The organism is Qipengyuania sp. JB2-7 (assembly GCF_055693485.1).
Genome location: NZ_CM146335.1, coordinates 895344 through 1009367 on the forward strand (window position 1 = coordinate 895344; position 114024 = coordinate 1009367).

115 protein-coding genes, 2 tRNA genes and 6 pseudogenes (2 of these 123 running past the window's edge) are annotated in these 114024 nt (G+C 55.1%); 57 read left to right on the forward strand and 66 right to left on the reverse strand.

All coding sequences use genetic code 11. The features are described 5' to 3' along the window. A protein-coding gene (locus ACZ1GM_RS04345; protein WP_472677920.1) for a TrbI/VirB10 family protein crosses the window boundary here: on the forward strand, nt 1-42 show its final stretch. 1068 nt of this gene lie to the left of the window's left edge; the window shows 42 of its 1110 coding nt (coding positions 1069-1110); its start codon lies off the left edge, out of view; the stop codon is at nt 40-42. 17 nt (nt 43-59) lie between these two features. Continuing rightward, nucleotides 60-1109: a P-type DNA transfer ATPase VirB11 gene (virB11, locus tag ACZ1GM_RS04350; RefSeq protein WP_472677921.1), complete on the forward strand. Its 1050-nt coding sequence runs from the start codon at nt 60-62 to the stop codon at nt 1107-1109. 9 nt (nt 1110-1118) lie between these two features. Here the strand turns inward: virB11 and ACZ1GM_RS04355 are convergent, their stop codons facing one another. After that, nucleotides 1119-1925 (reverse strand): queuosine precursor transporter, encoded by an 807-nt coding sequence (locus ACZ1GM_RS04355; protein ID WP_472677922.1) that lies wholly within the window; start codon nt 1923-1925, stop codon nt 1119-1121. An 85-nt stretch (nt 1926-2010) separates the two neighbouring features. Between ACZ1GM_RS04355 and ACZ1GM_RS04360 the strand changes: the two genes are divergently transcribed. Next, nucleotides 2011-2087, forward strand: a tRNA-Arg gene (locus tag ACZ1GM_RS04360). A gap of 144 nt (nt 2088-2231) precedes the next feature. Here ACZ1GM_RS04360 and ACZ1GM_RS04365 read toward each other — a convergent pair. The 9 genes and pseudogenes from ACZ1GM_RS04365 to leuC form a co-directional block, all read right to left on the reverse strand. Further along, nucleotides 2232-3014, reverse strand: coding sequence for an NUDIX hydrolase (locus ACZ1GM_RS04365; RefSeq protein ID WP_472677923.1), 783 nt, complete (start codon nt 3012-3014; stop codon nt 2232-2234). Between the two features lie 344 nt (nt 3015-3358). Then, nucleotides 3359-3691, reverse strand: coding sequence for a Grx4 family monothiol glutaredoxin (grxD, locus tag ACZ1GM_RS04370; RefSeq protein WP_472677924.1), 333 nt, complete (start codon nt 3689-3691; stop codon nt 3359-3361). Between the two features lie 32 nt (nt 3692-3723). Next, entirely contained in the window at nt 3724-3966 is a 243-nt protein-coding gene (locus ACZ1GM_RS04375; RefSeq protein ID WP_472677925.1) for a BolA/IbaG family iron-sulfur metabolism protein, read from the reverse strand. Nucleotides 3967-3979: 13 nt separating this feature from the next. Continuing rightward, nucleotides 3980-4303: a DUF1476 domain-containing protein gene (locus ACZ1GM_RS04380; RefSeq protein ID WP_472677926.1), complete on the reverse strand. Its 324-nt coding sequence runs from the start codon at nt 4301-4303 to the stop codon at nt 3980-3982. An 88-nt stretch (nt 4304-4391) separates the two neighbouring features. Continuing rightward, nucleotides 4392-5390, reverse strand: coding sequence for an NADPH:quinone oxidoreductase family protein (locus ACZ1GM_RS04385; RefSeq protein WP_472677927.1), 999 nt, complete (start codon nt 5388-5390; stop codon nt 4392-4394). Nucleotides 5391-5432: 42 nt separating this feature from the next. Then, complete coding sequence (leuD, locus tag ACZ1GM_RS04390) at nt 5433-6029, reverse strand: 3-isopropylmalate dehydratase small subunit (protein ID WP_472677928.1); 597 nt, start codon at nt 6027-6029, stop codon at nt 5433-5435. Between the two features lie 12 nt (nt 6030-6041). After that, nucleotides 6042-6215 carry a hypothetical protein gene (locus ACZ1GM_RS04395; protein ID WP_472677929.1) on the reverse strand — a complete coding sequence of 58 codons (174 nt, stop codon included), beginning with the start codon at nt 6213-6215 and terminating at the stop codon, nt 6042-6044. A gap of 70 nt (nt 6216-6285) precedes the next feature. Next, nucleotides 6286-6690, reverse strand: coding sequence for a GFA family protein (locus ACZ1GM_RS04400; protein ID WP_472678501.1), 405 nt, complete (start codon nt 6688-6690; stop codon nt 6286-6288). After that, nucleotides 6690-8121, reverse strand: a pseudogene (gene leuC / locus ACZ1GM_RS04405) (3-isopropylmalate dehydratase large subunit). The gene ACZ1GM_RS04400 and the pseudogene leuC overlap by 1 nt, the downstream one beginning before the upstream one ends. A gap of 101 nt (nt 8122-8222) precedes the next feature. Between leuC and ACZ1GM_RS04410 the strand changes: the two are divergent. The 3 genes and pseudogenes from ACZ1GM_RS04410 (at nt 8223) to ACZ1GM_RS04420 (ending at nt 9538) form a co-directional block, all read left to right on the forward strand. Further along, nucleotides 8223-8642 (forward strand): acyl-CoA thioesterase, encoded by a 420-nt coding sequence (locus tag ACZ1GM_RS04410; RefSeq protein WP_472677930.1) that lies wholly within the window; start codon nt 8223-8225, stop codon nt 8640-8642. Further along, nucleotides 8639-9159 (forward strand): annotated as a pseudogene (locus ACZ1GM_RS04415) (sterol desaturase family protein). Before ACZ1GM_RS04410 ends, ACZ1GM_RS04415 begins: the two are co-directional and overlap by 4 nt. A gap of 25 nt (nt 9160-9184) precedes the next feature. Further along, nucleotides 9185-9538 carry a hypothetical protein gene (locus ACZ1GM_RS04420; RefSeq protein ID WP_472677931.1) on the forward strand — a complete coding sequence of 118 codons (354 nt, stop codon included), beginning with the start codon at nt 9185-9187 and terminating at the stop codon, nt 9536-9538. Here the strand turns inward: ACZ1GM_RS04420 and ACZ1GM_RS04425 are convergent. The 12 genes from ACZ1GM_RS04425 to ACZ1GM_RS04480 form a co-directional block, all read right to left on the reverse strand. Then, nucleotides 9531-9935: a hypothetical protein gene (locus tag ACZ1GM_RS04425; protein ID WP_472677932.1), complete on the reverse strand. Its 405-nt coding sequence runs from the start codon at nt 9933-9935 to the stop codon at nt 9531-9533. The genes ACZ1GM_RS04420 and ACZ1GM_RS04425 overlap by 8 nt on opposite strands. A gap of 160 nt (nt 9936-10095) precedes the next feature. Then, entirely contained in the window at nt 10096-10461 is a 366-nt protein-coding gene (locus ACZ1GM_RS04430; protein WP_472677933.1) for a YbaN family protein, read from the reverse strand. After that, nucleotides 10458-10877: a SufE family protein gene (locus ACZ1GM_RS04435; RefSeq protein WP_472677934.1), complete on the reverse strand. Its 420-nt coding sequence runs from the start codon at nt 10875-10877 to the stop codon at nt 10458-10460. The genes ACZ1GM_RS04430 and ACZ1GM_RS04435 overlap by 4 nt, the downstream gene beginning before the upstream one ends. 113 nt (nt 10878-10990) lie before the next feature. Continuing rightward, nucleotides 10991-11224, reverse strand: a complete 234-nt coding sequence (locus ACZ1GM_RS04440) for a hypothetical protein (protein WP_472677935.1) — start codon at nt 11222-11224, stop codon at nt 10991-10993. A gap of 50 nt (nt 11225-11274) precedes the next feature. After that, complete coding sequence (locus ACZ1GM_RS04445) at nt 11275-11565, reverse strand: hypothetical protein (protein WP_472677936.1); 291 nt, start codon at nt 11563-11565, stop codon at nt 11275-11277. Then, nucleotides 11562-11831, reverse strand: a complete 270-nt coding sequence (locus ACZ1GM_RS04450) for a hypothetical protein (protein ID WP_472677937.1) — start codon at nt 11829-11831, stop codon at nt 11562-11564. Before ACZ1GM_RS04450 ends, ACZ1GM_RS04445 begins: the two co-directional genes overlap by 4 nt. After that, entirely contained in the window at nt 11831-12148 is a 318-nt protein-coding gene (locus ACZ1GM_RS04455; protein WP_472677938.1) for a hypothetical protein, read from the reverse strand. The genes ACZ1GM_RS04450 and ACZ1GM_RS04455 overlap by 1 nt, the downstream gene beginning before the upstream one ends. Beyond that, on the reverse strand, nt 12148-12456 hold the full coding sequence (locus ACZ1GM_RS04460; protein WP_472677939.1) for a hypothetical protein: 309 nt from the start codon (nt 12454-12456) through the stop codon (nt 12148-12150). The genes ACZ1GM_RS04455 and ACZ1GM_RS04460 overlap by 1 nt, the downstream gene beginning before the upstream one ends. A gap of 30 nt (nt 12457-12486) precedes the next feature. Next, the gene (gene pspC, locus ACZ1GM_RS04465; protein ID WP_472677940.1) at nt 12487-12864 is read right to left on the reverse strand and encodes an envelope stress response membrane protein PspC; all 378 of its coding nucleotides are present in this window, start codon (nt 12862-12864) and stop codon (nt 12487-12489) included. Continuing rightward, nucleotides 12861-13169 (reverse strand): envelope stress response membrane protein PspB, encoded by a 309-nt coding sequence (pspB, locus tag ACZ1GM_RS04470; protein ID WP_472677941.1) that lies wholly within the window; start codon nt 13167-13169, stop codon nt 12861-12863. The genes pspC and pspB overlap by 4 nt, the downstream gene beginning before the upstream one ends. A 1-nt stretch (nt 13170) precedes the next feature. Beyond that, nucleotides 13171-13956, reverse strand: a complete 786-nt coding sequence (gene pspA / locus ACZ1GM_RS04475; protein WP_472677942.1) for a phage shock protein PspA — start codon at nt 13954-13956, stop codon at nt 13171-13173. Nucleotides 13957-14165: 209 nt separating this feature from the next. Beyond that, nucleotides 14166-14318 (reverse strand): hypothetical protein, encoded by a 153-nt coding sequence (locus ACZ1GM_RS04480; protein ID WP_472677943.1) that lies wholly within the window; start codon nt 14316-14318, stop codon nt 14166-14168. A 168-nt stretch (nt 14319-14486) separates the two neighbouring features. On the opposite strand from ACZ1GM_RS04480, the gene ACZ1GM_RS04485 reads away from it, so the two are divergent. The 9 genes from ACZ1GM_RS04485 to rbfA all read left to right on the forward strand — a co-directional run bounded on the left by ACZ1GM_RS04485 (nt 14487) and on the right by rbfA (nt 22565). After that, the gene (locus tag ACZ1GM_RS04485) at nt 14487-14906 is read left to right on the forward strand and encodes a sigma 54-interacting transcriptional regulator (RefSeq protein ID WP_472677944.1); all 420 of its coding nucleotides are present in this window, start codon (nt 14487-14489) and stop codon (nt 14904-14906) included. 1 nt (nt 14907) lies between these two features. Beyond that, nucleotides 14908-15537: an AAA-type ATPase lid domain-containing protein gene (locus ACZ1GM_RS04490; protein WP_472677945.1), complete on the forward strand. Its 630-nt coding sequence runs from the start codon at nt 14908-14910 to the stop codon at nt 15535-15537. A gap of 93 nt (nt 15538-15630) precedes the next feature. Continuing rightward, nucleotides 15631-16005, forward strand: a complete 375-nt coding sequence (locus ACZ1GM_RS04495; protein ID WP_472677946.1) for a PilZ domain-containing protein — start codon at nt 15631-15633, stop codon at nt 16003-16005. Between the two features lie 165 nt (nt 16006-16170). Next, complete coding sequence (gene rimP / locus ACZ1GM_RS04500; RefSeq protein ID WP_472677947.1) at nt 16171-16749, forward strand: ribosome maturation protein RimP; 579 nt, start codon at nt 16171-16173, stop codon at nt 16747-16749. Then, complete coding sequence (gene nusA / locus ACZ1GM_RS04505; RefSeq protein ID WP_472677948.1) at nt 16749-18410, forward strand: transcription termination factor NusA; 1662 nt, start codon at nt 16749-16751, stop codon at nt 18408-18410. Before rimP ends, nusA begins: the two co-directional genes overlap by 1 nt. Next, the gene (locus ACZ1GM_RS04510; protein ID WP_472677949.1) at nt 18391-19191 is read left to right on the forward strand and encodes a DUF448 domain-containing protein; all 801 of its coding nucleotides are present in this window, start codon (nt 18391-18393) and stop codon (nt 19189-19191) included. The genes nusA and ACZ1GM_RS04510 overlap by 20 nt, the downstream gene beginning before the upstream one ends. Before the next feature lie 21 nt (nt 19192-19212). After that, on the forward strand, nt 19213-21714 hold the full coding sequence (gene infB / locus ACZ1GM_RS04515; RefSeq protein WP_472677950.1) for a translation initiation factor IF-2: 2502 nt from the start codon (nt 19213-19215) through the stop codon (nt 21712-21714). A gap of 78 nt (nt 21715-21792) precedes the next feature. Next, nucleotides 21793-22158 carry a PaaI family thioesterase gene (locus tag ACZ1GM_RS04520; protein ID WP_472677951.1) on the forward strand — a complete coding sequence of 122 codons (366 nt, stop codon included), beginning with the start codon at nt 21793-21795 and terminating at the stop codon, nt 22156-22158. Beyond that, a complete protein-coding gene (gene rbfA, locus ACZ1GM_RS04525; protein ID WP_472677952.1) occupies nt 22158-22565 on the forward strand; it encodes a 30S ribosome-binding factor RbfA in 408 nt (135 codons plus the stop codon). Before ACZ1GM_RS04520 ends, rbfA begins: the two co-directional genes overlap by 1 nt. Nucleotides 22566-22574: 9 nt before the next feature. Here rbfA and ACZ1GM_RS04530 read toward each other — a convergent pair whose 3' ends face one another. Both ACZ1GM_RS04530 and ACZ1GM_RS04535 read right to left on the reverse strand, forming a co-directional pair. Beyond that, nucleotides 22575-23186 (reverse strand): YceI family protein, encoded by a 612-nt coding sequence (locus tag ACZ1GM_RS04530; protein ID WP_472677953.1) that lies wholly within the window; start codon nt 23184-23186, stop codon nt 22575-22577. A 26-nt stretch (nt 23187-23212) separates the two neighbouring features. Beyond that, entirely contained in the window at nt 23213-24805 is a 1593-nt protein-coding gene (locus tag ACZ1GM_RS04535; RefSeq protein WP_472677954.1) for an AbgT family transporter, read from the reverse strand. 170 nt (nt 24806-24975) lie between these two features. Here ACZ1GM_RS04535 and ACZ1GM_RS04540 point away from each other — a divergent pair, with 170 nt between their 5' ends. Next, complete coding sequence (locus tag ACZ1GM_RS04540; RefSeq protein ID WP_472677955.1) at nt 24976-25554, forward strand: thymidine kinase; 579 nt, start codon at nt 24976-24978, stop codon at nt 25552-25554. Nucleotides 25555-25578: 24 nt separating this feature from the next. Beyond that, entirely contained in the window at nt 25579-26262 is a 684-nt protein-coding gene (locus tag ACZ1GM_RS04545; protein WP_472677956.1) for a site-2 protease family protein, read from the forward strand. Between the two features lie 18 nt (nt 26263-26280). On the opposite strand, the gene galK is transcribed toward ACZ1GM_RS04545, so the two are convergent. Genes galK through ACZ1GM_RS04570 form a run of 5 tightly spaced genes read right to left on the reverse strand, consistent with a single transcriptional unit; the run spans nt 26281 to nt 32198 of the window. Beyond that, nucleotides 26281-27327, reverse strand: coding sequence for a galactokinase (gene galK, locus ACZ1GM_RS04550; protein WP_472677957.1), 1047 nt, complete (start codon nt 27325-27327; stop codon nt 26281-26283). A 2-nt stretch (nt 27328-27329) separates the two neighbouring features. Continuing rightward, nucleotides 27330-28406: a galactose-1-phosphate uridylyltransferase gene (locus tag ACZ1GM_RS04555; RefSeq protein WP_472677958.1), complete on the reverse strand. Its 1077-nt coding sequence runs from the start codon at nt 28404-28406 to the stop codon at nt 27330-27332. Continuing rightward, nucleotides 28406-28978, reverse strand: a complete 573-nt coding sequence (locus tag ACZ1GM_RS04560) for a glycerol-3-phosphate dehydrogenase C-terminal domain-containing protein (RefSeq protein ID WP_472677959.1) — start codon at nt 28976-28978, stop codon at nt 28406-28408. Before ACZ1GM_RS04560 ends, ACZ1GM_RS04555 begins: the two co-directional genes overlap by 1 nt. Beyond that, nucleotides 28938-29915, reverse strand: coding sequence for a glycerol-3-phosphate dehydrogenase (glpD, locus tag ACZ1GM_RS04565; RefSeq protein WP_472677960.1), 978 nt, complete (start codon nt 29913-29915; stop codon nt 28938-28940). The genes ACZ1GM_RS04560 and glpD overlap by 41 nt, the downstream gene beginning before the upstream one ends. Nucleotides 29916-29927: 12 nt before the next feature. Further along, nucleotides 29928-32198 carry an alpha-galactosidase gene (locus ACZ1GM_RS04570; protein WP_472677961.1) on the reverse strand — a complete coding sequence of 757 codons (2271 nt, stop codon included), beginning with the start codon at nt 32196-32198 and terminating at the stop codon, nt 29928-29930. A 144-nt stretch (nt 32199-32342) separates the two neighbouring features. Here ACZ1GM_RS04570 and ACZ1GM_RS04575 point away from each other — a divergent pair, with 144 nt between their 5' ends. The 9 genes and pseudogenes from ACZ1GM_RS04575 to ACZ1GM_RS04615 all read left to right on the forward strand — a co-directional run bounded on the left by ACZ1GM_RS04575 (nt 32343) and on the right by ACZ1GM_RS04615 (nt 42618). Then, a complete protein-coding gene (locus ACZ1GM_RS04575; RefSeq protein WP_472677962.1) occupies nt 32343-33257 on the forward strand; it encodes a helix-turn-helix domain-containing protein in 915 nt (304 codons plus the stop codon). Nucleotides 33258-33393: 136 nt separating this feature from the next. Beyond that, nucleotides 33394-33744, forward strand: a pseudogene (locus ACZ1GM_RS04580) (TonB-dependent receptor plug domain-containing protein); the annotation flags it as partial. Between the two features lie 68 nt (nt 33745-33812). After that, nucleotides 33813-36266, forward strand: a complete 2454-nt coding sequence (locus ACZ1GM_RS04585) for a TonB-dependent receptor (RefSeq protein ID WP_472678502.1) — start codon at nt 33813-33815, stop codon at nt 36264-36266. Nucleotides 36267-36529: 263 nt separating this feature from the next. After that, nucleotides 36530-37522 carry a sodium:solute symporter family transporter gene (locus ACZ1GM_RS04590; protein WP_472677963.1) on the forward strand — a complete coding sequence of 331 codons (993 nt, stop codon included), beginning with the start codon at nt 36530-36532 and terminating at the stop codon, nt 37520-37522. Next, entirely contained in the window at nt 37474-37986 is a 513-nt protein-coding gene (locus tag ACZ1GM_RS04595; RefSeq protein ID WP_472677964.1) for a sodium:solute symporter family transporter, read from the forward strand. The genes ACZ1GM_RS04590 and ACZ1GM_RS04595 overlap by 49 nt, the downstream gene beginning before the upstream one ends. 50 nt (nt 37987-38036) lie before the next feature. Continuing rightward, a complete protein-coding gene (gene truB, locus ACZ1GM_RS04600; protein WP_472677965.1) occupies nt 38037-38960 on the forward strand; it encodes a tRNA pseudouridine(55) synthase TruB in 924 nt (307 codons plus the stop codon). A 12-nt stretch (nt 38961-38972) separates the two neighbouring features. Then, on the forward strand, nt 38973-39242 hold the full coding sequence (gene rpsO / locus ACZ1GM_RS04605; RefSeq protein WP_472677966.1) for a 30S ribosomal protein S15: 270 nt from the start codon (nt 38973-38975) through the stop codon (nt 39240-39242). Between the two features lie 235 nt (nt 39243-39477). Next, a complete protein-coding gene (pnp, locus tag ACZ1GM_RS04610) occupies nt 39478-41766 on the forward strand; it encodes a polyribonucleotide nucleotidyltransferase (RefSeq protein ID WP_472677967.1) in 2289 nt (762 codons plus the stop codon). A 171-nt stretch (nt 41767-41937) separates the two neighbouring features. After that, nucleotides 41938-42618, forward strand: a complete 681-nt coding sequence (locus tag ACZ1GM_RS04615; RefSeq protein WP_472677968.1) for a polyamine aminopropyltransferase — start codon at nt 41938-41940, stop codon at nt 42616-42618. Here ACZ1GM_RS04615 and ACZ1GM_RS04620 read toward each other — a convergent pair. The 4 genes from ACZ1GM_RS04620 to ACZ1GM_RS04635 all read right to left on the reverse strand — a co-directional run bounded on the left by ACZ1GM_RS04620 (nt 42615) and on the right by ACZ1GM_RS04635 (nt 45271). Next, nucleotides 42615-43565, reverse strand: a complete 951-nt coding sequence (locus ACZ1GM_RS04620) for a DUF481 domain-containing protein (protein WP_472677969.1) — start codon at nt 43563-43565, stop codon at nt 42615-42617. The two genes, ACZ1GM_RS04615 and ACZ1GM_RS04620, sit on opposite strands and share 4 nt — an antisense overlap. Before the next feature lie 20 nt (nt 43566-43585). Beyond that, a complete protein-coding gene (locus ACZ1GM_RS04625; protein WP_472677970.1) occupies nt 43586-44113 on the reverse strand; it encodes a DUF1993 domain-containing protein in 528 nt (175 codons plus the stop codon). Between the two features lie 96 nt (nt 44114-44209). After that, nucleotides 44210-44482 (reverse strand): hypothetical protein, encoded by a 273-nt coding sequence (locus tag ACZ1GM_RS04630; protein ID WP_472677971.1) that lies wholly within the window; start codon nt 44480-44482, stop codon nt 44210-44212. Nucleotides 44483-44584: 102 nt separating this feature from the next. Further along, nucleotides 44585-45271: a GcrA family cell cycle regulator gene (locus ACZ1GM_RS04635; protein ID WP_472677972.1), complete on the reverse strand. Its 687-nt coding sequence runs from the start codon at nt 45269-45271 to the stop codon at nt 44585-44587. 126 nt (nt 45272-45397) lie between these two features. On the opposite strand from ACZ1GM_RS04635, the gene ACZ1GM_RS04640 reads away from it, so the two are divergent. Further along, nucleotides 45398-46288, forward strand: coding sequence for an ABC transporter permease (locus ACZ1GM_RS04640; protein ID WP_472677973.1), 891 nt, complete (start codon nt 45398-45400; stop codon nt 46286-46288). Nucleotides 46289-46318: 30 nt separating this feature from the next. Here the strand turns inward: ACZ1GM_RS04640 and hspQ are convergent. Continuing rightward, nucleotides 46319-46700: pseudogene (hspQ, locus tag ACZ1GM_RS04645) on the reverse strand (heat shock protein HspQ). Nucleotides 46701-46882: 182 nt separating this feature from the next. On the opposite strand from hspQ, the gene ACZ1GM_RS04650 reads away from it, so the two are divergent. The 6 genes and pseudogenes from ACZ1GM_RS04650 to ACZ1GM_RS04675 form a co-directional block, all read left to right on the forward strand. Continuing rightward, a tRNA-Ser gene (locus ACZ1GM_RS04650) sits at nt 46883-46972 on the forward strand. Nucleotides 46973-47069: 97 nt separating this feature from the next. Beyond that, on the forward strand, nt 47070-47798 hold the full coding sequence (locus ACZ1GM_RS04655; protein ID WP_472677974.1) for a DUF6538 domain-containing protein: 729 nt from the start codon (nt 47070-47072) through the stop codon (nt 47796-47798). 48 nt (nt 47799-47846) lie between these two features. Then, a complete protein-coding gene (locus ACZ1GM_RS04660; RefSeq protein WP_472677975.1) occupies nt 47847-48548 on the forward strand; it encodes an IS6 family transposase in 702 nt (233 codons plus the stop codon). 58 nt (nt 48549-48606) lie between these two features. After that, a complete protein-coding gene (locus ACZ1GM_RS04665) occupies nt 48607-48933 on the forward strand; it encodes a type II toxin-antitoxin system RelE/ParE family toxin (RefSeq protein ID WP_472677976.1) in 327 nt (108 codons plus the stop codon). Then, on the forward strand, nt 48933-49235 hold the full coding sequence (locus tag ACZ1GM_RS04670) for a HigA family addiction module antitoxin (protein ID WP_472677977.1): 303 nt from the start codon (nt 48933-48935) through the stop codon (nt 49233-49235). The genes ACZ1GM_RS04665 and ACZ1GM_RS04670 overlap by 1 nt, the downstream gene beginning before the upstream one ends. Before the next feature lie 79 nt (nt 49236-49314). Then, nucleotides 49315-49716: pseudogene (locus ACZ1GM_RS04675) on the forward strand (IS6 family transposase); the annotation flags it as partial. Nucleotides 49717-49759: 43 nt separating this feature from the next. Here ACZ1GM_RS04675 and ACZ1GM_RS04680 read toward each other — a convergent pair. From ACZ1GM_RS04680 to ACZ1GM_RS04720, 9 genes are all read right to left on the reverse strand, one after another. Next, the gene (locus ACZ1GM_RS04680) at nt 49760-51133 is read right to left on the reverse strand and encodes a methyl-accepting chemotaxis protein (RefSeq protein WP_472677978.1); all 1374 of its coding nucleotides are present in this window, start codon (nt 51131-51133) and stop codon (nt 49760-49762) included. 76 nt (nt 51134-51209) lie between these two features. Continuing rightward, nucleotides 51210-52574, reverse strand: coding sequence for an MFS transporter (locus tag ACZ1GM_RS04685; RefSeq protein ID WP_472677979.1), 1365 nt, complete (start codon nt 52572-52574; stop codon nt 51210-51212). After that, entirely contained in the window at nt 52575-53570 is a 996-nt protein-coding gene (locus tag ACZ1GM_RS04690; protein WP_472677980.1) for a Gfo/Idh/MocA family protein, read from the reverse strand. A 37-nt stretch (nt 53571-53607) separates the two neighbouring features. After that, entirely contained in the window at nt 53608-55800 is a 2193-nt protein-coding gene (locus ACZ1GM_RS04695) for a beta-glucosidase (RefSeq protein WP_472677981.1), read from the reverse strand. 92 nt (nt 55801-55892) lie between these two features. Beyond that, nucleotides 55893-57389: a TonB-dependent receptor gene (locus ACZ1GM_RS04700; RefSeq protein ID WP_472677982.1), complete on the reverse strand. Its 1497-nt coding sequence runs from the start codon at nt 57387-57389 to the stop codon at nt 55893-55895. A 40-nt stretch (nt 57390-57429) separates the two neighbouring features. Continuing rightward, nucleotides 57430-58341 carry a TonB-dependent receptor gene (locus ACZ1GM_RS04705; protein WP_472677983.1) on the reverse strand — a complete coding sequence of 304 codons (912 nt, stop codon included), beginning with the start codon at nt 58339-58341 and terminating at the stop codon, nt 57430-57432. A gap of 113 nt (nt 58342-58454) precedes the next feature. Next, nucleotides 58455-59078, reverse strand: coding sequence for a TetR/AcrR family transcriptional regulator (locus ACZ1GM_RS04710; RefSeq protein WP_472677984.1), 624 nt, complete (start codon nt 59076-59078; stop codon nt 58455-58457). Between the two features lie 477 nt (nt 59079-59555). After that, nucleotides 59556-61364 carry a hypothetical protein gene (locus ACZ1GM_RS04715; protein WP_472677985.1) on the reverse strand — a complete coding sequence of 603 codons (1809 nt, stop codon included), beginning with the start codon at nt 61362-61364 and terminating at the stop codon, nt 59556-59558. Between the two features lie 136 nt (nt 61365-61500). Continuing rightward, the gene (locus ACZ1GM_RS04720; RefSeq protein ID WP_472677986.1) at nt 61501-62922 is read right to left on the reverse strand and encodes a sensor histidine kinase; all 1422 of its coding nucleotides are present in this window, start codon (nt 62920-62922) and stop codon (nt 61501-61503) included. Between the two features lie 31 nt (nt 62923-62953). On the opposite strand from ACZ1GM_RS04720, the gene ACZ1GM_RS04725 reads away from it, so the two are divergent. Beyond that, entirely contained in the window at nt 62954-63274 is a 321-nt protein-coding gene (locus ACZ1GM_RS04725; RefSeq protein ID WP_472677987.1) for a hypothetical protein, read from the forward strand. A 261-nt stretch (nt 63275-63535) separates the two neighbouring features. Further along, a complete protein-coding gene (locus tag ACZ1GM_RS04730) occupies nt 63536-64189 on the forward strand; it encodes a response regulator (RefSeq protein ID WP_472677988.1) in 654 nt (217 codons plus the stop codon). Nucleotides 64190-64223: 34 nt separating this feature from the next. On the opposite strand, the gene ACZ1GM_RS04735 is transcribed toward ACZ1GM_RS04730, so the two are convergent. Both ACZ1GM_RS04735 and ACZ1GM_RS04740 read right to left on the reverse strand, forming a co-directional pair. Then, the gene (locus tag ACZ1GM_RS04735; RefSeq protein ID WP_472677989.1) at nt 64224-65180 is read right to left on the reverse strand and encodes an SH3 domain-containing protein; all 957 of its coding nucleotides are present in this window, start codon (nt 65178-65180) and stop codon (nt 64224-64226) included. A gap of 35 nt (nt 65181-65215) precedes the next feature. Further along, the gene (locus tag ACZ1GM_RS04740) at nt 65216-66178 is read right to left on the reverse strand and encodes an RICIN domain-containing protein (RefSeq protein ID WP_472677990.1); all 963 of its coding nucleotides are present in this window, start codon (nt 66176-66178) and stop codon (nt 65216-65218) included. 309 nt (nt 66179-66487) lie between these two features. Between ACZ1GM_RS04740 and ACZ1GM_RS04745 the strand changes: the two are divergent. Further along, nucleotides 66488-66934: pseudogene (locus tag ACZ1GM_RS04745) on the forward strand (IS6 family transposase); the annotation flags it as partial. A gap of 47 nt (nt 66935-66981) precedes the next feature. Beyond that, nucleotides 66982-69771, forward strand: a complete 2790-nt coding sequence (locus ACZ1GM_RS04750) for a M16 family metallopeptidase (RefSeq protein WP_472677991.1) — start codon at nt 66982-66984, stop codon at nt 69769-69771. A gap of 106 nt (nt 69772-69877) precedes the next feature. On the opposite strand, the gene ACZ1GM_RS04755 is transcribed toward ACZ1GM_RS04750, so the two are convergent. Genes ACZ1GM_RS04755 through ACZ1GM_RS04770 form a run of 4 tightly spaced genes read right to left on the reverse strand, consistent with a single transcriptional unit; the run spans nt 69878 to nt 72195 of the window. After that, nucleotides 69878-70348, reverse strand: coding sequence for a sensor histidine kinase (locus ACZ1GM_RS04755; RefSeq protein WP_472677992.1), 471 nt, complete (start codon nt 70346-70348; stop codon nt 69878-69880). Next, complete coding sequence (locus tag ACZ1GM_RS04760; protein ID WP_472677993.1) at nt 70299-71327, reverse strand: histidine kinase dimerization/phospho-acceptor domain-containing protein; 1029 nt, start codon at nt 71325-71327, stop codon at nt 70299-70301. Before ACZ1GM_RS04760 ends, ACZ1GM_RS04755 begins: the two co-directional genes overlap by 50 nt. Beyond that, nucleotides 71324-72010, reverse strand: a complete 687-nt coding sequence (locus tag ACZ1GM_RS04765; RefSeq protein ID WP_472677994.1) for a response regulator transcription factor — start codon at nt 72008-72010, stop codon at nt 71324-71326. Before ACZ1GM_RS04765 ends, ACZ1GM_RS04760 begins: the two co-directional genes overlap by 4 nt. An 8-nt stretch (nt 72011-72018) precedes the next feature. Then, a complete protein-coding gene (locus ACZ1GM_RS04770) occupies nt 72019-72195 on the reverse strand; it encodes a hypothetical protein (protein ID WP_472677995.1) in 177 nt (58 codons plus the stop codon). 44 nt (nt 72196-72239) lie between these two features. Here ACZ1GM_RS04770 and ACZ1GM_RS04775 point away from each other — a divergent pair, with 44 nt between their 5' ends. The 3 genes from ACZ1GM_RS04775 (at nt 72240) to ACZ1GM_RS04785 (ending at nt 77148) form a co-directional block, all read left to right on the forward strand. Then, nucleotides 72240-72731: an RNA polymerase sigma factor gene (locus ACZ1GM_RS04775; RefSeq protein ID WP_472677996.1), complete on the forward strand. Its 492-nt coding sequence runs from the start codon at nt 72240-72242 to the stop codon at nt 72729-72731. Continuing rightward, nucleotides 72728-73777 (forward strand): FecR family protein, encoded by a 1050-nt coding sequence (locus ACZ1GM_RS04780; RefSeq protein WP_472677997.1) that lies wholly within the window; start codon nt 72728-72730, stop codon nt 73775-73777. Before ACZ1GM_RS04775 ends, ACZ1GM_RS04780 begins: the two co-directional genes overlap by 4 nt. Before the next feature lie 119 nt (nt 73778-73896). Further along, nucleotides 73897-77148 carry a TonB-dependent receptor domain-containing protein gene (locus ACZ1GM_RS04785; protein ID WP_472677998.1) on the forward strand — a complete coding sequence of 1084 codons (3252 nt, stop codon included), beginning with the start codon at nt 73897-73899 and terminating at the stop codon, nt 77146-77148. A 329-nt stretch (nt 77149-77477) separates the two neighbouring features. Here ACZ1GM_RS04785 and ACZ1GM_RS04790 read toward each other — a convergent pair whose 3' ends face one another. From ACZ1GM_RS04790 to ACZ1GM_RS04830, 9 genes are all read right to left on the reverse strand, one after another. Then, entirely contained in the window at nt 77478-78002 is a 525-nt protein-coding gene (locus tag ACZ1GM_RS04790; RefSeq protein WP_472677999.1) for a hypothetical protein, read from the reverse strand. After that, nucleotides 77999-79084 carry an NAD-dependent epimerase/dehydratase family protein gene (locus tag ACZ1GM_RS04795; protein ID WP_472678000.1) on the reverse strand — a complete coding sequence of 362 codons (1086 nt, stop codon included), beginning with the start codon at nt 79082-79084 and terminating at the stop codon, nt 77999-78001. The genes ACZ1GM_RS04790 and ACZ1GM_RS04795 overlap by 4 nt, the downstream gene beginning before the upstream one ends. Next, nucleotides 79081-81186 (reverse strand): DUF362 domain-containing protein, encoded by a 2106-nt coding sequence (locus ACZ1GM_RS04800; protein WP_472678002.1) that lies wholly within the window; start codon nt 81184-81186, stop codon nt 79081-79083. The genes ACZ1GM_RS04795 and ACZ1GM_RS04800 overlap by 4 nt, the downstream gene beginning before the upstream one ends. Further along, the gene (locus ACZ1GM_RS04805; RefSeq protein ID WP_472678003.1) at nt 81183-81902 is read right to left on the reverse strand and encodes a hypothetical protein; all 720 of its coding nucleotides are present in this window, start codon (nt 81900-81902) and stop codon (nt 81183-81185) included. Before ACZ1GM_RS04805 ends, ACZ1GM_RS04800 begins: the two co-directional genes overlap by 4 nt. Further along, nucleotides 81902-82522, reverse strand: a complete 621-nt coding sequence (locus tag ACZ1GM_RS04810) for a hypothetical protein (protein ID WP_472678004.1) — start codon at nt 82520-82522, stop codon at nt 81902-81904. Before ACZ1GM_RS04810 ends, ACZ1GM_RS04805 begins: the two co-directional genes overlap by 1 nt. 33 nt (nt 82523-82555) lie before the next feature. Then, complete coding sequence (locus tag ACZ1GM_RS04815; RefSeq protein ID WP_472678005.1) at nt 82556-83380, reverse strand: hypothetical protein; 825 nt, start codon at nt 83378-83380, stop codon at nt 82556-82558. A gap of 4 nt (nt 83381-83384) precedes the next feature. Continuing rightward, nucleotides 83385-83882: a hypothetical protein gene (locus ACZ1GM_RS04820; RefSeq protein WP_472678006.1), complete on the reverse strand. Its 498-nt coding sequence runs from the start codon at nt 83880-83882 to the stop codon at nt 83385-83387. A 62-nt stretch (nt 83883-83944) separates the two neighbouring features. Beyond that, the gene (locus ACZ1GM_RS04825; RefSeq protein WP_472678007.1) at nt 83945-84313 is read right to left on the reverse strand and encodes a phosphatase PAP2 family protein; all 369 of its coding nucleotides are present in this window, start codon (nt 84311-84313) and stop codon (nt 83945-83947) included. Next, the gene (locus tag ACZ1GM_RS04830) at nt 84210-84548 is read right to left on the reverse strand and encodes a hypothetical protein (protein ID WP_472678626.1); all 339 of its coding nucleotides are present in this window, start codon (nt 84546-84548) and stop codon (nt 84210-84212) included. The genes ACZ1GM_RS04825 and ACZ1GM_RS04830 overlap by 104 nt, the downstream gene beginning before the upstream one ends. A 154-nt stretch (nt 84549-84702) precedes the next feature. Here ACZ1GM_RS04830 and ACZ1GM_RS04835 point away from each other — a divergent pair, with 154 nt between their 5' ends. After that, on the forward strand, nt 84703-85929 hold the full coding sequence (locus tag ACZ1GM_RS04835; RefSeq protein WP_472678008.1) for a hypothetical protein: 1227 nt from the start codon (nt 84703-84705) through the stop codon (nt 85927-85929). Nucleotides 85930-86229: 300 nt separating this feature from the next. Further along, nucleotides 86230-87219: a family 16 glycosylhydrolase gene (locus ACZ1GM_RS04840; protein WP_472678009.1), complete on the forward strand. Its 990-nt coding sequence runs from the start codon at nt 86230-86232 to the stop codon at nt 87217-87219. 21 nt (nt 87220-87240) lie between these two features. Here ACZ1GM_RS04840 and ACZ1GM_RS04845 read toward each other — a convergent pair whose 3' ends face one another. From ACZ1GM_RS04845 to ACZ1GM_RS04860, 4 genes are all read right to left on the reverse strand, one after another. Further along, a complete protein-coding gene (locus tag ACZ1GM_RS04845; RefSeq protein ID WP_472678010.1) occupies nt 87241-89670 on the reverse strand; it encodes a hypothetical protein in 2430 nt (809 codons plus the stop codon). Nucleotides 89671-89728: 58 nt separating this feature from the next. Beyond that, a complete protein-coding gene (locus ACZ1GM_RS04850) occupies nt 89729-91627 on the reverse strand; it encodes a CRTAC1 family protein (RefSeq protein WP_472678011.1) in 1899 nt (632 codons plus the stop codon). 140 nt (nt 91628-91767) lie between these two features. Continuing rightward, nucleotides 91768-92781: an SDR family oxidoreductase gene (locus ACZ1GM_RS04855; RefSeq protein WP_472678012.1), complete on the reverse strand. Its 1014-nt coding sequence runs from the start codon at nt 92779-92781 to the stop codon at nt 91768-91770. 5 nt (nt 92782-92786) lie between these two features. Beyond that, complete coding sequence (locus ACZ1GM_RS04860) at nt 92787-93794, reverse strand: formylglycine-generating enzyme family protein (protein WP_472678013.1); 1008 nt, start codon at nt 93792-93794, stop codon at nt 92787-92789. Nucleotides 93795-94011: 217 nt separating this feature from the next. Here ACZ1GM_RS04860 and ACZ1GM_RS04865 point away from each other — a divergent pair, with 217 nt between their 5' ends. From ACZ1GM_RS04865 to ACZ1GM_RS04900, 8 genes are all read left to right on the forward strand, one after another. Next, on the forward strand, nt 94012-95451 hold the full coding sequence (locus ACZ1GM_RS04865) for an aldehyde dehydrogenase family protein (RefSeq protein ID WP_472678014.1): 1440 nt from the start codon (nt 94012-94014) through the stop codon (nt 95449-95451). Between the two features lie 31 nt (nt 95452-95482). Next, nucleotides 95483-96622 (forward strand): sulfatase-like hydrolase/transferase, encoded by a 1140-nt coding sequence (locus ACZ1GM_RS04870; protein WP_472678015.1) that lies wholly within the window; start codon nt 95483-95485, stop codon nt 96620-96622. Beyond that, nucleotides 96585-96935 carry a hypothetical protein gene (locus tag ACZ1GM_RS04875; protein WP_472678016.1) on the forward strand — a complete coding sequence of 117 codons (351 nt, stop codon included), beginning with the start codon at nt 96585-96587 and terminating at the stop codon, nt 96933-96935. The genes ACZ1GM_RS04870 and ACZ1GM_RS04875 overlap by 38 nt, the downstream gene beginning before the upstream one ends. A gap of 4 nt (nt 96936-96939) precedes the next feature. Continuing rightward, nucleotides 96940-97401: a sulfatase family protein gene (locus ACZ1GM_RS04880; protein WP_472678017.1), complete on the forward strand. Its 462-nt coding sequence runs from the start codon at nt 96940-96942 to the stop codon at nt 97399-97401. Further along, nucleotides 97349-98443 carry a sulfatase-like hydrolase/transferase gene (locus ACZ1GM_RS04885; RefSeq protein WP_472678018.1) on the forward strand — a complete coding sequence of 365 codons (1095 nt, stop codon included), beginning with the start codon at nt 97349-97351 and terminating at the stop codon, nt 98441-98443. Before ACZ1GM_RS04880 ends, ACZ1GM_RS04885 begins: the two co-directional genes overlap by 53 nt. Before the next feature lie 32 nt (nt 98444-98475). Next, nucleotides 98476-99342, forward strand: a complete 867-nt coding sequence (locus tag ACZ1GM_RS04890) for an SMP-30/gluconolactonase/LRE family protein (protein WP_472678019.1) — start codon at nt 98476-98478, stop codon at nt 99340-99342. Between the two features lie 68 nt (nt 99343-99410). After that, entirely contained in the window at nt 99411-100157 is a 747-nt protein-coding gene (locus tag ACZ1GM_RS04895) for a FadR/GntR family transcriptional regulator (protein WP_472678020.1), read from the forward strand. Between the two features lie 33 nt (nt 100158-100190). Next, a complete protein-coding gene (locus tag ACZ1GM_RS04900; RefSeq protein ID WP_472678021.1) occupies nt 100191-101648 on the forward strand; it encodes a sulfatase-like hydrolase/transferase in 1458 nt (485 codons plus the stop codon). On the opposite strand, the gene ACZ1GM_RS04905 is transcribed toward ACZ1GM_RS04900, so the two are convergent. From ACZ1GM_RS04905 to ACZ1GM_RS04915, 3 genes are read right to left on the reverse strand one after another with little or no spacing between them, the layout of a single operon-like run. Beyond that, entirely contained in the window at nt 101636-102415 is a 780-nt protein-coding gene (locus ACZ1GM_RS04905) for a glucose 1-dehydrogenase (protein WP_472678022.1), read from the reverse strand. The genes ACZ1GM_RS04900 and ACZ1GM_RS04905 overlap by 13 nt on opposite strands. 35 nt (nt 102416-102450) lie before the next feature. Next, nucleotides 102451-103335: an MFS transporter gene (locus ACZ1GM_RS04910; protein WP_472678023.1), complete on the reverse strand. Its 885-nt coding sequence runs from the start codon at nt 103333-103335 to the stop codon at nt 102451-102453. Then, a complete protein-coding gene (locus tag ACZ1GM_RS04915) occupies nt 103319-104014 on the reverse strand; it encodes an MFS transporter (protein WP_472678024.1) in 696 nt (231 codons plus the stop codon). Before ACZ1GM_RS04915 ends, ACZ1GM_RS04910 begins: the two co-directional genes overlap by 17 nt. Before the next feature lie 166 nt (nt 104015-104180). On the opposite strand from ACZ1GM_RS04915, the gene ACZ1GM_RS04920 reads away from it, so the two are divergent. From ACZ1GM_RS04920 to ACZ1GM_RS04950, 7 genes are all read left to right on the forward strand, one after another. After that, nucleotides 104181-105098 carry a 2-dehydro-3-deoxygalactonokinase gene (locus tag ACZ1GM_RS04920; RefSeq protein ID WP_472678025.1) on the forward strand — a complete coding sequence of 306 codons (918 nt, stop codon included), beginning with the start codon at nt 104181-104183 and terminating at the stop codon, nt 105096-105098. Between the two features lie 26 nt (nt 105099-105124). Further along, the gene (locus ACZ1GM_RS04925; RefSeq protein WP_472678026.1) at nt 105125-105745 is read left to right on the forward strand and encodes a 2-dehydro-3-deoxy-6-phosphogalactonate aldolase; all 621 of its coding nucleotides are present in this window, start codon (nt 105125-105127) and stop codon (nt 105743-105745) included. A gap of 21 nt (nt 105746-105766) precedes the next feature. Further along, nucleotides 105767-106978 carry a mandelate racemase/muconate lactonizing enzyme family protein gene (locus tag ACZ1GM_RS04930; RefSeq protein WP_472678027.1) on the forward strand — a complete coding sequence of 404 codons (1212 nt, stop codon included), beginning with the start codon at nt 105767-105769 and terminating at the stop codon, nt 106976-106978. A 58-nt stretch (nt 106979-107036) separates the two neighbouring features. After that, a complete protein-coding gene (locus ACZ1GM_RS04935; RefSeq protein WP_472678028.1) occupies nt 107037-107432 on the forward strand; it encodes an EF-hand domain-containing protein in 396 nt (131 codons plus the stop codon). 34 nt (nt 107433-107466) lie between these two features. Next, the gene (locus ACZ1GM_RS04940; RefSeq protein WP_472678029.1) at nt 107467-108738 is read left to right on the forward strand and encodes a mandelate racemase/muconate lactonizing enzyme family protein; all 1272 of its coding nucleotides are present in this window, start codon (nt 107467-107469) and stop codon (nt 108736-108738) included. Between the two features lie 73 nt (nt 108739-108811). Further along, nucleotides 108812-110050 (forward strand): TonB-dependent receptor plug domain-containing protein, encoded by a 1239-nt coding sequence (locus ACZ1GM_RS04945; protein ID WP_472678030.1) that lies wholly within the window; start codon nt 108812-108814, stop codon nt 110048-110050. Beyond that, nucleotides 109989-112064: a TonB-dependent receptor domain-containing protein gene (locus tag ACZ1GM_RS04950; protein WP_472678031.1), complete on the forward strand. Its 2076-nt coding sequence runs from the start codon at nt 109989-109991 to the stop codon at nt 112062-112064. The genes ACZ1GM_RS04945 and ACZ1GM_RS04950 overlap by 62 nt, the downstream gene beginning before the upstream one ends. A gap of 354 nt (nt 112065-112418) precedes the next feature. Here the strand turns inward: ACZ1GM_RS04950 and ACZ1GM_RS04955 are convergent, their stop codons facing one another. Then, nucleotides 112419-114024, reverse strand: partial view of a hypothetical protein gene (locus ACZ1GM_RS04955; protein ID WP_472678032.1) — the 3' portion only. Its footprint extends 350 nt past the window's final position; 1606 of the gene's 1956 nt are visible here — the last part of the coding sequence; its start codon lies beyond the right edge, outside the window; the stop codon is at nt 112419-112421.

Sequence of the window (114024 nt, forward strand, 5' to 3'; positions counted from 1 at the left end):
ATTTTTACTGCGCGCGATCTCGACTTCTCGTCAGTCAACTGAACAGAAGACGGAACGCCATGACCGCAGAAATTCATCCACTTCAGCCTGAAGGCCCCGGGCCGGAGCATGCGATCGGCGCCGACCACACCGCGCCCGCGATCATCGATGGCGAGCGTAGCGTTTATCTCGACGCCTATCTTGCGCCATTTCGCGAGTGGCTTGAGCGTGACACCGTAACGGAGATCATCGTCAATCGTCCGGGCGAGGTCTGGGTCGAGGACGCACAGGCACCCGGCATGCAGAAGATCTTGCGGCCTGAAATTGATGATCGGCTGATCCAACGTCTGGCTGAGCAGGTTGCGCGTGTTTCCCACCAAGGGATCAATCGCGAACACCCGCTGCTAGGTGCCACATTGCCCGATGGCGCACGTATTCAGTTTTGCGGACCACCCGCTGCGCGCAAGCATTGGGCGCTCGCCATCCGTCGCCACCGGCGACTCGATCTGCCGCTTGATGCCTATGATTGTGGGCCACTGGTTAAAGCCGAACCGGGCGCGATGCCTGACCCTCAGGAACAGCCAGTTGCGTTCCTGCGCGAGGCGATCAAGCAGCGTCGCACAATCCTTGTCTCCGGCGGTACGAGCACGGGTAAGACGACGTTCCTAAATGCCATGCTCGGCGAGATACCACCGCAAGAGCGCGTGGTTCTGGTCGAAGATACTCCTGAGCTCAAGCTACCCGGCGAGAATGGCGTTGGCCTGGTCGCGGTTAAGGGCGAGCTGGGCGAAGCGAAAGTGACGGCAAATGAGCTGTTGCAAGCGGCGCTTCGCCTGCGGCCTGATCGTATCGTTCTTGGCGAGCTGCGCGGTGCAGAAAGCGTTTCCTTCCTGCGCGCTATCAACACTGGCCATCCGGGCAGCTTTTCCACCATTCACGCCAACTCATTGAACGGCGCGCTTGAGCAGCTTTCTTTGATGGTTATGCAAACAGGCATTGGCCTGACGCGTAGTGACACCATTGCCTATGCGGCGAGTGTGATTGACGTACTGGTGCAACTTGGCCGCGATGGTGAGGGCAAGCGCGGGATCACCCAAATCGCGCAGAGTGCTGATCTGCTTGATGCGTAACAAGGCCCGCTATTTCTCGCTCGTAAATGGCGAGAAGTTCGTATCGGTATCGAAAATCTCCACGCCTTCGCGCCGCTTTAGGAAGCCGATTACCTGATAGGTAACCGGCGTTAGCAAAGCCTCCCACGCGACTTTCAGCAGCCAGTTAGTGATCATGACGGTGATGACCGCCTCGGTCGTCCAGATGCCGTAAAATGCGATGGGGTAGAAAATCAGGCTGTCGACGCCTTGACCCACGACAGTTGAACCGATCGTGCGGGTCCACAGCGCTTTCCCCTGCGTCCAGACCTTCATGCGCGCCATTACATAGGAATTGACGAACTCGCCGGCCCAGAAGGCCACGATGGAGGCAAGGACGATCCGCCATGTGCTGCCGAAAACAGATTCGTAGGTTTGTTGACATATGGAGCCGGGCACCGAGTCTGGATTGTCCCGCATCTCCAACGCGCCGCTACCTGCGCATTCCCATCCATCAAAAGCAGGGAGACTGACCACCACCCAGCTCATAAAGGCGAGGAAGATCATCGCCGCAAAGCCCGTCCAGATAACGCGGCGTGCTTTAGCGAAGCCGTATATTTCGGTGAGGACGTCGCCGATCACGTATCCCAGTGGGAAGAACAGTATACCTGCGCCGTAAATGAACACGCCATCGGGCGCCGGCCACCAGCCACTGGGCCACCATGACACCTCAACAAAGGTCAGTTTGGCCGCGCCGATAATGTTCGACAGCAGCAGGATTGCGACGAAACTGGCCATCACAAGGTCGTAATATTTGAATTGCGGCTGTGATGATCCAGCCGGTGACGAATTTTCCATGGGAAGGCCGCTTATATTGAATTTGCGCTTTGGCAAAGCCGCGCTATTGGCAGCCAGTCGCGACGATATTTGTTTTTGGCGACGCGCGCCCGTAGCTCATCTGGATAGAGCGCGAGACTTCTAATCTTGAGGCAGCAGGTTCGAGTCCTGCCGGGCGCGCCAGACATATCAGATCCCAAGTGGGGGTTTGATATGTCTGATGTGGGTGGTGGGCTCGAACCGTTAAAGGTTCGGAATCGGAGCGCCGCAGGCGCGGAGATGAACGAGACGCCAAGTGTCGAGGACAGTCCTGCCGGGCGCGCCAATTCACCCCCGCTGCACGCTCTCCAGCAATTCCGCCGTGATCGGATATCCTGCATCTTCCATAATGCGCAACATGGGCTGCCCACCGCTGGTATCAATGCGGGGTACGATGGTCTTGACCGGAATCGCATCCGCTTGGGCTTTGGCCTCGGAGAAGTTCGCAAACTGCGCGAGCCGTTCCAGATTGCGGCGTGTGGGGAAGATCAGCTTGATCTCGCCATCAGCAGCCATGTCTAGCGCGCCCTGCGCACTAACCCAGAACAGGCGCGTGTTTTCGGACAAGTCGGCGGCAATATCGACTTCGCCGGTGCCCAGATCAGCCAAGTAGAACCGCGTGTCATAGACGCGCGGAATGTCTTCGTTCTTGGGAAACCAGCGCGCAAAGGGCGTGAGCTGAGCAAGGTCAAGCGACCAGCCAAACGCGTCGAGCGTCGCAGCAAGTGTCTTGTGTTCGAGCAAGTGCGCTCTAGCGGCGCTGGCACTATCTGCGGTGATGTCACCCATGAGACCGATCGCGAGCCCCGTTTCCTCGAGCGTTTCGCGGATCGCGGCGATCTGGTTCGCCACCTCTTCCACGCCATCAACCCCGTCTTGCTTGCGCGCCAAGTCAAAGTCCGCATTATCGACCCGGCCACCGGGGAACACCGCCATGCCGCCCGCAAACACCATATTGCGTGATCGGATCGTCATCAGGATTTCGGGTGGCTGACCTGCGGGGCCATTGCGGAAGATAACGACGGTTGCGGCGGGGATGCCTTCGGCCGTGCTTGATGCAGTTTCGCTCATGGGGTGACTGTGGCTGCACCGGCCAGATTCGACAAGCGTGTCGGGAAAATTGACAAATCAGCATCGGCGCAAGTTTGCGTTAACTATCGTGATCCGCAGAAATCCAGTCTTTCGTATTTTTGGCACGGTGGCTGCATAGTATGCGGCATAACACATGGTCTTCGATTAAGGGGTGAGACCACCCGGTCTCCCGGTCTCACCTCCCCGACCTAGAATTGGATCATACCCGTGATCCAAACATGACAAAGGCCCATCCGAAATTGCCCCCTCGGATGGGCCTTTATTGTTTCTGAATTAGATATGATTGTCTCTAAACTAGATATGATCTTCTCGCCCGGGCGGGATTAGCTCTCAGCTTTGGTGACCTGCTTTTCAGTCATCATCTGCTGCAATTCGCCAGCCTCAAACATTTCCATCATGATGTCGCTGCCGCCGACAAATTCGCCCTTTACATAAAGCTGAGGAATTGTGGGCCAATCGGAATATTCTTTAATACCCTGACGCACTTCTGGGTCTTGTAAAACATCCACGCCGTCATAGGCCACGCCGCAATGGTCGAGTATCGCCACCGCCCGGCTGGAAAAGCCGCATTGCGGGAAGAGCGGCGTACCCTTCATGAACAAAACTACGTCATTGTCGCCAACGATTGAGGAAATGCGAGAATTGATGTCGGACATTGTGCCGATCCTTCTGTCGAACTGTGTTTCTGCTATGATGCTGAGGTGGGAATTGCCGTGGTGAGTTGCAAGGCGTGTAGCTCTCCGCCCATGCGTCCACCCAATGCCTCATACACCATCTTATGCTGCTGAACGCGGGATTTCCCCGCAAACTGTGGCGCAGTGACCTTTGCGGCCCAGTGATCGTTGTCACCGGCAAGATCAGTCATTTCGACCACCGCGCCAGGCAGCGCTTCGGCAATCATGCGTTTTATATCAGAGCCAGTCATGGGCATCGCTTGGCGTCCTTCAGCTTTCGCTCATGAACTGGCGTTTCGCCTCGATTGTCATTTCTTCCAGCTTGGCACGGATGTCGGATTCTGACACGTCGCACTCCGCCGCCGTGAGGTCGCCGAGCAGCTTGCGGATCACATCCTCATCGCCCGCTTCTTCAAAGTCGGCCTGAACGACCGCCTTCTTGTAGGCGTCGGTTTCTTCTTCGGTGAGGCTCATCAGGCCAGCGGCCCAATCACCCAGCAAACGGTTGCGACGAGCGGCCAGTTTGAAGGCGGTTTCCTCATCCATTGCGAATTTGGCTTCTTCGCCGCGCTGGCGATCTTTGAAATCGGTCATGTTGGTCCCTCAGATGTCTATCTGCCTTAGATAGGTGCGGCAGTGATGCGGGGCAATGGCCCGCAAATTGCGTTGATCCCCAAACGTGTCAGTCCATTGTCACGACAAGTTTGCCCACCGCCTGGCGATTGGCAAGCTTGGCAATGGCGTCGCCACCGCGTTCGAGCGGGAATGTCTCGGAGATTAGCGGATCGATCTTGCCCGATTTAAGCAGATCGAACAGTTCGGCAATCTGCGCCCGGAATTTCACCGGCTCACGCATGGTGAATGCTCCCCAGAACACGCCGCAAATATCGCAGGACTTCAACAGGGTGAGATTGAGCGGCATTTTCGCAATTCCGGCAGGAAAACCCACCACCAGAAAGCGGCCTTCCCATGCGATGGAGCGCAAGGCTGGCTCTGAATACTGGCCGCCGACAATGTCATAGACGATGTTTGCGCCTTCTGGCCCGCATGCGGCCTTGAATGCGTTGGCGAGCTCTTTTGATGCCGCCTTATCCATCTCACCCTTTGGATAAATGACCACTTCGTCAGCGCCTGCTGCGCGTGCAGCTTCGCCCTTTTCCTCCGATGAAACCGCCGCAACGACGCGCGCGCTATAGGCTTTGCACAGTTCGACGGCAGACAGGCCAACGCCCCCGGCTGCGCCCAGGATCAGCGCAGTGTCGCCTTCCTTGATGTGGCCACGATCTTTCAGGCCGTGAATATTGGTGCCGTATGTCATCAGGATGGAGGCCGCCTTGTCGAACGCCACACCATCGGGGATCGGGAACATGCGGTCAGCCGGCACAATCACTTTCTCGCTGAGGCCGCCATGACCAATCCCGGCCAGCACCTTGTCACCGACGGCGAAACCATCGACGCCTTCTCCGACCGCTTCGATAACGCCCGCAATGTCGCCGCCGGGTGCATAGGGACGCTCCGGCTTGAACTGATACATGTCGCGGATCATTAGCGTATCCGGGAAGTTGATTGAGCATGCCTTGACGTCAACTAACACTTGGCCCTTGCTGGGTGTGGGCACGTCGATTTCGTCAAGCGTGAGTGTCTCTGGCCCACCAACTTCGTGCGTGCGTAAAGCCTTCATGCGGTATTCTCCCCTTGTCGCCGACCCGTTGCGTTCAGGGTCTCAGGCGCTGATGTTTGGCTGAAGCCATGGCGCGCTTTGCGCTCGCTGGCTCTCATAGGCGTCGATTGCCGATCCACTGGCCAAGGTCAATCCAACCTCATCAAGGCCATTCAAGAGACAATGCTTGCGAAACGGATCAATCTCGAACGAAAAACGATCCTGAAATGGTGTAGTGACGGTCTGCGTGTCGAGATCGACAGTGATTTGATCGGTCTGCGCGACTTCCATCAGGCGATCAATCTGCTCCTGAGGCAGGCAGACGGTCAAGATACCGTTCTTGAAAGCATTGCCTGAGAAAATGTCGGAGAAACTAGGCGCAATCACCACGCGAATGCCCATATCGAGCAACGCCCAGGCGGCATGTTCGCGGCTGGATCCACATCCGAAATTGTCACCCGCGATCAGTATTTGGGAGCCAGCAAATTTCGGATCATCAAAGATATTATCGGGGTCTTGGCGAAGGCTTTCAAAGGCGCCTTTGTCGAGCCCCTCGCGGGTAATTGTCTTGAGCCATTCAGCTGAAATGATGACATCTGTGTCGATATTCTTTGCGCCAAAGGGGATGGCGGTGCTGTCAATCTGGCTGAGAGTTTGCATGTAAGTGAGGCTCTAGTCGGTTTCAGGATTTTCGCCGGACGGAACGGTAGGAAGTTTAGCGTTCCCGTCGGCTTTTTTCTTGCGCTTGCCCGCATAGAGAAGAGCAGCAGCGATAGCAGCAGAGCCGATTGCAGCGGCACCAATGGCGGCTTTACCACCACGTGATTTGGGGAGTTTTTTGGTCATGATATTTCAATGGGACTCATAACGCCGAGACGCAAGGGGGAGAAAGGCCCGAATCGTGCAAGAGTCGGGATCAAAGGAATACATCTTTACCGAGTTTACCGGGTTCCCGGCGGTGAGCCGCTTCGCCCTTTCCAAACCATTCTCTGCCATTGAGGGTACGCGCCTCTATTCCATCCAATTCGCTTGGCTCAAAAATACGCATATTCACGCCTATACGGTCGCCCGGATAGTTTTCGGTCAGGGTCCAATGGGTCGTGGTACTGCATTTCGGGCAGAAACGGATATCCACCGCAGGCTTGTGATAGTCAGCCCGACGATAACCCTGCGTCTCGCCGGAAACCTTGACCTGATTGTCGACAAAATAACCCCAGGCTCCGCCCACCTTCAGGCACAAAGAGCAATCGCACAGATTCACGTATTCCGGCTTTGTGGTTAGGCTCACGCTCACCGCGCCGCAATGGCAGGTCGCGTTCATCACATCAGTTCTCTCACGTCGGTGAGTTTGCCAGTCACCGCGGCGGCGGCAGCCATGGCTGGGCTGACCAGGTGTGTGCGGGCACCCGGGCCTTGGCGCCCGACGAAATTGCGGTTGGAGGTGGAGGCGCAACGCTCGCCTGGCGGCACTTTGTCGGGGTTCATACCCAGACATGCAGAACAACCGGGTTCACGCCACTCAAAACCCGCGTTGGTGAAAACCGTATGCAGTCCTTCGTCTTCGGCCTGCATTTTGACGAGGCCAGAGCCGGGGACGACGATAGCCCAGCGGACATTGTCGGCTTTCTTGCGCCCGCGCAGAACCTCTGCTGCGGCGCGCAGATCTTCGATCCGGCTGTTGGTGCAGCTGCCAATAAAAATGTTCTCGACTGGAATGTCAGTGAGGGCCTGTCCGGGTTCGAGCCCCATATAATCGAGGCTTTTGCGCGCGGCCTCTTGCTTCGAAGCATCAGCGAAGCTGGTCGGGTCCGGCACGCTCGCACCTATAGGCAGGACGTCCTCCGGACTGGTGCCCCAAGTTACCGACGGTTCAACATCAGCGGCGTTGATGACAACGGATGTGTCGAATTCTGCACCTTCATCGCTATGGAGAGTTTCCCAGTAGGCTAGCGCCTTGTCCCAAGCCTCTCCCTTGGGTGCATAGGGCCGACCCTTGAGATAATTATAGACCTTTTCATCCGGCGCGATCAGACCAGCTCTTGCACCGGCTTCAATGCTCATATTGCTGACGGTCAGGCGGCCCTCAATACTCATTTCCTCGAACACCTTGCCGCGATATTCGATCACATGACCCGTGCCCCCGGCGGCGCCAATTCGACCAATGATGTGCATGATCAGGTCTTTAGGCGTGACGCCGGAGCCAAGATTGCCCTCTACCCGAACTTCCATTGATTTTGATTGCCGCAGCAGCAGAGTCTGTGTCGCCAACACATGTTCGACCTCGCTCGTCCCGATGCCAAATGCGAGCGCGCCAATCCCGCCATGGGATGCCGTGTGGCTGTCACCGCAAACAATTGTCGTTCCGGGTAGCGAGAAACCCTGTTCAGGCCCAACCACATGAACGATCCCCTGCTGCGCAGCGTGCCGCATCAATATAGGGCACGCCAAATTCAGGCGCGTTCTTCTCAAGGGCCGCCAATTGGGCCGCGCTCTGCGGGTCTGCGATGGGAATGCGCTTGCCGTCTGCATCAACGCGCGGTGTCGTGGGCAGATTGTGATCTGGCACAGCCAATGTCAGGTCGGGCCGGCGAACCGGTCTTCCGGCCAAACGGAGCGCCTCAAATGCTTGCGGGCTTGTCACTTCGTGGACGAGGTGCCGGTCAATATAGATGATGCAGGTGCCGTCATCGCGGCGATCCACGACGTGATCATCCCAAATCTTCTGATACAAAGTGCGCGGTTTGCTTGCCATGGAGGCATCATTGCGACCTAATGGCAACAGGCGCAATGTTCTCGCACGAAAGCATTATCGGGGTCATGGAAATGAAAGCTTTTTGTGCCTAACTAACATCCATGTCAGCAAAGCCATTCGCCTTCCCGATTACTGTCTCCCCAGATGACATCGATTTTATGGGGCACGTTAACAACGCGAAGTATCTGAACTGGGTGCAGGATGCGGTTTTGGCGCATTGGAACAAGCTTGCCCCGGCAGAGGAAGTGGCCAGCAAAGCCTGGGTCGCGCTGAAACATGAAATCACGTATCGCAAGCCAGCTTTTCTCGACGATGATGTAATGGCACAAACGGTGCTGGAGCACTTCAAAGGCGCGAGAGCATTCTACACGACGGTTATTCGCCGAGGTGAAGAGGTTTTGGCAGAAGTCCAGTCAAGCTGGTGCTGCATTGATGCCGAAACGCTGCGCCCCGCGCGTATCGGCGAACACATGCGTGAGTTCTTTTTCCTGACGACGAATAGACTATATCTATCGCTATGATCGTAGTCTTAGTCGCCATTTTGATTGTGCTCGCAACCGTCGCTGCGATGGAGTGGGTCGCATGGGCGAGCCACAAATACATCATGCATGGCTTTGGTTGGGGGTGGCACCGCGATCATCATGAACCACATGACAACGCACTTGAGAAAAACGATCTGTATGGTGTTGTCGGCGCTGTAATGAGCATTTCCATGTTCGCCTGGGGCAGCCCGCTGATTGCGGGTGATGCCGCGTGGTGGCCCGCGACATTCATAGGTATTGGCATACTTATCTATGGCATTATCTACACGCTCATCCACGATGGGTTGGTGCATCAACGCTATTTCCGTTGGGTACCCAAAAGCGGTTATGCCAAGCGGCTGGTGCAGGCGCATAAACTGCATCACGCCACAGTGGGGAAAGAGGGGGCGTCAGTTTTGGATTTCTGGTGGTTTCCGACCCTGCAAGGCTCAAGGCCGAATTGAAGAAGCAGCGCGAGAATGGCGACGCCAAAATCCGCGAAAGCGCCTCATTGTGAGGTCATTTTTTGGGGGGATGCGTGAATGACTGATCCGATTAATCTTAAAGGCATGTGGGAAGGTAGCTTCAATTACTCATCCTCGCTTGATGCCGGCGAAACCGAGTTTAGAGCGCGGATCAGTGACAAAGGTGGCGAGATTTCCGGCTTGGTTGTCGAGGCTCATATTAACGAGGACCTTGAGGCGAAGGCCGAAATCGTGGGGCGACATGACGGCGTCTCAATTGCTTTCACCAAGACTTACCTCGTGGATCTGGGTTCAGAATATGCCGCGCCGGTTGAATATCAGGGCGACGTAGAGCCGAGTGGCAATCTGATTTCGGGCACATGGACATTGCCGCAATATAGCGGCGGCTTCTCCATGCGGCGTGTCACCTGACTGGCCGTGAGTAAACAATCGCCGCTATCGTAATCAGACCGATCCCGAACAGTTCTTGAAGTGAACCGACGTTGAAGGTTCGAAAGCCGCTACCGAGAATTTCGTCGGCGTGGTGAAATGAAGCGGCTCTCAAGACGATGAAAGCGCCGATAAAAGCGAAGCCGAGCAGGGCCACTCTGACGGCCTTTGCCATGCTCCGAGCTATCCACCACAGCCAGGCACCAGCGAGGACCGCAACCATGGCTAGGCCGACCACGAACACATATTGAACCTGTCGCCTTTCTGCATACCATCCACTGGCCTGCGCGTGCGTTTTACCGATCGCGGTGAGCAGCGTTTGGAGATCCAGCAGCTCATTTATGCCAAGAAACAGCATGGCGGAATCGCCAGTCGCCACACCCAGCGCTCGTTTGGATGTGAAGCAGCATATTCGCTCTTGGCAGCTCGCCAACACAGCACGGTACCGCCAAGCCATAAGCGGTAACAGTCACCCAGTCTGCAAGGTCTGCATCCGCAATGGCTTCTTGAACAAACGACATCATGCCGACCAGACAGCATTATTCATTGCGTGTGGCAATCCACGTGCCGCAAATGACCAATATTGCGATGGAGACATAAATCCACGGAGCGCCAAGGGTGAACCAGGTGAACCCGATGCCTGCTGTCATCGCGCCAATCGCCATGATCTTTGCGCGGCGCGGTATGGCTCGGCGTTCCCGCCATTCGCGCACTTGTGACCCCCAATGCGGATGGTCGAGAATTTTCTGTTCCCAAACTGGATTGCTGCGCGCGAAACAGAATACTGCCAGCAGCAGAAATGGCACCGTCGGCATGATCGGCAAAACCGCGCCGATCGCGCCCAATGCAACTGAAGTGATCCCGCCAACAAGATAGAGCGGGCGCATCTTAAGTATCGCGATCAAGCAGGTGTGGCATCGTTCGCAATCCGGCTGGCGTGTTCTTGGACCAGCGCAATCATATTGGGCACGCCTTGCGTGCGGTTTGAGGAAAGCTGATTTGATAAATCAAACGGGGTGAGCGCTTCTGCGATGTTAAGCGACGCGACCTCGCTCGCTGGCTTGTCCTGAACTGCGGCGATGACCAGTGCAACAATGCCTTTCGTGATCGCGGCATTGCTATCAGCCATAAAGTGCAGTTTCGACGTATCGCCAGTGGGGTAGACCCACACGGCGGCAGAGCAGCCGCGCACCAGAGTGGCATCGGTTTTGAGAGGATCTGGCATGGGCTCAAGGTCTCGACCCAGCTCAATCAAAAGGCGATATCGCTCATCACCTTCAAGGAATTCGTATTCTTCGGCAATATCTTGTAGGCTGCGCACGTGAGCTCCGTTCACCCTGAGCCTGTCGAAGGGTCGCACTTCTTGTGAGACCAGTTTGCTGAAAAGGACGATGCTTCGACAAGCTCAGCATGACCGGAAATAGGCAGTATGGCCTACAAATCCACCCCGCTCGCGATCGCTTCGAGCTTTTTAATCCGCTCTTTAAGGTCGGAAAGCTCAATCCGCGCGGCGCCCATTGACGATCCTTGCTCTGGATCGGCCTTGTGATGGTTGAGTTCGCGCTCTTTGAGAGCGAGCCAGCCCTGCCAGCCGCGCAGCAGCGCCGCAACCGTGACGACCAATCCGATCAGCGAAGTTGCTGCGATGATGATAGTCGGTTCAAACATTTCTTCGTGACCTTTCGTCAAATGCTCGCTTTTTGGCGGGTTGAATGCCTCTACTTTTTACTCTTCTCTTCATCGCGCAAGGCGTCGATTTCTGCTGCGATCCGTTTCGTTTCCTGGGCGTCGATGGAGTTGTTATCCGTGGCAATACGCTCCAGCACTTTGATCCGCTCTCGCAATTCCTCGATTTCGCGGCGTGCAGCGTCATCGTCCTTGGGCGGGGCGAAAACGGGATTGCCGTCTTCATCACGCGTGATGCCCATCTCTTTGTCATGCCGACGCGTGTACAATTGGACCAATCCCCAAATCGCAACAACAATGACTGCGGCTGTCCAAAAACTCACTGTACCCTCTCCCTATTTGTTGAGTTGTTTCGCAAAGCCTCAATTTCGTCGGCCAGCTCAGCGCTGCTATCCGTCGCAATCCGCTCAAGTACCCGCACTCTGTCTTCCAACGATCCAGCAGCTGACCTCGGCGCATCCGGCATGTTTGCCGTCGTATCTTTCCCCTTGCGGCGCATAATCAGCCAAGTACCCGCCGCCGTTGCAGCCACCGCGATTGCGGCAATTTGCAGGGCGTCGATCACCAGCGATGTGTCGGCGCCAAACATCAGTTAACGTCCTTGTCTTTGGTGCTGGCGCGCAGGCTCTCAATCTCGCTGGTCAGGTGATAGCCACTGTCGGTGACAATCCGCTCAACATTGCCAAGGCGATCTTTGAGCGAGCCTAGTTCTGCTCGAAGCTCTGCGTTTTCTTGCGTGAGCAGCTTAACACGCTCTTTGGCCTGATCATTGTGCGGGTGGATGGCTTTGCCCCAGCTATTTTCCAGCGGATAGCCATTCTTCATGCGTAGCCAGTTATTCAAGATCCAGCCAGCCGTGATGAAACCGACGCTTACGATGATGGCGGTTTCGCCGAAGGGGAACATCACACCTTCTCCGCGCTGTTCACATCCAGCGGCACACCGCTGTCCGTTTCAACGTCTCTAGTGTCACGTAGCGCGTCGATTTGCGTCGCAACATCATAGCCCTTGTCAGTAACGATGCGTTCGAGCACACGGACGCGATCTTCGAGCTTTTGTACCTGGCTCGCATACTGTGCGGCCCTTTCGGCGGTCGCCTGAGCGGTCGTATTGACCTGCATCGAGGCGATTTTTTCTTTGTGCTTGGCCCAGATCGCGACGATCGGGATCGATACGCCAATGATCGGGATCATGAGGGCGAGATAGCCTTCCATGTGTGCAGTCCTCCCTGAAGGTTGTGGTGTTTAGCGCAGGCGCTCAATTTCGGCGTTGAGGCGCGGATTGCTGGTGACGTAGAAGGTTTCCACTTCGGCCAGACGGCGGTCCACATCCTTCATTTTGGAGCGGATTTCGCGGGCGCTGCGCTTTGGGTTTTGCCGGACGCGCTGCCAGTACTTTTCCTCGTCCGCTTCTCTGTAAAGATGTGGCGGTTTCTTGTTCAGCAGCAGTCCGGCGATGAAATAGAGCGGAATGGTCATGCCGCTTACGGCGAAAGTCAGGAATATCAGGCCCAGGCGCACCCACAGAGTTTCGACACCTGTGTAATCAGCGATGCCCGAACAAACGCCCATTAGTTTGGCATTTTGTTTGTCGCGGTAAAGCGTAGTGCGGGGGGAATTCACTGCTTTTCTCCTTTGGTTTCGGCGAGCAGGTTCTCCAGCTCGCGCAATTGCTGATTATCGACTTCTTTGTCGTGTAAAAGGCGCGCCGGCTTGTAGTCCGGGTTGTCGCTAGCCACGAGGCGTTCGACTGTGTCCATCCGCTCATCAAGGCGCTTGGCGAGGTTATAAAGCTCTTCGAGCAGTACCTCATCATCTGTTGTGATGGTGGCGGCGGTTTTCCATTTGGTCATATAGTGCAGGATGACCCAAGGGAGGCCGATAAACAGCATTCCAACAATAAAGATGGCAATCATACCGTCAGACATTTCATCGGTCCTTCTTGCTTGTGTCGGCCTTGCCGAGTGATTTTTTCATCGCTTCCAGCTCGTCATCGATGGCATCGGCGCCTTCAAGGGCGGCAATTTCATCGGCGAGACTTGGTGCGCCGCTGCTGCCTTCAATCGACAGCGCTTCGGCGGCGCCTTCCGCGTAATCGACGCGGCGCTCCAACTGGTCAAAGCGGCTGACGGCTTCGTCTGTACGCTCTGTGCTCATCACGGTGCGCAGCTTGACGCGGTTTTCTGCGCTTTCGAGCCGCGCCGCGATGGCGGTCTGGCGACTACGTGCCTCGCGCAGACGGTTTTGCAGCTTGGCGATGTCCTGCTCATAAGCGCGCAGCGCATCATCGAGAACGGCAATCTCTTGCTTGAGCTGGTCCGACATATCGGCTGCCTTCTTGCGCTCAACCAGAGCGGCACGGGCCAGATCTTCGCGATCCTTGGACAAAGCCAGTTCAGCTTTCTCGCCCCAGTCAGCTTGAAGTTTATCCAGCTTGACCGTGTGGCGATGCATTTCTTTCTGATCAGCGATTGTGCGGGCCGCGCTGGCGCGGACCTCAACCAGTGTTTCCTCCATTTCGAGGATGATCATCCGGATCATTTTGGTCGGATCGTCCGCCTTATCCAGCATGTCATTGAAATTGGCGGCGATGATATCGCGAGTACGGCTGAAAATTCCCATCAAGGGTGCTCCATTGGAAAAGAAATCGGCGACTTGATCGAGTGGGTCGCGTGCTTGTCCCGATGATCGTGTCGGTGTTGGTGACTGACGCATACGTTCCACTTCTAGATCTACACGTGACAGACGCGGGCCTTCTTTGCGAGTCTGTTTCGATGTCTCATTCTTAGCTGATTTGGGGCGGGCCGGAGTCTCGTTCGCGCTTGGGGTAGCGCTGTGGGGACTGTTGGGGGAGTGAGACTCCGGCCCTGAACCTTTGCTCTGGGATTGGGGGGCAAAACCAGAAGTATGTTTGGTTGGTTTGCTCACGCGAGCTCAACCTGCTGGTTTGAAGCGACCGGAACCATTGGCGTGCTGATCATGATTTGCGAGCTCAGCGCGACGAAAGTCACCATCGCGGCGATGCTCACAAGCGCTGCTTGCCCGAGGGTTGAGCGGAAGAAGCTGCGATCGTACATAGTCTTGGTCCTCATTCTTGGCGTAATGCCGAATTGCTGTTGTCTCGTATTCAGCAAGGGGTGTGCCAAAAACATAAAATCGTTTATTATCAGATGATTGCGATTTTACACAATTTTGCGCAATAGTAATTCTTGCCAAGATATGGGAAATTTCCCTATATCTTGGGCATGGAGCGGGAGAATCAGTTCGTTGGGCAGTCTGGCGCCTTTCTCGACGCTGTAGAGCGGACCAGCCGCGCGGCACCCATGCAGCGCCCGGTGCTCATCATTGGTGAGCGCGGAACCGGCAAGGAACTCATTGCCGAGCGTCTTCACCGTTTGTCCTCCCGCTGGGGAGAGCCGCTTGTCACCATGAATTGCGCGGCGTTGCCCGAAACCCTGATTGAGGCGGAATTGTTCGGCCATGAGGCTGGTGCGTTCACAGGTGCTACCAAACAACGCGCCGGGCGTTTTGAAGAAGCCGATAAAGGCACGCTATTTCTCGACGAACTGGGCACGCTGTCGATGGGGGCGCAAGAACGCCTGTTGCGCGCGGTTGAATATGGTGAAGTGACGCCGATCGGTTCCAGTCTGACCGATTCAGGTTGATGTGCGGATCGTCGCCGCGACAAACGAGGATTTGCCCCGTCTGGCGGAGCGTGGCGAGTTTCGGGCGGACTTGCTTGACCGTCTGAGTTTTGAAGTGATTACCTTGCCGCCGCTGCGCGTCCGCGACGGTGACATAGAGGTGCTGGCGGACTATTTCGGGCGACGCATGGCGGCTGAACTTGGCTGGGAAAGCTGGCCTGGTTTTGCGCCGCATGTAGCGACAGAACTCGATGAATATGCCTGGCCTGGAAATGTTCGCGAGCTGCGCAATGTTGTGGAACGGGCCGTTTATCGCTGGGATGATTGGGGCGCGCCGATTGCGCACGCGCAGTTCGATCCGTTCGATAGCCCGTGGAAACCGTTCAGTCCGAAACGGCAAGCTGCGCAAAATCAGGCGGCGAGTGCGGCGAACGGATCAATGGCACAAGATGCTGGCACAGTCCCTGCTCAGGAATTTGAAACGATCAATGATTTGCGCGGCGCGGTCGATGCGCATGAGAGAGCGATTGTTGAACACGCTTTGGGTAAGCATCGTTGGAACCAAAGGCAGACGGCCAAGGCGTTGGGGTTGAGCTATGATCAACTTCGGCATTGCATTAAAAAGCACGGTTTGCTGCAAGAGGACGAGTGAGGCTCGCTATATCCCGCATGCTATGCGCGGTTAGGTAATTGGCCCTAACGCTCTTACTGGAATATCTTTCCCGAAGTCTGTCAGCCCAATGGCATGACGCAGATCCAATCCATCGCTGGCCGCCGAGTGAAGGGGCGGTTGCGCCTTGGCCTGGAGGGCACGCTCGATATGGTGTCGGGGGCTGTCCGGTGCGAGATCATTGATTTGTCCAATGGCGGCGCACGATTGTGTCTTCCCCAACCACCGCGTGTGGGTAGTTGGTGCGTGCTTCTAATCGACAAGGTGGAGGCGTTTGGCAAAGTTGTCTGGCGCAGCCGGAGCTTTTGTGGACTTCAGTTTGAACAGACACTGGATGACGGTGTCATTCTCGATTTTCGGCAGCGATATCACGAACTGCTCCAGCATCAGCTGTCACGTTCATCCAATGAGCGGCTGGAATACGCCCGGAGTTGGGTAAACGGGCGGTAGTCGTAAACCGCGAGAGGGCGAGAACAGATACACGCTTGCATTCTCCTGACAGGCGGCCTATCTGCCCGTCATCCCGACATTGTTGAGACACTGAGGGGCTGGCGCCGAAAGGGGCTGGCACATATCTCTGTTGTCACAATAGTGGTGTACGTTTTTGGAGAGCTGATGGCCGATATTGCGCGCCTTGTTGAAGTGATTGAACCGGAGGCGAAGGCTCTCGGATTTGATCTCGTGCGCGTAAAGATGATGGCATCAGAAGCTGGAGATGGTGGCGAAGCTTTGCAGATCATGGCGGAGGACCCGGCAACGGGTCAGCTTGTGATTGAGCAGTGTGCTGCTTTGTCGCGGGCTGTTTCTGAGCGCATGGATGTTCTGGAAGAGCAGGGTGAGGTATTGGTTGAGGGCGCATACCATCTTGAGGTATCCTCGCCAGGTATTGATCGCCCACTGACGCGTGCAAAGGATTTTGCTGATTGGGCTGGGCATGAGGCCAAGGTGTCTCTGGCTGAAAAAGTCGCCAATGAAAAAGGAAGTCATCGCAACATTCGCGGCAAACTTATCGGGATCGAAGGCGACACAATTACAATTGAGGACGCAAAGCATGGTACCATTGCTTTTCCACTCAATGCCATTCATGCGGCGAAGCTCGTTCTAACCGATGCGCTGATTGCCGCAACCAAACCACTCGACACCACTGGTGCCGATGACATTGTAGAAGACGAAGAAGAGAAGGCTGATACCTAATGGCCAGTGCAATTTCCGCCAATAAGGCAGAGCTGCTTGCAATTGCGAAATCCGTTGCATCGGAAAAGATGATTGATGAGTCGATCGTCATTGAAGCGATGGAAGAGGCGATTCAGAAATCTGCCCGTAACCGGTATGGTGCGGAAAACGATATTCGGGCAAAGCTTGACCCACAAACCGGTGATCTGCGTCTCTGGCGTGTTGTCGAGGTTGTTGAAGAGGTCGAGGATTACTTCAAGCAAGTCGATCTGAAGCAGGCTCAGAAGCTGGAAGAGGGTGCTGCGCTGGGCGATTTTATTGTCGATCCGCTGCCCCCGGTTGATCTCAGCCGCATCGACGCACAAAGCGCGAAGCAGGTTATCTTCCAAAAAGTCCGCGACGCAGAACGCGAGCGTCAGTTTGAAGAGTTCAAGGATCGTGCCGGTGAAGTTATTACCGGTGTTATCAAGTCGGTCGAGTTCGGCCACGTGATTGTCAATCTGGGCCGCGCCGAAGGCGTTATCCGCCGCGATCAGCAGATCCCGCGCGAGGCGATCCGCACGAATGAACGTATCCGAGCGCTTATTACCAAGGTGGAGCGAAACAATCGCGGTCCGCAGATTTTCCTCAGCCGCGGTGCCCCAGAATTCATGAAGAAGCTGTTTGCTCAGGAAGTGCCCGAAATTTATGACGGCATTATTGAGATCAAGGCCGCTGCGCGTGATCCGGGCAGCCGTGCGAAAATCGGTGTCATAAGCCACGATAGCTCAATCGATCCGGTCGGTGCTTGCGTCGGTATGAAGGGTAGCCGCGTTCAGGCCGTCGTGCAGGAATTGCAAGGCGAGAAAATCGACATCATCCCGTGGTCAGAAGATACGGCGACATTCATCGTCAACGCGCTTCAGCCGGCAACGGTCAGTCGCGTGGTTTTGGACGAAGAAGATGGTCGCATCGAAGTTGTGGTGCCTGATGACCAGTTGAGCCTGGCCATTGGTCGCCGCGGTCAAAACGTACGTCTGGCGAGCCAGCTGACCGGTCATCAGATTGACATCATGACTGACGAAGAGGCGAGTGAGAAACGCAGCAAGGAATTCGCGCTGCGTTCGAAGATGTTCGAAGAAGAGTTGGACGTCGATGAAACACTCTCTCAGTTGCTCGTTGCAGAGGGCTTCGCGGAGCTCGAAGAAGTGGCTTATGTTTCTCTAGAAGAACTGGCGAGTATTGAAGGCTTTGACGAGGAATTGGCGGAAGAGCTGCAAAGCCGCGCCAAGGAAGCGATTGATCGCCAAGAGGCCACACACCGCGAGGCACGCCGCGAACTGGGCGTTGAAGATGATCTGGCCGAAATGCCACACCTCAACGAAGGCATGCTGGTCACTTTGGGTAAAGCGGGGATCAAGACGCTCGATGACCTTGCTGACCTCGCTACAGACGAGCTGATCGCCAAAAAACGCGAAGCACCACGTCGCCGTAACTCGCCCGAGGGTGGCCCGCCAATGCGGCGTCCATCGCAGCGTGAGCAGGATAAAGGCGGCGTGCTAGGCGATTATGGCCTAACCGAAGAGCAAGGCAATGAGATCATCATGGCTGCTCGTGCGCACTGGTTTGAAGATGAGGAGCCGGTAGTAGACGCAGCCGGACCTGAAACACAGGAGGCCGCCAATGCGGACTCCGACCAATGAGCGCGTAAGTTCCGACATCGTTGATACGGTTCAGGCACGGACTTCCGAGCCCGATAGAGTTCGCCCCGATAGCGGTCGCCCTCTAAAAAACCATAAGGGGAAAGCTCAGCCAGAGCGCAAATGCGTCCTGACCGGCGAAACTGGCAATCGCGACGCGCTTGTCAGGTTGGCTTTATCACCTGACGGTATGGTCCTGCCTGATGTCCAGGCCAAGGCTCCGGGGCGGGGCGCCTGGATCGGAGTGTCACGTGCGAGGTTAGAGATTGCGATTGCTGACGGCAAGCTACGTGCGGCGCTGTCGCGTGCCTTCAAAACGGGGGCACTCGAAATATCTGATGACCTGCCCCATATGATTGAACAGGCGCTGACCCGCATTCTGCTTGATCGCTTGGGACTTGAACTGCGCGTTGGCTCGCTATTGATGGGTAGTCAGCGCATTGCCGACAGTGCTCGGGCAGGTCAGGTTGGCCTGCTGTGTCATGCCAGTGACGCGAGCGAAGATGGCATGAGCAAACTCGACCAAGCATGGCGAGTGGGTACGGATCAGGAAGGTTCGGGAGCGCGCGGATTGCGCTTGCCACTGGACCGGATGGCTCTGTCTGTGGCATTGGGCCGCGAGAACGTCGTCCATATTGGCGTGCTGGATCGCGGTAGCGGGGATAAAGCCGTCGATCGTGTGATGGGGCCGCTATCGCGCCTGACCAATTTTATCGGAGGTATAGAACCGCCGACGAACGCTGATGAGCCGAAAAAGGCCCATCAGCTGGACGACAAGATTTGAATGAAGGACTAACGAGCTAGAATGAGCGACGAACCAAAAAAACCTGCCCGTAAACCGTTGGGCCTTAAACGTGCGGTCGATGCTGGCGAGGTCAAGCAGACCTTTAGCCATGGCCGCACCAATAAGGTCGAGGTTCAGGTGAAGCGTCGCCGCAAGCTCTTGAAGCCTGGCGAAACGCCGCCACCTCCGCCGCCTCCACCACCACCGCCGCCGCCACCTGCGGCGGAAAAGCCAAAGGCGGCACCGAAGAAACCGGCTGCTCCTAAAGAAACGGCGCAAGAACGCGTTAAGCGTCTTGAGCTCGAGGCGGAAGAACAGCGCCTTAAGCTGGCCGAGGACGCGCGCAAGCGCGAGGATGAACAGGCCAAGAAGTCCGCTGAGGACGAGAAAAAGCGAGCTGAAGACAACCGCAAGGCTGAGGAAGCTGCTGCGGAAGAGGCTGCGCGTCAGGCAGCGGAGGAAGCCAAGGCAGCAACAGAGGCCGACGCTACGGGTGAAGCGGCCTCAACCGAGGAGGCGAAAGGCACACCGACGCCTGCTGCGCGCAAGTTTACTCCAGTGGCTCGTCCAGAGCCGAAGCGTCCGGAAAAGAAAAAGAAAGAAGACAAGCGCACCGCTCAGCGCCCCGACAAACGCCGTTCGGGCAAGTTGACCGTTACCAAAGCCCTTAACGAGGACGAAGGGCGTCGTGCGCGTTCGCTCGCCGCGCTTAAACGTGCGCGTGAGAAAGAACGCCGTGCGCAAGGTGGCCCGTCTGCGCCCCGTGAAAAGCAAGTTCGCGACGTTATCGTGCCGGAAGCGATCACGGTGGGTGAACTGGCCAAGCGTATGGGCGAGAAGGGCGCGGATCTGGTCAAGGAATTGTTCAATCTCGACATGATGGTCACCGTCAATCAGACGATTGATCAGGATACTGCTGAGCTGCTGGTTGAGCAGTTCGGCCATAATATCGAGAAGGTTTCAGAGGCGGATGTCGATATCGACACCACCGAAGATACCGATCCGGAAGAAACGCTGGAACCACGCCCCGCGGTCGTCACGATCATGGGTCACGTCGATCACGGCAAGACCAGCCTGCTCGACGCTTTGCGCGGTACCAATGTCACCAAGGGTGAAGCTGGCGGCATTACGCAGCATATCGGCAGCTATCAGATCACCACCAAAGACAAGCAGAAGATCACCTTCCTTGACACGCCGGGCCACGCCGCATTCACCGAAATGCGGCAACGCGGCGCGAATGTGACTGATATTGTGGTGCTGGTTGTCGCGGCTGATGACGGCATCATGCCGCAGACAATCGAAGCGATCAATCATACAAAAGCCGCTGGCGTTCCGATGATCGTCGCGATCAACAAGATGGACAAGCCAGAGGCGAACCCGGACAATGTCCGCAATCGCTTGCTTGAGCATGAAGTGATCGTTGAGAAGCTTTCCGGCGATGTTCAGGATGTCGAGATTTCCGCCCTGAAAGGCGATGGTCTTGACGATCTGATTGAACAGATCACGCTGCAGGCGGAATTGCTCGAATTGAAAGCACGCTCTGACCGCGACGCGGACGCGACTGTGATTGAGGCACAGCTTGATAAGGGTCGCGGCCCGGTAGCCACCGTGCTGATCACGCGCGGTACGCTGAAACGCGGCGATACCTTCGTCGTAGGTACGGAGAGCGGCAAAGTCCGTGCAATCGTCAATGACCAGGGTAAGCAAATTAAAGAAGCTGGCCCATCCATGCCGGTCGAAGTGCTCGGCCTTGGCGGCGTGCCATCAGCGGGCGATCAGCTGACCGTGGTTGAGAATGAACAGCGGGCGCGTGAAGTAGCGCAATATCGCCAGGAGAAGGCGACGGAGAAGCGTACTGCGCTCGCGCCGACCAGCTTCGATACGATGTTCAACAACCTCGCCAGCGATGTCATCGAATTCCCCGTAGTGGTGAAGGCCGATGTTCAGGGTTCGGTAGAGGCGATCAACACCGCGCTGCACAACCTTTCCAATGACGAGATCAAGGTCCGCGTCCTGCACGCAGGCGTTGGTGCGATCACGGAGAGCGATGTGACGCTCGCGGCGGCATCAAACGCCCCGATCATCGGATTCAACGTGCGACCCAATGCCAAAGCACGTCAGCTGGTCGAGAAAGAAAAGGTACGGATGATGTATTATGACGTTATCTATCACCTGACTGACGAGATCGCGAAAGAAATGGCTGGCGAGCTTGGTCCAGAGCGGATCGAGCACGTTGTTGGCCGTGCGCAGGTCAAAGAGGTCTTCAAGTCGGGCAAGCGCGACAAGGCCGCCGGTCTGTTGGTCGAGGAAGGCGTTATTCGCAAGGGTCTCCATGCCCGTCTCACCCGCGAAGATGTTATCGTTTCGGCGACGACAATCGCGTCGCTGCGCCGCTTCAAGGACGACGTCGATGAAGTCCGCGCAGGGCTCGAATGCGGTGTCGTTCTGGCCGATACGAATGACATTCAGGCTGGCGATCAGCTTGAGGTCTTCGAAGTCGAGGAGCGCGAGCGGACGCTTTAGCCAATTGGGGGTAGCGCATGACCAAAATCTACCAAGGACAGCGCTCACCCTCTACTCGAATTGATGGGATCTGAATTCGTGTCTTTCGATGTGGACAATGGCGAACTGACCACGCGTTTCACGCCGCCTCCCAGCTTCGCGTCTCCGCGCGGTGCAGTGCAGGGCGGGTTGATTGCTGGGTTTCTTGACGAGGTAATGGGCGGTGCTCTGCTTGCGGTCACGGAAGGGAGTGAGCATGTCACCAAGCTGCCTCTCAATCTCGACATGAACCTGACCTTCGTTTCCATGGTCCCGCTCGCGCCGATCATCGCCAAGGGGCGCGTGATCAAGCATGGTCGCCGCGTGGTTTTCCTAGAAGGGGAGCTGTATGATGAGGCGGAGGGCAAACTACTCGCCCGCGCGACCTCAACCGCGCTTCCGACCGATGTACCCGGAGGTATGTGATGGCCCGACGCCAAGACTTCACCGCCGAGCAGCACTCAGTCCGCGTCCTCAAGGTGGGCGAGCGCGTGCGGCATATCCTGTCAGAGCTTCTGGCGCGGCAGGAAGTGCATGACGATGTGGTCAGCGCGGCCAACATCGCGGTAACTGAGGTGCGCATGACACCCGATCTGCGCAATGCGACGGCCTATGTGAAGCCGCTGCTGGGACGGGAAGAAGATGAAGTGATCACAGCGTTGCGTCAGAATACAGCCTATCTGCAGCGCGAAGTCGCCAAGCGGCTGGGCCTCAAGTTTGCGCCGAAGCTGAAGTTTCGTGCCGATGAAAGTTTTGATGAGGCAGACCGGATTGAGAATCTGCTCCGCGATCCGAAGGTTGCGCGCGATTTAGGCCATCCCGACGAAGACTAAAGCCTCGGCCTAGCTCGGCACCATCCGTGCTTTCATGCGTATTTCAACATTCTTGCCAACAATAAGCTGATAGCTCTTCATGCCATAATCGCGGCGATTGATCGTCATGCTGCCGGTTATGCCAATTGCTTGTCCGGCGGGGGCACTTTCGGGTGGGGCATTGAAAGTCACCGACAGTGTTTCGTATCGGGTAACGCCGCGCGCTGTCAGCTGCCCGGACACGGTCCCGGACAACGTATCTTTCATCGTGAGCCGCGTGCCCACAAACCGAACGGTCGGATATTTCTCGACCCAGAAGAACTTCTCGCCGCGCAGCCGCTCCAGTGTGAGTTTATCAGGTGCGGTAAGGGCATTCGCGTCGATGGTGACATCGATCAAGGCATCGCTGGACCGGTCAGGTGTGATGGAGACAGACCCGGTCACTTGGGGGAAGGTCGCGGTTTTGCTGGACAGGCCAAAGAACGGCACTTTCGCTGACAGAGAGCTGGCGCTGGCATCCAGCACATAGGTGAGCGGCGCATTGCCCAACACGAACAAGGCGATGATCGGCATTAGTAACAGGCGTTTTAAAGGCATGTTGATCCTTTGCCGGATGATCCCAGCTTCTCTACCTGTTCGCATCTTGTCATGCTCCGGTTACGAGCGCGCTATCCGGGCAGACTATAAGACACCGGGGCATCCGGCCCCAGCGGGATGCCCAGATAGAACCAAGCGACGATAAGGGCGGTTCCCGAAATCAGCAGCCAGACCGAATAGGGCAGCATCATTGCAGTGAGACTGCCGATACCGAAGTCCTTCTGCCAGCGTTGTGCAAACACCAGGATCAGCGGGAAATAGACCATAAGCGGGGTGATGATATTGGTAGCACTGTCGCCCACGCGGTACGCTGCGGTCGCGCCTTCCGGGCTGATCCCTAGCAGCATAAGCATCGGCACCAGGATCGGTGCCAGCAATGCCCATTTGGCGCTTGCAGAACCGACGAACAGATTGAGCAGACCGGTGAAGATCACCATTAGACCAAGGACGAGTGGTAGCGGCAATCCGGTCGACTGTATCGCATCTGCACCATGGACTGCGGAAATCAGGCCGAGGTTGGACCAGCCAAACATCGCAACGAAATGCGCCGCGGCGAAGGCAAGGACAAGATAATACCCCATGTCCTTCATGCTTTCCGCCATCATGTTCACCAGGTCGCGGTGGTTCTTTATCGTCCCGACCGCGCGGCCATACGCCCAGCCAACCAACAGGAAAAGCAGGAAGAAGGCCGCAACTAGTGACTTGTAGAATGGATCTAACTCAGCGTGGATTGAGCAGTCTGCCACCCGGGATCCATCCTCCGCGAGGCACGCCGCTTCATTGATTAGCGGAGTTCCGGGCGCGAACAACATCAGCACCCACAGCGCCACAACTACCAGCGCAGCTAGTCCTGCGCGACGTAGGGCCTTCGCGGCGAGCGTGTCGTCGCCAGCGGTTGGATCGGGGTTGTCTCCGTCTGCGCCCGCCGATGCGCCGCCCGTCCATGCGCCCAAGCGCGGTTCAATAATCTTGTCAGTCACATACCAAATGATCGGAAGGTAAACGACGGTCATCGCTGCGATGAAATACCAGTTGCCTGCGATATTCCCGGTCCAGCTTGGGTCGAGGGCGCTCGCACCGACTGCCTCCTCTGTGATGCCAAAAAGCAGTGCGTCGAGTTGCCCCGGAGAGATATTGGCAGAGAACCCACCTGACACGCCAGCAAAAGCCGCAGCTATGCCCGCCATCGGGTGTCTGCCAGCGGCGGCGAACAAGATACCAGCGAGCGGTATCAGAACGACATACCCTGCATCCGCCGCGTGGTTGCCGATCATCGCAACCAGTGCGACCACTGGCGTCAGCAGGGCGTTTGGCGCGCTTTTGACGGCGCTGGCCATCCCGACCGCAAAGAAGCCTGAGCGCTCGGCAACGCCCGCGCCGAGCATCACCACCAGCACATAACCCAGCGGATGGAAGTGCGTGAATGTTTTGGGCATTTCGACCCATAGGCGCTGAATATTGTCGGCTGCCAGCAGGCTGACGGCCTCAATCCGCAAAGGCTCTCCGGTCGCCTCGTCAATACTGGTGGGGTGTAAGGCGGAAACGCCGAGCATCGCGAGCACCTGCGACAGGATCACCAGTGCAAGAATAAGGTAGAAGAATAGGAAAACGGGATCAGGCAACTTGTTACCGCTGCGTTCGACCCAGCCCAAAATACCTGTCATGCCTTCGTTCTTGGTCGCGTCTGCGTACCGATGCCATGCGATTTCCCCGCTATCAATTGAACCCGGATAGGTGAGCTAGCATTGCGCAGGGTGCCTGTCACGATCCTGACTAAGGGGATTAATCAACAAGCTATCTGGCGCGGTGTCGTTGGGACGGTTAGTCAACCTGCATGGCCAAGCTCTATTTCTATTTTGCCAGCATGAATGCGGGGAAGAGCTCTACCCTGTTGCAAACCGCATTCAATTATGGCGAGCGGGATATGCGTGTCTCTTTATGGACAGCAGCGCTTGATGATCGGCCAGGTTTTGGCGCTATAAGTTCGCGGATTGGGTTGGCCAGCGATGCGCACCGTTTCCGGACCGATACAGACATCGCTGATCGTGTGGTGACCGATCATGCTGAAACGCCAATTGATTGTGTGCTGATTGATGAGGCGCAGTTCCTTACAAATGATCAGGTGTGGCAATGCGCGCGGATCGCCGATGAGGCGGGTATTCCTGTCCTCTGCTATGGCTTACGAACCGACTTTCAGGGTGAGTTGTTTCCCGGTTCGGCAGCGCTGCTGGGCATTGCTGACAAGCTGATCGAGCTGAAAGCGGTGTGCCATTGCGGCAGCAAGGCGACTATGAATTTGCGCGTTGATGCGGCTGGCAAAGCGGTGAAGCAAGGCGCCCAAACCGAGATTGGCGGCAACGATCGCTACATCGCGCTGTGCAGAAAACACTTTAGCGAGGCTCTGGCTAGTTAGCACCCAAGCCCCTATCTACTGGCAATGAACGACACCCTCCTGTTCGCCGCCATTCTGATCCCGTGCCTCATTGTCGCGATTGTATTTCACGAGGTCGCGCATGGCTGGGCGGCGCTGTCGCTGGGTGATCCGACGGCGAAAGAGCGTAATCGCTTGAGTCTTAACCCGCTCCGCCACGTCGATCCGGTTGGTACATTGCTGGTGCCGGGGGCACTCGCGCTGTTTAGTGGGCCGATTTTTGGTTGGGCAAAGCCGGTTCCGGTCGACAAGAACCGACTGGAAAACCCCCGCTTCGGCATGATGGCGGTGGCTGCTGCTGGCCCGATCATGAATTTTACACTCGCCGCCATTGGCGCAATCATTATTGGCGTGACGGGCATGACGGACGAAGTTTTTTCAGCGGCGGGCTTTGGCATGACAGACGAGGCGTCGCCGCTCGCTCAAGGCCTGTTCTATTTCCTGCTGATCAATATCTTTCTGGGCGTTTTCAACCTTTTGCCGATACCTCCATTCGATGGGTCGCATATCGTGGAGGGCGCGATGCCTCGGCGTTATGTGCATATTTATGAGAAACTGCGCCCGTTTGGCATGTTGCTGTTTGTCGGGCTAATCGCGGTCACCTTGGTTCGCGCCGGAATGGGGCATATTGCAAAAGACGATTGGCCCGCCTGTGAACTGGGCAATTACACAGTATATGGCTTTGGCTAACCTGTTTAGCTGACCGACTTATAAAGCCGGAGCAATCCGGTCGATAAAGCGCGCTTCTGGGTGCTTTGCCAAGAGTGCGCCGAGCCACGTCTCCCGCTGATTTTCGGACACACAAGCGACGATGCATCCACCAAAACCGCCCCCGGTTAACCGTGCACCGATCGCGCCAAATCCCACTGCATCATCAACTAGCGCATCGATCGGTGGCACCGACATTTCAAAATCATCGCGCATTGAGGCGTGGCTGGCATTCATCAGGGCGCCCAATGTCGCAATATCCTGAGTCGCCAGGGCCTTCACGGCATCTATCACCCGGCGATGTTCAGTTGCGCAGTGCCGGGCGCGTTGGCGGATCACATCCGGTACGTTCGCCGCCGCCTCGATTGTTGCTGGGTCAAGCTTGCAAATATCGTCGCGAACGAAGGCTTTGCGCGCTTCATCGCATTCCTCTTTGCGTTCTTTATACCGGCCATCGCTAAGCTGACGGGTCACTCCTGAATGGATGACTTCTACGGAGATATCCTCAGGCAGAGTGACGAGCTGATATTCTAAGGTCGCTGTGTCCAGCGCAATTGCCTGTCCGGGCTGCGCAATCGCGACCGCCATTTGGTCCATGATGCCTACAGGAACACCGATATAATCAGTTTCTACACGCCGAGCGGCCACAGCAATATCGGTATCGCTCATATTTGACCCGGCGAGTTGTCGCGCAGCCTTTAACACCGTCACAATTAGCGCTGCGGACGACGATAGTCCTGCACCAGCTGGAATTGTCGAGGCAATGGAAAGGTCCGCCCCATGATTGGTGAGACCCAGCGCGCGAGCCTCACGCAACGCACCGACCGCTGGGTCTGACCAGTGGTCTGCTGCTTCCTCATCAAGCTCCCGCTCGTGAAGCATACCGAATGGTTCTGCACTAATCCGTACTACATTGTCCGAGCGCGGTGTCATATGCGCTTCTAGGTGTACGGATAACGCTGCGGGCATCACCATCCCGCCGTTATAATCCGTGTGCTCGCCGATCAGATTGACCCGGCCTGGCGAGATCGCACGTACGCTGTCCATTCTCAGAGTTCTCTTAGTTGCGCTGCTGCGGTTTCCGGCATCACATCGACTGTGAAGGTGCCTGTGTGCTGCTCGACGGATGCAAGGTACTTCACCCGGCCCTTGGCGCGCAAAAGCGGATAAAATTGCACCGTGAAATGATAGTTGGGTGAGCCGCCTTTTGGTGCCGCATGAAAGGCCATCATCGTGGCGGCGGGTTGTTCAAACAAGGCGTCGTAGCGGCGGGTGACTTCGCCAAGCCAATAAGCGAGCCCTTCGAGCTCCTCACCCGTGCAGTCCCACGGTCCCTCGCGGCGGACACGCGGGGCAAGCCACACCTCGTAGGGGAAGCGGGCGAATGGCGGGACAAAGGCTGCGACGCCGCCTCGGTCGCCTAGTCCATACTCAGGCATTGCTGCATCGATTTCTGCTGCGAAGTCATACCCCTGCGCAAACGCATCAATCGCGCGCTGCTGTATCTCTGGAATGCGAGCGAAACCGTAAATCTGGCCGTGCGGATGATGCAGCGTCACACCAACTTCATCGCCGCGATTTTCAAATGGCAACACATATTCGCAGCCTGCTTCGAACAGCGCCTTGTATCGATCCAGCAGTGCCGCGATCAGGACAAGGCGTCGCTCCTGTCCTATCGTGTGCAGACTGCCCTTAGCCTCCGGCGCGTATACCACAACATCGCAGGCACCTGTTGCTGGCTCTGTCGGTACGCCACTAAGTTCTTCCGCGTTGGTCGCGCTTGGATGAAAGGCGGCAAACTTGTTCTCGAAGATCGCCAGTTCGAAATCCTCGAATGGAATTTCCGTTTCTGGTCCATCGGGACGCGTTGGTGCCAGAGGATCGTCAGCCGCCGATGGTTTGAAGGTCCGGTTTTGCCGATGCGCGGCGTAGACATTCCACTCTTGCCGCAAAGGATGGCGGCGGATCTCACCGCCCTGTGCAATGGGGTCGGCGCTCTGGGATTGCAGCTGCAGCGTATGCTCACTGTTGCCGTACAAATGCAGCATCCGGCCATCGGCTTTGCGCAAGCTGCGGCGGTGAATGGCGGTTTCACCCAGATCAGGCAGGCGCACGGTTTCGTCCATCAGGCTGGTAGTTCCGCATTTTCAAACCATGCGACAACGCGCGCTTTGGCTTCGTCATCCAGGTGCAGGCCTAACTTGCTGCGGCGCCACAACAGGTCATCGGCGCTTTGAACAAATTCGTTGGCGCGCAGATATTGCAGCTCTGCCTCATACAGATCGCCGCCCAGATGAACGCCGCAATCATTCAGTCCCTGCTTGTCGCCCAGGATCTGATCAACGCAGGTACCATAGGCGCGCACAAGTCGTCTGACCCCTTCGGTTGGAAACCATGCCGCCTTGCTTTGCCAGTTTTCAACCACCTTTTCGAACTCGCCCGGTGCAAATTCCCCGCCGGGCAAAGAAGCGTCGCGAGTCCATGCTGGCCCCATGGCAATGCCTGTGTCACCCAGCTTTTCCAGCGCATGTTCTGCCAGCTTGCGATAGGTCGTGATCTTCCCGCCAAACACAGAAAGGATGGCTGGCTGGCCATTCCCGCCTTCAAGCTCAAACACATAGTCTCGCGTAACCGTGGAGTTGTCGCGCGCCTGATCGTCATAAAGCGGTACGAACACCGGAATAAGTCCAGACAGCATCCGATGGCACGATATCAGTCTTGAGATATTCGTTCACTGCGTTGCAGATATAAGCAACCTCATTGTCGCTGATCTCAATGTTCTGAGGATCCCCATCGAAGCCAACATCAGTGGTGCCCAGAAGCGTGAAGTCGCGCTCATACGGAATCGCGAAGACTATCCGGTCATCAGCGTTCTGAAAGATGTAGCAATGATCCTCGTCATAAAGACGCGGTACGACGATATGGCTACCCTTCACAAGGCGCAGGTTGTTGTGTGCTTCCTCAGGTAGAGCGCGCCCAAGTACCGCATCGACCCATGGGCCAGCGGCGTTGACAATGGTGGTTGCTGTGACTGTCTCGATCTTGCCAGAGCCGTCCTCCAGCGTCGCTTCCCAGTGATTATCCTCGCGGGCCAACTGCGTGCACGTCGTGCGGGTTCGGATCTCAGCGCCATGTGCCTGCGCATCCATCGCATTCAGCACGACCAAACGAGAATCCTCGACCCAGCAATCGGAGTACTCAAAACCGGTGGTAAGCCGGTCCTCCAAGATGTCTGCATGCGGTGCGCTTCGCAAATTGAGCTTCTTTGTAGCCGGTAACAGCTTTCGGCCACCCAGATTGTCATAAAGGAAAAGCCCCAGCCTAAGCATCCAAGCCGGGCGTAGGCCTTTGTCATGTGGCAGGACAAACCGCAGCGGCCAGACAATGTGTGGTGCCGCTTTCAGCAATACTTCTCGCTCGATAAGGCTCTCTCGAACCAGGCGGAATTCGTAATGCTCCAGATACCGCAAGCCGCCATGGACCAATTTGGTGCTGGCGCTGGAGGTATGCTGCGCCAGATCATCTTTCTCGACCAGCATGGTCGACAGGCCTCGCCCGGCGGCATCGCGGGCAATACCGGCACCGTTTATGCCGCCGCCAATCACCAGCAGATCATAGTGCGTGGCTGAACTCATAGTGCCATTACTCTAGTCTTCGATCGACTCAGCTAGATGGAAGATCAGGCAGGTGTCTGGGAAAACCAATGGCATTTGCAGGCCGAACTCCATCAGCGCGCTTGCGTTTACAACGCTTCCCTCGCCCAAAAGGTCCGCCTGTTCGATAATCGATGGAGACGTGATCGACGTGTTGCGCGCAGGCCAGACAAGCTTCACGCGATATCTTCGTGCCGGATCTAAACCCGCGAAGCGGATGCGTGCAGGCAAAGTAGTTGGTGCCGGGTCCGTTTGCGCGCAAGAGAACAAGGCTTCTTTCTGATCGAGCGCGACGCATCCGACAACGTTCAAATAATCCAGCGCGTCAACTCGATGGAAATTGCCGTTATGGATCAGATCGCGATGTTCCTTATGTAGAGCGATCGCTTTGGCCAAGATATCACGATCATCTTCTGTCTCGCCAAGAAGGTCGAGTTCCATTCCCATATGGCCGAAAATGGCGCTCGCGGCCCGGAATTCCATCGAAAAGACCCGGCCAGTGATGTGGCATTGGCGGGGCCCCACGTGGCTACCCGTGATCCGTAATGGGAAGAAATGGCTTGCGCCGCGTTGGATGGCCTGGCGCTCTCTCGCATCGTTATTGTCAGAGGCCCAGAATCGATCTGTATGGCGTAAAATAGCATAATCCACGCGGCCACCGCCTGATGAGCAGCTTTCGATTTCAAGTTCTGGATGTGCCTTACGCAGCTTGGCCATAAGGCGATACACCGCATGAGTTTGCTGATGCATTGCGCTGCGATTTCCGCTGCCTGGGTGATTTGTATCGCGGTTCATATCCCACTTGATATAAGCCACGTCGTATTCGCTGATTACCGCCGTCATCTTATCGAACAAGTAATCAAATACGTCCGATTTCGTGAGGTCTAGCGTGAACTGGTTACGAAAGGGGACGGCCTCCACCCCATCAGCGCGAAGTACCCAGTCGGGATGAGCAAGAAAAAGGTCACTATCGGGATTGACCATCTCAGGCTCAAACCACAGCCCAAACTCCATGCCGAGTTCGCGGACACGGTTTGCAAGCTTATGCAGGCCGTCGGGGTAGACCTCGTCTGAAACCCACCAGTCGCCGAGCCCGGCATTGTCGTGCCGCCTACCACCGAACCACCCATCATCCAGGACGAAGCGCTCCGCACCTACGGCCTTGGCCTCTTCGGCGAGCTGCAACAGACGGTCTTCTGAATGGTCGAAGTATACCGCCTCCCAAGTGTTATAATGAACTGGTCTGACGCGTTCCAATCCGCGCGTGTCGAGCAATTCACCTTCCACGTATTTGTGCAGTGCTTGCGACGTTGCTGAAAATCCGTTTTGTGACCAAACTGCGGTCAGTTCAGGCGTCGTGTATGCCTCGTCTGTTCCAAGCTGGATTTCGCCTGGAAACAGAAATTCGCCCATCTGCAGGATGGCGCGACCATCCTGATGTTGATCAATGCGTACCCGATTGTTCCCGCTCCAGCCAAAGTGGAAGCTGGCGGCAAGCCCACTTGCCTCGGTTGTGGCCGACGACCCCGCCAGTATTCCTGGAAAGCTGTCATGGCTGGTACGACCAGCCTTGTTTTCACGCACATAGGATCCGCGAAACAGATCAATTTCTTCAATCTGAAACTCACTGGCCCATCGTCCGGTAAATCCAAACGCTTTTGTAAGACGATCATCAAGCGGCACGCATAGGGCAGCGCACCATTCCATTGAGAGTGGTTTGTCAGAGCGGTTTGTAATCGTGGTAGAGGCGCGGAAAACGCCGGTCTTGGGGTCGATCTCCAACCGATGTTGCGCATCGATTTGCGTGTTTGGATCGCTGCAATTCAGCAGGACACTGTGCCCGTTTCTCTGCTCGATAGATGTGATGCGAAAATCTGCGGCGAAGTCGGTACCATCACGGTGCGCCTTGAAGCCTGACGGTCCAGCAATGCCGGTCCCGAGTTCATTAAGGAGTGATCCCCTCAAATGCACATTCGCGCCGCCCGGAGCATGCTGCTTTGTGCTGAGGAGCGCTAACTCTTTCGGATCGCAATCCCCAATCGATGGACCGCAATAGATTATGCGTGGACGTTCGCGAGCAGCCGCCTCCAGCACCACTAAGGTGCCTGAAACATCCATCTTTACGAATGCATCAGTGGCACGGTCCAGTTGCTGGTCACGTTCTGCCGGTCCAGGCTCATGCCGCTGAGGTGTCGCCTCTGACAGATCAGTAGGTGGTCCAGCACCATCGGGTAAACGACGGCTAGAATTCGCCGAATCATTCATGTCAGCGGCTCACTTTCTCTAGCGAGGCGGCACGCCTCTCTCCCGATCTTGAATTGAGCACGGTTCTGCATGAGCTGTGAAGGGTCATTTTGGGAAGGCATGAATAATTTGGTAGATTCCTGATTGGCATTTAAGGGGTGTCATATGTGGCAAGAGAAAATCTACAAACAAAACCTGCAGCTTTCACCGATTGGCGGTATTCGAATTGCGTGCTTTTTGAAAGACGGGATTGGGGTTCTGTCCAACAAGCGCGTGTTGCCACACTACACTCTGGTCTATGTTACGAGGGGGCGTGGCTCCTACCGCGACGAGAATGGGGTGTCGCGCAAGGTGCAGGCTGGAGATGCTATTCTCGTCGCGCCCGGGCTTGAGCATTGGTACGGGCCGGCCAAGGGCGATACGTGGGACGAGTTCTACCTGATGTTTGAAGGTCCCGTTTTTGATATGTGGCGAGAGCAGGGGTGCTTTGATCGGTCAAAGCCGGTTATCCAACTGAATCCCATGGATTTTTGGCGCGACCGAATTCTCTCGCTGATCGGAGGAAGTCCAGCCCGTACCGAAGAGGATTACCTGCGCGAAGCCATCCGCGTTCAGGAGCTATTGGCCGATATTCAGGAGGCAGGAAGAAGGGATGTTCAGAAAGACATTCGTTGGCTGGAAGATGCTAAGGCTGCGGTTGCGATATATGCCGATGCCCAAGATGCTGCGATATCTATGCATGAAAGGTATGAGGCATTCCGGAAGAAGTTTCGCCGGCTGGCGGGGGTGTCGCCAGGTAAATATCGATCTGGTTTAGTGATGGAGAAGGCATGCGATCTGCTCGCCCATGAAAATCTGAAATTGCGCGATATCGCAGCAGAACTTGGCTTTTGTGACGAGTATCATTTCAGTCGGCAATTCAGCAAAAAAGTGGGCTGGTCGCCTTCGGAGTTTCGTGCACGTATTCGGCAAGAGCCACGCAGCATGAACGAAATGGTCAACTCAACCATCGACGATACGAGTGATGGGAGACTGATTGATTTGAGTCACAATCCGGCGATTGGGGCAAAAATATCATAGCGTGATTTTCTTTCGCCTAAACTTACCAAAAAATACATGCGACGCCCAAACAAGCCATGGATTATGCTATTCTGTGGCGGCAGCCATATGATTACATCCAAGTGCACGTAAGCGCTGTGGGTATTGGGAGAGAGAGATGATTTCGAGATATAACGCCGCACTTGGTGCGTCTGTTGCTGGCATTGCGTTGCTCGCTGCCAACCCGGCTTTGGCTCAAGACGCTGCGCAGGGCGATGAGGCCGAAACTGAAAACACCATCGTGGTCACGGGCATTCGTGCAAGTCTGGAAAACTCGATCAACCTAAAGCGCGGTAGCGCTGTGGTTGTCGACGCGGTATCTGCGGAAGATGTCGGTAAATTCCCCGATAATAACGTGGCTGAATCGCTACAGCGTATCACTGGTGTGGCGATTGATCGTTCCGGTGGTGAGGGTCAGTTCATTACCGTACGTGGTCTCGGCCCAGAATTTAACGCGGTGCTACTGAACGGTACCGTACACTTGCCACAGACAATGACGGGCGCGAATTCTCGTTTGACGTCCTTTCATCAGACATCATCCAGACCGCTGAGGTTTATAAGTCGGCTCAACCGAGCCTCCAGTCGGGAGGAATCGGCGCGGTTGTTAACATCACTACGGCAAAGCCGCTTGATCGACTGGGCTTCAACGCATCCATCTCTACCGCAGGTATCTACGAAGAATTGAGCGAAGAGTTTGGCGCAGACATCAGTGGCGTCGTGTCATGGTCTAATGGCACCGTGGGGGCTTTGTTCGGCGCGTCTTACAACAAGCGTGACGCGCAGATTGATCGCAACATTACGAACGGCTTCGCTCTTCGAGAAGGTGATGCAGCGATCTTTGCACCGGAGGGTTCAACTGGTCTCCAGGCGACCGATATTGGGGCGCTACCATCTGGCGCTCGTGTCCAGCAGCAAGTAATCTTTAGCCGTGACATCCAAGATCGCGAGCGTCTGACGCTCAATGGAGCGCTGCAATTCGCACCCTCTGATGCTGTCACGATCACTCTTGATGGTCTTTACTCGAAGTTTGAAATTGACAGCTTCGATACGCAGTTCTCAGGCTTCTTCAGCCCACCATTCCTTGATCCTCAGATCGATGGCAATGGCACGGTCACGTCGTTTAGTCGTCCGAGTATCGACTTCGGTGCGCGCAACCCAGATATCGCGGACACTGTTGGATTGTCGCAGAACGACAACGTTCTGACATCGAACAACCGCGATGCCGAAACGATTGCGGTGGGTGCCAATTTTGAGTTTGAAGCGAGCGACCGCCTCACATTCGTCGCAGACGTTTCTTATTCAGAAGCATCGCGTGACGGGACAAACCCATTTGTTGTGCTCGGCGCGCTTGCGCCGACATCACCGCTTATCGAGTCGACCAGCACGTCCGGCATTTCGACTATTACCAACATCAACGCGGCGGACTTTGTCGATACTTCGATCCAGCGGCTTCACTTTGTGAACGTAAACCGCACCACGGTTGATGACGAAGTGTTTGAAGTTCGTCTTGATGGCGATTGGGAAGTCGAAGCTGGACCGCTTCGAAACATCGCGTTTGGCGGTATCTTCACCAGCCGTGAGAAAGGCCGTGATCTATTTGATAACTTTGCCGATCCTGGCAATGGTTTGACCTCGGCCAACATCTTCTGTGCTTACTGTGGTTATACAGTGCCGTTCGATACCAGCATCCTCAGTCAGTTTTCTTTTGATGGCTTCCTGAGCGGTGTTGACGGCGCAGAGACCGTGCCTTCAACCATCCTCAACTCGACATTCGAGCAAGCGTTTGCTGTTCTCAACGATCCTGCGAACATCAATAACGCTGATCGCACTGGTGGTGCGACGGCTGAGCTTCTCGCTTACCTTAATGGCGGCGGTTTGGATCCAGTCTTCGGGATTTACACGCCTACGTTCAATCCGGGCGGTAGCTTTGACGTCGAAGAGGAAATCTATTCGGCTTACTTCAGCACTGATTGGGGCGGCGACTTTGGCGGGGAACTGCCATGGTCAGCCAATGTTGGCTTCCGCATCGCGTTCACTGATGTCGTTTCAAGCGGCGTTGATCAACCGGTCATCGAATTCCGTGAAACACCAGGCGATACACAACTTCAGGTGGTCTTCGGCCCCGCGACAACGATCTCGGTTCCCAATGACTATGTGAACTTCCTTCCCTCGGTGAATTTCAAGGTGGAGCCAACCGAGGATATCGTTCTTCGTCTCGGCTATGCACGCACAGTGACGCGCCCAACATTGACGGCGCTGGGTGTGGCCAATACGTTTGGCGGACGTTCGAATGCGCCTCTTAGCGGTGGTGGTAACCCGCTCCTCGAAGCGTTTGAGTCGGACAACTTCGACATCTCGTTCGAGTGGTACTTCGATAATCTGAGCTATTTCAGCGTTGCTGGCTTTCACAAGGAACTGGGGAACTTCATCGAAACCTCTACTCTTCCGGTTGTGAACACAGTCATTTTCCCTGCTGGCAATGGTGGTCGTACCGTTGATGAGGCGGTCGATGTGACGTTCCAGGATACTCGCCAGCGTAATGGCCTGTCGGGTAGCATCAGCGGTGTCGAATTAGCTCTCCAAAAGACGTTCGACAACGGCTTTGGGGGCATCGTGAACTATACATACGTCACGAGCGATCGGGACGAAGCACCTGCTGGTGATCTCGGCTTTAACGGCTTCACACCGCACACGGTAAACGTCACGGCGTTCTATGAAGACGGGCCGCTCGCTGCGCGCGTTTCATACAACTACCGTGATGGCTTCCTCGTGCTGGGTCAGGCTGAATTCAGCGAGCCACGTCAGCGTGAAGCCTTTGGCCAGCTTGACTTCTCGGCAAGCTATGAATTCAACGATCAGCTCCAGGTCTTTGTTGAAGGTCTGAACGTGCTTGGCGAAGATACGCGGGACTTCTCGCGCTTCCCGAACCGTCTGCTGACATACACACGCACGGGCGCGCGCTACACCGCTGGTGTCCGGGCGAAGTTTTAAGCAGCTTACGGTTGGCGGGCACTACACACGGTGTCCGCCACGCCCTTTGGGTCAAAGCGATAAGAACATCGATTTATTGGTTTTTGGTGCCGGACTTTCGGGGGATTGGCCCGGCACATTCTGAAGGGGTGGCGAGAGTTCCTGGAGACAGGTGCCCCGCTACCCCTTTACTTTTGGCGCTGTAAGCCAGCGGTCATCCAAGTGTTGGACAATCCACCACAAATCGCGCAGAAAAGCGTGGTTGGAGAGAGGGAAGCAATTAAATGACTGATCCGATTCAGGTCACCGTATTCCTTGTGATCACGGCGCTGATTGCGTTCGCGACATACATGCATTGTCGTGGCAGGCTCGACAAAGAGCACAATAGCGAGAAAGACTACTTCCTCGCGAGTGGCGGGCTGAAATGGTATTTCATCGCGGGGTCTATCACGCTGACCAACCTTTCGACTGATCAGCTGATCGGTATGAACGGCAATCAGATGGCGCTGCTCGCATGGTGGGAGTTTGCCGCAGTTGCGGGTCTGTTGATCCTGACCTTTGTGTTTCTGCCAGTATACTACAAAAATAACTGCACGACGACGACTGAGCTGCTTCAGAAGAAGTATAATGACAAGCATATCCGTGCGCTGATCAGCGTGCTTTTCCTGTTCGGTAATCTTTTCATTTTCCTGCCTGCGATCCTTTATGGTGGGTCGCTATTCCTGCTGTCGATGGTGGGTATGAGCACGGAGCTGAATATGCTGCTGACGGTTGCGGTGATCCTGGCGACGGTCGGGGCCTGTTACGCGATTTTCGGCGGTTTGCGCGCTGTGGCGGTATCCGACACTTACTCTGGGGTGCTGATTCTCGGTCTCGCGTTGCTGGTGGTGTACCTGGCTTTGAGCGCTATCGATTTTGATCTGACCGGTATTCCTGCAGACCGCCTGACGCTGATCGGTGATAATGACAGCCCCATTCCGTGGCATACGCTGCTGACTGGTATGATCTTTATTCAGACGTTTTACTGGTCAACCAATCAGACAATCACGCAACGTGCGATGGCGGCCCCGAGCATCAAGGAAGCGCAAAAAGGCGTGCTGACCGCTGCGGGGATACGCCTGCTGATTGTGCCTGCTATAGTCGTGATTCCCGGGATCGTTTCGTACAAGCTTTATGGCGATGTGGGTGATGCCGCCTACGGTACCGAATTGTTGGCGATGTGTTGCCAGTGTGGCTGTCAGGCGCGTTCGCTGCAGCTTTGGCGGCGGCAGTGCTGACCACATTCAACTCAATCCTTAACGCCTCGGCTGCGCTCTATGTGTGCGATATTCATGAGGCGTATGTTGGCGAGCCCAAATCAGTTGGGAAACTCAGCGCCATCGTCTCAATTGCGATGAGTGTGCTGGCCTTGCTGCTGGTGCCATTTTTTGCAAGCCAGGAAAGCCTGATCAACACTGTGCAGGAGCTTTATGGCCTACTGTCCATGCCGATCCTGTCTGCCTTTGTCGTCTGCCTGCTGTTCAAGAATGTGAAGGCAGGTGCGGCGATGATTGGGGTGGTCACCGGCGTTGCGTTCTATGGCTTCTGGAGCATGGTTTGGGAACCTGCGCACTACATTCACGGCATGGCGGTGACGCTGATATTGTCCGTGGCCACTGCGCTGGTGATGAACAAGCTTGTGTTCGGTGAAACGCCTCAGTTTTCACTTGGCGGGGCGGAGCCGTTGCCAGAACCGACTTGAGGGACCAGAACCAACTTGAAGGCAACGGGTGACCGCTCTAGCGGAGCGGGATGCCTGACTTGAAGCCCGCACCTTACGGTTGGATCATTCTCGACAAGCCGCGCGGGCTTGGCTCGACACAGGCTGTCGCGGCGGTGAAACGCAATCTGCGCCAGGGCGGCTATGCCAAGACCAAGGTTGGTCACGGCGGCACGCTTGATCCGCTGGCGGAGGGCGTGTTGCCGATTGCGCTGGGTGAGGCGACAAAGCTGGCAGGTCGCATGCTGGATGCCAGCAAGATTTACGAATTCACCGTCCGTTTTGGCGAAGAGACGGACACGCTCGACACGGAAGGTGAGGTGATCGAGCGCTCCAACGGCTGGCCAACACTTTCGGAGATCGAAGCCGTCCTGCCGCAACTCACTGGCCCGATTGAGCAAGTGCCGCCCGCCTATTCTGCGGTGAAAATTGACGGTAAGCGTGCTTACGACAGAGCGCGAGCGGGTGAAGGCGTAGATATCAAGAAGCGGGCGGTATCCATTCATTCTCTGACCATCGCCAGCGATACCGATATGCCCTCTGAAATCACCCTCAACGCCCACGTTTCCAAGGGCACATATATCCGCAGTCTGGCCCGCGATATTGCGCGTGCGCTTGGAACATGCGGGCATGTCACTTACTTAAGGCGCACAAAGGCAGGGCCTTTCACTCAGGAACAATCGATTTCGCTGGACAAACTCAACGAAATCGCTAGTGGCGCGCCATTGAAAGACCTCCTCCTGCCGCTCGAGGCGGGGCTGGACGACATCCCGGCCTTAATTCTCGATCAGACTAGCGCGCAGGCGGTCCGTCAGGGCCGGGTCCTGTCTGAACTGCCCCAACCATCCGGGCTCTATTGCGCGACGCTGGATACTGTCCCCATTGCGCTTATGGAAATTGAGGATGGGACGGCGAAAGTCGTCAGGGGTTTCAACCTACCCGATGTCGCTGAGTAAGAGAGAAAAGATATGTCGGTAACTGCCGAAGAAAAAACCAAAGTCATCAAGGATAACGCACAGGGCAAAGGCGACACCGGTTCGCCAGAAGTTCAAGTCGCGATTCTCACCACACGTATCAAAAATCTGACAGAGCACTTTAAAGGCCACCACAAGGACAACCATTCCCGCCGCGGCCTGCTCATGATGGTCAATAAGCGTCGTAACCTGCTCGCCTATCTCAAAAAGAAAGATGTTGAGCGGTATAACGCCCTGATCCAGAAACTGGGTCTGCGTAAATAAGAGTTTTGAGAGGCGGCTCCACTGTGGGCCGCTTCTTGCATAAGGGGCATGGCTCGCAATCCGGTGAGCTGGCCTTGGGGCGATGATTTCAAGCCCTATACCGGACCGGGACGGACTACCCGGCACTGGAAGTATCGCAGCAGAAAGTGGAAACCGGTTTCTGCGACCGCGACACGACCGGGCAATTTAGGCCCCGCATCGCAATATGGCCGTGCGGGTCATTTTAGGAAAATACATGTTCGACAAGAAAACCGTATCGATTGAATGGGGCGGAAAAACCCTCACTCTCGAAACCGGTCAGATCGCCCGTCAGGCAGACGGCGCGGTGCTGGCCACATATGGCGAAACCGTGGTGCTTTGCGCAGTAACCGCCGCAAAGAGCGTCAAGGAAGGACAAGACTTCTTCCCGCTGACCGTTCACTATCAGGAAAAATTCTCTGCTGCTGGGCGTATTCCCGGCGGCTTCTTCAAGCGTGAAGGCCGCGCGACGGAAAAAGAAACGCTGACATCGCGTTTGATCGACCGTCCTTGCCGCCCGCTGTTCCCAGAAGGGTTCTACAACGAAATCAACGTAATTGCGCAGGTGCTGTCATATGATGGCGAGACCGAGCCTGATATCGTTGCGATGATTGCGGCATCTGCCGCTTTAACCATTTCTGGTCTGCCATTTATGGGCCCGATCGGCGCAGCACGCGTTGGCTTTGACAATGATGGCGAATATATTCTCAACCCAACCGTCGCAGACGCGCTGGGCGAAGAGGGCAATCTCGACCTCGTTGTCGCCGCAACACAAGACGCGGTGATGATGGTCGAGTCCGAAGCGAAAGAACTGACCGAAGAGCAGATGCTCGGCGCGGTCATGTTCGCGCATGAGGAAAGCCGCAAGGTTATCGGCGCGATTATTGATCTCGCTGAACAGGCCGCGAAAGATCCGTGGGAACTTGATCCGGTTGAAGACAAGAGTGCTGCTCTGGAAGAGCTGCGCGGCGTCATCGGCGATGATCTGGCATCTGCTTACAAGATCACTGACAAGTCTGCTCGTCAGGACGCAGTGAACGCAGCGCGCGAAAAAGCGCGTGAGCACTATGCTGATCTCGCCGAGAGCGATCCAGCCGAATATATGGGCCGCCTGAAGCTCGTGAAGAAGCTGGAAAGCGATATCGTGCGCAAGGCGATCCTCAAGGATGGTCAGCGTATCGATGGTCGCAAGACAGACGAAGTTCGCCCGATTGAGGCGATGGTTGGTCTGCTGCCACGTACGCACGGTTCGGCACTGTTTACGCGCGGTGAGACGCAGGCAATCTGCACCACCACGCTCGGCACCAAAGATGCTGAGCAGATGATCGATGGGCTCGAAGGCCTGTCATACAACAACTTCATGCTGCACTATAACTTCCCGCCATATTCGGTCGGTGAAGTGGGGCGCTTCGGCTTTACCAGCCGCCGCGAAACCGGCCATGGTAAGCTCGCCTATCGCGCGCTGCACCCGGTTCTGCCTGATGTGGAGGAGTTTCCTTACACAATCCGTGTTCTGTCAGACATCACTGAGTCCAACGGCTCGTCTTCGATGGCAACCGTTTGTGGCGGCTCGCTGTCAATGATGGATGCAGGTGTTCCGCTGAAGCGTCCAGTGTCCGGCATTGCCATGGGTCTGATCCTTGAAGGCGAAGACTTCACTGTCCTGTCCGACATTCTGGGTGATGAAGATCACCTCGGCGATATGGACTTCAAGGTTGCCGGTTCTGAAAAAGGCATCACCAGCCTCCAGATGGACATCAAGGTCGCTGGCATCACGCAGGAAATCATGACGCAGGCGCTGGAGCAGGCGAAAGCTGGCCGTGCGCACATCCTCGGCAAAATGACCGAAGCGCTCGGCTCTTCACGCGGCGAAGTTAGCAAGCACGCACCGCGTATTGAGACCATGCAGATCGACAAGTCGAAGATCCGCGACGTGATCGGTACGGGCGGCAAGGTGATCCGTGAAATCGTTGCAGAAACGGGCGCCAAGGTCGACATCGACGACGAAGGCACGATCAAGATTTCGTCTTCGAATGCTGAGGAGATCGAAGCTGCGAAAGCCTGGATCGAAGGCATCGTGGAAGAGGCCGAAGTCGGCAAGATCTACAACGGCAAGGTCGTCAACATCGTCGACTTCGGCGCATTCGTGAACTTCATGGGCGGCAAGGACGGTCTCGTCCACGTCTCTGAAATGAAGAATGAGCGCGTCGAGAAAGTCACTGACGTTGTCAGCGAAGGCGACGAGGTGAAGGTCAAGGTCCTCGAGATCGACAATCGCGGCAAGGTTCGCCTGTCAATGCGTGTCGTTGACCAGGAAACCGGTGAAGAGCTGGAGGACACCCGTCCCCCGCGTGAGCCACGTGGTGATCGCGGCGGTAAGGGCCGTGGCGGTGACCGTCGTGGTGGCCGGGGTGGTCGTGGTCCGCGCCGTGATGGTGGTGGCAACCGTGATGGTGGCGGTTCTGACGAGGGCGGCGCATCGATGCCGGACTTCCTGAAGGACTAAGCTTCACGCTTATCTAAGGAAGAAAGGCCGCTTGGGAATACTCAGGCGGCCTTTCTTGTTTTGGATTGACCTAGCCACTCGCGCCCTCCACCCTTCCACCCAGAGCCTACCGGGATATCGTCCGGGTGGAAGGGTGGAGGGCGCGGGTGGCTACGGCGCGCCAGGAGAATTATGCTTAAGCGCGAACTCATAGACACCGTCGAGATACCGGATGGGGAAGTGCTCGAACTCTACCGCCACGGGCGCGATTTCATGATCGTGCTGGGCTATAACGAGTTGATGAGCACCCGCATGCGCTTCTCCGAGGAGCAGCTGGCAGAGCTTACGTTTGATCGCCTCGCCAACGACGCTCCGCGTATCCTGATCGGCGGATACGGTATGGGTTTTACTTATCGCGCTGCGCTGGCGCGGATGGGCGAGGGCGGCCAAGCGGTAGTCGCGGAGATTTCGGAAAAGATTATCGAATGGGCGAAAGGCCCGATGGCAGATCTGACTGGCGATTGTCTGTCCGATCCACGCCTTGACCTGAACATCTGCGATGTGGCCGCGCTGATCGATGACGCGAATGATGGCACCTGCGCAAAGTTTGATGCGATCCTGCTCGATGTCGACAATGGCCCGGACGGGATGGTACGAGCCGACAATAACCGAATCTATTCGCGCACTGGCCTGGGCAAGGCGCGCGACGCGCTCAATCCCGACGGCATTATTGGGGTGTGGTCGGCAGCACCGGACTATGGCTTTCGCAAGCGCTTGAAAGAAGCTGGACTAGAGGTTGAGGAACTGAGTGTTCGCTCTCGCCCCAATAACAAGGGCGCACATCACACCATCTGGTTTGCGAAGAAGCGCTAGAATCCATAGATTAGCGTCACTCGGCTAAGGGTGTCTGTCCCCACCGAACCCGGCGGCGGATTGCTGTCATACTCAATCGCATAAGAGAAGCGCGTCGTCAGGCTGTCGCTGATTTTCGCGTTCAGGCCGGTCACCAAGTCAAGACTCGTATTGCTGGAATCGATGATGACGACCGCTGATCCGCCGGTCTCTGCAACTGCATTGGTGTCATGCGTCAGTGTCAGCCGGTTGGTGATATTCCAGTCAAAATCGATGCCAATCAATCCGGCTATCCGGCTTTCCGTCTCACCAGTGATAAATTCAGTAACGCGATAGGCCGGACCGGCCTTGGCGGAAAGTTTCAAGTCAGGCTGGTTTATGATTTGATAGCCGAGGCCACCAGACACTGCGTAGCGTCCAGAAAATCCCTGAAATCGGTCACGTTCATATTGGGTGAGTCCATACACAAAAAGTCGGTCTGATATTTTGTAGTTTGGCTCATACGCGACGAAATAGCGCTCGCGTGATGTCACCCCATTGTTGCGCTGATAATCGGCCCGTGCGGTCAGTTTGTGCGACCAATCAATTCCCGTGCGCTTTAGCGACAGACTGGCTGTGCCACCCGAATTTGAAGAGTTACCGGTCGCTCTGAACGCCCCAAGCTCTCCCTTGCCGCTCCAGTTATCGAATAGCCCGGCATTGCGGATAGCTTCTTCTTCGAGAGCAGCCTTTTGTTCAGCTTGAACAGCCATCTTAGCGTCGAAGTCACTTTTGAGCGCATCAATTGCATCGACGTCATCCGGGTTGGTCTGCTTGGCCAGATCGACGACGGTGGCGACTTTGCTCGGGTCACCTGTCGCAATCGCCGCATCAATCATCGCCCGCACAGGATCGGGTAATTCCGCGTGCGCGGTTGATGACACAAGCGCCATAAGAGCCGCCGCATATCTGAACTTCACAATCTGCATTTACGCCTCAATTCAATTCGTTACATGCTCAGGACACGTGGCATCCCAAGGAAATCACGTTTACCCAATGTGACGCCTTTCATGCGCAAAATGTCGTAAAAAGTTGTCGCGTGAAAATAGAAGTTTGGCTGATTAAAGCTCAAGAGGAAATTCTGCCCGGTGAATTCCATCAAACGTTTTCCGCCGAGGACAAAGCCAATGGTCTTGTCAGTGATCGCTTCCACGTCGTCGCTGGACAACGCATCAAGCTTGTCGAGTGCGTCTTGTGTCATTGCGCGCATGCTATCCCAGCTATCCGGCACGTCGGTGAAGTCCGGGGTGAACTCGCCGCCTTCCATTTGGCCGAACGTATAAGCGGAATGCATCCAGCAGGCGCGAACATGCCATGGTAGTGTCCACATCGTGTCGGCGAGTTTGGCTTCGAGTAGCTCCGCATCATTGAGCTCGTGTTCTTTTACGTGGGCCTCACCTTTGTCGATGAGTCCGTTCAGCCCACCTAGGATTTGCTGACAGCTGGGCACAAAGGCATCGTAGAGAGAAATGGACATTTCACGGCTCCTCATCATTGAATGAGGCGCTTAAGTATGGCTGGGGACATCCCACCGCAAACGAATTTTGACGAGCTATACTGTCAATTCGTTTGTCTAGCGCGTTTGTTTGTCCGTCCCGACATCCGATAAAATGCTGAGCATGCCTTCGCGCGATCTGAAGCAAAGGCGAGCGAGAAAGAACAAAGAACCGGCCGCTGCCAGCCCGGGCCAATGGGTGGAAAGGGTGAAACTGTCGCTGCGCAATGTGCCGACCGCGACAAACAGGCCACCGGGAATTAGGAAAATCCACGCCATCATGCGGCTGTACAGTGTCCCGACTTTACGATTGAGGCGATCAAATCCGTTCTCACTATCCCGTGCAGGCATAGCTTCCTCCTAAGCAGCGTCGCTGCCTAAGAGCTCAGCACGAACATTTCTTTAACGCCTACGAAGGCCGGGGTGTATGACCTCCGCTAAGCGTCGTGGCGCTTAGCGTACTCTGGGTCCGCCAAATGGCAAAGGTGGAGGGGGACGGCGTGCACCGCGAGGCAGCTGTGCCTGGAAGGCCCGACCGCAATGCTCCACGCAATATGGGAAACCCGGGTTCACCTGAGCGCCGCAAAAGTGAAAGTCGGGTTCGCCAGGATGTCCCATGGGCCAACGGCACACTTTGTCCGACAAATCCAGCAAGCTGGTCTTGTCCGCAATTTCCGGACTTGGTTTGGCTGGAACCAACCGACGCGGAGGCGCGGGCGGGATCGGGGGCTGCTGATCGCCGGGGCCCTGCCGTTGGAAGCCGCCGGGTCCGATCGACACGATCTTTGGCAGATCAGGGTTCTTGTTCGGTACCGGCTGCGATGGAATACTCGCATCCTTGGTGTGGGACGCAGGCTGAGGGATCCGACGATCCACTGGCTTTATCGATGGGCGCTTAGTCGCAGACTTCGCCGCTGGCTTTTTCGCCGCGGGCTTGGCTGCCGTCTTTTTCGCAGCGTCCTTTTTCTTTTTCTCCGCTGCCTTGACGGGGGAGGGGCGCGCCTTGAGGCCCAAACGGTGCGCCTTGCCGATCACCGCATTGCGGCTAACCCCGCCGAGCTCTTCGGCAATCTGGCTGGCCGTGGCCCCACCTTCCCACAATTTTTTAAGTGTGGCGATCCGTTCGTCAGTCCAACTCATGTGTAATCCAGTGCCTTTACATCTTGCACGGCGTCTAAGCCGATGGCTGGGCATTGTTGCCTGGCCAGGTATTCTATCGCTGTGGGTGGCTTGCCACTCAGAGCGCAACGCACTAGGCGCGCGGCTATGGTCGATCAAGTCCAACCCACGGAAAATAAGCCTGCGGAAGAGACGGCTGGTGCCGCGCAATCACAGTCTCGATTTGCGCCGCCCGGCGAACCCGTAATTTCCGGGATAAACCGCATTGGCGTGTGGAGTCTCTATATTAAGGAGGTTCGCCGTTTTCTCAAGGTCCAGACACAGACGATCTGGGCCCCAGCGGTCACAACTTTGCTGTTTTTGGTGATTTTTTCGGTCGCATTGGGGCGTGGCGGGCGCGAAGTGCTGGGCGTGCCATTCGCGAGTTTTGTTGCGCCTGGCCTCATTATGATGGGTATGATGCAAAACGCCTTTGCCAATTCGTCCTTCTCGCTGTTGTCAGGCAAGATCCAAGGGACCATTATTGACCTGTTGATGCCGCCTTTGTCCGAAGGGGAATTGATGGCCGGGATCGTCGCAGCGGCCATGACGCGGGCATTTCTGGTCGGCCTAACCGTCTCGGCGGCAATGGCTTTGTATCCGGGTGTGACCCTTTCCGTGGCGAACCCATGGGCGATTGTCTGGTTCGGTTTGATGGGGGCGCTGATGTTGTCCCTGCTTGGCTTGATCACATCGATCTGGTCAGAGAAGTTCGACCACAATGCTGCAGTCAGCAATTTTATAATTGGCCCGCTCAGCCTGCTGTCAGGCACGTTCTATGTGATTGATAACCTTGCCCCGGCTTTCCAGGCAATCAGCCGCGCAAACCCATTTTTCTATGTGATTTCGGGCTTTCGGTATGGCTTCTTAGGTGAGACTGACATCGGCGAAGGAGCAACGCCAGTGATGTGGGCGGGTCTCGGCATACTGATGCTGAACGTGGTACTCGCCCTGATTGCGTATCGCTTGTTAAAGTCTGGTTGGAAGATCAAGAATTAGGCGCACAGCGGCCTAGTGCATCGTCTCAACTTAGTGAGTAAGTGCTCTGCGTACGCGGTAACGTACCGTCTTCGAATGTCTCAAACATCTCATGCACATCCGGATGCTCAACGGGTCCACCCATGGAATCGCCGAGCAGGTTCTGCTGACTGACATAGGCAACGTAAGAGCTCTCATCACTCTCTGCGAACAGGTGATAGAATGGCTGATCGCGATGTGGGCGAATTTCTTCCGGGATTGAGGCGTACCACTCTTCGCTATTGGCGAAGACCGGATCGATGTCGAAAATCACGCCGCGGAAATCGAATATCTTGTGCTTAACAACATCGCCGATCGCGAATGTTGTGCTCGCACTTTCTGGTGCTTCGATATTGCGCCCTGCCTGGGCGGAGAAGAAAATCGCTCTTTCCATAGCTAAGTCAGATATGATGCATCGCACAAGCAAAACAACATCTGAACGGACATGATCCCCGAATTTCATGCGCGGTGTGCCAGTTTGGGCTTGGCATGGGACGAAGTGTGAGTTAACCGCCCGCCGTCTTAAGGCCCCGTCAACTTTCGGCCAAGATGTCGTTTGTTTGGGTCTTTATATGCGGAGAGATGCCGGAGTGGTCGAACGGGGCGGTCTCGAAAACCGTTGTGCTCTCACGAGTACCCAGGGTTCGAATCCCTGTCTCTCCGCCATCAATCTGTTGCAACGCGTTGCAATTCCGCAAGTTCCTCGTATTCTGGTCTAATTTGTGGCTAGCCGTGCTACAAAACTTGCTACAAAAGGGATTGCGTGAAGAAGGTCAAAGGGCATCGCTACCTGTTTCTGCGGGACGCAATTTACTACTTCAAGCGCGGCGTTCCAGCTGATGCACGTACTGCCTTTGATAGGAAAACTCAGATTTGGAACTCACTTGAGACAAGTGATCTTCGGGTCGCACGTATTCGCCTGCAGCAGCGTATAGATGAGTTCGAGAACACTCTCGCGTTTGCAAGAGGGCAGGTTGCACCAACAAAGATTGCATCGGCGCCTTACAAACCGGATAAGGCTGAAATTGGTATTCGCGTACGGCAAGCTTTTGCCGAACGACAAGAGAGATTTCAGCCTGTAAATCGCGCTGATCAAGCCTCGGTCGAGGCCGCACTGATGAGATTGGAAAATCTGAAGGTGTACCGTCAAAGCGCGATGCGTTCGCGGCAGCTAGGCGCAGGCGAACCGCCAACGCATGTTACTTGGCAGGCAGAAACCTTATGTGAGCAGCACGGGTGGTCATTAAATCCAAGCGACGAAGTTTGGTTTGACCTAATTGATCACGTTGCACGCGCACAGATTGAAAGCGCGGAACGTGAGTTGCAATTGATAGAGGGCGCTCCTCAAAGCTCAATTGACGAGGGCTTCTCTCCTGCCTCACTTCAAGGCGATCAAGAACTTTTGCAAAGTGGTGAGGTGCAGCTAGGTCCGCCGGTTCTGCTTTCTGACCTGTTTTCAGAGTACGTAACCGAACGGGTGCTGTCAGTCTAACGCTAACTAGTCTCCGAATGTTGGATTTTGGAGCTATGGCCTGTCGATATGAAGCCACTTTGTTTCAAGCGTCACCGCTTTCATCCCGATGTTATCCGTCAAGCGGTGTGGTTGTATTTCAGATTTACGCTGAGCCTGCGGGACGTCGAAGATTTGATGGCTGAGCGCGGGATCGATGTAACTTATGAGACGATCCGCTGCTGGGTCGATAAGTTTGGACCGGCGATCGCGGCCAACATTCGCAAACGACGCGGAAGAGCCGATTGCGTCTGGCATCTTGATGAGATGGTCGTTCGGATAAATGGTCAGCGCATGTGGATGTGGCGAGCAGTCGACAAGGAAGGCGAGGTCCTGGATGTGCTCGTTCAGAAGCGACGCAACAAGGCAGCAGCACTGAAGTTACTGAGGAAACTGCTCAAGAGCCAAGGCTTTGTGCCGGACAAAATTGTAACGGATGGACTTGCTTCTTACGGTGCCGCGCTACGTGAACTAGGCTGCTCAAGGCGACATCAACCTGGCCAAATGAAACATAACAATCGGGCTGAAAACTCGCATCTTCCAGTACGACGACGAGAGCGAAAGATGCAGCTCTTCAAGTCCCAAGAACAAGCTCAGCGTTTCACTTCAACCCATTCAGCAATCTACAATACCTTCAATATCCAGCGCCATCTCATCTCAAGAAATACCATGCGAACCTTCCGAAACCAGGCAATGGCCGAGTGGGAAATTGCGTCCGCTGCACATGGGTGAGTTTGGCAATGCGCGCTTCAGTGCAACCTCCAAAAGTTAACCTGACAAGACCGGCATAATGTATTGCTTGACATTACGCGTAATGCATGACAATACGGAATTCATGGATATCGAGAACGTCAAGCATAAGAAACTTCGAAGGTTTCTCGAAACTGGCGATGCTCGTGGTGTGATCGAAGCTGGCAGAGTTCTCGATATGGTTGCATTTATCGATGCAGCCGAGAACTTGAGTGAGCTTACCGTTCCACCGAACTTTGGCTTTCATGCCCTTAAGGGAAACCGAAAGGGTGAGTTCGCAATGACCGTCACTAAAAACTGGCGGCTGACATTCACTAAGATTGACGAAACTACCATCGGCAATCTCGACTTAGAGGACTACCACTGATGGCTATTAAGATTAATCCCTCTATCCGCGTTCACCCCGGATCGTGGCTGAAGCGAAGCTTTGTCGAGCCATATGGACTCACCATTCAGGAGACCGCCGCGCATCTAGGAATCGCTAGGCCCAACATGAGTAGGTTGCTCAATGGGAAGGCTGCTCTCACCCCGGATATGGCCCGAAGATTTGAGAAAGCCTTCGGAGTTAGCGCTTCTACTTTGCTTAGGATGCAAAGTTCCTACGATCTTGCCCAATTAGAGTTGGTTGGTTATCCTGTTGAAGTTGAGCGAATTCCAGAGCCTACCTGAGCGCGGTCGGTGCTGTCAGACGGTGTTGTCAGACTAACTGCAGCTTTTGCGGACTGATGCGGTGAAGGTAGGGCGGGGCATGCCCAGACTTCGCAAGCCAGATAGCCCATTCAAACGTTTCAACTCGTCAACGGAGGTCATTCGGCTTGTGATGATGACGTACGTGCGGTTTCCGCTGAGCTTGCGGAATGTCGAGGATCTGCTGTTCGAGCGTGGGATCGACATTTGCCATGAGACGGTGCGGTTCTGGTGGAACCGCTTTGGTCTTATGTTCGCGGTAGATATCAAGCGTCAGCGGATCAGTCGAATGCGCGGGTTTAGACATTGGCGCTGGCACCTCGATGAGATGTTCGTGAAGATCAACGGCGAGACGCACTATCTCTGGCAGGCGGTCGGTCACGAGGACGAGATCTTAGAGAGTTACGTCACGAAGAAACGGGATAAGAGCGCGGCTCCGCGCTTCATGAAGAAAGCGCTGAAACACTCGAACCTACGGGCGCGCACTGTCTGTTTGACTCAACAGGCTATATCTCAAGGGCACTCACGAAACGGTTGGCGCCGTCCTTCAGTGTCATGACTTTGGAGTTGACCTCTCCTAGTGCAGCTCTCACGCTTTCGAGCTCTTGGCCGACCTCTGCGCTACTCTCCGTCATTTTCGCGACATTCTCGGTAGACAAACGCGCAACAGCCGCGGTTTCGTCAATCGCTGCAGCGATACTTGCCAGCCCCTCCGTCTGGCTGTCGAGCTCTTCAAACAACCGCGCATTGCTCTCTGCAATCTTCCCCAGAATTGTTGCGGTGGTCTGCCCTGACGCATTTATTTCGCCGCTGACTTCCTGAACGGTCTCGACCCGAGACGAGATGTCCTTGGTCGCTGCGGCGGTTCGTTCGGCGAGTGACTTCACCTCTCCTGCCACAACGGCGAAACCCGCACCCTCAACACCTGCACGCGCTGCCTCAATAGTTGCGTTTAAAGCCAGAATGTTCGTTTGTTCCGCAATTCCACTGATTAGGCTGACAATCGAGCTGATCTCTTTGGAAAGGCTATGCAGGCGCTCGATATTGGTCATCGCTGCACGGGATTGCTCCGCACCCGCTACCGCTTGGTCTCGACCTATTTGAGTTGTCTCTCGGAACGAAGTCACAGAATTTGAAATCTTGCTGGTTGCCTCTGCGGCTTGTCCCATCGCCTTCGCGCTTTGTGTGGTAGAGGCCGCCACGTCCTGACACACGATTTGCATTTCTGCGCCAAGCTTCACAACGCCTTGAAGGGATGCGAGAGAATCTTCAGTTGAGCCTGCGATCAAATCGACAGATTGGCCGATGTCTTTCTGAAATTCGGACGAAAGCTGCGTGTTGCGATTTTCCTGCTCTTGCCGGATTTGCGCGTTCATTACAGCAACGATTGCCTCGCTTTCAAGCGCCGTCAGTCGCTGGATAGTTTTGATGCATAAGAGTTGACCTTCAGCGTTGAAGTCACCCTCACGAAGCACGACTTCGAGGCACTTCTCGTAACCCGCATAGACAGTGGACAAAGCAATATAGCTAGGCATGCCAATCGCGACAGCGAAACTGCCAAACTCGCTACAGCCGACTATCCAATCGTTATCAATTGGAGCGGTCAGCTTTTCCATGAAATGCCGTTTGCCTTTTTCAAGGCTATCGCCTTGATCTCCCCCTTCTAGGATCTGTTCGAAAGGAGCAAAAGCCTGCAGCTTTTCTCCTATCGCCATCAATATTTCATCGGCGTAACTTTCGGCAATGTGCCGAATTTGTGCACGAATGCCATCAAGGCTCGCGTCAATATCAAAAGCTTCTGCGCGCTGATCGGCATTTTTTGCCACTTCTAGCAGAAGCGCAGACGATCCTTCGATTGAAAACCGCGATTCATACGACATTTACCGTGCCCTCGTTTAACGTATCGACGGAATCTCTAACGAAAATTGGTTAACAGACATTGACCGATCGGCCAGTCTAGCGCCGCGCTTCCAACTCAGAAACTATTGCTGTGTGTTCTTTCGGCCCAAGCCGATAGAAACCGATAATTGCCAGCGCGAAGGCATTGAGCACCAGCGGACAAAAGACCATCAGTGTCTTTATGTTGGCCAGTGTTGCTGCATCTTGCACTTCGTTTGCGCGATAACCGATCTGATCAAGCAGAAAGCCAACGATGATAGCTGCCAGGCCCAAACCCGTTTTCTGTATCAGAGACACAAAGCCGAATACGGCACCTTCCGCGCGTATTCCGCTGCGCCATTCGCCATATTCGACCGTATCGGGCATCGCTGCCCAAAAACTGGTTGTGATTGCGCCCAGAGCGACGCCGCCAAGCGCCAATGCCGGAATGGCATAGCTTGCATTATCTGGCGCGAAGTAGAACAGGGTCGATGAGAGGATCGAAACACAGATTCCCATCATCCAGATGCGCCGTTTCGATGTACGCTTCATCAGCCATGTCCAAAGCGGGACTGATAACAGAAACAGTCCCGTTATTGCTCCTAGGGCCGGACCGATCAGTCCCTCATCACCTAGCGTGTATTTGAAAAAATATGGCACGAACTTGCCGTTCAGCGTGTAGGCAACACTCGCCACTGTCATTGCACCTGCAGCGAGCCAAAACGGTGTGTTGGATGATAGCATTGCCATCATCTCCCGTACCTTTGGTGGCTCCTCAGCTTCTATTTCCACCTTTTCACGTGCCGATGAGAACGTGAAGAAGAACAACAGGCAGGCCAGGCTGCCATAGAGTACGGCTACCCAAAGAAAACCCTGCTGCCCGCCGCCAAAAACTTCGACTAATTGTAAAGTGAGCGCAGCTGCGCTCAACCCGCAAATCGCAGCACAAAACATGCGGAAACCGGCAAGCTCACTGCGTTCCCCGCTGTCGGATGTCATCGCCGCTGAAAGTGCCAGATAAGGCATTGAGACCACGGCATAGAAAGTGCGGAACAGGATGTGCGTGGCGAAAGCAAAGATGATCAGCGCTGTTCCAGTGAGGCCGGTCGGGACAAACATCAGCACCCATGATGCCGCGAGCGGGATGGCGCCAAACAGAATATACGGTCGGTATCTGCCCCACCGGCTGCGCGTGCGGCTGGCGAGATAGCCCATAAAAGGATCGAAGATTGCATCCCAGATCAGCGGCGCGGCAAAGACCAATCCGGCGACGCTTGCGGCAAGCCCCAACACGTCGGTGTAATAGAAAAAGAGATAAAGCTGGGCGGTGGTGAAGAACAGGTTGAACCCGAAATCACCTGCACCATAGCCAAGCTTGCGGACGAACGGGAGGCGATCCGAGCCTGCGCCGTGTTCAGCGCTCTTGGCTTGTTCCTTTTCCATCTATGTCTCGCTCCCAATCTTCCAATTACCTCGTGCCAAATCATATGCGGCATCAATCACTTGCATACTGGCAATGGCATCTGCCCCGCCAGTGATCGGCTTGGTTCTGCCCCGTATAATCGCAATCACATGCTGCATCTGGCGTGTGTAAGTGCTTTCGCCTTTTACCTTGCCGCGCCAGCGACGCTGCGCCGTTTCCAAGTTGACGTGGTTATGCAGCTGCGGAGCTACAAAATTGGTGATCTGCATTGTCCCGTCGCTGCCGGTGATTTTCGCAAATGCGGTCGGTCGTCGCCAGGTTTTCATGGAACAACGCAAATTCGCCGTTACACCGGATGGAAATGTGAGCGCCAGCTCCATCGCACGATCCGTCCCATCATCTAAGAGGTCCGCTTGTGCATGGGTCACCCTTGGCCGTTCGCCTGTCAAAGATCGCGCAAGGTGAATGGGATAGCAGCCCAGATCCATTAACGCGCCGCCGCCAAGCTCACGGATATAGCGAAACTCGCCCTTGCGATTGGGGATCGGAACGCTGAATTCCGCATCTATGCAGTATAGTTGGCCCAATTCGGGAAGCAACTCCATCACCCGATCAAACAAGGCATGGAAGCGGTAGTGATAGGCTTCGATCAGATGCAAGCCCAGCCGCTCAGCCTCATTGACCATCGAAATCGCCTCACCGGCGTTTATCGCAAAAGGCTTCTCGCACAACACATGCTTGCCCGCGCGCAAGGCCGCGATACTCCATTCCGCATGCTCGGATGGAGGCAACGGGTTATAAACGAGATCGATATCTTCGCGGGCGATCAACGCGGCATAGTCATCTGCCACATGCGCGATTGCGTGTTTGCGCGCAAATTTCGCTGCGCGACTGAGCGATCTTGCGGCAACCGCTTGAATAACAACTTCTGGTATGCCCTCGGCTGGTTTGACTACCGCTGCGGGCGCGATCTTAGCTGCGCCCAGAATTCCAATGCGGATCGGATCATTCGCCAAACATCATCGCCCCACATCAGGCCCTACAGCCACGAAACTAGACCGGCAAGCTGACCTGCGTTAATTCCGCCAGAGTACTGGAACCACCCACTGAGATCGTGTGAATGCCCGGCTCTATCTGCCAATCCCGGCTGGCTTCATGCCAATAGCAAAGATCGGCATCCGGCACGAAGAAATCCACCGTTTGCGTTTCGCCCGATGCCAGCTCGGCACGTTCGAAACCGCGCAGCAATTTGATCGGTCGCTCGACCGCCTTGCCGGGAAACCCAACATAAAGTTGAACAATTTCTGTCGCCTTGACAGCTCCAGTGTTGGTCACGCTAACCTGCACTTCCAATCCCTTCGGAACTCGGCGCGCTTTCAGGCCGCTATACGTGAAATCAGCGTAAGACAGTCCATGACCAAAAGCGTATTGCACCTTGGTCTGGCTCTTTTCCATCAGCGTATAGCCATGAAACATCTCGTAATCGATTGCGTCAGCATTTTTGTCGAAATGCGGATAGTCTTTTTCGTCATGCGCAATGGTAAAGGGCAGTTTGCCTGAAGGCGAGACATCGCCGAACAACAGGCTGGCCAGCGCTGTGCCGCCTTCCATACCCGAATAGAATGTTTGCAGGATCGCCGCACAGCTCCCCGCCCAGTCGCAAATGATCGCTGATCCGTTGACGATCACCACAATCGTGTTCGGATTCGCTTCGCCGACTGCCTTGATCAACGCGATTTGATCCTCAGGCAGGCGCGGCATGTCGCGATCCCCGCCGCGGTCAATTGAACCGCCCATGGCCCCGGCATTTTCACTGTCGTCACTTTGCTCCGCGGCCTGCCGCTTGGATGTTTCCGCCATCATCGCCTTTATTGCCTCCATCAGTTCAGGCGGGATAGTGGCCCCAAGCTGGAAGAGCGCCGTCTGGCCGAGATTCCCGGGGATGAACTCGCCTTCTTCATCGGCGGTCGTGCCGACCACCAGAATAGCCGCATCCAGCGCTTTGGCCGCTGCGGCTGCCGCTGCGACATCGCTTTCATCGCCGGCAAGCTCAAGATTGGGTTCGCCGATATGCTCCCCGATACCCTGCAAAGCCGTGGTGACATAAGGCGGTGAGACATTGGATGAACCCCTATCGCCAGTGTTCTCAAGCGCTGCGAGCCTTCCGAATACGCCAATTTTTGCGCTGATTTTGAGCGGCAGAGCCCCATTGTTCTCCAACAGTACAGCAGACTTCTCCGCCGCCTCGCGGGCAAGCGCGATATTGGCATCGCTGGCAACATGATCGGTAGTGTATTGCGGCAAGGGATCATCTGCACAGGCAAAGCGATAGATAATCCGCAAGATCCGCCGACAGGCGGTGTCTATGACCGCAGGGTCAACCGTGCGTTTTTCCACCCCATCGAGTAACTGCTGGCCATATTGCAACGGCTCCGGGTTTTCGACATCCAGCCCAGCCGCCGCGCCATAAGGAGCGTATACGCCAAGCATCCAGTCGGAATGAACAAATCCGTCAAAGCCCCATTCGTGGCGTAGAATATCGGTCAGCAGCTCGCGATTCTGGCCGCAATATTCGCCGTTCATCTTGTTGTAAGCGCTCATCACCGAGGCACATCCGCTATCGATGATGCGCTTGAAATGTGGCAAATAAACCTCGCGCAGGACGCGGTCATTGATCCTCACATCAATCGTGAAACGCGCATTCTCAATAGAATTGAGCGCGAAGTGCTTGACCGTCGCGATCACGTTGTGTGTTTGGATGCCCTTTGACAGAGCGCTGCCTAACTCCCCCATGTGATACGGATCTTCACCATAGGTTTCCTGTGCACGCCCCCAGCTGGGATGACGCAACAGGTTGACGCAAACCGCACCATTCAATGTGCAGCCCTGCGCGCGTGTTTCCATCCCCATAACTTCGCCGATCCGACGCTCCAGATTACGGTCCCAAGATGCTCCGCGCGCCATGGTGCAAGGAAAGCAGGTTGATCCTTCTTCGCCATTGCCGCGCACGACGCCGCGCGGGCCATCGGTGAAATAGAGGGCGGGAACACTGAGACGATCAATTCCGCCACCGGCGCGATAGGGCTCTGCGCCCCAAACACCGCCCGTGCGCATCATCGACATGAAAAAGCCCTGGCCGGACATCATGCCGACTTTTTCCTCCAAAGTCGCTTCGGCCAGAATGTCCGTGATGAGTGCTTCTATTTCAGTCGCAGTCATCCCTTTGCGGGGAGAGAAATCAGCCATCAGGTATCCTGTATTGGTCTCGCAGAGAGGACGCAGCCATGCTTATGAGTAGCGGCATGACTACGACGTGGTATTTGTCGTTGGCTCAGTGCCTAGAAATCGAAGGCAATCCGTCCACCGAAGACAGTTTCTGATTCAAACGTCGGAAACTGGCTGAAACCGCCATCATCGAATGGCGTGCTGAAGATCGCCGTTTGGAAATCGGACCCGGTGATGTTGCGTCCATAGAATGTCAGCGTCGCACGATCATCGAACAGGCGCGTGCCCACTTGGAAATCGACAAGCGCATAACCATCGATTGTGGTCCCGGGATTGTTGTCATTTCCCGTCACCGTGTCGGAACGATACTGAACGCCGACCTGCGCAAACGGGCTGAACCCACCAACATCACCGAATTCATATCGGACAAGACCATTCGCAATCAGGTCTGGTGACTGGCCAAGATCAGCGCCTGCAAGATCCTGAAAATCACCGGCCCCATCACCGTCTGCATCGATACACTCGCCCGGACCGACCGGTTGCAAGGTGTAACACGGCGCCTGATCGAACTCATTAAAGGTCGCATTGGTATAGGCCAATGCCCCAGAGATGGTCAGCCCCTCGGTTGGGATCACGGTCAGCTCAGCTTCAAAACCATAGCTTTCCACCTCACCAGCATTGTTGACCGCAAAGATCGAAAGCCCCGACGCAGTCGGAACCAGTGTCTGCGCCTGAAAATCCTCAATGATCGTGTAGAAGCCAGTGATGTTCGCGGTCACGCGCCCATCGAGCCAGCGCGAACGAACACCAAGTTCAAACTGATTGGGAATCTCTGGCGCAACTGTGAAGAAGTCTCCAACGCCTGGTGCCGTTTCCTGCGCAGCCTGATTGCTGTCGAGGCCACCCGACTTGTATCCGCGGGTGAAAGTCGCAAAGATGCTCGCATCATCAGCGAAATCGTAGTCGAGGCCCAAACGCCACACGAGCGCTGTATCCGTGACTTCAGCTGCAAGAGGTACAGGTGTCGCCGCAACGGCGCCAAAGCCCAGAGCGAGTGCGCCGGGTGTTACCTGAATATCCGCCGTGCCCGAGATATCGGAATAGAGCACGCGCGCTCCCGCAAAAGCGGTCAATCGGTCGGTCAGGTCAAATTCGACCTGACCAAACGCAGCGACATTATATTCCTCAGTATTGCTGACCAGATCCGTGCCGAATTGCACGCCCAGTGGCACTGCGGCTGGAGCGGGTAGACCAAGAATAAACTGGGCCAGTGCCTCTTCAGGGGTAATCAGGCCTCCGGCTCCCAGAGAGACAAACCCTGCCAAGGTGCTGGTGCCGAATGTCCCGATCTGCGTCTGAACGTCTTCAATGTCCTGATAGAAGAAGAACACACCGCCCTGATAGCGAAAGGGGCCGTCTTGCGGCGACGAGATCCGGAATTCCTGACTGAACTGTCGTTGCTCCAGATCGCCATTATTAATCGCGAGAAACGGCAGAGGGATTTGATCCGCGTCATTGTTGTCGAAACTGTTCCAGCCTCGATACGATGTCAGCGATACAAAATCATGATCGCCCAAAGGCAGGCTTAGCTCTGCATAGGCACCAAACACCTCCGATTCAGCGATGAATGCACCCTCTGAGGCAATGTCATCATTCGTTACACCAAGGCACTACACCCAATCCGCCAAGAGTTATTGGCAGGAATGGGATCCCTGAACCGAGGAGGCCCGATCCCGGACTACCATCAGAGAAAGAAAGCGTAGTGAGCGCGCCGGAGTTGTCGTCACGCCGCGTGTAATCACCGCCAAGGATGAGATCGCCACCGCCAATCTCAAACGCCAGCTTGCCACGTACTCCAAACTCTTCACGATCATTGAGATCGTCGGTCAGCGCAGCCGGGTTGATATTGTCAATGAACCCATCGCGTGTGTTGTAAAAACCGCTGATGCGAGCTGAGATGCCGTCCGAAATCGGGCCGGAGAGAGCGGCAGACAGGTTGACTTCGTTGAAAGAGCCGTAAGACGCGCTGGCGCTGCCACTGAAGTAATCGGTCGGCTTCTTGGTAACAAATGAGATCACGCCAGCAGATGCGTTCTTGCCGAACAACGTGCCTTGCGGTCCGCGTAGCACTTCGACCCGTTCCAGGTCATTGAAATCGAGTATCCCTGCACCCTCGCGGTCGATAACAACACCGTCGACTACGATCGCAACGCTACCCTCTATGCCTGACGCAAAAGCGCTGGTCCCGATGCCCCGAATGGTGGTTGATGATTGGCGCGCATTGACCCCGGACACAAAGGAGAGGCCTGGTGCAACGAACTGTAACTGCTCAAAACTCTCGACCGCGCGCTCTTCGAGGGCATCACCGCCAATCGCAGTGACCGATACGGGGACGTCTTGGAGATCCTGCTCAACGCGCTGCGCCGTTACAACAATAACATTCCCGTCTTCGGCAACTGGCTCCTCATCTTGCGCGTCCTGTGCATAGACTGGACTGCTCAAGGCCAAAGTCATAGCGGTTCCGGAAAAGACGAGCGCGGCCCCATGGCTGGCTTTCTTCATCACAACTCTCTCCCATTGTTGCGCCGCGATTGCGGTCACACAGACATAGAAGAGAACTTGACCAATCGGTCAAGTTTTTTCTGGTCAGTTGGTCGAAGGTGCGTGTTGGTGCTTTATTTGGTCAGATGCGCGATCACGGCATCGGCATAATCTTCACGAAACTGAGGATCGCGTGGATCAACGCCGGTTGCCTCGATCCACAATTGAAACTGCCCAATCAGCAGTTGCGCCCCGCCGGTGATCAGCGTTTGAAAGACAAGCGCATTTTTCCCGTCGATCAGACCCGCCTCTATGAACGCGTCAAACATTGGTCGAGCCCCGTCGATATGGCGTTTCAAATGGCGCTGCGCCAACCACTTATTGCGCCAGGTATCGGAATGCCCTTCGAGATTCATGATTTGGACGTAAGGAGGGAACCGGCAGCATGCCTCGAGGTATGTCAGGAGAAACTCCTTAAGCCCTCCTTTGTCTGGCTTTGGATTGGTCGGCAGATACAGCTCGTAAAATGCGTCCACCTCTGCCCAGTGATGATCGATGGCGTCCTTCCAGAGTTCAGCCTTGTCAGAGAAATAGTACAAGACGTTAGCCTTTGGCACGCCAGCAGTTTTCGCGACCTCTCCGATTGAAGTGGCGTCAAACCCACGCTCCGCGAACAATCCAAGCGCAGCATCGCGAATCGCATCGCGAACGCTTGACTTCGCCCTTGAAAGAGAAGGTTTGGCTACTCGTACTACCACCTGAGTTTTATGATCCCCCAGCCTCCGATGCTTTATCGAGACAATTCGCTTACAATCCGTCGCGATAAGCACCGCTGAGCTTTTTGGCTAGCAGAACGGTTGCTCGACGTCACTTGTCGATATTCTAGCTAAGCTAGCGTTTTGACGATTAGCACCTTGAATTTCCGCTTTAGCCATAGCCCGTTAAGTAGATGAACTTAAGTCGAGCCAGCTCAAGCATTTGCCGTATCGAGTATGAGACTTGGTCAGATATGCGCGTGCCGCACCTGTGATGCTTGGGCAGCAGACTATGCCTCGGCTGCCAAACTACATCCCGTGATAGTTCAGTTTGTCGTCCTTCGATGGATCATAGCAGATCAAGGCCGCCACCTCCTGGCCCTCAGAAATCGATCAGAGACTATTTCCGAGACACTTGTTGGGTCGTGAGCCGAACGTACACCTTCCCTTTGTGTATCGGGAGCAGAAGTTCAGCTAAGCCTATTTTTTGCAGTTTTTGTCTTTCTCTTCCCTCCGGAAAATGTTCCCAATTCCGCACGCAACCCTCGCGCCGACTTTCTTGGCGTTATTGGTATGATGCTGTGCACGCTGCTTGGCGACCCCGGCAACCGCTGCAATGGGCTTGTCAGATACAGCGGCAGCGGCATATCGGTTCCGGGTTTCACGCAGGCTGCGCAGGTCCGCACCGGTTGCATTCCCAGCTGCGGAGCGCGTGGTTGCACCCAGCGCTCTTGCATTATCGATATGATGCTTGGCACGATCTCCTGCGACGGTCGCAACACCCTTCAGCCCGTCATTTTTCAGGCCCGCTCCATATTTGGCAACAACGTCCATTCTGCGTTCGGTCTTGATACCCGTGTGCTCTTCCAAGGCTGCGCGACGCTGCCGATCGAGACGATCCAGCATACGAACACCATTACCCAGCGCCGGGTTCTTGCTGTCGGCATATTTCGTGATGTTGTCCATCACCTTGCCTTCGGTCGTCAGGGTTTCTGCAAGGTTTTTGAAGTTCTCGCGGTGATGCGCACGGCGCTGAGCCGCTACTTCGGCGATTGATACGTCCTTGTCGAAGATGGCTGCTCCGTATTGGAAGCCAGTCGACAATGGATCTTGGACCTCAACACCAGTCGTCGCCTTGATGCCTTCTACCGCGGCCATTTCGGCCACGACGGCGACTGCGCCGACACCAGTTCCGGCGAGCAATGCGCGCCCGCCCTTACCAACTTTGGTGACGGTTCCTGCGGTCTTTGCTGTTTTGGCAAGCTTGGCTGTGCGTGTCATCTTGGCGGCTTCTGCCGTCGTCGAGGCGGCTTTCAGGCCGCCTGCCCCGCGCGCAACCTGAGCGGTTCGACCAGCTTTGTTGAGCGTAGCGATATCACCGCCATTTGCAGCGACATTGCGGACGACTTGCGCTTCATTGACTGGCGCCAGCCTGCGCGCTTGTTGCGCGACATCGCCCTTGCGCAGCACGTTGCCCAAATCGCCACCATTTGCGAGGACCCGGCGGTAGACTTGCTGCCCGCCTTGCCCAGCCTTGGCGACGTTGCGGGCGCTGCGTGCAGCATCACCGCGCCGGTCGAATTCCGCCAACTCATCGGCTGAGCCGGCAATTCTGCTAGTGCGAGCTGCCTGCGCAGTCTCACCATTCTTTATAACGCGGCCCAGGTCTGAATTCGCGACGTTCGCCGGGCGAACCGCAGCGGGTTTGGGCTGAGCCTTGATAGTTGGATTTGGCTTGCCAGTGACCTGATCGCGAAAGGTCACTTTACGAGTATTTGTCGGGCGAGCACCAGCAGTTTTGCTAGTGTGCTGCCGCGCCCCTTTTGCCGCGTTGCCGCGCCGCTCTAATTCAGCCAGCTCGTCCGCGCTGCCCGCAATGCGGTTTGTTCGTGCAGCCTTCGCAGATTCACCACGGGCTTGCATTTCGCGCAGGCTGGTTGGGCGTGTTGCGGTTGCCGTTTGGCGCAGATTTTGCCCTGCCATGTTGGTCGAGGTGGGAAGCTGGCGAACATTTTGTGCCGCCCTTTTTCGGCCTGCTTCGCCAACCAACTTGGCGGTCTCGCTAATGCGTTTGGTGGGCTTGATTACCTGTTTGCCAACTGCGCCAGCGACGCCTGCAACGATCAAAGTCTTTTCTTCATCCGAGAGTTCGCCATCGAGCGTGATATCGGGGCCTTCTGAAGTCTTGGTCGACACTGTTCCTGCGTCCTGCGCTATGGCGGGCGTGACCGCCATCGCTATTGCCAACGCCGAGACGCCAAGCCCCGTGGTGATCTTTGACTGTCGCATGTGCCTACTCCCTCTGATCCCTAAGCCGCTCCATTGATCGAAGGGGCTTTGTTGGATCCTGTTTAAGGGAGGGCGTGCTTGTCTAGAATGAGGTGAATACCCCAATTGTCTGGCAGTGTTCCATGGGCGGCAAAAACTAGCGTTTTGGAAGAGTGATCGTTGCTACTGTTCCATCGCCGGGATGGGATTGCAGCGCAAAGCCAAATCCATGCCTTCGGGCGAGATCGTGAATGATCGCTAAGCCCAGGCCATCGCCATCCGAAGCGCTATCCCTTGCTCCTCGCTGTTGAACCTGTTGCAGGGTTGTCTCGTCCATACCGCGCCCGTTGTCGCGCACCTCAATGAGGCATCCATTATCATGCCGTACGGCCAGATCCACCTCGCTAGCGTTTGCATGGCGCAAAGCATTGGCGATCAAATTGCTGACTGACCGGATCAGTGCGAGCGCGGGGACGCGTGTTTCGCATGGTGCCGTTTGGGTGGAGAGCACAATGCCTGATGCAGCGGCCTCGGCAGCGAACATCTCATTGACCGTATCGACAATCAGGTCGAGCGAATATGTCTCGCCGTCTTCCTGACTGAGCGTCGCACCGCGGTTTTCTTGATCGCTATACTCATGTGTGAGCTCTTCTAGATAATCGATTGCCTCACCCAGCCGTTCTTGCAAGTCCGGTGAGAGATTGTCGGCTTCCTCGCGGATTGAGGCTCTCAAGCCGACAAGCGGTTGGCGAATATCATGGCTAGCAGAGGCAAGCTGCTGCTTGCGGCGCACGGCTGTTTCGCGTGCTCGGGCATAATCACGCTCAGTTTGAAGCAAGCGTTGGTCGGCCTTTGACTGTGCCTGAAGCGCAGCAATGCGTTCCTGACTCAGGCGATCCCGTTCGAGCAGACTGCGCTGAATATCGACAATCACGATCACAAGAAGTGTCGCGGATACTGCAAGCCGCATCATGTCTCTGATGAAGTTTGAAAACAGCTCCGGTACGATCGTACCCATTAGCGCAGGTTCAACCAGCACAATTGCCAGCGAACAGGCGGCAATCGATAAGACCGCAATCCGCCTCAGCCCCTTTGCCGTTTCAATGCGTAAGGCAACGACCGCGACCAAGCCGAGGACCAAGGCGTAGAACATGCCAACCAGCAGCGAATCTTTTTGCAAGAGAAACGCAGATCCGAAGATGGCAATCGGAGTGACCAACAAGAGAGCCTTTGCGAGAGCATTGGTTTTGGCAGCGATAACGTCCCAAAATGCGGCCATGATCATAAAGGCCAAGCTCAGTGAGATCAGCGTGATGCTGCTGCGCCAAATCAAGCGTGCTTGCTCAAAGCTTGAGGCCAGAATAGTGGTGAAAAGCGAAACATCGCTCTGAATTGCGATAAGAGAAAAGCCGATTGCGACGATGATCGTATTCGGGCGGCGAGCTAAAATTCCCAGCACGATAAGGCATATCCCGACCGCTAGAAATGTGATGATAACACCGGCTTTGAGCAAGGTGCCGATGATTTGATTTCGGTACGAGCTCTCCTTCGCGGAATAGGCCAATGGATGGCCGGTCATCAAGCGCGAGATTGATCATCAGCAGCTCGGATTGGCCCGGCTCAAGTTCGAAGCTGGCAGAGTGCAAATAAGTCAGTTTTTGATGCAGCAGCTCATTATCTGTGGTGGCTGGACCGCCGAGTATTTTGGTCGTTTCGCCTTCGCTTTGCACAAGATAGATGTCGGGAACGGTATAGAATATGCCGCCCAAGCCGACGCTTCGTCTGATCGCTCTCGAATTTTCGTCATCCGCACGTATTGGCAAGGCAATCCAAAGGTCTCGCTGCTCCATAACGCTTGTGCGTTGCGGATTGAAAGTCGCGGTGAATTCCCCTGCATTGAAGGCCGCTATGGCATTATTAATGTCGAATGATTCCCCGCCCGTGGAAACGAAGTACCATGCCTTGCCCTCGACCTGTTCGGTACGGCTGACCTTGTTCAAGAAGCACAGGGTCGGCCTGAAATGATGCCGGCATATCTTGAGCAAGCAGGACCGGCGGCCACACTAAAACCACCAAGGCCGCTGCAACCAAAGGGCATATGCGCCCGATTATTGTTCCTGCCCCCATCATATGTAATATACACAGCTTGCTAGCTTGCAGCAGGGGGTATTGTTGATGGCGCGGTGGGCACCATGACCTTTGGCAAGGAATACAAGGCGGTGATCGCCGATGATCATGGCGTCATTCGCGGCGCTTTGGCACGATTGTTGGGCGATGCCGACGCGCTTGAGGGTTACCATTTTTCCGTTGCTGATGAGGTGGCTGACGGCATTCGCGCCATTGGCGCGGTGCGTAAACACCAGCCCGATTTGCTGATGCTGGACGTCACGATGCCGCATGCCGGCGGCACTGAGGTTCTGATCGAAGCGCGCCGCTGGGCTCCGGACTGCAAGATCATTATCTTCACAGGTGTTGAGGCGAGTGGAAAGATTGCTGAGTTGGTAGAGGTCGGTGCAGACGGTGTCTTTTGCAAGGGCGATGATCTTGAGGAACTTGGTGCGGCGATCCCGCGCGTCATGGAGGGCGGGCGAGTGATCTGCCAGCGCTTTACGCAATTGCTGGAGGAAGTCGCTGATCTTGAGCCGCTGACCAGCCGCGAGCGACAAATCTTGAACCTCGTGGTAAGCGGGCAAACCAATCGCGAAATCGGGGAGACGTTGGGGATCAGTATCAAGACTGTGGATCGTCACCGGACCAGCGTGATGCGCAAGGCGGATGCTCGTTCTGCTGCCGAATTGATAGCTTACGCTCTGCGTGAAGGGTTGGTCGACGCAAACGCCAGCTGATCCACTCGCATGTCGGCCAGAGCAAGGTTGTCGCCTACTGCAAATCTTCGACACTGACCCATCCCAAGACCCCATATGCGTCACTCACTGGCAGGAAAATTCCATTTAGCTCGCCAATAGGGGTCAACTCCTGACCGGGGCGGATGACCCGCACAATCTCCGCCTGACGAGAGGGCTCTAGGTAGAGGTTTGATTGGACCGCCACGATAACAGGTGGCGGGCCAGCAGGTTCGATAATGGCCGGTTCCATAGCGGCCATCGCTTCGGCGAGAGCTTCTTCTTCTGCTTGTTTGCCAACACCCATTGCTTGTGCCTGAGTGACCATGTTGTTGTACGCAATAACGAAGCCTTGAATCATCTCCCGGCCTCCTTCTTTCTTGGTGAACCGAAGATCGGCAGAAGCGTCTTCAACGGCTTGCATCCAGAACCCTTCTGGCGTCCGCGCTATTGCGTCATCGTCATCGTCATGAAATTTGAGCTTGGTTTTTTGGACTATGCCGGTGCCGGAGGCGATTGCAGCGCCTTCGTCCGTGTCAACTAGCGTGAGGCCTGTGATAACCGTGTTTTTCTTGCCAATTCCCACCACTCCAGCGAGCGCATTCACCACCGCGCCTGCGAGCAGGATCATACCCGCAATGTCTCCAGCTGTTCCCATTCCACTGCGATAGCCGCTATTTTGGGCCATGGCCGCCGCGTTGGCGACGCCTGCGCTGTTGAGGTTGGTGGCGGTGGCGACCTCCACCTTGTCGCCTGCCACGACAGTCAGCATGAATTGAGCGGCCTCTCCAGTGCTCGGATCGTAAGGAAAAAAACAATTCGACTGATCAACCAGGGCCTCAATGATCTGTCTTGGGCTGCCAAGCTTCTTTTCCACCCAACTGCGCGCGTCACCCTCTACAACGGCGAAACTACCGAGCGGTCTATCGCATTGGACCAGCTCGATTGGGCGATGCTTTGAACCAGCGAATGCAGGGGCTGCGCCAACTATCACCACTAGGGCTGAAAAAAGGTGAAATGCCCGTAGCATTACATGCTCCAGCTCTGGTTGTCCCCGACGATACAATCCCAAATTTGGATCCGGCCACCATTGCGTTTCGATTCCGGTCCATGCGCATCGAGGCAGCGGCCTGTCTTCTCATTCACCAAAGCCAGGCGTTGTTTTCCGGGCAAAGGCTTGGCTGCCCAAATCTGCGCCTCGTTGCCATCGCAGCCAAAGGCGCGCACCGGAGCGCCGTTGTCACTTCCAACTGCCTCAAGGCACATGCCACTAGCGGTGACAATCATCCCATCATCCTCAAGATGAATGAAGCGCTGATTGTTGCCGCCCAGGCATTCCCACACCCGCAGTTTACCGCCTTGCTGCCCGAGATCTTTCGTATCGAGATCAAGGCACATGCCATCCCCACTGGTGAGCGGACCGGTAAACTCCAGTTCTATCTCTAAGGCGTCGGGCCTGGGCATTACGCCAAAACCTTCAGGTGTCAGCACCACTTCCTCACCTCTTACCAACGCCTCAAATACACCGGGATAGGAGAGTTCGACCGGTGCAAGCGTGAACTTGGGGGCGAGCAGTCCAGTCCCGCCAGTTGCGAAGATGGTGCCGTCAGCGCGCACGGTCCATTCCATCTCTCGCTTGAGTAGCTCGTCATATGCGGTAAATTTCTGACGGTCGCTCTGCTGCAGCTTTGATGAAGTGACCATGCCTGGATCGACGACCCAGACGAACAAATGCGTCCATTCCTCCATCGCGATCACAATGCCGTTTTCGATGATTACCTGCTTGCCGAGTTCGCGCAGACGCCAAATGCCATCGATGGGAAGCGGTGTACCCTCGTCGTATTGCTCATAGCTGGCCAAATCAGCACGCGCGCGGGTGTCTTGCGCATTCAGGGGTGCCACTGGCGCGGCAAAGATCAATGCGAACATCGCTACGAGTCCGCACAGATTGACCTTAGCAAAGCTTCCAATATCTTGCTTTTGCCCATTCATTGATACTGCCTCCCATGTCCTAGTGCTGATATGGATCAGTCAAGCGACTATGCGAATGGGGTGAATGCCTCAATCTGTTGCACTGTATTGCCGATGTCATCTGGGGAGAAAGTGGCACTGCGGCTGAGTCATTTGGGGGTGGCGGCAATTTGGCTGTCTACTGACTGTCTGGTTTGACTCTCAATTTGCGGATCAATCAGGATTTAACCAAATTAAGGGCCACCTGAACTGCTATCTCAAGGCCCGGAATGGTGTTGTCAGAGTAACTGTACCTGTCGCGGATTGAGGCGGTGAGGGTAGGGCGGTTTGATTCCCGGACACCGTAAGCCAGACAGCCCATTCAAGAGGTTAAACTCGTCACCTGAGATCATTCGGCTTGTTGTGATGATGTACGTCCGCTTTCCGCTGAGCTTGCGGAATGTAGAGGATCTGCTGTTTGAGCGAGGGATCGACGTTTGCCACGAGACGGTGCTATTCTGGTGGAATAGGCTTGGTCCACTGTTTGCTGCGGATATTAAACGCCATCGGATCAGCCGGATGCGCGGTTTCAGGCAGTGGCGCTGGCACCTTGATGAGATGTTCATGAAGATCAACGGCGAGATGCGCTACCTTTGGCGGGCGGTCGACCACGAAGGCGAAATACTCGAAAGTCACGTCACTAAGAAGCGCGATAAATCAGCGGCTTTGGTGTTCTTCAAGAAGGCGTTGAAGCGGCAAGGTAGCCCTGTCGAAGTTGTGACCGACGGTCTGCGATCGGTACTGTTGGTTTGGTTTACGGCAGAGAGTGAATTCAGGAGTCTAGCGTGCGAAGCCGACATAATATCCTTTTTATGGTGATGCTCCATATTGCTGGCGTGGCTGCGCTTCAGTTTTTGGCGCTCTCTTCAGCCAGCGCTTCATCGAACGCTTCTGACAATGAGGGGATTGAAGCGCCTCTGGATCTAAGGGCGTATTTTGAATATCGCACTGTGACGCTTGAAAATGGTTTGCGTGTAGTGCTGCACCGCGACACATCAGTGCCGTTCGTATCAACTGCCGTTTACCTTCACGTGGGCTCCAAGGATGAACCTGAGGGGAAGTCGGGATTTGCGCACCTCTTTGAGCATTTGCACTTTAATGGAACGCCCAAAAATCCAGGTGAGTATTTTAGCTACCTGAATGAAATTGGCGGTTCGAATGCCAACGGCACGACTGACCTTGATCAGACAAACTACTACCAGACAGTGCCCAAGAATTCGCTGGAGAGGCTGCTGTGGCTGGAATCGGATCGTCTGAAAAACATATTGGACGGCATCACTGAGAGGAAATTGCAAACACAAATCAATGTGGTCAAGAATGAGAAAAATCTCAGTGAAAGCGGCCCGTTCGGCAATTCGATGGCTCGCGCAATGTCCATCCTTTTTCCCAAGGGGCACCCGTATCACCACTCAACGATCGGGTCGGTTGAAGACCTTGAAAGCGCATCACTGGAAGATATCAGGCGCTGGTACGCCAAGCATTATGGCGCGCGTAATATCGTCCTCTCTTTGGCCGGCGACATTGAATACGACGCAGCCGAGGCCTTGGTGCGAAAGCACTTTGGGCATTTGGAACCCGGCCCTGCGATCACCCAGGATGAACGCCGACATGTCAAACGTCTGGTGATCACACGACATAGTGTTACGGACACTTCGCCGTCGTCCCAACTTGTGCGAAGTTATGTGTTGCCGCCGGTGATCAACAAAGAGGATCTGGCGCCCGCAATTGCGGCTGAGATTTTCGCTGGCGGTGAAAACTCTCCATTGTACCGCGCGTTAGTAACCGAACAGAAATTGGCCAGCAGCACGTCAAGTGTAGTGCGGTATAAGCAGTTGGCGACGATTGTTCATATCTATGTTGTGGCCGCAGAGAGTGTTCCCCTCGACGACCTTGCGAAAGCGATGGATGAGGCAACAGCGAAGTACCTGAGCGAAGGGCCTGATCGCGACGATATTCTCAGGATACGCGGGGCGGAAGAGGCGTATATAATTGAAAATTCGACATCCAATTCTGCCAAGGCGGGGATGCTGGCAGAGGCGTTGATGTACAGCGACAACCCGCATAACGACATTGAGGTCTTGGAGTGGTTGCCGCAGCTCTCGCCCGAGCAGGTCAAATCCGGAGCCCGGCAATGGTTGGCCCAGGGCTATCATGATGAATATCTGATCGGCACCTCTGAATATCGGGCGCTCCCCGTGCCAGAGTTGATCGGCGAAAAGCCGCCGATTGGCCCAGCACCAGGTCTGACTGTCCCAACGCCTGAAACATTCACACTTTCAAACGGATTGGAGGTCGTGCTGGTGGAGCGTCAAAACTCTCCTACGATACTGATGACGCTAAATATTCCATCTGGCTGGCAAGCCTATTCTGGTGAAGGGCGGGTCGTACCTCCATTGGCGCATGATATGCTGATGTCATCGGGCCATTCCAAGTTGAGTAGCGGCGAGGTTGCAGACGAGAAAGCACGGTTGGGGATGACGGTGGAAGGCGGCTCTTATCGCCGGAATACGACCTATTCGTTGTCTGCTATCCTGCCCAGATTTAAAGACGCCCTTGAGCTGTGGAGCGGCGCGTTTATCCGCACTGAATTTTCTCAATCTGATTTTGAAATTGCGCTTCGGGCGCGGCGCGAACGCGTGCTGAATGCGAGCAAGGATCCAAAAGTAGCGGCACCGGACATCGCCGAGAGGAAAATGCAGGATGACGCCGGTTATTTGACATATCCGGAGCGGCTCGAAGCGCTGCAGAAGGTCACACGCGATCAAGTCCTGTCCCATCACAAAGACCTCTTCCAACCCAACGGAAGCACATTGTACGTGGCGGGAGATCTCTCGGTGGAAGATCTGCGACCAATCTTGGAAGAGAACTTTCGTGAATGGAAGCAGACACGACCGCTGCCTCCCATTCCTGACATTGGTCCATCAGCCTCGCGTGATAGGCCGCTGTTTATTCTCGTCAACGATGAAGGCTCACCGCAAACACAGATCACGGCCAAGAGAGTTACAGATATCGCTTACGATAGCCATGACGAAGGTCATATTGTCGCAAACCTGATCTTTGGCGGTGGGTTTACCTCACGCTTGAATTTGAATTTGCGGGAAGACAAGGGTTGGACATACGGCATCTCATCGGGGCTTAGCGATCAAAATGACCAGATGAGCATGACCATACATGGTTCGGTTACCGCATCGGAAAGCGTAAATGCGATCAACGAGATTATCGCAGAAATTGCGCGTTTGGAGAGCGAGAACCCGATTACAGACAGCGACGTTGAGAAGGTGGTTTCGCCTATTCAGAAAAACATTGGATTACTGGCTGGCGACAACCTCAATATTGTCGCGATGATGCTCGAAAATGATATGCGCAATCGCCCCTATAATTATCAGGAAGGCAGCCAAGCCCGCTATAAAGCGCTGACCGCCGCGACTGTGCAAGCTGCCACCCAGGAGTTGTTCCAGACGGATGATCTGGTTTGGACAGTGGTGGGGGACATATCCTTGTTTGAGGAGCAATTGCGCGCGCTGGATTTGGGTGTGGTTGAAGTTTACGATCTCGACGGTCAGAGATTGCGGTAAATCGCATTCAGATTAACGCCTCAGCAACCTACGGAGCCAGTTGCCATGCGCATATATCCGCAGGAGGGCATCCGAAATTGATACTATGATCGGTATAAGGCCAACGTCATGATGGTTCGTGATGCAATGGGAAACGTAACGTCGCCAGAGCCCCGCTGGGCCGGGCATTTTCAAAGGTAACCACCGCATTCATTGATCGCGCGGCGGCCTGGATTATCATCATTCCAATCCCGGCGTGACGTTTGCGATATGCGCTATTGTCTGGCTTCTTTGCTGAATTCAGTGATTCAAGGATTTTGTCAGGGAAGCCCGAACCGTAATCGCGAACGCTGACACAACCTTTGCCAGTCACTTCGATTTCAATAGGGTCATTGTTGCCGTCGATCACACCGTGATGAATTGAATTGATGACAAGATTTGATAGCGCCAGCTCAAAAGTGTCGCGATTGACACTTACCAGCGTCGGCTCCGCAGCCAATTTAAGCGATATCTCTCGTCCCGCCTGTTGCGCAAATTTTTGCTGGCTATCAACAACTTCGCGGACCAAGTCCGTTAAGTCGAAGACTTGCGTATTCATCTGCACGGCTAGTCATTTCCGCCAGCTTGAGCAAGCGATCGATCAACTCAGTCATGAGTTGAACATCTTCTTTTAAGCTGTCTCGGATTTTTGAAGGTTTGAGCAAATTTATGCGCGCATTCAATATGGTGAGAGGTGTTCTCAGCTCGTGCGCCATCGCAGCACGAAAGACATTCTCTCGTTCGTAGCTATCTCGCACTCGTTGAAAGGCTGTGTTCACTGCGTTTACGAAGGCTTCCAACTCTGTCGGAACTTTATCAAGCGGCAGATTGAACGCATCTGCGGAAAGTGAGAAATTTTCCACGCGTTTCGCGAACTTCTGAACCGGCCTTAGTATTACGAAAACCGCTAATGGAATAATTATGAATATGCTCAAAGAGAAAATTGCTGCGGATCTCAAAATGTTGGGCAGGTAATTTTCCGTTTCATAATCAACGAAATCTGCCGGAAACTGATATTCCGGATCTACACCACCGATAGCCCATGCCAGGTGCCCTCCAGACCCACACGTGATTTCAAATGTGCTGTAGTTTTCGCTCTGAAAATTTCCTATTCCAGTTTGCTCATAGCAGCCATCGATCAGGCGGATCGTATCATTACCTGCCGATTGAAATTTCTTGGCGCTGCCCGGCACATCTCCATGTAATACGGTGAATTCATCACTGTCTATATAGAACCATAGCTTGGGATTGTTTTCTAAAACATGGTTCCATAGATACTTATGCAATTCATCGTCCGATTCCTTCGGAGATATCAATCCGTCACGATTGGAAAGGTCGTCGATATCATCCATGGTGTAATACTGGATGAATAGATTTTCTATGGTGCTTTCGACAGCTTCGTCGTTTTGAGATAGGTATTCATCATATTTTGAAATAGTATCCTTATAAACTACTATCACCAGCACTATTTGTATAACAATCATGGAGATAATTAGTCTCCAGATAAGGGAGCCGGAAATCCGTTGAGGGTGTTTCATTGCCCCACTTCTCTCAGGACATAGCCTAAATTACGGACTCCCTTGATCTCTACGTTCGCTCTCGATTTTACCAGAGTAGCTCTGAGGCGCGAGATCTGCGAAGTTAAGGAGTTTGATTCGATGTAATCATCGTAGCCATAAGCAGCTCTTTCGAGATGTTCGTGCGTTACGATCTTCCCTTTGTTCTTTATCAGGACTTCGAGTATGCTCAATTGACGTCGACCCAGCTGAATGAATTCATCACTGATCAGCACATGCATCTGGGTTGGCTCATAAACAATGTTGCCGACCTTGATATTTTCGGCTGGTTGGTTTTGACTCTTCCGGATGTTCGAACGAATTCGCGCTAGCAGTTCGTCTGAATCATAGGGCTTTGTCATGTAATCTACAGCGCCCTCATTTAATCCATGAACGATATCGGACACCTCTCCCCAAGCAGATAAAACAATGAACGGAGGTAGCTCAGATTGTGGACGCTCTTTTGAGAGGTCTGCGATGATTTCCAGCCCATCCCCATCCGGCAATCCGCGATCGATGATGACGAGATCATACGCCTGTTGCAGGATTGCCTCTTTGGTCAGGGCGACACTGTCAAAGTGATCGACGATGAAGCTATTCTGCTCGAGCAATTGCCGTATCAATAAGGCGATTTGCTCATTATCTTCCACGATCAAAATACGCATATCGTTCCTCAGGCCTGGTTTTGCTTTTTGCGCATCAGTCGTAAATTTGCATTTGAAGAATAGCGCGCTGCATTGCCTGAATTAATGCCAGGCCTCAAGCGTTCATGGGTGACAACACCCGATAGTGTTGCCAACAATGATGTCACGACATAACCTAAGGCAATGTATCCGGAATCGAAAAACATTGGCTAAGTCTCCCGTTCAACCTCTGGGTGCCAATGACCGTGCGTTGCTGGAGGTATGGTCGCAAGAGTTCGGACCGGCGCTTCAAAACTATTTCAAGAAGCGTGTTTCGTCCGCTGAAGAAGCCGACGATCTGGTTCAGGATGTCTTCGTTCGCTTGGCGAACCGAGCTGATCTGGAATCGATCAAAACTGTTAAAGGCTATATTTTTCAAACGGCCAGAGCATCGATCGCTGAATACTACCGCAAGCGATCCAGTAATGGCGCAGCTTTGCAAGATATGTTCGACGAAGACGAGCATACCGTGGCGGGAATCTCGATAGAAACTGTCTTAGCCGATAGGGAAGCCGTAAGGCAGCTTGTCGCAGGGCTTTATGAATTACCGGATAAGACACGAGACATTTTCGTCCTCTATCACTTTGAAGGCTTTAAACAAATGCATATAGCGCAAAAGCTGGATATTGGCATCAGGACGGTTGAGCGCCACCTCGCGCAAGCGAACACCTTCCTTTTGAAACGAGTTGGACGGTTTAGATGAGTCACTTGGTCAGCACAGATCTCGACGTTGACGAAGCGGCAGGCCTTTGGGATGCGCGCCTGCGCGCGCCCGATTGCACTGATGCTGACCGTGCTGCGCATGATGAATGGAAAAGCGCCGATCCAGCAAATGCGCGAGCTTTTTACGACCTGCAAAAGATGCTCGGCGAACTGTCTGGGATTGCTGGAATGCCGGAAATCCAATCTATGCGCGCAGCAGCTCTCGCTCGCGGCGTCGATGAGGCTTCGGAAGCGCGGTCTAGGCCGAACAGCTGGTTTGGGCTTGGCGGCGCGATCGCGGCGAGCGTGGTTTCTGTCATTGCTGCCACCTTACTGCTGCTGCCATCGGCTCAGGACCCGGCAGACACGAGGCTTGCCGGCGGCACCAAGATGCCCGCATACTCAACCACCATTGGCGAGCGCGCGGACATTCCTTTAGGCGATGGTACGATTGCTACGCTGAACACCGACAGTGAAATTGACGTGCAATATAGTCTGGAAGAGCGAGCCGTTCATCTGGTCAAAGGCGAGGCGCATTTCGACGTTGTGCATAATCCCGACAGACCTTTTTCGGTCTACACTGGCGATTATAAGGTTACCGCAGTTGGTACCGCATTTGACGTCAAAACGGTGAACGGCGTGGTCGAAGTTACGGTAACGGAAGGGAGAGTAAGCGTTGCGAAACGTTACGCCGATGATCCCGATCAGCTCCATCCATCGTCAATGGTAATCGCCGGACAGCAGTTCCGAGTGCGTCCAACCGGCGCGGCGATACGCAAGAAGGTGGATCTCGCCAAAACTACATCCTGGCGCCGAGGCAGTGCGGTGTTCGATGATATGCCACTGGCGCTCGCGGTTGAGGAAATGAACCGCTATAGCGAAGTCAAGCTAACCGTCACCGACGCGGGGCTGGCCCGCACAAAGATCAATGGCCTGTTTATCACAGGCCGACAGGATAATTTTGTCGAAGCTCTGGAGGCCTATTTTGGCGTTAAGGCACGAAAGTTGAGTGACACGGAAATCCTGTTGGAAGTGGCAGCGGAGTAACGGTCAGCCAGCTAAAATACGCAGTTGTAAAATAATGTGGCGGGTTTTGGTTAAGCTTTCGCTCTTCCTCGTCGACCGTGACAGCAACTGTCACAATTGACTCAGGACGGGGGTAAAGCATGAAGTGCGGCGCAGCTACCAAAGGCTCCAGAACACGAAATCTGTTTAAGGCAGGAGTTGGAACGATTGCGTTGGCGATCGCCAGTCCGGTTCTGGCAAAACCAGTCAGTTTTGACATTGACCGGCAACCACTTGGCAAAGCACTCAATGAATTTGCTCAGGAAAGCGGGCGAGAAATTCTCTTCTCCAGCGATGTCACTCGTGGCAAATTTTCAAGCGATATTGAAGGCCGTTACGAACCAGATGCTGCCCTCAGGCATTTGTTGCGTGGCACTGGCCTCCGCTTCACAATTACCAGCCGCAATACCTTTCTGGTGCAGGCGACAGGCGAAGGTGCTACCTCAAATAGCCAGCCGGCATCTGCTACGCGACGACCTGTATCAGACACCGATGCTGCCCCGCAGGAGGGCACGATCATTGTCACTGGCTCTCGTATTCGCCGGGCGATAGTATCAAACGAGACATCCAATGTCCCCCTGCAGGTACTGAATGCGGATGATATCGCGCAAAGCGGCTCTAGGGATGTCGCAGAACTGCTGCGCGACCTGCCAGGTGTAGATCGAGGTTTGACACCGGAAACTACGGCGACAACTATTCAAAATAGCGGCTTGAGCACCATCAACCTTCGCCGTTTGGGCGGGAATCGAACACTGACCTTAATAGATGGACTGCGCGCTGTTTCCAACTCAGGTGAGGGGGAGAGTGTAAGTCTCAACACGCTGCCAAGCGGTTTTGTCAAAAGGCTTGAGGTTACAACTGGCGGCGCTTCGGCGATTTATGGGTCGGACGCGATTGCGGGTGTTGTAAACGTCGTCCTTGAAGATAGCTTTGAGGGTATTGAACTGGGTGCACGCTATAACACACCAGAAGCGTCTGGCGGCGAAGAAATCTCGCTCGATGCAACCTTAGGCAAAAGGTTTGCTGACGATCGTGGTTATTTCCTCGCCGCGTTTAGCTATGACGATCACAAAGCAATTTTTGCGGATGCGTCACGACCGCAATCAATCGCAAGCGTTGAATTCAATCAGCCTTTAACCAATCCGCTTGATCCCGACAATCCCAACGCTTTCCGGGATGAAACCACATTTGGTGATTGCGATAACTCGGGACGTTTCTGCATCAACCCATCGGGCAATGTTGGTTTGCCAGGCGGGATTTTTGAAGGTGACGATGCCTTCAATATTGGAGGGGTGTTCTTCAATGACAGGGCGGGCAATCTTCCCGATGATCGCGATCCGCGATTTGGGTTTGAAACAGATGTGGACGGCTTTAACTTTCGGCCTGGCCGGTCGCTTTTTCCATCATTTGAAAACTATAACGGGGCCATTCGTTCATCGTTCGAAATTACGCCCGATACAGAAGTTTTCTTCAACTTGCTGTACGCGCATTCTACCGCCGTATCGACAAATGGTGCACAGACAATCGCCAGCGGAACGGACATTGGACCATTCAATGCCTTGGGTGACATCGGCACGATCGCAGCTGACAACCCTTTCATTCCGCCTGAGGTTGAAGAGACGCGGATAGGAACGGTGTCTTTTGTACGGCGGCTGTCCGAGGTGGGTTTGGCAATCACAACCAATGAGCGTGAGACAATTCGCGGTTCATTCGGTTTGAAAGGCGCAATATCAGATGATTTGAGATGGAATCTGGGCGCGACCTTTGGCCGTTTCGATCAACGCCAGGTATCTCAAAACCAGATAAACTATCTGAATGTACGCAATGCTTTGAACGTTACAGCAGATGGCACCCAGTGTGCAGATGTAGCAGCGCGGGCGGACGGCTGTGTTCCGCTGAACATTTTCGGTGAAGGATCAATCTCCGACGCCGCTGCAGATTTCATTCGTTATAATGGACTTTTGGAGCAGTATCGTGAGCAGGCGACTGTATCTGGTGCGATTGATGGCTCGATTTTCACCTTGCCGGGCGGCGATGTAAAGGCGGCGTTCGGTTTTGACTACCGGCACGAGCTTCAGGATACAACTGGCGACCCCGATCAGGATCTCGAACTTACATCGCTAACGACCACGCCAGATTTCCGCAGCTCATTCGATGTTATTGAAGGATTTGCTGAGCTTGATATCCCGATCATCGAGGATCAATTATCATTGCAACTTGCGGGTCGCGTGGCCAGCTATTCAACCATTGGCACGGTTTACAGCTATAATGTCGGCGGCACATGGCAACCGATTGATGATATTCGTTTCCGTGCACAGTATTCCCGGTCCCAGAGGGCACCCACTCTAACAGAGTTTTTTGCTCCTTCTCGGCCAGATTTCGATAGCTTGCGGGATCCTTGCAATGGCTTGATGCCCGACGGAACCGGTGTAACTCCAGCTCCGGGCAGTCCGGCATCAGCTGAAACGATTGCCGCCAACTGCCTGACGGAACCAGGAATCACAGCCTTTTTCGCTGATCCCGACAATGCCGGAATGGCCTTTAACGGCCCCACTACCGTCAGCGGCCCTAATTCCGGCAATGAAAATCTGCAGGAAGAAACCGGGACGACCTATACAGCAGGTGCTGTGTTCACGCCGTCATTCATTCCAAATCTGGTTGTGGCAGTTGATTATTATGATATTTCCGTTCGCGATGCGATCGGCAGTGTTTCCACCCAACTGACCGCTGATCTGTGTGTTTCGGATGTAAATTTCCCCAACAATCGTTTCTGTGACGTTATCACGCGTGACGCGTCAACTGGGCGGGTCACGCAGGTTGTTAACCAGTCGGAAAACCTCGACAGTCTGGATGTTGCGGGTTTGGACGTCTCGGCTCTATATGAAATCGAACCGAAAATAGTTCCGGGCAGATTCAATTTTGATGTGCGTTATTCGCATTATTTCAAGGATGACTTTACCTTCCTGGCAATTGAGGGACCGACAGTATCGGACTCTTTGGGCAGAATTACACAATCGAGGGACGAATTCCGCGCGCGCGCGAGCTGGGGCTATGACGGCGTGACGTTGACTTGGACGACGCTTTTCAAAAGCGGTGGTCTTGATGAATTCGTTCCCCCTGAAGACCCACAATTCTTCCGCGCCGGATCAGAGACACTTCATAACCTTTTCGTGCGATATCGTTTTGGAGATGATGATCGATTTTCGATCTATGGCGGCGTGACCAATATCTTCGACAGGATTGGCCCTGTTCTTCCGACCGGTCTAACGCTCGGCAACACCAGAAATATCCTTTCCACATTGAATGATATCGAAGGGCGTGAGTTCTTCGCTGGAGCGCAGGTGAGGTTCTGACCAGCTCTATTGGGGGGGCAGTGCTTGAGCAGGAGTTAGGGCGGTTATGACCTTGATCTGCCTCCAAGGGGACGTGGTCCGCTTTTGAAAGTTAGGATTACGTCTATTCGCGGCTTGAAATGAGCGGATGAATGGCACGTGCGAGATAGCTGGCAGAATGGTGTTGTCAGACTGACTGTACCTGTTGCGGATTGAGGCGGCGAGGGCAGGGGGCTCTTTGTCCAGCAGAGACGATTTGGCTTTAGACGGACAACATCCCGCTTAGGTTCATGCAGGAATCTAATCAGATTCCGGTTAATCTGGTAATGCCTGAAGCAAGGGGCAAAGCCCTAATCAAGAAGCGCAGCCGCCTCTATCGTCTTACGAAAATTTCGTGGGATCATTGTGCCGACAACCATCTCCACGGCGGATGTTGCTGCTCCGCGCCAAGCCACCGGGACTTTCGAAAGGGCGGCTTGATCGATATCAAATTCGCCTGCGAAGATGGCCTTGGTGCCGCGTCCGCCCATGGCCTTTTCAAACCGTGTCGAGCCGGCAACATGGATCGCACCAGGCATGAAAAATGGCTCAATCTGCCAGATGCATTCGCTCAAATCGGCGCTCCACACCGCATGGTCTTCCCAGCCAAGCATGTCCTCTGAAATCATCTGTTTTACCGGTCCTGGCAGCTTTGGTTCAACATGCCATTCATTGACGAGGTTGGTTCGTCCATCGGCGTCCTCGGTTCGCTTGGTCACCTCAATGCTGCTTACATCGGCGAGCGCGGGGACAATTTCAGGAAGCCGGTCGCGGACCGTCTTGGCAATTTCATGTAGCGGTTTTCTGACGCCGACAAGAGTGCTGAATGTTTTCACACTGGCTCCTTTTGAAATGTCTGCTCTGAGGTCAGCCGCGCCACGCGGGCGGCATGCACTCGCCGGTCGAGGCGCATGTTGATGCGGGTCTCGCGCGACACATGCGGGCCGGCAGATAGCCAGGCGATGGCTCCGGCCAACGCTTCCTCAGCCGGTCGTGGCGCATAACCAAGCGCGGCGGTGGCATCATGGCTGTACCAGTAATAGCGACCAGCCATTGCGGCTTGCGTTTGCGTCGCCAGAGGCGGCACCCCCGTGACTAGCGCGCGCAGTTCTTCAACTGCGGCGATACCCCTACAGGTTGGACCGCTAGCCAGATATCTAGGTGGATCTACCCCGGCCAACTCGGCTATGCGGGTATGGATCTCGCGCCAGGTGAGGTTTTCCGATCCGAGAATGTAGCGCGAGCCGGCTTTGCCGCGCTCGGCCAGCAAAAGGTGGCCATTCGCCACATCCTCAACCGCCACGATGTTGCAGCCCCCAGCCCAGCTTAGCTTTAGGGGGTCAGCAAGATAACTGGCTATGACGCCGTTACTGGGGCCGAGACTACTGCCGTATGGGCCAACACTCATCGTCGGCAGAGCAAAGACGATCTCGACGCCTGCTTCTGCGGCAAATTCGGTGGCGCGTGTCTCCTGTGCGACCTTGGCGGCGACATACCCTGTCTGCACGGTATCGCCGGGATCTGCTGTGTCCGTTTCATCACGGATAATCGGGTCTGTCCCAGCACCCAAAGTCACGGAGGACGATGTGACAACCACGCGCCGGACGCCTGCATGGCGCGCCGCCGTGATGACATTGCGCGTGCCCTCAATGGCGGTCGCCTGCATATCGGCCTGGGTTTCCCCCCAGTAGGTGAAATGAACTGCCGTATGAAAAACGACCTCGCAGCCGGCCATTGGTGCGGCCAGAGAGTCGATGTTTCGCACATCTCCAACCGCCAACGACACGGGCAAAGCAGAGATGTGTGTCACATCCGACGTCACGCGCACCAGACCTGTCGCCACATGGCCCGCACGGATGAGCGAGCGCAGAATGTTTGCCCCGATCAACCCGTTCGCACCTGTGACCAGCGCCTTCATTGCGGTTGCTCCAAGCTGGTGGCCACCGCACCTAATATGTCGCTGAGTAATCCGGCGAGCAGAACGGGCCGCTCCTCCTCCTCTACGAGCATCTTGGCAGAGGGTTGGAAATGGCGCAGCCCATCAGCATCGATTTGGACTGGAACCGGCTTGCTGCGCTTGGCCCAATCCAAGCCATACCGGAGGGGCTCCATCCAATCGTCTGGCAAATCATCGCGCAGTCTCTCTGCAATCGAGACGAGGCCATCAACGGGTAGCGGTTCATCCACCTCAATTTGCGTGGCCGGTTTGCCAATGCGCACATCCCGGCCTTCCAGCACGGCCTCAAGATTTGCGAAGGTGCGGCTGGCAAACCGGCGATAGGCATCGGTCACCAGCCAGGCGTGCAGCTCGGGGAATAGCGAGAGGTCAATCGCTTCCACCAGCGGCGGTTGCCGAAAATGCTGGCGCGCGAAGATGGTGACAACCGTGTCCTCGCCAACGCCTGCGAACTCGACCAGCCCATCATCGGCTATCGCCGACTGATTTTCGCTGAACAGCGTCTGCCAGGACATGGCCTGGTGAGTCTTGGCGTAGGCGACGGTTTCGATCTTGGTCACATCGATAACATCCCCGCCAAGCAGAGCCGTGAAATTGGGCTGCGGCAGATATAGGTTGCGCTCAAGCTGGCGCGTCACTCGTCCCTTGGCATCGCAGGCGACGCTCTGCGCTTCGCCGCCAACATAGTCATTCATGAACTGAATCGTGCGATTGATTGGCACGCAGGCGGCGAAGGTCTCCAGCGGCACCGGAAAGCGACGAACACAGTCAAACAAGACCGCACCATCCACCATGCGCCAGCGCAGGCCCGTCTCATCCGCCGCGCACCCCCGCAAAAGCGCACGGTGATCGGCTATGGCAGGCGCAACTTTGCCCCATTGGGTCTCGGCGATCTCGTCGGCGCGCACGTTGAGCGAGGCGGGGTTACGGACGATGGTATCCTTGGCGAACATCACTTGCCAGGCGTTGCGCGCTTCGGCGAACTGGCCGAGGGCGATTTCGATCAGCGTGAAAGTTCCGCCGCCCTTCGCAACATCTTCTGACAAGAGCGGGTTGAGCAAGTGGTTCAGCCGCGCATTCACTTCGTTGCGGAAGGGAAACAACGTAGTGTCGACCTCCTGAAGTATGGGTGTTGCACTGCGGTCTAGCGCCGCGTCTCTCTGCCGTCGCCGTGCGGCAGAGCGCGCTCGCGGTGAGACATTCACCCATCCCTCAAAAGGCAGAAGCGAGCCGATAATGGCAACGCCTTTTGCCTCTCCGGGCGCTTCCCAGAGGCGCGACACTTGCGGGTCTAGCCCCATCTTTAGCGCGCCTGCCTGATCAGCCAGCAGCGGATCGCTTGCCGCGATTATCGTATGAGTGGCGAGCGCGCATGGCCGCGCACGACCTGCGTGGCCATGGCTGCTGACACATGCATCAATAAGGGCTGCATCCACCGGCGCGGCTGCGCGCAGAGCCCGCATTACAGCGCCAACATCCCGCTGACGCATATAAAGGCTTTCTTTCTCTCGCCCGGGCAGGCCTGAAAGCAACGTATCCAATGTCAGCGCATAGCCATCACAGGAATCGGTCTGATTGGCCGCAAAGAGGATCCTGAATGCCGCCTCCCTCCAAAAGGTGGAAAGCGGAATGCCAGCAAGGGCCGAGTCGGTCGGGAATGGCATGTCTTGCGCATCCTCGGACAAGTCGACGATATCGTAATCCCTTCCTGACGGTGTGACAAAGCGATAACCCAACAAATCGGCGCGCATGAAGACATCGCGGTTCTCTGCCCATAACGCATCGCTGCCCTCGGTTGTGCCGACAATCACCGATTCCGCGCCAAGATCAAACAGGTGGTCAACCAGATGTTCGACAAGTTGCGGGCTGGTCATGGACGGGGAGTTGGCAGCAAAGCCATCCATGGCTGGTATGATGACGACCTGCCCGTTGTTCCCCGGCGCCTCAAGCGCTGCTCGGACACGATCATCGAGCGCCATCGCCGCCGCTGCGCGGTCAAGCAGCTCTGCAGGCGTTGCTGCGGCATCAGTGACGACTGCAATTACGTGCTGCCGCTGCGTCAAGCGGGGTCCACGCTCAGATTTATGCGCAGCACCATCTCGTCGAACCCGTCGACGACTGCTTGAGCGCTGTAATTCTCGCCTGCTTTCAGTGTCTTGCCATTGAGCTTTGCTGACACAGCGACCTTCTGCTCGCCACCAGGAGGCATCGTGCAGCGCGCTGGATCAAATGATGGCGTCAGTTTGGTAGCGCGCGCCTCATTGGAAAAGACGGTCGCGGCGAAGCCGAGAGCGACCTCCGCATCGCGCGGGTTCTCGATCACAAACTCCGCTGTCGCAGTCTCGCCGATTTTGCCTGATAACATCAAATCATGAACCGTTCGAGTACCGTCGCTACGCGGATCGGGCCCTGAGCCAGAGCCTGAAACCCCGCGCGCTCCGTCCCCTATTGTCGCCATCCCTGCCATCCGGGCAAGTTCGCTCGCATAATCTGTCGCAAGACCGAGCAGCTCGCCGGGGTATTTGATCGTCTCTTCGGCTGTCAGTTTGGCAACTGCGCTTGCTGTCGTCCGGCTGTCGGTCCGGCCTACGCCATAGTCGGCAAAAATCTGGCCATAGCTGTTTAGCGCATTGACCCGGCGCCCAGCCCAGCGGCGCGCCAGCTGGGTGAACAAATCGCTGACCTCGGTTATCGTTTCGGACGCTCTGGATTCGGTTCTCTGCCCGTCAGTGCCCACCCTCTCAGCACTGCTTCGCATGTCCTGTCTCTTGGTGTTCATCAGCAGCAGGCCTGACAGCAATCGACGTGATATGCACCGCATTCACAAGGTAGCACCGCAAGCGCTATCCTGATGGGGCGCACATCGCAGCCCTTTATCCTCAGATCAGCATAGCAAACCTCGCAGCACTCAACGTCTTCGGGAAGGCGCCCTTGCTTGCCGGTGGAATCGTTGGGTTTGCCGCGACCGCCAATTTCAACGACCAGCATCAGCTTGTGCTCACCGCAGGGCTCAATGGTGAATTTCAGCGGGTCGATGATTTTGCCGTCGATCTTCAACTCGGTGTTTTTGCAGCTCCAGTCTGACAGTTGCACCTCAATCTCGCGCTTACGGCGCCATTTGTTTTCGATAACGATGGGAATGACGCGGCGTTCGCCAACTCTTGCCTCGACGACAAGGTCACTGTCTGCGACGCAACAACTGCATTGGCACTCATCGCGTTGACAATTGTCTTCGGGACAAGGGCAACCGCAGGCATCGCGGGGGCGGGTCATGTCCCCTGCACGGGCCATTACTTCTTCGACACCGCCGCGCCAGCTATCGAAAGCATTAACCCAGGGTCGCATCACGTCGCGCGCCAGAGTCTCCATCGCGGCCATGGTGTCTCTGTTTGCGGGCATGGGTGATTGTCTTATGATCTGGGCCTGCATGGATCAGTTCCTCTTCCTTTTTCCGCCTGCCTGAGTGGCGGGTTTGCCAGTTCCGGGCTTGATGGCGGTTACAATGGCGATCTCCAATTCGGAGGCAAAAACGGGAATAAAGGCGCGATAGCGGCGCGCCGGGTTGAGCGTGACATCCCAAATGGCGGTGATGCGCGCATTGTGCGTGGAGCCCGGCGCCAGAGTGAAGGGGCCTGCGGGCATCGCAAGTGTGATAGTGCCAATCTCGGTCAAGACGCCCGGCGCTCGATTGAGCGCAGCGGTCAGGACAGCGAGCACAGATTCAGTGTCTGAGGCATCTGCGGCTAGTGGCTCTTCGCGGCCCAGCGGATAGTCCCCGCGAACATCAACCGGCAGCGGAACATTGCCGCGATTTTCAAAAGCAACCGTCACCTCATTCGCGCTTGCTAGCGTGGCGTCGATGACCGCAGGTGAGGGGCGAATACGAAGTGATGTGTCTTCCACCACATCAAAGGAGACCTCGCGTTTCAGCCCCGCGATTTCCAAAGACGCAACATATTCGCCGGGGGGCATATGGCGGTTGAGCCTCAGCGACACGTCACCGGTTGCGGTTTCTCCATCGCCCCGCAAGACCAATGGCCCGGCGCTTTCGACATAGGTTGTAGCCTTGCCTTTGCCTGCTTTTGAACCCATGCTGGCGACGGGTGTCACATTCTTCACCAGAACATCTTGCGCCGCCCGCAAATCGCCAGTCTTCGCCTTGACCCGCACCGGAAATGTTAGCGCTGAGCGGCGCGATGAGGTGGCTAGCGGTGCCTTGTCGGGCCAGTCTATCAGTTCAAGAGAATGTGTGGTCATACCCTTACTCGCCCAATCTGACGCGCAGACTGTCGCTCTTCTGCGTTTTTGGCGTGGCCAATTTCACGAACGGCGTCTTGGGCAAGTCAGTCACGTCTACCCGCGCTTCACCCTCCAGTGTGACACCAATGACTTCGACACCGAAAAGGCTTAATGAGACCCGTTGCCGGTTTGGCAGACAGATACGTGTTGGCGGGAGCGGTCCCAGCACCAGCCGCAGACACTGGTCGAGCACAACCGGCTGCAGATCGACATTGGCGTTGACGTCTGATTTTGTGTTCAGATCCGATGTTGTCGTAAGTTCTGAGGCGCTGTCGAGGCGAATTTTGCTGTCTGTCTGGATCGGATCAGGAATGCGCAGCGTCAGTTCAGACTCGACCTCTGCCTCTGTCCGTATTGGGTCAGTGAAACGGATGCGGATGTCATCCAGACCATTAACATTGACAGCGACAGGGCCGCTATTCACCGTAATCGGATCATAATTTACGTCGATGTCCGCCATCCTTGTCCTCCAAAAAGCTCTTACGTCAGACTAGCCACCACTCCATTTTCATGCGGCACAACTCACGCATAATTCACCTGCACCGCGCTGATCGGTAGAGCGACAATTAAGCCTAGAGCGCCCCCTGCATACAGATCGCTGGGATAGTGATGCCCAGCGGCCAGCCGCGCCCAGCCGATGATTAGCAAGGTCGCCGCCAGCCAAAGCAGCATTGCGGGCACCACTATGCAAAGCGGGGTCATCGCCGCCACACAACTCATCATGTGTCCGCTCGGGAAGCTGTATTTATCAAGCGGTGGAAGAAGCGAGGGCACCGACTGGTCAAAATTAAATGGCCTGCTGCGACAGGTGCCTCGTTTGATCACCGGGTAGACCAAATGGCCCACAGTTAATGCGGTACGCAGCGCAAATAACCGCGCCCGTCTCGCCATACGAGAGCCAGAACAGCGCCCCGACTATGATGTACAGAACGCCGTTGGATAGGCGATTGGCACCAAGGGCGAACCACTTGATGCCGGGCCACCGAAGATGCTGCGTAAACCATCGGACGTTCTCAATTTCGCGCGCGTTACCGCTGTCGAAAAATTGCGCGACTGGCGCACGCATGGGCGCCAATCGGTTCCGTACTTTGCTTGCGACCCCTGAGAATTCCCATGATTTTGTCATGCTTATACCTCAAGAATGAGAGCATACGATCACGCGAAAAAACGATTACACACACGATTGTCATATCAGAAAAGATTCGCAGAGTCAGTGCGCCTTCGATAGAATATTGATAAATCCAATGAAAGTAATGGCTTAGCTGTTTTGGAGAAGATTGATGGAAATGCGCGATTATCCTCTTGCTTTTTATATCGCGCTTGATGGCAACGGTGTGAACGGGTTGGAGGGGATGGCCGGTATGTGTCTGTTTTTATTCAACCCATCAGATAATAGCTATGCTTGGAAAATCGATTATTATGATGGTATCGCCGCTGGACATGCCTGCGCAATCAATCCGTCCGCAACAACGGGGTTTCTCGGCAATGCTGGGCAGCATTTGCTGTTTTTTGACCCGGAAACGCTGGAAGAAACGGCCCGAGTCTCGACGCTTCAGTTCGAGACCCCGCGAACCTCGCTGCATGGCAGCACGCATCTCGCCTGGCTTAATGATGAGGAGTTCATCACTGCCATCGGAGCGCATTTCTACCGCTTCTCAACTGACAAACTGGAACAACCCGAACAGCTCGAACCCCATGGCGTGAAGCTGCCGCATGCCATGAAACTGACCAAGTCCGGGCGGCACTTATGTTATGGCTCAATGGACAGTCCGGCGGATGGCCGCCGGGGCGAGGCCTGTCATGTCGGAGTTCGCGACATGGAAAACGGCGAGATTCGGATTGTAACACTGCCCGCCACATGTTGGCACATTCTGCCGCACCGAAATAAGGAATTGTTCTATGCGATATCCTTCCGCGTCGCGCCGCAGGACCGTCAGGATTATCACGAATGGGGTATGGCCTATCTGAAGGAATACGTGTTCGAAATCGACCCCGCGCAGGGCAAAGTGGTGCGGCATTGGGCCACCGGGCGAGAAACTCCGGCGCATATCAATTCCGACATTACGATGTCAGATAGTGAACTGATTTTCTGCAATGGCGGGAGTCAGTCGGTTATCTTTCTCGAACTTGAGAACCTCGCGACATTCCGGATGATTGACGAGCGTGCCGGGTTCGCCGAGCTCAGCCAACGCCCGCGTGAGGTGGCCACGCAGGTCTATGAGACATTCACGCGCGGTAATGTTTTCGGCAATTCGCAATATTTCCTCGGCGCGCTGCGGGTTAGCCGCGGCTCGCTGCTCGACAGCATTTATGCTTGCCAGCTTTCTGCGGATCAAAGCCTGCTGTTCACTGCCAATCGCGGCCTCAACCATATCAGTATCTACAATTATCCGGACAACAGTCTGCGTTTGCGTGTACCAATGCCCGACCTTCAGGAATTCGTGCCCTCGCTATCGGCAAATGCCGACCCTCGGCTGGGTTTCCATCATGCCGCATTGGTCGGTTAGGGCGACCATGGCGACCACGGCGACTTTGGCAGATGACGCACGCGAAGGCCCTGGCAGATTGCATATGGTGTCAGACTAACACGGCAGGTGAGGGCAAGCATTGGTGGAAGCGGGCATGAACCGCAAATCACAAGCTAAGCGACCCGGTCCACCCAAGCGTTTCAGCTCATCATCCGAAGTGATGCGGCCTGTTGTGCTGCCGCATGTCTGCGTTCTGCCAGATCATTCGTATTCTCGTATTGAGTTTTCAAGGCTCCAAACATATGATGTTTCGGTAATCCCTCTCTGTTGGAGCTCAACTTGAAACTTCGTCTGCATCGACCGCTCTCTGCCGCCCTTCTTTCCGTGATGGTGCTGGCCAATGCTGATGAAGCGGATCATCCGCTGCCTTACTCCGATCCAGCGAACGAAGGGGGCTGGGTTTACAATGAGGCGATTAGCGATGAATTTGAAGCTGATCAGCTTGATGAGGATCGCTGGTTTATCGTTGGCAAGTTCGTCGATGGCAAACCAACCTATGTGCATCCAGATGATCCGAAGAAATTTGTTTGGAAAGGTCGAGCCCCGTCGCAGTTTTCAGGCCGAAATCATCGTCTCGAGAATGGCATGCTTATTCTTGAAGCGCGCTGGGAGCCTGATTTTCCATTTGAAACTGAAATCCGCATCCCCAATTTCGGCGAGCCAACGCCATACGAAAACATTACGACGCCGAGCCTGATCCAACGGCGAGAATTCACCTACGGGTATATGGAAACGCGGGCCAAAGTCGCCGATGCCGAGATCAATTCAGCGTTCTGGACAATCGGCAAGGGGCTCGAGATCGACATATTCGAACTGTTCGGTGATGGACGGATGGAGGGCAAAGAGCATCTCGACACGCAATTGTGGTGGTCGATCCGTGATTGGGGCAAGTTGAAAGGTCAGCCAGCCTATACTGAGCGGCGCCAACTCGACTTTCGCCCAGCCGATGATTTCCACGTCTACGGTCTCGAATGGAACCCCGATGGCGTGCGGTACTTCCTCGATGGTAAGCTCATCGCTGATGTGTCTGCGGATCAGGTCCGTGAATGGGCCAAGGCAAATAACGAGGTTGATGACGACTATGACGGCTGGGTTGCTGATCGGCCATTGGTCCTCTGGCTCGATATGGAAACATTTCCTTGGCACGGAGTGCCAGACAGCCTTGAGGATCTGGAAGCCAATAGTCCGGAAGGTGAAAACAAAGATGGCAAAGTCGAATTTAAGGTCGACTATGTCCGCCTTTGGCAGCGAGCAAAGCCGAGCGAGTAATCCCGCTCGGCTTTTGCCATTCTAGTTCACAGGGGTCACTTCCAGAAGCAAGACACCGTGCCGGGGCACTTCGGTAGAGGCTGAGACGGAATCCCCAGTCTCGAGGTTCACCGCTGTAAAGCCTCCACCTTCGCGCAGGCTCATGGTGATGTTCGCATCGTGCTTGCCCAGGTTAAGAACGTTGACGATGTGACCGCCCTCTGCGTTGGGGATCACCCGCCACATGACGCCCTTTTGCCCCGTCGGGTTTGTCTCGGACAAGGTGACCGCAGGCAATTCGGACACTTCGGCCAGGGCGGCTTTTCGCATCGCAGAACTGTCTGCATTGCTCTTAACAATCAGTTTGCCAGAGTCCGCGCTCAACTTTGCCGCGCGCTTCTTGCCATATTCATTGAGCGAAAGGCTTTTCGGACTATCGACGATCACCGTGCCGCCATTGTCGAGATAGGTCTGTAGCGCTGCGAATTCCGCATCGGTGACGTAAGGCGTCCGGTAAACGAGCACCGCATCCCACCGTGAGTTATCCTGTTTTTCTAGGATGTTTTTGGTCGCGAAACCTACCGGCATCCCATCAAAAAACAGCTTCTCGTGCAGACTTTGCATCGCATACATATGATTGTCTTTATTGATCGCAGAGGTTTCGGTGTAGAAAATCCGAACAGCGCGCCGCTGCTCTCTCAACGCGACAATGTGTTCGGCGACCGCGTTCATATCTAGATAGACTTGCGTCTTCTCATTGGCGACGCGCGGTTGCATATTGACGGAGGCCGCATACGAACCGGTCAGCGCCGTATCGAAGAAATCAAGCTCGCCCTCAAGCCGGTCTTCCGGCGATCCATCGGGATCACGTGCCCAGAACCAGCTTGTGCCGACATCCATTCCTTGCAGTGTGGCGAGCCAGAAGCTGCTCCGCACATATTCTGGCGGCGTATCCAGTTCGCGCCAATTGGAAGCGGACAGCATATGCGTTTCGGAATTGAAATGGATCTTGTCCGGCGCGACCGACTCAACGAAATCGTATCCCATACCGAGATCAGACCAGTCATACGCGTAGCGGTCTTCCCATGGTGTTTTTACCTCGGGCTGTTGCACGGATCGAGCACCGACAGCGCGCGCATCATCGCCGATCATGGTCGTCAATTCGGTCAACGCTTCGAAATCAAGCCCATGCGAGCGCGGGCTGTGCGTCCACAGGTGAGTCATCAGCTTGATGCTTGTATCTGCATCCGGGTTGCCCTTGTGCAACTCTCCTTGAAGGAAGGTGAACCAGTCGGTTGTGCGATCCATATTGAACCGCATGAAATCGTACCACTTTGGCGTACCAAGCAGGTTTTTCTCCATTGGCACTTCGATTTGCACGCTGTCAAAATCGGCGAAGTCACTGCCCCAGTTCGAGTTCAGTTCGGCAATGTCGCCCTTGTATTTTTCTGTCAGCCAACGCCGGAAGAATGCGAAGGTATAGTCCGAGACCTGCTGCATCTCGCCAAAGCGCGCGGTCCAATGATTCTTCTCGGCAAAGTAATGAGGTTCGTTCGATAGGACGAAGCCGAGCTGTGTTACCTTCTTACCCTTGGTCAGTTCGCCCATGTGGCGGGCAATTTTGCCCCAGCTTTTCCGAATTAGAGGATTGTCGATATCGAAGCCAGTGAACAGCGACCGGCTCATGCCGATCTGCGGCTCTTTTTCGGCCATCCAGTCGGGGTAGCCCATGTTCCAGAAATACAGAAAGCCGACATTGGACGGATCAATGTCGGTTACTTCTCGCAAAAGATCGGGATCATATGTACCGTCTTCACGAAGCAGATAGGTGTTGATCGCACGATCATGATTGACCGGGTAAAGGTTCTCGCCACCATGGAAGATCGCGCCAAGATGATCGTTATAAACGCGGGTATCGGTTAGCGGTGCGCCTACTGTTTTCGAGAAATAGTCATATAGGAAGACAGGGCGGCCTCGGCTGTACAGGGCGTTGTCGCCAACTATGATATTTTGCCAATCAACTGGGTTGACCACCGGGCGATCGATCTCACCCTTCAAGACGCCAGTTAGCTCGGCAATGCCGGTGTCGAGCATCTTGCCAACTTCGGTGCGCTCAAATTCCGGAAGGATGTCGGCGTAGTACTTTTTCCGCGTCACAAAGTCATTCTTGTAATAACCGAAGGCGGCTTCGATCTGGTCACGATTTTCTTCGTCCCAATTGGCAAACTTCAGGAATTCCCTCGAGAACCAGACGAGCGTTTCCTCGCGCTTCACGTCGATACCGCGCGTCTCTGCCTCTTCCATAAGCTGTTCGAGTGTTGTGATCTTTGCCCGCGCTGCCGCTTCGCTTTTCGACATTTCGACGGCTGGTTCGGAAGAAGCCGATGGGACCTGCAAAGGCGTTCCCTCCGCTGTCGTACAGCCAGCGGCCAGCGCTAGCAGCGACGCAGCGTATAGTGAGCGTAGTGTCATTGAGGTTCTCCAGAGAAATTGATCTGAGCAAACGCGACTTTGGAGGAGAGAGACGTCATCACTTCCGCCCTGCCATGACGGCTGAGTTTGGCGCGATATCGAGCAAGGTTTGCTTTTCACCGTTGATCCAGACCACGGAGATCGAATCCGCTTTTGGACAAGTGCCGATCCCGAAATGCACTTGCTCGCTCGCCATGTGATGGAAGCCGTCGGCAGTCATCCCAATCACGCGGGTTTGGGATGATCCGCATGCGGATAATGTGACACGTGCTCTGCTGATAGCGACGTTGTCTTTGGGCGAACGTCCCGTTTGGACAATAATATGACTATTGTCGCCTGAGCTTGAGCCGGTGTTTTGGACAAGGTACCAGCGACCGCGTTCATTGCCGAAAACCAAGTCGAGCAACCCGTCCCTGTCAAAATCTATGACGGACAAGCCGTGGCCCGTGGCCCCAATTTCCGTTGATGTGATACCGGCATTGTCAGCTTTCTGGAAACCTTTCCCCTGCTGGTTCAGCAGGACAACGTGACCCACCGGGTGAACCATGTCGCCGTAATAGCTATAGGCGATGTCGATCCAGCCATCATTGTTGAAATCGCCGACTGCCGCGCCTGTTGTCTGCTTCGGCTCGTCAATGCCGACAGACTTGGCCACATCAACAAATACTCCGCCACGATTTTCGAGGAGCATGGCAGGTAATGGTCCGCGATTGACCGCCGGTGGGGCTTTGAGGACATTCTGGACCACAGCGGCCAATCGTGAATGGACATCCCCACCGATCCGCCATTTCCCATCGCCAAGGTAACCGATATGAAGGCCGCGCAATTCACCATCGGGCCATCCCTGCGCATCTTCGGGTTTGAGAACCAATCTTCCGCCCGAATGGTTGTCTGCCTTCTCGGTCTGCACCTCGCGTTTTTCCGCGCCGACATAGATACCGTGCGTCGCGTAGCTTTCCTGAACGTTGTCGAGCACAAGATCGCCGTCGATTATGAAATCGCCAACCATGAACTCTTTACGGAAGACGAAAAATCCAAAGCGCCCCAGCTCGGCATCGTAGTAAGACTCGCTCTCAAACTTCTTGGCTGCGCGGGTCAGGAACAAGTCCAAATCGCCATCATTGTCGAAATCGAGTTCAACCATGCTGCTGACATCGGGCGTTTTGGATAGCGGGCCGAGCACGTCCTTGGTGACGTCCAGGAACCGCCCATCGTTGCCTTTGCTTGCCGCGATCATGTCGGCCGCGCCGTAGACAAGCAGGTCAGGGTTACGGTCCAAGTCAAAATCCGTCACCAGCATATGGAAGCTAATCGCGTGGTCGGCGTCTGGCAGATGTTCATGGAATTTGAATTCGCCGCCTGAGTTCAGGTACAGCTCGTTTCCAGCCAAATCGTCGCGGTCGCGCGGGGCAAAACCAGTATAAATCAGATCGAGGGCTCCATCGGCGTTTGCGTCAAGAAACTTGATCGACCTACCCCGGCCTTGCTCAAAATCGGAGAACGTTTCCGCCCTTTCGATAGTTCTGTCGCCATTGACGATGAAGCGGACGGGATGGCGCGGATTGTCTCCATCGCCGCCCCCTTGAGCGATGATCAAATCCATTCTGCCGTCGGCATTGTAATCTTCCGCGCCGATGCCATGGACATCACCATTGATAATAACGACCGGTTCGGAAAATTTGCCTTCATTGTTCCAATAAACCGATGCTGCATGACCATGATCGTTGATGATGATGTCATCCCATCCATCCGCATCCAGATCGGAGACGACGGGCGCACCCCATTGGCGGCGATCTGCCGTTTCAAATGAGATGGCATCAGATGCGTTCGCAAACAGCGCATCGGGGGCGATAGCGCTCGCAGATTGCACAGTATGAGATGTCGAGCAGCCAGCCAGCGCGCATGCAAGCGCCAAACTGAAAATACGGAGCGGAGGTGTTTGGGCGAAGCGCGTCATATCGGTTTACTCGTTAATCCAGCGCCGGGCCGGATGGTTGATGTCGAAATCGCGCTTATCTTCGCGATAGAGGATGTTCTTTGGACAACCGCATGAAACCGCGTCGGATGCTCTCATTCCAACAGGGCGCAGCTGAAGTCTCACTGCCAGTTTCCAAGTACTTTTTTAGCCACCTGGGCAAAGCGACCGCGTGAGAGGAAACCTGCATGCGTTTCCCGGCTTGCTGTGTTGATTTGCGTCTGCGGGTTTCCATCTGCGCTCACCATCACCCGAAGAGGCCTTTCGCCAGCAGGTGTAGCAACCAAGGCTGCGATTGCGCGGGCAATGTCGTCCGGATCGCCTTTCAGGTTCGGGATGTTACCCGAACCCATGTCGCTGCTCATTACCCCGTATCCGTCAAGGTGTTCAGGACTTGCCCGGTCCTTGAGAGCGAGGGTCAATTCTTCGCGGTTTTCCCAGAACTTGGTTGGATATCCGCCAGGTTGGACGATCGATACATCCACGCCTTGATCAGCAACTTCGTATGCCAGAGTTTCCGAAGAAGCCTCGACTGCGAATTTCGTTGGGCAATAATGACCAAGCCCCGGCCAAATGATCCTGCCTGAAACGGAAGATATGTTGACGATCTGTCCTGACCCCCGCGTCCGCATCGCGGGGAGCACAGATCGGATCATCCGCTGATAACCGATGACGTTGGTATCATAAGCCAATCTGGTCGCTTCGATGTCTTGCGCCTCGATTGGGCCGACGATGGCGATGCCAGCATTGTTGATTAGAACATCTGCGGTGCCACCGATCAATTTGCGAGCCTCTTCGCTGCCGCGTGCGACGCTTGCGTCATCGAGCACATCGATTTCGACAACATGCAAATCCAATTCGCTTGCGTCGGCCTCTTCACGAAGCGTTTCTGCTTCTGGTCTTGGAATGTCGCGCATCGTCGCAATGACCTTTGCGCCGAGTGTCGCGCAATATAGTGCGGTCTGCCTGCCGAACCCGCTCGAGCAGCCGGTGATCAAAATGGAGCGACCCGTCAGGCTACCCGGTGTGGCTGCGGCTAACCTTTCAGCTGGTAGCGAAATTGCCACCGGCAGCGACGCTCCTGCGGCAAGCAGCCCGCGGCGTGAGAGGTTGGTGTTTATGGTTTTGCCGGTCATTCTGTTTAGCCCTCTTCTGTGTGCTTCGCGGCGTTGGCGCTGTCGTAAACCAGACGAAAGCCGACATTGCTTGCGCCAAGGCCCAGGTCTCTGCCTTGGCGGGCAGCAGGCCGATAACGCTGGCAATAATTCGGCGCGCAAAGGTAGCTGCCGCCTTTCATGACGCGGGAAGGCAAGCCTGGATTGCCAGGGTCATAAGCTGCATTTTCTGAAGGACCACGCGGATTGCTCGTGTCGGCATCTGGGTCGTGACCAGGGGCGTAAAAATCGCTGGTAACCTCCCAGACATTACCAATCATGTCGAACAAACCCCAGTGGTTTGGCTGGTAGCAGCCGACTGGTGCCACACCCGCAAAACCGTCTTCGGCAAAATCTTTGACTGGGAAGGCGCCTTGCCAACTGTTCGCTTCGCTTGGCTGGTCGGTGTAGTTTTCAGCGCCAGCCCGCGCGGCGTACTCCCATTCCGCCTCAGTCGGGATCCGGCCGCCGCGCCATTGAGCGTAAGCTTGCATGTCCGCGTAGGCCAGGTGAACCACGGGGCGATTGGGGTCGGCCTCTCTTCCTCTTATGCCCGTCGGTAATTTCCAATTCGCGCCTGGACGGTACTCCCACCAATCTGTGTAGCGGGTCGAGGCGAATTCTGGTTCCGTGAAAACAGCCGAGCCGGGTTGAAGCATATGAGGAGGGATCTGGCTTTCAGGAACGCCAAAAATGCCCGGATCAACGGGCTTCTCGGCCACCGTGATATGCCCGGTTTCATCTGCAAATTCGGCGAACTGGGCATTGGTGACCTCGGTCGCGTCAATCCAGAACTCATCTACGCTGACATTGCGGATGGGACCTTCTTCGCGATAGACATTTTCCTGCCCCATCGGAAAAGAACCCGCTTCAATGCGAATTGCTGATTGTGGCGGGGCAAGGCATTCGCGTTTGGCAATCTCTGGTTCGGCTTGGGTTTCACCTTCCGACGAAGTGCATCCGATCAGCGTGCCGGACATTGCGATGCTGGCCATCAAAAATGGCTTTAGTGAAGCGGATCGTTCGGCTCCCATCTCTCTCCCCATCACAATCATCTTCCGCTGGCAACGAGTGCTGCTGAGGATTGACTGTCAAACATATGATGTTTAGCTATGTCGTATTATCCGTTTGCGCTTCGGTCAATCCGTTTCTGTCGATTTCGGAGCGGCGCTAACGCAAAAAGCGGGAAGTTGGCTCGCTAGAGGAGAGGGTATGGGCGCGCGTATTTTCCCGCAATATATTGCAGGTGAACTGGTTTTGCATGACGCGACGATGGATGTCACCAACCCTGCAAATAACATGGTGTCTGGTACGATTGTCACTGCCACAAGCGCGGACGTTGACCGCGCATTGCAGGCGGCGCAGGCTGCTTTTCCGGGCTGGTCTAGTCTATCTGGTGCAGAGCGTGCTGATTGGATGGACCGTCTTCGCGATGCCGTGGCCACTGAGCGCGAAACGCTGACAAATCTAGTCCATATCGAGATGGGTAAGCCATGGGCCGGTGCGACCGAAGATTTCGAGATGCTTCTATCGAGCCTCGAATATTATGCGGGGCTTGCGCGAGAGTTAGATAGCTCGACCCTCGAGGATCCGCATGGCACACATACGCATCGTATTGTCAGAGAGCCTCTTGGTGTGGTGGGCGCGTTTCTCGCCTGGAACTTTCCGCTGCTTAACCTCGCATACAAGCTTGGCCCTGCGATGGCCGCAGGTTGCCCGATCATAGTAAAACCATCGGCCAAAACGCCGCTTTCAACCTATGAGGTTGGTAGAATTTGCCATCAGATCGGTTTGCCATCTGGCGTGGTCAATATCGTGGGCGGTGACGATGCGGCGATTGGTGACCAGATATCGGCTTCAACGATCCCCGCGATTTTAACGCTGATCGGTTCCACCGAAACTGGCAAGCATGTGATCCGCACCGGCGCAACGAGCATCAAACGATACTCCATGGAGCTCGGCGGAAACGCGCCCGTGTTGGTGTTTGCTGACGCTGATCTAGACCTTGCGGCGGACACCATAACGGCGCTTAAGTTCAGCAACTCAGGCCAAATCTGCGTTACCCCAAACCGCGTGTATGCAGAGCCGGAGATCGTGGATGAGCTGGCATCAAAGGTCGTAGAGCGTGCCGATGCAATAAAAATCGGTTTCGGGCGTGATGAGGATATCGCCATGGGGCCGCTCATCGATGCCGGTGCGCGCATGCGTGTCGAGGGACTTGTATCTGATGCCGTTTCGGAAGGGGCGAAGGTTCTCGCCGGCAATCGTATTCCAGAAAATACAGGAAGTGACGCTTTTTTCGCGCCGACTGTTTTAGGTTCGGTCGGACAGAACATGCGTATCGCACGAGAAGAAGTGTTCGGGCCTGTGGTGAATTTGATGGTTCCTGTCGGAGGTGAAGCGGCGATGATTGCGGCTGCGAACGATACCGATGCTGCGCTCACGGCATATGTTTTCACGAGTGATATCGAGAAGGCACAAAGATGTGCGGATGCGTTGAGGTTTGGCGAGGTTCAGGTGAACGGCGTCAAATACTCTATCGAGCTTCCGCATGGCGGCTTCAAGCAATCGGGCGTGGGTGTGGATTGTTCGCATTTTGCGCTGGATGATTACTTTGCGATCAAGCGCATAAGCACTGCAATAACGACTTAAGATACGGCTGGGCGCCGGAGGGGAAAGCACGATGATCAGGAAATTCGCGCTTGCGGTAGCTGCAATGATTTTAGCCGCTTGTACTGCACAGCCACCACAGGCTGTCGTGGCCGCTTCGGACAACGGTTCGCAGTCTGAAGCAATGGAGGTAGAACAGGCGCCGAATATCATCGTGATCCTGACCGATGATCAGGGCTATGCGGATGTCGGTTTCAACGGCAGTACCGAAATTCCCACGCCCAATATTGATCGCATCGCCAACGAAGGTGTTCGCTTCGATCAGGGCTATGTCAGCTTTCCTGTGTGTGGACCGAGTCGTGCCGGTTTGCTTACGGGCAGGTATCAATCCCGCTTTGGATACGATCTCAATTCGTCAGAAAACCCACTGGATACGAAAGCCGGTCTTCCGTTAACGGAGCGTACAATCGCCGATGTGCTTGCGCCGTCAGGATATACCAGTGCGATTATCGGTAAATGGCACATGGGCAACCACCCGCAGTTTCATCCGCTGGAGCGGGGCTTTGATGAGTTCTACGGCTTCACTAATGGTGGCCACAACTATTTCCTAGATCGCTTGCGCCCGATCCCGGTGGCTGAGGCAAGAAATGGGCAGCAGCTTTATCAAAGCTGGTTGATGGTCTACCGCGAGCAGGTGCAAACCAGCGGCTATTTGACAGACTGGCTTTCGGAAAAGGCGGTCGATTTTGTTGAGCGGCGCAAAGATGAACCGTTCTTCCTCTATCTTGCCTACAATGCACCGCATGCCCCAATGCACGCGACACAGGAATATCTCGACCGGTTCAAACACATCAAAGACGATCGCCGCCGCACTTATGCGGCAATGATCAGCGCAGTCGATGACGGGGTCGGCGATGTCCTGAACAAGCTGGACGAGCACAATTTGGCCGAGGACACGATCGTGTTCTTCCTGTCCGATAATGGTGGCCCCCTGATGCGCGCCCGCAACGGGTCAATCAACCTGCCTCTGAAGGGCGGGAAGGGCGACATTTACGAGGGGGGATCCGGGTGCCGTTCGCCATGCGTTGGAGCGTACCGCATACCGGCTCGGCGGCGACTACAAACACCCGGTCAGTTCTCTCGATATCATGGCTACGGCTGCTGGCGTCAACAGGGTGAATGCCCCTGCTCAAAACGCTTTCGATGGGGTTAATCTCATCCCCTATCTGGCAGGAGATCTGCGTAATAAGGCACCTCAGCGCCAGCTATTCTGGCGTTACCCTGCGAATACCCGCGACAATTCACGTATTGGGCGTCGCGGAGTTGTCGAAGGCAGTGACAAGCTGGTCGAATACCAGCGGCGGCGGATGTTCTATGACCTTTCGGATGACAAAGGTGAGCAAACGAATTTGCAGAATTCCGAGAAAGCGCGCTCTGACGAGTTGTACCGAGCGTGGGAGCGATGGAACGCCCAAATGGCTGACGAAAGCGCGATTTCAATATTCAACGAATGGGAGGGGTCTTAGCGATATGGCCCGTCACGCCCTTGCTATCCTTGCGGCTTTCGCACTTACCTCTTGTGCAGCGCTGGCCAACGGGCAGCCAGCTGCGATGGCCGAAAAAGGAGCGGTTGAAGATAAGCCGAATATCCTCATCTTGTTCTTCGATGACCTGAGGTTTGACAGCTTCTCTTATCGTGGTGGGCCTGTACCGACGCCTAACATCGATGCGCTGGCTGCTGAATCGACCCGCTTTGATATGGCTATCACGACCACTGGATTGTGTTCGCCATCGCGCGCCGCGTTTTTCACAGGTCGCTGGGGGCACCGCACCGGCCTTGATGACAACCTTGGGCTTTGGACGTCACGCCTAAACGACATGAACCCGGAAGAGGGTGGTTTCCTGCGCGATGCGGTCGATAACGGGTATTACGTCGGCTATGTTGGCAAATGGCATTTGGGCGAACGCGGCCCGCAGATCTCGCGGCGCTAAATTTGCAAGACTCGATGCCGAAGTCACAGCAGGTGCCAAGCCTTACACTCCATATGCCGGGTTAGAAATCATTCGGGGCTATAACAGGGGTGAACGCGACGCAGGTGGAGAAAAGCACCAGTATTACCAGACGACACCGGGCAGCTATGAAGATACTCCAGCTGCCGAGAAGGTCCACGATGGTAAGGAGCTGATCCGCAAGGCAGCGCGCCGCGGGGAACCATTCTTGGGTGTTGTTAGCTTTCAGCAGCCGCACCCGCCCTATCGCGTGCCCGAACCGTATGCCTCAATGTTTGATCCGGCTGATGTTATCCTGCCAGACAATTTCGGAGCGCCTCGCGTAAACAAGCCACTCGCTCAGGAATATCCATATTGGCCATGGCATGATGTCGGCCACATGACGGAAACCGACTGGCGCGAATCTCGTGCCAAATATTACGGCGCGGTGGCGATGATCGACCGGGCTGTTGGCGATCTAATCCGCACTGCAAGAGACGAAGGCATCTATGATGATCTCCACATTGTCTTTCTTGGCGATCAGGGCAGCATGATCGGTGAGCACGGCCTTTATGATAAAGCCGCCTATGCGTATGATGAGCTGATGCGCATTCCTCTGTTGATGCGCGATCCGGATGCGAAACCCGGCATCGTTAATCGGCATGTGTCGCTGATTGATATTCCTGCGACCCTGTTCGACTGGATGAATTTGTCACCGTCCAAGCCGATTGACGGGCGTTCGCTGGCCGGTGTGATTAACGGTTCGGGTACGCTGACGGGGCCCGACGATGCTCTTTATGCTTTTGAATGGTACAATGGGGCGTGGTTCGGTCTGCGCGCAATTCGCACACCGCAGTACAAATATGTCTGGAATCCCGGCGACAGTCGCGACGAGTTATATGACTTGGTGGCCGACCCTGGTGAAGTGACGAACCTCATAGATCTCGAGCGAACACGGGACTGTGGTTCGCCAATTGCGCGTACCGATTGCATGAGCGGCTTAATGCGATTGAAGACCCCTCTGCCACGAAACTGCAGCAACTGATTGAACGGGTTTACCAATGATGACCGAACAGGGTGAGTGAGATCATGGATGTTTTCGATGATCGCGCCTGCGGCCTGGGTGAAGGGCCGCTATGGCACCCTGAGCGTCAAGAGCTGTTTTGGGTCGATATCCCGAATCAGAAGGTGATGAGCAAAGGCATGGAGGGGCAGCGTGAACATCGTTTTGACGAAATGGTCTCTGCCCTGGCATTGATCGACACCGACACATTGTTGCTCGCGACTGAAACCGGACTGTACACTCTTTCCATAGCTGACTGGGCGACCGAGAAGCTGTGCGAGATTGAGGCGAGTGACCCAGACACCCGCAGCAATGACGGCAGGGCGGATCCGTGGGGTGGTTTCTGGATTGGTACGATGAGCAAATCGGCGGATGAGGGTGCGGGCGCCATCTACCGCTACTATCGCGGCGAACTTCGCGTGATGGTCCAAAGCATCACCATTCCCAATGGCATCTGTTTCGATCGCGCCGGCAAGCTGGGTTACTTTACAGACTCAGTGGCCAAGAAAACCTGGCGCGTCGCTTTGGACAAAGACGGCTGGCCTTCCGCCAAGCCGGAGCTGTTCTTGGACTTCACAGTTGACGGTACCGCGATTGATGGCGCGATAATCGATCAGGATAGCCATATGCTGGCGGCTATCTTTGATGGCGGCGCCGTTTTTCGGATTTCCCCCGAAGGGCAAGTTGTTGAACGGTTCGAAACGCATACGCCGCGCTCAACCTGCCCCGCTTTTGGCGGCAAAGATCACACCGACCTCTTCGTCACAACGGCTGCAATCGGTCTGACCGCTGCGGGCGATGACTGTGTCGTGCATGGGACGACGCTGCGTTTCTCGGATTGCGTCCGCGGATGCGCAGAGCCGGTATTTCGGACCAATTGAACATGTCTGCGTACGACAAACGTAATACCTATTTGGCGAGACTCGATATTGAGTCTAATGCAAGCGGTATGAGTGAACTTGTCTATTATGACCTCAAGGACACCGCGAATGTCCGCTTGAGTCTCCCCGCCCAAATGGCCCGCGAAATGGGTCGCCGTATTGTTGCCGGAACTTTTGAGCCGGGAGAGTTGATCGATGACGAGAACTCTTTGGCCGAACGTTATTCTGTCAGCCGAGTTGTGGTGCGAGAGGCAGTCAAGATCCTGGTGGAAAAGGGCATGCTGTCCGTACGTCGCGGGGTTGGCACGCACGTGCGCACTCGCAACAATTGGAAGCTTCTTGATGATGATGTGATGGCGTGGCATCTCTCCGCTCCGCCCCGCAGAGAGTTTCTTGCGCAATTGGCCGAGATCAGGCTGGCAATTGAACCTAAGGCAGCGCGCTGGGCAGCCGAGCGTGCCACAGACGAAGATATCCAGAACATCCAGCTTGCGTGCGACCGGATGGCCGAGGAGCAAGGATCGACGGAACGGTTCATCATTGCAGACGCCCTGTTTCACAAGGCGATCCTGCATGCCGCGCACAATGAATTTCTCGCCGCCATCGAAGGTGTGACTTATTCTGCCCTGCTTATAAGCGTCCGTATCACTAATAAGGATCCGCGCGAAAACGGAGCGTCGATACCATTCCACCGCGATTTAGCGGATGCGATCGAAGCGCGCGACCCGGACGAAGCGGAACAATTGACATCAAAGTTGCTTGAAGATGCGGTTCGTCGCCTAAGGCTTGAGCTTGGCGAAGACCCGTTGCTTTGAGCGTTCGCCCAACCTTCACCTGACGGAATGCCCATGACCCGATTTGCCATCGTTCGAACCCTGCTTACACTGATTGCTGTAGTTATTTCGGGGCCGCTATCGGCAAAAGGTCAGCCGAATATCCTGCTCATTTTTTCTGATGATGCGGGATATGATGATTTTGGATTTCACGGCAGCGAAGATATCCAGACACCCCATCTCGACGGATTAGCGGAGAGAGGAGTTGTCTTCAGCCAAGGCTACGTGACCGATCCGACCTGTGGTCCATCGCGCGCTGGGTTGATGACAGGACGCTATCAGCAGCGCTTCGGATATCAAGAAATCAATGTGCCAGGGTATATGAGCCCGAATTCAAAATATCTTGGCGATGACATGGGCCTGCCGCTCGATCAATGGACGATCGCTGACTATCTGAAGCGTCAAGGATACCGCACTGCGGTTTACGGCAAATGGCACCTAGGGAATGCTGATCGTTTTCATCCGCGTTATCGCGGTTTTGATGAGTTCTACGGCTTTCGCGGCGGTGCACGCAGCTTCTTTCCGTACAGCGATGGCCGCCGACATACCACGCGCGATGAGCTGATGGAGCGCGGCTTCCGCAATTTTGAAGAGCCTGACGGTTACGTTACCGATGTGTTGGGCGAAGAAGCGGCGAAATTTGTCGCACGTGATGATGAGGCGCCTTTCTTCATTTATCTCTCTTTCAATGCGCCGCACACTCCGATGGAGGCGACCGAAGAGGATTTAGCGCGCTTTCCCAACCTGACGGGCAAGCGCAAGACTTACGCCGCAATGATGTGGGCAATGGATCGCGCGATCGGAACCGTTCTTGATGCGATCACCCAGGCCGGAGAGCTGGATAACACTATAGTCGTGTTCACCAACGATAACGGTGGGCCAACGGATAAGAATGCATCTATCAACTGGCCTCTAGCTGGCACGAAGTCGAACCACCTCGAGGGCGGGATCCGGGTGCCCTATGTCGTCAGCTGGCCGGCAAAGCTGACACCGGGCACCTATGATCGTCCGGTGAGCACGATGGATCTGTTGCCGAGCTTCCATGTCGCAGCCGGAGGCGACGAGGCTGAGCTTGAGAATATCGACGGCGTCAACCTTTGGCCGCACCTGAGTGGCGCGACAAAAGAAGACCCGCACGCGCAACTCTTCTGGAAAAAGGATGTCCGTGCGGCGATGCGCAGGGGCGACTGGAAACTGATCCGCTTTGCTGATCGACCTGCACAATTGTTCAATATAGCACGCGATCCGGAAGAACAGAGAGATCGTTCGTCCGACAATCCTGCAATCCTGCGAAGTATGTTCCAGAGATTGCATCAGTGGGAGTTGACTCACAAACGCCCGCTTTGGACGCTCGATCAGCAGTTCGAAGAATATGATACAGACCGAATGGATCGCTATCGGCGGCCCGGACGCGATCTGGAACCATGGAACTGGAAGCCAGATCGCAGAACGGTGCCGCCTCAGTCGGAATAGAAAGCTGATCGACCGCCATCGACCACAAGCGATTGGCCGGTCATGAAGCTGCTTTCATCACAGGCGAGGAATAGCGCCGGATAGGCCATTTCTTCACAGCTGGCGTTGCGTTTCAGTGGGTGCAAGTCGCCCACCCATTTGCGCACTCCGGCTGGATCGTCCAGTTTTTGCCACCCGCGCAAGGCAGTCGGCGTTTCCACCATTCCGGGGCACAGGGCGTTCACGCGAATGTTTTCCGGGCCATACTCAACCGCCAGACTGCGCGTCAGACCAATAACCCCGTGTTTTGTTACGGCGTAGGGGAAATGGCCAGTAACAATCTGGAACGAGTGCACCGAGCCTAAATTAACGATAGATCCGCGCCCGGCCTTGCGCATGAAGGGCAGCACCGCTCGGCTACACTCCCACATGCCTTCCAGGTTGACCGCAAATATCTGCTGCCACAGCTCGGGAGTGGCTTCAGTGGGATCGTCTGTAAATGCGATGAAGCCAGCATTGTTGACCAAGACGCTGGGCTCACCCAAGCTTTCTACTGTTTGCTCAACCATTCCAGCGATTGATGCAGGCTTGGCAATATCTGTTTCGACAAAGATGGCGTCTCCACCCCGTTCGAAAATTGATGTCTTCGCCTCTTCGCCAAGCTGGGCGTTCAAATCAGCAATACAAACCTTCGCACCTTCGTGCGCGAAGAGTTCTGCAATCGCTCTTCCGATGCCGTCCGCTCCGCCGGTCACAATCGCGACCTGACCGTCCAGTCTTCCTCGCATAACGCCTCTCTCGCCGGTGTTCATTCAATCCGACGCTATGCGCGTATCAGCTCTTGCTCAAGCTGCTCGATCGTTTTGCCCTTGGTTTCCGGCAATAGGAAATACATTGCGACCAGTCCGATAACGCCGACCCCAGCGAAAATGAGGAAGGTCTTAGCCGATCCCATGTTTTCAAGCTGCCAAGGGAATGCCTGAGTGACTGCATAGCTCGAAATGGTCTGGACCAAAGCGACGAAGGGCAGGGCCACGCTGCGGACGGATGTAGGAAACAGTTCTGAGAATATCACCCACATGATTGGGCCGATCGACATATTGAAGGCCGCATAGAAAGCGAACAGTCCGAACAAAACAAAAAACGGTTCGATCGTGATTGTGCTGTCAATGATGGCCCCACTGACCAGTGGCAGTTCCTCAAGTGAGTAGATTGATGCCAGATCAGCCTTGAGGTCTACATCGCTCTCATACACATTGCCGACAAGTCCATCGAGGCGGGAGGTTTCGAATTCTGCATCAGCGGCAGCGATCGCTGTGATCGAAGCCTCGTTAAGTTCGTACGTCGCCGAATTGAACCCATACCAAGTAGAGGTGTGCGCCACTACCACAAGGCCAAGGCCAAGCAACGTAAGTGTGCGGCGCCCCCATTTCTCAACCAGCGAAATCGCGACCAGAGTGCCAAGAACGGCGACCAGACCCAAAATCATGGTTTGGAAGAACGTGTCTTCGGTGGTCATCCCAACTTGCTCGAAAACGGTCGGTGCAAAGAACAAGACGGCATTCATTCCCGTCGCGCCTTGTACGATCGCATAAATGCAAGCGACAGCGAGTACGTACCACATGGGGCGAGAGAAGAGCTTGCTCATCTGCACCAGAACAGCGGTTCTGGGCTCGTCTTTGACCGATTGCTCAACATCTTCCAGCACGGCCGTGACCTGATTTTCGGGCAGAGTCTTCGCGAAAACCTCTCGCGCTTCGGTACGCTTTCCCTTTGGAAATCAACCACCGTGGGCTCTTCGGTATCGTGTATAGCGCGGCAATCCAGATCACGTTAAAAATGATCTCGAATCCGAGCATGAAGCGCCAGATGTTCCGTTCTGTGAACATCGCAACGGTATCTATCCACCCAACGAGGAAGTAGTTCACGACAAACGCAAGGAGGCTGCCGAGAGTGATCAACAATTGCGACACAGATACGAAACGCCCACGCTGATCGGCTGGCGCGATTTCGCCAATATACATGGCCGAGACGGTCAAAGATGCGAAGGCAACGCCGCCAATGAAACGGCCAAAGACCAGTATTTCATAGCTTGGAGCGAAGGCTGAAAGAGCCGCAGACACGAGGTACGTGTATGCAATGGCGAGCAGGATGCGTTTCCGCCCGAAGCGGTCGCAAAGCATACCTGTAAAGAAAAGCGCGAAGATCACGCCCACCAGCGGGACCGATGCCACCAAGCCTGCTTGCGCAGTGTTTAACCCGAACAGCGCGCTCACATACCGAATGGCGCCAGAAATGTTCGCAGCATCAATTCCGAAGACAAAGCCACCAAAGGCGGCAATCAAGGCATAACGCGTGACATTGCGTCGCGTGGTCGAAGCCTGCATCAGGTTGTATCCCTCTCCATAATCCTGCCGCTCATTGTCCCCGCGCCAGATTTACGAGACGATATGGCATATAGATTTGACCTATGCAAACATATGATGAATTGTGTAGGGCCATGACCACTGGTTACAGAAACGGTCAGAGTTAAGCGAACAGGCGGAGTAGGGGATGTATTCGAAACCGTATATCGGGGTCGACTGGGGGACCAGCCGAATGCGTGCCATGCTGATCGAAGATGGCGTAAGCGTACCGGATCGCGATCATATCGCCTATGGCTCGGGTATTGCAAAGCTCGACCGGCCTATTGCAGATGTATTACTTGAAACGATTGAGCCTTGGACCAGTCGGCTTGGTAAACTTGATATTGTCATGGCCGGAATGGTTGGCTCCAATATCGGATGGCGTGAAACAGGTTATGTGGATTGCCCCGCGACTCTGCATGAACTTTCTGACCATGCAGAAGGCTTCGAGCAATGCGGCCACCAGATGGCAATCCTGCCCGGGCTGCGCTGCGAAAACCCGATGGGGCAGGCCGATCTTATGCGAGGCGAGGAATTGCAGATGCTCGGCTGGCTCGCCAGAAACCCTGAGGCATCGCAAGGGGATCGCTTGTTCTGCCTGCCGGGGACGCACACGAAATGGTGCAGAATGTCAGGCTCGCGACTGGTCTCTTTCAACACAGCGCTGACTGGCGAGTTGTTCGCGCTGCTCAAAGAGCACTCGATCCTGGTCGCAAAATCAGATGTTATATTCGCCAAACCATTTGATCAGCTTAGCTTTTTGCAAGGTGTCGATTTGATGGTCAATCATCCTGATGCCCTGCTGCATTCTCTGTTTTCGACACGTACGCGGACACTGACCAACCCAGATGGCGCAGGCGATGGCCCGAGTTACATGTCGGGTTTGCTATTGGGCTCTTGCGTGCAGAATGCACTCAGCCTGTACGGTGTTCCCGAAAACGGTGTCGAGCTTATCGGCGATCCGTCACTATGCAGCAAGTACGCGTTGGCGATTGATCGCTTAGGCCACAAGAGTACGACGCTTGATGGAATAGACGCGATCCACGCCGGTTTTCTGGCGTTGTAAGTCGCGATTCTCAAGAAAGGGATCCCATGACCACAATTGAAGAAGCGCTGAACGCATGCCCCTTGGTGGCAATCCTTCGGGGTGTAAGGCCCGACGAAGTTGTGGCGATTGGCGAGGAACTTTACGTGAAGGGGTTCCGCTGTATTGAGGTGCCACTTAACTCGCCTGACCCTTTTGAATCTATCAGGCTGCTAACTGAAGCAATCCCTACAGACTGCATAACGGGTGCAGGAACCGTTCTAACGGTCGAGCACGTCAACTTGGTGCGCGAAGCGGGCGGGCGGATAATTGTTTCTCCCAACTTCAAGGAAGATGTTGTTCGTGAGACTGTGAGTGCGGGCATGATATCCCTGCCCGGTGTTGCCACGCCGACGGAAGCCTTTGCGGCGATTGAGGCGGGAGCCAATTGGCTAAAGGTTTTTCCTGCCTCAACCTATGGACCTGATCATATCAAGGCGATGAAGTCTGTACTTCCGCAGAATGCGCGGATCGTAGTGACCGGTGGCGTTGGCGCGGACACAATCCAGAACTGGCGCGAGGCGGGCGCAGATGGTTACGGCATTGGCGGTGAACTATATCGCAAAGGCGACACGGTTGACGCGGTCAGACAGAAAGCAGAGGCTTTACGCGCCGCAACCGGAATGTGAATTAAAGGCGAGGAGGGGTTTTTGAAGATCACCGAAGTGAAGGCCTTCCCAGTATGGGTTGGCCATCGAAATCTCTGTCTCGTCAAGATTGAGACCGACGAAGGCATAACTGGTTGGGGGGAATCCGGCCTGTCCAGTCGTGAAAAAGCCGTTGCAGGCGCGGTCGATCACTTCCGAGAATTCCTGATCGGCAAAGACGCCGATCGGATCGGGGCAATCTGGCAGGAAGTGTATCGCGGGCAATATTTTGAAGGCGGACGCGTTCTAACCGCTGCACTTTCGGCAATCGACATCGCACTGTGGGATATTCGGGGCAAAGCACTGAATTTGCCAATCCATGCTCTGCTTGGCGGCAAGCAGCGCGATCGCGTGGAATGCTTCGTCACTTCGATTAAACCGCATGATGAAAGCCTGATTGAAGAAGTAAAGCAATTCGTCGCTGACGGCTGGAAAGTCGTCCGCACCGCAGCAGGTGACATGGCGGCTGGCTCTGTCGACATCGACAGAAGTGTTTCAAACTCCGCCAGCGTATTGACCGAATTGCGCTCTGAAATTGGCCCGGACATTGTGCTGGGGATCGATTTTCATTCGCGCCTATCGGTCGCAGAGGCCGCCCGTTTCTGCCAAAAAATGCCTCCTGGCACGTTGGATTTTCTTGAAGAGCCAATCCGGTATCAATCTGTTGAGGCGTATGAAGCGCTGCGCAAGATGACGGATGTTCCCTTTGCGATAGGAGAGGAATGTTCGGACAAGTGGCAGTTTGCCCCTTTGATAGAGCGTGGGCTGACGAACTATGCGCGGATCGATGTGTGCAATGTCGGCGGCATAACCGAGGCCATGAAAATCGCCGCGATGGCCGAAACGCATTACATTGATGTTATGCCTCATGACCCGCTTGGACCGATTTGCACGGCGGCGTCGCTGCAGATGTGCGCAGCGATTCCGAATTGCGGATGGTATGAAGTCGCTCCTTATGCACTGCGTGATCGCTATGAGGAGAACCGCTATTTTGAACATGCGCCGCGCGAGCAAAACCATATGCTCGCCATTGGTGAGCGCGCAGGTCACGGCGTGCTTGTTAATGAAGAGGCGATCAGAGAAGCGAGCTTCCAATTCTGGGAGGCGCCGAGGATGGTGCGTACCGGACGGCTCCTTCACAAACTGGTGATCATTGCTCCCTTTAGGAAAATGTCCGAGGGGCTTGCAATTAGCAAACATATGATGTTTATATAGTCCGCACAGGTTGGATGGCGCGACGCGAATCGGGCGGTAACCTGTGGGGAGAGACTATATGAAGGGTTGGGTCAGCTGCCTCATGAAGGCAGGCGCACTTATCACTTTGGCGGCGGCTTCTGGGGCGAACGCTTCATCAAGTGGTTTCAATGATGGCGTCGACGCGAACGGCGACGGCTCGCTTTCACTCGACGAATTCGTAATGGCGATGGCAGAGCGCGACTATGGTCGGTTCGACGTCAACAACGATGATCGCATCACCATTGCTGAATGGACGGTCACAGGCGGTGATTTCCAGGTTACTACCGCCGAGCGCTTTAACACCAATGGTGACGATGAGATGAGCGCGGCTGAGCTCGTGGAAATCTACAGTTGGATTTTCGGTAATCGCGACGAGGATCGCAACGGCGCGCTAGCGCCGTCCGAAGCGCCACCTTTTCTGCTCAAGAAGTAATTCTGCCTTTGATGCCGAAGGGAGGGAGGCTGCTTTGGAAATTCAAACATCAGATGTGACAAATGATACGATAAATCGGGTCGGTGCGGCGTCGGCACCCGGTGAAGAGGCGCGTGACTACCCCTCTCGCGCATCGCTTGGGAAAATTCGCATTACCGCCATCAAGAGTCATGTGCTGCAATACGACCTCGACGATGAACTTGGCTATTCACAGCAATATTATACGAAGCGCACAGCGCACCTTGTTGAGGTGCAAACCGATGCCGGAATTACCGGTTGGGGCGAATCTTTCGGAGGCGGCGCGGTAGCATTTGCCAACAAGACGATCATTGAGCGCGTCATCGCTCCCATGATTGTTGGCGATGATGCGCTGGATCGCGAGGTCATCTGGCACAAAGTGTACAATCTGCTGCGTGATCACGGGCAGAAAGGGATGCCAATCCAGTCGCTTTCTGGCGTCGATATCGCGCTTTGGGATATTGCTGGCAAGGCTCACGGAGTGCCCGTTTGGAAGCTGCTTGGCGGGGCCTTCCGTGACCGCATTCCTGTCTATGGCTACGGCATGATGCTTCAACGCAAGGATGATCTAGCTGAACGGTTCGCTGCGGAAAGCGCGCGGATCAAGGATGCTGGGTTCGGCGCAATGAAGATGAAAATCGGCCTTGGTCCAAAAACCGACATGAGACTGGTCGAAGCAGTACGGAAATCAATCGGTGATGATATCGATCTCATGGTCGATGCAAACCACGCCTACACAACGCGTGAAGCGATACCATTAGGGCGGGCGATGGAGGAGCTGGACGTCTATTGGTTTGAAGAGCCGGTCGCTCCTGAAGATCGTCAGGGCTATCGCGATTTATGCGCCGCGCTCGACGTAAACATCGCTGGTGGCGAGGCCGAGTTCACCAGATGGGGCTTTCGCGACCTGATTCAGGGGCGCTGCGTTGACATCCTCCAACCCGAAGTTTGTGGGCTTGGCGGCATAACCGAATACCAAAAAGTTCTGGCGCTCGCCCAGGCTCACTTCGTGCCTGTCGTTAATCACGTCTGGGGCTCTGCAGTGGCGGTCGGAACTAACCTTCATCTGCTGGCGGCACTACCTGATTTTCCAGGCGGTGCGCATCCCGTCCAACCGATGCTCGAATATGACACCACGCCGAACCGCTTCCGCGAGGAGCTTCTCAAAGAACCTCTTCGGATCAATGAACAAGTCGCTGAAAATGCGGGCGCAGTGGCAATACCAACGGCGCCGGGGCTTGGCGTCGATCCAAACCCGGAATTCATCAAACATTTTGAAGTCAATTGAAGAAACCGCCGCCTGGCGCGGCACCAAAGAGATTGAGCCTTGCAAATAGGCCAACAAAAAATGGGAGAGAATAATGCGAACCATCAACAACCTTGGAACCAATCCTGGTCGAGCGGCGAGTTTGCTCGCCGGTGTGTCAATCGCCGCCATGGCCTGCATGGCGGCCCCAGCATACGCCCAAAGCGCGGATGAGGCGCAAACAAATGTCGCTGAAGGTGAGGAAACTGAAAACACGATTATCGTAACAGGTTTTCGCCGCTCCCTGGCCGATGCTCTCGACGCGAAGCGTTCTTCCGGTAACATCGTTGACGGGATCAACGCCGAGGACATCGGTAAATCGTCCGATCAGAATATTGCGGAGGCTCTTCAGCGTGTCACGGGTGTTTCGATCGACCGTGCAGATGGCGAAGGGACAACCGTTACCGTGCGTGGTGTCGACGCGAACCTTAACAACGTCACTCTAAACGGTGTAACGGTAACCAACGCAGCTGGTGATGTCCGCAACGGCAGTGCCGGTCAGGCTGTCGACTTCAGCGCCTTTACCTCTGACATTTTGTCCCGGATCGAGATTGCCAAGACTGCGAGCGCGGATGATAACGAAGGGAGTCTGGGTGCGACGATCCGGTTGCAAACTTTCAAGCCACTTGGCGTTAAAGAAGATCGGCGAGTGATTGATCTTCAGGCCAGATATTCTCCATTCGCAGATGAGAACTTTAATGTAGGCAACGATATTTTCGGCGGTGATTACCGCTTCAACGCTGCTTTTTCTGAAAAACTGGCAAACGACACGATTGGTATCTCGTTGGTTGCAACGTCTGAGCGCAATTCGGGTCGTCGCGATGCACTTAATATTCCTCGCTATGAAGCCACGAACAATATTCGGGATCCGTTTGTCAACGGAGCGGGTGTGGAGCTCTTGTCGGGTGGCATAACCAATATCGAAACGGGCCAATTGGAATTTGATGGTCCGAATCCAGAAGATGAAATCCGGATACTCCTGCCGTTTGAGGTCGCATATCAGCAGCAGTTTTTTGAAACGACGCGCAACAACATCACCGGCTCAATCCAGTGGCAGCCGTCGAGCAGGACCGATATTCAGATCGACGCGACTTATACGCACACCAACCGTGTTCGTAATAACGATCAGATCGCCATCCGCGCCGCACCTCAGTTCTTTCCGCTATGGCAGGGAACTGAGAACTTCTATGACCCGAACAATTCGACGCTTTTGAATTATCGTGCGACTTCGAATGGCTTCGGTCCAGGCAATGCGCGTAATCCGGGATACATCCGGTACGGTCACCGAGTTTGAGGATATTGATGAAGAAACTATCGTTCTCGGTTTCAATGTCGAGCATCAGGCAGGTGATTTTACTTTCAATCTTTCAGGTGGTCATTCTGACAGTAAAGGCCGCGACAACGACTACATTTTTGCAACCGCACAAATTGAAAACCAGGCGGGTGGGCCGAACCCACAGACGCCGGACAACAATTCTCTCAATGGTTTTCGCCAACGCCCTGGCCTGACCAAGGGCTTCGACTGTACTCCCGGCCAGATTTGCAGCATTTTCTTGAGCGACACCGTCGCGAACCGCACCCTTGGCGGGACCAATGAAGCAAATCCGAACCTTGCGATTATCGATGATCCGTTCGAGTTTGACATTGGTTCGATCAACTCGCGAGATCGTGCCATCGACGATAGGGCTTCTTCGCTGTTCTTTGACGTCGATTGGGACGCGAACATTGGCCCATTCACGACGGTCGAAGCTGGTTTCAAATGGGAAGACCGGAACCGTGTGCAACGTCAGACTAACAGCTTTCTTAGCCGGTTCGATTTTGGCGATCCACGCGCAGATATTCGCCCATTCGTAACTGGCGGGCAGGCCCTTACAAACGGGTTTGGCGAGCGAATCGGGTTGCCGCGCGACAGCATTACCGATGGTATTGTTCAGTTTGATCCCTTCTTGCTTCGCGAGGCGTTGCAGGCAGAACGGGGTGATGCTGGCATAACTTCGCCTGATGGTCGTGACTTCCGCGATCTCGGACTCGAGGTTTATGGCGGCTACTTGCTGGCGAACTACGAACTCGCGAATGGCCGTGTTTTCGGTGATATCGGCGCACGTTGGGTTAAAACGAATGTTGATGTCTTGGGCGGTTCGTTGCCGACACCCAGTTTCCTGCAGTTCGCTGACCGCCCTGAAAACCTTGAGTTTTTCGGATTCTTTGGGGCGGGTGATCCCAACAACACAGCCACGCTCGCAGAAGCACAGGCTGCGATCGTAAACGTGCTCGGAGCGGACCTTCTGGATCGCAATGATCCAGGCTTTGTCGATCTCGAAGCTGTCGATGCATCAGACACATTTAGCTACGACAACTTCCTGCCTTCGTTGAACCTCAACTGGTTGGCTGCAGAAGATCTGGTTATTCGGTTCGCTGCGTCACGAACAATGGCGCGTCCGAACATTGACCGTCTGCGTCCAAACTTCCTGTTCAACGAGAACACTTTTGCGAACTCGTTTGCAAGCTCAGGTAACCCGCAATTGAGGCCGTTCCTGTCCGACAACCTCGATTTGTCTATCGAATGGTACTTCGATAACAATTCGCTGTTCTCGGTCGCGCTGTACAACAAGAGCATCAAAGATGCAGAGCGCACAGCGTCAGAGACATTCTACATCCGTGATTTCCGCAACCTGTTGTTTGATGCCAACGGGGTATTCAATCCAGATAGCGGTTTCGAGCCGTCTGCGTCGAGCCTGCTGCTTCCCTTTACACCAGACGCGCAGCCTTTGAACGAGTGCTTGCCAAACCGTGTGCTCGATCTGTCACTCTCGGATCCGAACATGCTTCGTGAGTGCGAGCTTGTGCAGTTCAACCGTCCAATCAATGCGGCCAATGCTTTTGTCCGAGGTGCTGAGATTTCATTGCAGCACAACTTCACTTACCTTCCCGGGTTGTTGAGCGGTCTCGGCTTCATTGCGAACTACACTTACGCGGACTCGGAAGTTGAAGAGCAGACGATCACTGATGTCTTGGGCAATGAAACGACATTCCGCGCAGCACCGCTGCCGAACACGTCGCGGCATACGTTCAACGTCACAGGCTTTTACGAGAAGGATGGAGTGCAGCTTCGTGTTGCCTACAACACACGCTCTGACTTCCTCCGTTCCTCCGCACCTGAACTCGGTGGTACACGGCGGTATAGTGAGGGGTTCGATTCCCTCGATGTTTCCGGCGGTATTCAAATCACAGACAATCTGGCTTTCAATTTTCAAGCAGTTAACCTGCTAGAACTCTGTGCGCCGCGACTATGCAGTGCTGGAGGCTGATCAGGCTGTACCAAATGCGATTGCCGGAGAGGATCTGTCTCTGGGCGGAGCTCCGAATGATCGTACACTACTGGTGTCGAATACCGGACGGATCTATCGTTTCGGCCTGCGCTACACCTTCTAGTGCTTTCCTCTCCCAGGAAAGAGAAGCGGCTCGGCAGCAATGTCGGGCCGCTTTTATTTCGACCTTTGTACAATTGGATAGCTCTATTTGTAGGGAATATTCTCGCAGGATGTTGTCGGACCAGTGTAGCTTATTGACCGGAGGGGCGGCGAGCTCCGTCAATCAAAGACGAGTTCACTTCAGGCTAACAGCACCGCCAATTACCGGCCCAGAAAGCCTGGCAAATCTCGCTAAACTGGCACCGACATTTTCTTGGTTCCAAAAATGGATTGCCAGCTCGCGATTTCGTCGACCACCACATCATCCATCTTGCGTGTCAGATCCACGAAATCCTCATAGCTCAAGTCTTTCTCCTGTCCTTCGAGCAAAAGATCCGAACGGCGAATGAGACGCTCGAGCTTGGAGGCGGTCACTTCTGAAATCCCTGCAAACCTTTCAAAATCGCCGAAGTAACGGATCCCCGCAATGGCTGCGCCCAAGGTCGGAAAGGCCACACCGAGAAACGTCGTCAGTTTGCTTACGCTGTAAGGGACGCCGAGACTGACTATTCCCGTTACCGCCGCAAGTTTCAGTAACAAGTATGCGCTCACCGACACGATAGCCATGATGAACAGCGCTTCCGACATCCGGTCGAGATTGTGATGCACCCGTTCGAGCCTCACTGCTTTGCTTTCGTGATATTCCTTTTGCGCCACAAAGAATGGCCGCAGGACATCGCGCAAATGCGCCTTGAGATATGTCTGCGTAATCTCAAGCTGAGGCAATCCTACGCCTTTCACGATCTCGCGAGCATATAGTTCGGGCCACCGTGTATCGGGCGATGATGGCCAATGCCCACGCGGGCGGAGGCAGCCGATCGCAACCATGATTGGTGCATGGCGTAGATATTCCGCCGCACGCCGCGTCTGGAACCACCGGCGATGCCACTGTCCGCGTACACCGGCGATTGTAATCGCGACAATGGCGAGCAGGAGGCCCAGTTCGAGCAATGCAAATGGCCACTTGCCCTCGGATCCGACCAGCGGGAGATAAGCAACACCGCCTATGATGGCTGCCGCAGACAGGAGAAAGCTTGCGACCATTCCCCCGCGATAGGCATCTGACAGGTAGGTCGAGATACCATCCGCAGCTGCAAATCGTGCAACTACGTTCGTGGCCAGTGTCTGGAGGGTATCCGGGGCAGAAGAAAGCAGCGAACTAATCTTACCAATCATGGTCTCGCTGCCGCCGACCGCCGCAGCCTCAGGCGTTTCGTAAACTTGCTTTACCGATGCGAAAGGCGCGCCGTTACCTGCGAACATGTTCTCAATGCGCCGATATGCGTGAAAACGCCTCTTTGACTGAGGGCGCCACGCATCAGGGTGTAATTGCCCCTTCGCGGTCTCCATGACCTGCCAATCGGCATCGATATTCTGGTAGACAAGGTCGAGCATCGCCTCGCTGTCGACTGGCGTGTTGCGCTCACCGACTATGGCGAGATCGCCCACATCTTCCAGCCAGCAAAGCCGCGTCGGATCACGAGCATCGAGCCATATGACAGGCACTTCGACTGCCAATGCCTCGGCCATGGTATCGCGTGTTCCGCCCGTTGCGGTCGGCGAAGTTCCATCCCAGATCGCGAGCAAGATATCGGATTGTTCAACCGTTATACGGCTTGCGAGCTTGGTCCGCTTGCCGACTAAGCTCTCAAATTCTTGCAAGAGCTTGCGATTGTCTTCGTGCTCGATGAGCTCGGAGAGATAATGCTGAATAGCGCGGTCTTGATCACACAACTCAAAACAAGTGGCGTTTTCGTGAGCCAACCTCAGCGCATCCCAATTGCGACGTTCTGATGTA

Coding starts and splice junctions, on each gene's coding strand:
- virB11 (WP_472677921.1), top strand. CDS start 60: ATGACCGCAGAAATTCATCCACTTCAGCCTGAAGGCCCCGGGCCGGAG.
- ACZ1GM_RS04355 (WP_472677922.1), bottom strand. CDS start 1,925: ATGGAAAATTCGTCACCGGCTGGATCATCACAGCCGCAATTCAAATAT.
- ACZ1GM_RS04365 (WP_472677923.1), bottom strand. CDS start 3,014: ATGAGCGAAACTGCATCAAGCACGGCCGAAGGCATCCCCGCCGCAACC.
- grxD (WP_472677924.1), bottom strand. CDS start 3,691: ATGTCCGACATCAATTCTCGCATTTCCTCAATCGTTGGCGACAATGAC.
- ACZ1GM_RS04375 (WP_472677925.1), bottom strand. CDS start 3,966: ATGCCCATGACTGGCTCTGATATAAAACGCATGATTGCCGAAGCGCTG.
- ACZ1GM_RS04380 (WP_472677926.1), bottom strand. CDS start 4,303: ATGACCGATTTCAAAGATCGCCAGCGCGGCGAAGAAGCCAAATTCGCA.
- ACZ1GM_RS04385 (WP_472677927.1), bottom strand. CDS start 5,390: ATGAAGGCTTTACGCACGCACGAAGTTGGTGGGCCAGAGACACTCACG.
- leuD (WP_472677928.1), bottom strand. CDS start 6,029: ATGCAAACTCTCAGCCAGATTGACAGCACCGCCATCCCCTTTGGCGCA.
- ACZ1GM_RS04395 (WP_472677929.1), bottom strand. CDS start 6,215: ATGACCAAAAAACTCCCCAAATCACGTGGTGGTAAAGCCGCCATTGGT.
- ACZ1GM_RS04400 (WP_472678501.1), bottom strand. CDS start 6,690: ATGAACGCGACCTGCCATTGCGGCGCGGTGAGCGTGAGCCTAACCACA.
- ACZ1GM_RS04410 (WP_472677930.1), top strand. CDS start 8,223: ATGTCAGCAAAGCCATTCGCCTTCCCGATTACTGTCTCCCCAGATGAC.
- ACZ1GM_RS04420 (WP_472677931.1), top strand. CDS start 9,185: ATGACTGATCCGATTAATCTTAAAGGCATGTGGGAAGGTAGCTTCAAT.
- ACZ1GM_RS04440 (WP_472677935.1), bottom strand. CDS start 11,224: ATGTTTGAACCGACTATCATCATCGCAGCAACTTCGCTGATCGGATTG.
- ACZ1GM_RS04450 (WP_472677937.1), bottom strand. CDS start 11,831: ATGTTTGGCGCCGACACATCGCTGGTGATCGACGCCCTGCAAATTGCC.
- ACZ1GM_RS04455 (WP_472677938.1), bottom strand. CDS start 12,148: ATGTTCCCCTTCGGCGAAACCGCCATCATCGTAAGCGTCGGTTTCATC.
- ACZ1GM_RS04460 (WP_472677939.1), bottom strand. CDS start 12,456: ATGGAAGGCTATCTCGCCCTCATGATCCCGATCATTGGCGTATCGATC.
- pspB (WP_472677941.1), bottom strand. CDS start 13,169: ATGTCTGACGGTATGATTGCCATCTTTATTGTTGGAATGCTGTTTATC.
- pspA (WP_472677942.1), bottom strand. CDS start 13,956: ATGCGTCAGTCACCAACACCGACACGATCATCGGGACAAGCACGCGAC.
- ACZ1GM_RS04480 (WP_472677943.1), bottom strand. CDS start 14,318: ATGTACGATCGCAGCTTCTTCCGCTCAACCCTCGGGCAAGCAGCGCTT.
- ACZ1GM_RS04485 (WP_472677944.1), top strand. CDS start 14,487: ATGGAGCGGGAGAATCAGTTCGTTGGGCAGTCTGGCGCCTTTCTCGAC.
- ACZ1GM_RS04495 (WP_472677946.1), top strand. CDS start 15,631: ATGACGCAGATCCAATCCATCGCTGGCCGCCGAGTGAAGGGGCGGTTG.
- rimP (WP_472677947.1), top strand. CDS start 16,171: ATGGCCGATATTGCGCGCCTTGTTGAAGTGATTGAACCGGAGGCGAAG.
- nusA (WP_472677948.1), top strand. CDS start 16,749: ATGGCCAGTGCAATTTCCGCCAATAAGGCAGAGCTGCTTGCAATTGCG.
- ACZ1GM_RS04510 (WP_472677949.1), top strand. CDS start 18,391: ATGCGGACTCCGACCAATGAGCGCGTAAGTTCCGACATCGTTGATACG.
- infB (WP_472677950.1), top strand. CDS start 19,213: ATGAGCGACGAACCAAAAAAACCTGCCCGTAAACCGTTGGGCCTTAAA.
- rbfA (WP_472677952.1), top strand. CDS start 22,158: ATGGCCCGACGCCAAGACTTCACCGCCGAGCAGCACTCAGTCCGCGTC.
- ACZ1GM_RS04530 (WP_472677953.1), bottom strand. CDS start 23,186: ATGCGAACAGGTAGAGAAGCTGGGATCATCCGGCAAAGGATCAACATG.
- ACZ1GM_RS04535 (WP_472677954.1), bottom strand. CDS start 24,805: ATGACAGGTATTTTGGGCTGGGTCGAACGCAGCGGTAACAAGTTGCCT.
- ACZ1GM_RS04540 (WP_472677955.1), top strand. CDS start 24,976: ATGGCCAAGCTCTATTTCTATTTTGCCAGCATGAATGCGGGGAAGAGC.
- ACZ1GM_RS04545 (WP_472677956.1), top strand. CDS start 25,579: ATGAACGACACCCTCCTGTTCGCCGCCATTCTGATCCCGTGCCTCATT.
- galK (WP_472677957.1), bottom strand. CDS start 27,327: ATGGACAGCGTACGTGCGATCTCGCCAGGCCGGGTCAATCTGATCGGC.
- ACZ1GM_RS04555 (WP_472677958.1), bottom strand. CDS start 28,406: ATGGACGAAACCGTGCGCCTGCCTGATCTGGGTGAAACCGCCATTCAC.
- ACZ1GM_RS04560 (WP_472677959.1), bottom strand. CDS start 28,978: ATGCTGTCTGGACTTATTCCGGTGTTCGTACCGCTTTATGACGATCAG.
- glpD (WP_472677960.1), bottom strand. CDS start 29,915: ATGAGTTCAGCCACGCACTATGATCTGCTGGTGATTGGCGGCGGCATA.
- ACZ1GM_RS04570 (WP_472677961.1), bottom strand. CDS start 32,198: ATGAATGATTCGGCGAATTCTAGCCGTCGTTTACCCGATGGTGCTGGA.
- ACZ1GM_RS04575 (WP_472677962.1), top strand. CDS start 32,343: ATGTGGCAAGAGAAAATCTACAAACAAAACCTGCAGCTTTCACCGATT.
- ACZ1GM_RS04590 (WP_472677963.1), top strand. CDS start 36,530: ATGACTGATCCGATTCAGGTCACCGTATTCCTTGTGATCACGGCGCTG.
- truB (WP_472677965.1), top strand. CDS start 38,037: ATGCCTGACTTGAAGCCCGCACCTTACGGTTGGATCATTCTCGACAAG.
- rpsO (WP_472677966.1), top strand. CDS start 38,973: ATGTCGGTAACTGCCGAAGAAAAAACCAAAGTCATCAAGGATAACGCA.
- pnp (WP_472677967.1), top strand. CDS start 39,478: ATGTTCGACAAGAAAACCGTATCGATTGAATGGGGCGGAAAAACCCTC.
- ACZ1GM_RS04615 (WP_472677968.1), top strand. CDS start 41,938: ATGCTTAAGCGCGAACTCATAGACACCGTCGAGATACCGGATGGGGAA.
- ACZ1GM_RS04620 (WP_472677969.1), bottom strand. CDS start 43,565: ATGCAGATTGTGAAGTTCAGATATGCGGCGGCTCTTATGGCGCTTGTG.
- ACZ1GM_RS04625 (WP_472677970.1), bottom strand. CDS start 44,113: ATGTCCATTTCTCTCTACGATGCCTTTGTGCCCAGCTGTCAGCAAATC.
- ACZ1GM_RS04630 (WP_472677971.1), bottom strand. CDS start 44,482: ATGCCTGCACGGGATAGTGAGAACGGATTTGATCGCCTCAATCGTAAA.
- ACZ1GM_RS04635 (WP_472677972.1), bottom strand. CDS start 45,271: ATGAGTTGGACTGACGAACGGATCGCCACACTTAAAAAATTGTGGGAA.
- ACZ1GM_RS04640 (WP_472677973.1), top strand. CDS start 45,398: ATGGTCGATCAAGTCCAACCCACGGAAAATAAGCCTGCGGAAGAGACG.
- ACZ1GM_RS04660 (WP_472677975.1), top strand. CDS start 47,847: ATGAAGCCACTTTGTTTCAAGCGTCACCGCTTTCATCCCGATGTTATC.
- ACZ1GM_RS04665 (WP_472677976.1), top strand. CDS start 48,607: ATGTATTGCTTGACATTACGCGTAATGCATGACAATACGGAATTCATG.
- ACZ1GM_RS04670 (WP_472677977.1), top strand. CDS start 48,933: ATGGCTATTAAGATTAATCCCTCTATCCGCGTTCACCCCGGATCGTGG.
- ACZ1GM_RS04680 (WP_472677978.1), bottom strand. CDS start 51,133: ATGTCGTATGAATCGCGGTTTTCAATCGAAGGATCGTCTGCGCTTCTG.
- ACZ1GM_RS04685 (WP_472677979.1), bottom strand. CDS start 52,574: ATGGAAAAGGAACAAGCCAAGAGCGCTGAACACGGCGCAGGCTCGGAT.
- ACZ1GM_RS04695 (WP_472677981.1), bottom strand. CDS start 55,800: ATGGCTGATTTCTCTCCCCGCAAAGGGATGACTGCGACTGAAATAGAA.
- ACZ1GM_RS04705 (WP_472677983.1), bottom strand. CDS start 58,341: ATGAAGAAAGCCAGCCATGGGGCCGCGCTCGTCTTTTCCGGAACCGCT.
- ACZ1GM_RS04715 (WP_472677985.1), bottom strand. CDS start 61,364: ATGCGACAGTCAAAGATCACCACGGGGCTTGGCGTCTCGGCGTTGGCA.
- ACZ1GM_RS04720 (WP_472677986.1), bottom strand. CDS start 62,922: ATGACCGGCCATCCATTGGCCTATTCCGCGAAGGAGAGCTCGTACCGA.
- ACZ1GM_RS04730 (WP_472677988.1), top strand. CDS start 63,536: ATGACCTTTGGCAAGGAATACAAGGCGGTGATCGCCGATGATCATGGC.
- ACZ1GM_RS04740 (WP_472677990.1), bottom strand. CDS start 66,178: ATGAATGGGCAAAAGCAAGATATTGGAAGCTTTGCTAAGGTCAATCTG.
- ACZ1GM_RS04755 (WP_472677992.1), bottom strand. CDS start 70,348: ATGAATACGCAAGTCTTCGACTTAACGGACTTGGTCCGCGAAGTTGTT.
- ACZ1GM_RS04760 (WP_472677993.1), bottom strand. CDS start 71,327: ATGAAACACCCTCAACGGATTTCCGGCTCCCTTATCTGGAGACTAATT.
- ACZ1GM_RS04765 (WP_472677994.1), bottom strand. CDS start 72,010: ATGCGTATTTTGATCGTGGAAGATAATGAGCAAATCGCCTTATTGATA.
- ACZ1GM_RS04770 (WP_472677995.1), bottom strand. CDS start 72,195: ATGTTTTTCGATTCCGGATACATTGCCTTAGGTTATGTCGTGACATCA.
- ACZ1GM_RS04780 (WP_472677997.1), top strand. CDS start 72,728: ATGAGTCACTTGGTCAGCACAGATCTCGACGTTGACGAAGCGGCAGGC.
- ACZ1GM_RS04785 (WP_472677998.1), top strand. CDS start 73,897: ATGAAGTGCGGCGCAGCTACCAAAGGCTCCAGAACACGAAATCTGTTT.
- ACZ1GM_RS04795 (WP_472678000.1), bottom strand. CDS start 79,084: ATGAAGGCGCTGGTCACAGGTGCGAACGGGTTGATCGGGGCAAACATT.
- ACZ1GM_RS04805 (WP_472678003.1), bottom strand. CDS start 81,902: ATGAACACCAAGAGACAGGACATGCGAAGCAGTGCTGAGAGGGTGGGC.
- ACZ1GM_RS04810 (WP_472678004.1), bottom strand. CDS start 82,522: ATGCCCGCAAACAGAGACACCATGGCCGCGATGGAGACTCTGGCGCGC.
- ACZ1GM_RS04815 (WP_472678005.1), bottom strand. CDS start 83,380: ATGACCACACATTCTCTTGAACTGATAGACTGGCCCGACAAGGCACCG.
- ACZ1GM_RS04820 (WP_472678006.1), bottom strand. CDS start 83,882: ATGGCGGACATCGACGTAAATTATGATCCGATTACGGTGAATAGCGGC.
- ACZ1GM_RS04825 (WP_472678007.1), bottom strand. CDS start 84,313: ATGGCGAGACGGGCGCGGTTATTTGCGCTGCGTACCGCATTAACTGTG.
- ACZ1GM_RS04830 (WP_472678626.1), bottom strand. CDS start 84,548: ATGACAAAATCATGGGAATTCTCAGGGGTCGCAAGCAAAGTACGGAAC.
- ACZ1GM_RS04835 (WP_472678008.1), top strand. CDS start 84,703: ATGGAAATGCGCGATTATCCTCTTGCTTTTTATATCGCGCTTGATGGC.
- ACZ1GM_RS04845 (WP_472678010.1), bottom strand. CDS start 89,670: ATGACACTACGCTCACTATACGCTGCGTCGCTGCTAGCGCTGGCCGCT.
- ACZ1GM_RS04850 (WP_472678011.1), bottom strand. CDS start 91,627: ATGACGCGCTTCGCCCAAACACCTCCGCTCCGTATTTTCAGTTTGGCG.
- ACZ1GM_RS04855 (WP_472678012.1), bottom strand. CDS start 92,781: ATGACCGGCAAAACCATAAACACCAACCTCTCACGCCGCGGGCTGCTT.
- ACZ1GM_RS04860 (WP_472678013.1), bottom strand. CDS start 93,794: ATGGCCAGCATCGCAATGTCCGGCACGCTGATCGGATGCACTTCGTCG.
- ACZ1GM_RS04865 (WP_472678014.1), top strand. CDS start 94,012: ATGGGCGCGCGTATTTTCCCGCAATATATTGCAGGTGAACTGGTTTTG.
- ACZ1GM_RS04870 (WP_472678015.1), top strand. CDS start 95,483: ATGATCAGGAAATTCGCGCTTGCGGTAGCTGCAATGATTTTAGCCGCT.
- ACZ1GM_RS04880 (WP_472678017.1), top strand. CDS start 96,940: ATGGCCCGTCACGCCCTTGCTATCCTTGCGGCTTTCGCACTTACCTCT.
- ACZ1GM_RS04885 (WP_472678018.1), top strand. CDS start 97,349: ATGTTGGCAAATGGCATTTGGGCGAACGCGGCCCGCAGATCTCGCGGC.
- ACZ1GM_RS04895 (WP_472678020.1), top strand. CDS start 99,411: ATGAGTGAACTTGTCTATTATGACCTCAAGGACACCGCGAATGTCCGC.
- ACZ1GM_RS04900 (WP_472678021.1), top strand. CDS start 100,191: ATGACCCGATTTGCCATCGTTCGAACCCTGCTTACACTGATTGCTGTA.
- ACZ1GM_RS04905 (WP_472678022.1), bottom strand. CDS start 102,415: ATGCGAGGAAGACTGGACGGTCAGGTCGCGATTGTGACCGGCGGAGCG.
- ACZ1GM_RS04915 (WP_472678024.1), bottom strand. CDS start 104,014: ATGCAGGCTTCGACCACGCGACGCAATGTCACGCGTTATGCCTTGATT.
- ACZ1GM_RS04920 (WP_472678025.1), top strand. CDS start 104,181: ATGTATTCGAAACCGTATATCGGGGTCGACTGGGGGACCAGCCGAATG.
- ACZ1GM_RS04925 (WP_472678026.1), top strand. CDS start 105,125: ATGACCACAATTGAAGAAGCGCTGAACGCATGCCCCTTGGTGGCAATC.
- ACZ1GM_RS04935 (WP_472678028.1), top strand. CDS start 107,037: ATGAAGGGTTGGGTCAGCTGCCTCATGAAGGCAGGCGCACTTATCACT.
- ACZ1GM_RS04945 (WP_472678030.1), top strand. CDS start 108,812: ATGCGAACCATCAACAACCTTGGAACCAATCCTGGTCGAGCGGCGAGT.
- ACZ1GM_RS04950 (WP_472678031.1), top strand. CDS start 109,989: ATGGCTTCGGTCCAGGCAATGCGCGTAATCCGGGATACATCCGGTACG.